The 115,343-nt window shown below is 49.7% G+C and carries 102 protein-coding genes, 1 CRISPR repeat array and 1 riboswitch (1 of these 104 running past the window's edge); of the genes, 72 read left to right on the forward strand and 30 right to left on the reverse strand.

The features are described from left to right. The first annotated feature begins 1 nt into the window (after position 1). A CRISPR array of direct repeats spans positions 2 to 301; the repeat unit is 33 nt; unit sequence TGTCGCACTCTATGTGAGTGCGTGGATTGAAAC. 263 nt (positions 302 to 564) lie between these two features. From H583_RS0120175 to H583_RS0120245, 15 genes are all read left to right on the forward strand, one after another. After that, positions 565 to 1,293 carry a (Fe-S)-binding protein gene (locus tag H583_RS0120175; RefSeq protein WP_028562057.1) on the forward strand — a complete coding sequence of 243 codons (729 nt, stop codon included), beginning with the start codon at positions 565 to 567 and terminating at the stop codon, positions 1,291 to 1,293. Continuing rightward, a complete protein-coding gene (locus H583_RS0120180; protein ID WP_028562058.1) occupies positions 1,293 to 2,786 on the forward strand; it encodes a LutB/LldF family L-lactate oxidation iron-sulfur protein in 1,494 nt (497 codons plus the stop codon). Before H583_RS0120175 ends, H583_RS0120180 begins: the two co-directional genes overlap by 1 nt. Then, a complete protein-coding gene (locus H583_RS0120185; RefSeq protein ID WP_245585958.1) occupies positions 2,783 to 3,565 on the forward strand; it encodes a LutC/YkgG family protein in 783 nt (260 codons plus the stop codon). The genes H583_RS0120180 and H583_RS0120185 overlap by 4 nt, the downstream gene beginning before the upstream one ends. Positions 3,566 to 3,907: 342 nt before the next feature. Further along, complete coding sequence (locus H583_RS0120190; protein WP_028562060.1) at positions 3,908 to 6,241, forward strand: ABC transporter permease; 2,334 nt, start codon at positions 3,908 to 3,910, stop codon at positions 6,239 to 6,241. Positions 6,242 to 6,252: 11 nt separating this feature from the next. Continuing rightward, positions 6,253 to 7,020, forward strand: coding sequence for an ABC transporter ATP-binding protein (locus H583_RS0120195; RefSeq protein WP_028562061.1), 768 nt, complete (start codon positions 6,253 to 6,255; stop codon positions 7,018 to 7,020). Positions 7,021 to 7,131: 111 nt separating this feature from the next. Beyond that, on the forward strand, positions 7,132 to 7,761 hold the full coding sequence (locus H583_RS0120200; protein ID WP_028562062.1) for a TetR/AcrR family transcriptional regulator: 630 nt from the start codon (positions 7,132 to 7,134) through the stop codon (positions 7,759 to 7,761). A gap of 27 nt (positions 7,762 to 7,788) precedes the next feature. Then, entirely contained in the window at positions 7,789 to 9,114 is a 1,326-nt protein-coding gene (locus tag H583_RS0120205; RefSeq protein ID WP_028562063.1) for an MFS transporter, read from the forward strand. Between the two features lie 266 nt (positions 9,115 to 9,380). Beyond that, positions 9,381 to 10,793, forward strand: coding sequence for a type III-B CRISPR module RAMP protein Cmr1 (gene cmr1 / locus H583_RS0120210; protein WP_036710404.1), 1,413 nt, complete (start codon positions 9,381 to 9,383; stop codon positions 10,791 to 10,793). After that, positions 10,766 to 12,565, forward strand: a complete 1,800-nt coding sequence (cas10, locus tag H583_RS33620) for a type III-B CRISPR-associated protein Cas10/Cmr2 (protein ID WP_051236736.1) — start codon at positions 10,766 to 10,768, stop codon at positions 12,563 to 12,565. The genes cmr1 and cas10 overlap by 28 nt, the downstream gene beginning before the upstream one ends. Beyond that, on the forward strand, positions 12,534 to 13,799 hold the full coding sequence (gene cmr3, locus H583_RS0120220; protein ID WP_036710406.1) for a type III-B CRISPR module-associated protein Cmr3: 1,266 nt from the start codon (positions 12,534 to 12,536) through the stop codon (positions 13,797 to 13,799). The genes cas10 and cmr3 overlap by 32 nt, the downstream gene beginning before the upstream one ends. Before the next feature lie 14 nt (positions 13,800 to 13,813). Beyond that, entirely contained in the window at positions 13,814 to 14,749 is a 936-nt protein-coding gene (gene cmr4 / locus H583_RS0120225) for a type III-B CRISPR module RAMP protein Cmr4 (RefSeq protein ID WP_028562066.1), read from the forward strand. Then, complete coding sequence (gene cmr5 / locus H583_RS0120230; RefSeq protein ID WP_051236738.1) at positions 14,746 to 15,123, forward strand: type III-B CRISPR module-associated protein Cmr5; 378 nt, start codon at positions 14,746 to 14,748, stop codon at positions 15,121 to 15,123. The genes cmr4 and cmr5 overlap by 4 nt, the downstream gene beginning before the upstream one ends. A 22-nt stretch (positions 15,124 to 15,145) precedes the next feature. Further along, positions 15,146 to 15,940: a type III-B CRISPR module RAMP protein Cmr6 gene (gene cmr6, locus H583_RS0120235; protein WP_028562068.1), complete on the forward strand. Its 795-nt coding sequence runs from the start codon at positions 15,146 to 15,148 to the stop codon at positions 15,938 to 15,940. Positions 15,941 to 15,960: 20 nt separating this feature from the next. Continuing rightward, the gene (locus H583_RS0120240; RefSeq protein ID WP_028562069.1) at positions 15,961 to 16,881 is read left to right on the forward strand and encodes a DUF6602 domain-containing protein; all 921 of its coding nucleotides are present in this window, start codon (positions 15,961 to 15,963) and stop codon (positions 16,879 to 16,881) included. Next, positions 16,878 to 17,390 carry a GNAT family N-acetyltransferase gene (locus H583_RS0120245; protein WP_028562070.1) on the forward strand — a complete coding sequence of 171 codons (513 nt, stop codon included), beginning with the start codon at positions 16,878 to 16,880 and terminating at the stop codon, positions 17,388 to 17,390. Before H583_RS0120240 ends, H583_RS0120245 begins: the two co-directional genes overlap by 4 nt. Before the next feature lie 168 nt (positions 17,391 to 17,558). Here the strand turns inward: H583_RS0120245 and tatC are convergent, their stop codons facing one another. Next, positions 17,559 to 18,323, reverse strand: a complete 765-nt coding sequence (tatC, locus tag H583_RS33625) for a twin-arginine translocase subunit TatC (protein WP_051236739.1) — start codon at positions 18,321 to 18,323, stop codon at positions 17,559 to 17,561. 115 nt (positions 18,324 to 18,438) lie between these two features. Then, positions 18,439 to 18,672 (reverse strand): MerR family transcriptional regulator, encoded by a 234-nt coding sequence (locus H583_RS0120255; protein WP_028562071.1) that lies wholly within the window; start codon positions 18,670 to 18,672, stop codon positions 18,439 to 18,441. A gap of 263 nt (positions 18,673 to 18,935) precedes the next feature. On the opposite strand from H583_RS0120255, the gene H583_RS0120260 reads away from it, so the two are divergent. Genes H583_RS0120260 through H583_RS0120270 form a run of 3 tightly spaced genes read left to right on the forward strand, consistent with a single transcriptional unit; the run spans position 18,936 to position 21,339 of the window. Further along, entirely contained in the window at positions 18,936 to 20,540 is a 1,605-nt protein-coding gene (locus H583_RS0120260; RefSeq protein WP_028562072.1) for a flavin monoamine oxidase family protein, read from the forward strand. Between the two features lie 18 nt (positions 20,541 to 20,558). Further along, positions 20,559 to 21,128, forward strand: coding sequence for a RidA family protein (locus H583_RS0120265; protein WP_342663541.1), 570 nt, complete (start codon positions 20,559 to 20,561; stop codon positions 21,126 to 21,128). A 31-nt stretch (positions 21,129 to 21,159) separates the two neighbouring features. Further along, a complete protein-coding gene (locus H583_RS0120270; RefSeq protein WP_028562074.1) occupies positions 21,160 to 21,339 on the forward strand; it encodes a twin-arginine translocase TatA/TatE family subunit in 180 nt (59 codons plus the stop codon). Between the two features lie 54 nt (positions 21,340 to 21,393). Here H583_RS0120270 and H583_RS0120275 read toward each other — a convergent pair whose 3' ends face one another. From H583_RS0120275 to pulA, 4 genes are all read right to left on the reverse strand, one after another. Further along, the gene (locus H583_RS0120275; protein WP_028562075.1) at positions 21,394 to 22,137 is read right to left on the reverse strand and encodes a YwaF family protein; all 744 of its coding nucleotides are present in this window, start codon (positions 22,135 to 22,137) and stop codon (positions 21,394 to 21,396) included. 373 nt (positions 22,138 to 22,510) lie between these two features. Then, positions 22,511 to 22,828 carry a hypothetical protein gene (locus H583_RS0120280; RefSeq protein ID WP_051236742.1) on the reverse strand — a complete coding sequence of 106 codons (318 nt, stop codon included), beginning with the start codon at positions 22,826 to 22,828 and terminating at the stop codon, positions 22,511 to 22,513. Positions 22,829 to 23,244: 416 nt separating this feature from the next. Continuing rightward, complete coding sequence (locus H583_RS0120285; RefSeq protein WP_028562077.1) at positions 23,245 to 24,615, reverse strand: hypothetical protein; 1,371 nt, start codon at positions 24,613 to 24,615, stop codon at positions 23,245 to 23,247. 323 nt (positions 24,616 to 24,938) lie between these two features. Continuing rightward, positions 24,939 to 26,906 (reverse strand): type I pullulanase, encoded by a 1,968-nt coding sequence (pulA, locus tag H583_RS0120290; protein WP_028562078.1) that lies wholly within the window; start codon positions 26,904 to 26,906, stop codon positions 24,939 to 24,941. A gap of 483 nt (positions 26,907 to 27,389) precedes the next feature. On the opposite strand from pulA, the gene H583_RS0120295 reads away from it, so the two are divergent. Then, complete coding sequence (locus tag H583_RS0120295; RefSeq protein WP_028562079.1) at positions 27,390 to 28,640, forward strand: WD40/YVTN/BNR-like repeat-containing protein; 1,251 nt, start codon at positions 27,390 to 27,392, stop codon at positions 28,638 to 28,640. 143 nt (positions 28,641 to 28,783) lie between these two features. On the opposite strand, the gene H583_RS0120300 is transcribed toward H583_RS0120295, so the two are convergent. Then, positions 28,784 to 29,086, reverse strand: a complete 303-nt coding sequence (locus H583_RS0120300) for a hypothetical protein (protein WP_028562080.1) — start codon at positions 29,084 to 29,086, stop codon at positions 28,784 to 28,786. Between the two features lie 133 nt (positions 29,087 to 29,219). On the opposite strand from H583_RS0120300, the gene H583_RS33630 reads away from it, so the two are divergent. From H583_RS33630 to H583_RS33635, 5 genes are all read left to right on the forward strand, one after another. After that, entirely contained in the window at positions 29,220 to 30,539 is a 1,320-nt protein-coding gene (locus H583_RS33630; protein ID WP_051236743.1) for a vWA domain-containing protein, read from the forward strand. 296 nt (positions 30,540 to 30,835) lie between these two features. Then, positions 30,836 to 31,615 carry a 5-oxoprolinase subunit PxpB gene (gene pxpB, locus H583_RS0120310; protein WP_051236745.1) on the forward strand — a complete coding sequence of 260 codons (780 nt, stop codon included), beginning with the start codon at positions 30,836 to 30,838 and terminating at the stop codon, positions 31,613 to 31,615. Then, positions 31,612 to 32,649 (forward strand): 5-oxoprolinase subunit C family protein, encoded by a 1,038-nt coding sequence (locus H583_RS0120315; protein WP_028562082.1) that lies wholly within the window; start codon positions 31,612 to 31,614, stop codon positions 32,647 to 32,649. Before pxpB ends, H583_RS0120315 begins: the two co-directional genes overlap by 4 nt. Positions 32,650 to 33,038: 389 nt before the next feature. Further along, entirely contained in the window at positions 33,039 to 33,806 is a 768-nt protein-coding gene (locus H583_RS0120320) for a LamB/YcsF family protein (RefSeq protein WP_028562083.1), read from the forward strand. After that, positions 33,803 to 35,956 (forward strand): putative bifunctional diguanylate cyclase/phosphodiesterase, encoded by a 2,154-nt coding sequence (locus H583_RS33635; RefSeq protein WP_051236747.1) that lies wholly within the window; start codon positions 33,803 to 33,805, stop codon positions 35,954 to 35,956. The genes H583_RS0120320 and H583_RS33635 overlap by 4 nt, the downstream gene beginning before the upstream one ends. Before the next feature lie 653 nt (positions 35,957 to 36,609). Here H583_RS33635 and metE read toward each other — a convergent pair. From metE to H583_RS0120355, 6 genes are all read right to left on the reverse strand, one after another. Beyond that, the gene (gene metE / locus H583_RS0120330; RefSeq protein WP_028562084.1) at positions 36,610 to 38,901 is read right to left on the reverse strand and encodes a 5-methyltetrahydropteroyltriglutamate--homocysteine S-methyltransferase; all 2,292 of its coding nucleotides are present in this window, start codon (positions 38,899 to 38,901) and stop codon (positions 36,610 to 36,612) included. A gap of 26 nt (positions 38,902 to 38,927) precedes the next feature. Continuing rightward, a riboswitch (cobalamin riboswitch) is annotated at positions 38,928 to 39,146 on the reverse strand. 178 nt (positions 39,147 to 39,324) lie between these two features. Next, positions 39,325 to 40,104, reverse strand: a complete 780-nt coding sequence (gene fabI / locus H583_RS0120335) for an enoyl-ACP reductase FabI (protein ID WP_028562085.1) — start codon at positions 40,102 to 40,104, stop codon at positions 39,325 to 39,327. A 232-nt stretch (positions 40,105 to 40,336) separates the two neighbouring features. Further along, positions 40,337 to 41,488, reverse strand: coding sequence for a hypothetical protein (locus H583_RS0120340; RefSeq protein ID WP_028562086.1), 1,152 nt, complete (start codon positions 41,486 to 41,488; stop codon positions 40,337 to 40,339). Next, positions 41,485 to 42,009 carry an RNA polymerase sigma factor gene (locus H583_RS0120345; protein ID WP_028562087.1) on the reverse strand — a complete coding sequence of 175 codons (525 nt, stop codon included), beginning with the start codon at positions 42,007 to 42,009 and terminating at the stop codon, positions 41,485 to 41,487. Before H583_RS0120345 ends, H583_RS0120340 begins: the two co-directional genes overlap by 4 nt. A gap of 750 nt (positions 42,010 to 42,759) precedes the next feature. Further along, complete coding sequence (locus H583_RS0120350) at positions 42,760 to 43,797, reverse strand: ribonucleotide-diphosphate reductase subunit beta (RefSeq protein WP_028562088.1); 1,038 nt, start codon at positions 43,795 to 43,797, stop codon at positions 42,760 to 42,762. A 19-nt stretch (positions 43,798 to 43,816) separates the two neighbouring features. After that, positions 43,817 to 46,042, reverse strand: coding sequence for a ribonucleoside-diphosphate reductase subunit alpha (locus H583_RS0120355; protein WP_028562089.1), 2,226 nt, complete (start codon positions 46,040 to 46,042; stop codon positions 43,817 to 43,819). A gap of 432 nt (positions 46,043 to 46,474) precedes the next feature. Between H583_RS0120355 and H583_RS0120365 the strand changes: the two genes are divergently transcribed. From H583_RS0120365 to H583_RS0120380, 4 genes are all read left to right on the forward strand, one after another. Further along, positions 46,475 to 48,148 carry a copper resistance CopC/CopD family protein gene (locus H583_RS0120365; RefSeq protein ID WP_051236749.1) on the forward strand — a complete coding sequence of 558 codons (1,674 nt, stop codon included), beginning with the start codon at positions 46,475 to 46,477 and terminating at the stop codon, positions 48,146 to 48,148. Positions 48,149 to 48,171: 23 nt separating this feature from the next. After that, positions 48,172 to 49,056 (forward strand): sensor histidine kinase, encoded by an 885-nt coding sequence (locus H583_RS33640; protein ID WP_036710410.1) that lies wholly within the window; start codon positions 48,172 to 48,174, stop codon positions 49,054 to 49,056. Between the two features lie 4 nt (positions 49,057 to 49,060). Further along, complete coding sequence (locus H583_RS0120375; RefSeq protein WP_028562091.1) at positions 49,061 to 49,801, forward strand: response regulator; 741 nt, start codon at positions 49,061 to 49,063, stop codon at positions 49,799 to 49,801. A 123-nt stretch (positions 49,802 to 49,924) separates the two neighbouring features. Continuing rightward, positions 49,925 to 50,584, forward strand: coding sequence for a YcnI family copper-binding membrane protein (locus H583_RS0120380; protein WP_028562092.1), 660 nt, complete (start codon positions 49,925 to 49,927; stop codon positions 50,582 to 50,584). A gap of 140 nt (positions 50,585 to 50,724) precedes the next feature. Here the strand turns inward: H583_RS0120380 and H583_RS35475 are convergent, their stop codons facing one another. Further along, positions 50,725 to 51,570 (reverse strand): AraC family transcriptional regulator, encoded by an 846-nt coding sequence (locus H583_RS35475; RefSeq protein ID WP_028562093.1) that lies wholly within the window; start codon positions 51,568 to 51,570, stop codon positions 50,725 to 50,727. Positions 51,571 to 51,714: 144 nt separating this feature from the next. Here H583_RS35475 and H583_RS0120390 point away from each other — a divergent pair, with 144 nt between their 5' ends. The 7 genes from H583_RS0120390 to H583_RS0120420 all read left to right on the forward strand — a co-directional run bounded on the left by H583_RS0120390 (position 51,715) and on the right by H583_RS0120420 (position 60,719). Beyond that, positions 51,715 to 52,989, forward strand: coding sequence for a TolB family protein (locus tag H583_RS0120390; protein WP_028562094.1), 1,275 nt, complete (start codon positions 51,715 to 51,717; stop codon positions 52,987 to 52,989). 486 nt (positions 52,990 to 53,475) lie between these two features. Then, the gene (locus H583_RS0120395; RefSeq protein ID WP_028562095.1) at positions 53,476 to 54,924 is read left to right on the forward strand and encodes a PTS mannitol transporter subunit IIBC; all 1,449 of its coding nucleotides are present in this window, start codon (positions 53,476 to 53,478) and stop codon (positions 54,922 to 54,924) included. Between the two features lie 92 nt (positions 54,925 to 55,016). Continuing rightward, a complete protein-coding gene (locus H583_RS0120400; protein WP_028562096.1) occupies positions 55,017 to 57,092 on the forward strand; it encodes a BglG family transcription antiterminator in 2,076 nt (691 codons plus the stop codon). Further along, entirely contained in the window at positions 57,089 to 57,526 is a 438-nt protein-coding gene (locus tag H583_RS0120405; RefSeq protein WP_028562097.1) for a PTS mannitol transporter subunit IIA, read from the forward strand. The genes H583_RS0120400 and H583_RS0120405 overlap by 4 nt, the downstream gene beginning before the upstream one ends. Next, complete coding sequence (locus tag H583_RS0120410) at positions 57,523 to 58,677, forward strand: mannitol-1-phosphate 5-dehydrogenase (protein ID WP_028562098.1); 1,155 nt, start codon at positions 57,523 to 57,525, stop codon at positions 58,675 to 58,677. Before H583_RS0120405 ends, H583_RS0120410 begins: the two co-directional genes overlap by 4 nt. 2 nt (positions 58,678 to 58,679) lie before the next feature. After that, positions 58,680 to 60,437: a phosphoenolpyruvate--protein phosphotransferase gene (ptsP, locus tag H583_RS0120415; protein ID WP_245585959.1), complete on the forward strand. Its 1,758-nt coding sequence runs from the start codon at positions 58,680 to 58,682 to the stop codon at positions 60,435 to 60,437. Positions 60,438 to 60,455: 18 nt separating this feature from the next. Beyond that, positions 60,456 to 60,719, forward strand: coding sequence for an HPr family phosphocarrier protein (locus H583_RS0120420; protein WP_028562100.1), 264 nt, complete (start codon positions 60,456 to 60,458; stop codon positions 60,717 to 60,719). A gap of 124 nt (positions 60,720 to 60,843) precedes the next feature. Here the strand turns inward: H583_RS0120420 and H583_RS0120425 are convergent, their stop codons facing one another. From H583_RS0120425 to H583_RS0120460, 8 genes are all read right to left on the reverse strand, one after another. Then, a complete protein-coding gene (locus H583_RS0120425) occupies positions 60,844 to 61,179 on the reverse strand; it encodes a type II toxin-antitoxin system PemK/MazF family toxin (RefSeq protein ID WP_028562101.1) in 336 nt (111 codons plus the stop codon). Beyond that, complete coding sequence (locus tag H583_RS0120430; RefSeq protein ID WP_036710606.1) at positions 61,176 to 61,439, reverse strand: AbrB/MazE/SpoVT family DNA-binding domain-containing protein; 264 nt, start codon at positions 61,437 to 61,439, stop codon at positions 61,176 to 61,178. The genes H583_RS0120425 and H583_RS0120430 overlap by 4 nt, the downstream gene beginning before the upstream one ends. A 498-nt stretch (positions 61,440 to 61,937) precedes the next feature. Further along, positions 61,938 to 62,888: an ABC transporter ATP-binding protein gene (locus tag H583_RS0120435; protein ID WP_028562103.1), complete on the reverse strand. Its 951-nt coding sequence runs from the start codon at positions 62,886 to 62,888 to the stop codon at positions 61,938 to 61,940. Next, the gene (locus H583_RS0120440) at positions 62,881 to 63,960 is read right to left on the reverse strand and encodes an ABC transporter ATP-binding protein (protein WP_028562104.1); all 1,080 of its coding nucleotides are present in this window, start codon (positions 63,958 to 63,960) and stop codon (positions 62,881 to 62,883) included. The genes H583_RS0120435 and H583_RS0120440 overlap by 8 nt, the downstream gene beginning before the upstream one ends. A gap of 15 nt (positions 63,961 to 63,975) precedes the next feature. After that, on the reverse strand, positions 63,976 to 64,893 hold the full coding sequence (locus H583_RS0120445; protein WP_028562105.1) for an ABC transporter permease: 918 nt from the start codon (positions 64,891 to 64,893) through the stop codon (positions 63,976 to 63,978). Then, complete coding sequence (locus H583_RS0120450) at positions 64,894 to 65,829, reverse strand: ABC transporter permease (RefSeq protein WP_028562106.1); 936 nt, start codon at positions 65,827 to 65,829, stop codon at positions 64,894 to 64,896. 52 nt (positions 65,830 to 65,881) lie between these two features. Further along, positions 65,882 to 67,561, reverse strand: a complete 1,680-nt coding sequence (locus tag H583_RS0120455; RefSeq protein WP_028562107.1) for a peptide ABC transporter substrate-binding protein — start codon at positions 67,559 to 67,561, stop codon at positions 65,882 to 65,884. Between the two features lie 718 nt (positions 67,562 to 68,279). Beyond that, positions 68,280 to 68,762, reverse strand: coding sequence for a glutathione peroxidase (locus H583_RS0120460; protein ID WP_028562108.1), 483 nt, complete (start codon positions 68,760 to 68,762; stop codon positions 68,280 to 68,282). Positions 68,763 to 68,986: 224 nt separating this feature from the next. On the opposite strand from H583_RS0120460, the gene H583_RS0120465 reads away from it, so the two are divergent. The 6 genes from H583_RS0120465 (at position 68,987) to zapA (ending at position 79,806) form a co-directional block, all read left to right on the forward strand. Further along, the gene (locus H583_RS0120465) at positions 68,987 to 69,442 is read left to right on the forward strand and encodes a MarR family winged helix-turn-helix transcriptional regulator (protein WP_028562109.1); all 456 of its coding nucleotides are present in this window, start codon (positions 68,987 to 68,989) and stop codon (positions 69,440 to 69,442) included. Positions 69,443 to 69,543: 101 nt separating this feature from the next. Then, positions 69,544 to 70,623, forward strand: coding sequence for an FtsH protease activity modulator HflK (gene hflK / locus H583_RS33650; RefSeq protein ID WP_081667413.1), 1,080 nt, complete (start codon positions 69,544 to 69,546; stop codon positions 70,621 to 70,623). Next, positions 70,620 to 71,489: a protease modulator HflC gene (gene hflC, locus H583_RS0120475; RefSeq protein ID WP_028562110.1), complete on the forward strand. Its 870-nt coding sequence runs from the start codon at positions 70,620 to 70,622 to the stop codon at positions 71,487 to 71,489. The genes hflK and hflC overlap by 4 nt, the downstream gene beginning before the upstream one ends. A gap of 461 nt (positions 71,490 to 71,950) precedes the next feature. Further along, positions 71,951 to 72,985: a phenylalanine--tRNA ligase subunit alpha gene (pheS, locus tag H583_RS0120480; RefSeq protein ID WP_028562111.1), complete on the forward strand. Its 1,035-nt coding sequence runs from the start codon at positions 71,951 to 71,953 to the stop codon at positions 72,983 to 72,985. A gap of 44 nt (positions 72,986 to 73,029) precedes the next feature. Beyond that, on the forward strand, positions 73,030 to 75,471 hold the full coding sequence (gene pheT, locus H583_RS0120485; protein ID WP_028562112.1) for a phenylalanine--tRNA ligase subunit beta: 2,442 nt from the start codon (positions 73,030 to 73,032) through the stop codon (positions 75,469 to 75,471). Between the two features lie 579 nt (positions 75,472 to 76,050). Then, the gene (zapA, locus tag H583_RS33655; RefSeq protein WP_036710418.1) at positions 76,051 to 79,806 is read left to right on the forward strand and encodes a cell division protein ZapA; all 3,756 of its coding nucleotides are present in this window, start codon (positions 76,051 to 76,053) and stop codon (positions 79,804 to 79,806) included. Positions 79,807 to 79,964: 158 nt separating this feature from the next. On the opposite strand, the gene aroC is transcribed toward zapA, so the two are convergent. Continuing rightward, on the reverse strand, positions 79,965 to 81,020 hold the full coding sequence (gene aroC, locus H583_RS0120495; RefSeq protein ID WP_028562113.1) for a chorismate synthase: 1,056 nt from the start codon (positions 81,018 to 81,020) through the stop codon (positions 79,965 to 79,967). A 109-nt stretch (positions 81,021 to 81,129) separates the two neighbouring features. Between aroC and H583_RS0120500 the strand changes: the two genes are divergently transcribed. Continuing rightward, positions 81,130 to 82,017: a LysR family transcriptional regulator gene (locus H583_RS0120500; protein WP_028562114.1), complete on the forward strand. Its 888-nt coding sequence runs from the start codon at positions 81,130 to 81,132 to the stop codon at positions 82,015 to 82,017. Positions 82,018 to 82,184: 167 nt separating this feature from the next. Here the strand turns inward: H583_RS0120500 and H583_RS0120505 are convergent, their stop codons facing one another. Together H583_RS0120505 and H583_RS0120510 are read right to left on the reverse strand one after the other, a co-directional pair. Continuing rightward, positions 82,185 to 82,568 (reverse strand): cupredoxin domain-containing protein, encoded by a 384-nt coding sequence (locus tag H583_RS0120505; protein ID WP_051236753.1) that lies wholly within the window; start codon positions 82,566 to 82,568, stop codon positions 82,185 to 82,187. A gap of 215 nt (positions 82,569 to 82,783) precedes the next feature. Further along, positions 82,784 to 83,140 carry a phage holin family protein gene (locus tag H583_RS0120510; protein ID WP_028562116.1) on the reverse strand — a complete coding sequence of 119 codons (357 nt, stop codon included), beginning with the start codon at positions 83,138 to 83,140 and terminating at the stop codon, positions 82,784 to 82,786. Between the two features lie 148 nt (positions 83,141 to 83,288). Between H583_RS0120510 and H583_RS0120515 the strand changes: the two genes are divergently transcribed. From H583_RS0120515 to cysK, 5 genes are all read left to right on the forward strand, one after another. Then, positions 83,289 to 85,652: an endonuclease MutS2 gene (locus tag H583_RS0120515; protein WP_028562117.1), complete on the forward strand. Its 2,364-nt coding sequence runs from the start codon at positions 83,289 to 83,291 to the stop codon at positions 85,650 to 85,652. Positions 85,653 to 85,663: 11 nt separating this feature from the next. Beyond that, positions 85,664 to 86,083: a DUF350 domain-containing protein gene (locus H583_RS0120520; RefSeq protein WP_028562118.1), complete on the forward strand. Its 420-nt coding sequence runs from the start codon at positions 85,664 to 85,666 to the stop codon at positions 86,081 to 86,083. Positions 86,084 to 86,237: 154 nt separating this feature from the next. After that, positions 86,238 to 86,759, forward strand: coding sequence for a hypothetical protein (locus tag H583_RS33660; RefSeq protein WP_051236756.1), 522 nt, complete (start codon positions 86,238 to 86,240; stop codon positions 86,757 to 86,759). 90 nt (positions 86,760 to 86,849) lie between these two features. Then, on the forward strand, positions 86,850 to 88,139 hold the full coding sequence (locus tag H583_RS33665) for an MFS transporter (RefSeq protein WP_051236758.1): 1,290 nt from the start codon (positions 86,850 to 86,852) through the stop codon (positions 88,137 to 88,139). Position 88,140: 1 nt separating this feature from the next. Next, positions 88,141 to 89,058 (forward strand): cysteine synthase A, encoded by a 918-nt coding sequence (gene cysK, locus H583_RS0120535; RefSeq protein WP_028562119.1) that lies wholly within the window; start codon positions 88,141 to 88,143, stop codon positions 89,056 to 89,058. On the opposite strand, the gene H583_RS0120540 is transcribed toward cysK, so the two are convergent. Both H583_RS0120540 and H583_RS37635 read right to left on the reverse strand, forming a co-directional pair. Beyond that, complete coding sequence (locus H583_RS0120540) at positions 89,034 to 90,140, reverse strand: CotH kinase family protein (protein ID WP_051236760.1); 1,107 nt, start codon at positions 90,138 to 90,140, stop codon at positions 89,034 to 89,036. The genes cysK and H583_RS0120540 overlap by 25 nt on opposite strands. A 93-nt stretch (positions 90,141 to 90,233) precedes the next feature. After that, positions 90,234 to 90,821 (reverse strand): hypothetical protein, encoded by a 588-nt coding sequence (locus H583_RS37635; protein ID WP_154665942.1) that lies wholly within the window; start codon positions 90,819 to 90,821, stop codon positions 90,234 to 90,236. Between the two features lie 297 nt (positions 90,822 to 91,118). On the opposite strand from H583_RS37635, the gene H583_RS0120555 reads away from it, so the two are divergent. The 12 genes from H583_RS0120555 to H583_RS0120610 all read left to right on the forward strand — a co-directional run bounded on the left by H583_RS0120555 (position 91,119) and on the right by H583_RS0120610 (position 100,514). Next, entirely contained in the window at positions 91,119 to 91,799 is a 681-nt protein-coding gene (locus tag H583_RS0120555) for a hypothetical protein (RefSeq protein WP_028562123.1), read from the forward strand. 95 nt (positions 91,800 to 91,894) lie between these two features. Next, entirely contained in the window at positions 91,895 to 92,122 is a 228-nt protein-coding gene (locus tag H583_RS0120560) for a hypothetical protein (protein ID WP_028562124.1), read from the forward strand. 22 nt (positions 92,123 to 92,144) lie between these two features. Then, positions 92,145 to 92,558 (forward strand): spore coat protein, encoded by a 414-nt coding sequence (locus H583_RS33675; protein WP_081667414.1) that lies wholly within the window; start codon positions 92,145 to 92,147, stop codon positions 92,556 to 92,558. Positions 92,559 to 92,733: 175 nt separating this feature from the next. Continuing rightward, positions 92,734 to 93,225: an Lrp/AsnC family transcriptional regulator gene (locus tag H583_RS0120570; protein WP_028562125.1), complete on the forward strand. Its 492-nt coding sequence runs from the start codon at positions 92,734 to 92,736 to the stop codon at positions 93,223 to 93,225. Between the two features lie 18 nt (positions 93,226 to 93,243). Further along, positions 93,244 to 94,464 (forward strand): aminotransferase class I/II-fold pyridoxal phosphate-dependent enzyme, encoded by a 1,221-nt coding sequence (locus H583_RS0120575; RefSeq protein ID WP_028562126.1) that lies wholly within the window; start codon positions 93,244 to 93,246, stop codon positions 94,462 to 94,464. A 405-nt stretch (positions 94,465 to 94,869) separates the two neighbouring features. After that, positions 94,870 to 95,112, forward strand: coding sequence for an aspartyl-phosphate phosphatase Spo0E family protein (locus H583_RS0120580; protein ID WP_051236762.1), 243 nt, complete (start codon positions 94,870 to 94,872; stop codon positions 95,110 to 95,112). Positions 95,113 to 95,414: 302 nt separating this feature from the next. After that, complete coding sequence (locus H583_RS0120585) at positions 95,415 to 95,984, forward strand: cob(I)yrinic acid a,c-diamide adenosyltransferase (RefSeq protein ID WP_028562128.1); 570 nt, start codon at positions 95,415 to 95,417, stop codon at positions 95,982 to 95,984. Continuing rightward, on the forward strand, positions 95,984 to 96,943 hold the full coding sequence (locus H583_RS0120590) for an RluA family pseudouridine synthase (protein WP_028562129.1): 960 nt from the start codon (positions 95,984 to 95,986) through the stop codon (positions 96,941 to 96,943). Before H583_RS0120585 ends, H583_RS0120590 begins: the two co-directional genes overlap by 1 nt. Before the next feature lie 21 nt (positions 96,944 to 96,964). Beyond that, positions 96,965 to 97,327 (forward strand): arsenate reductase family protein, encoded by a 363-nt coding sequence (locus H583_RS0120595; RefSeq protein ID WP_028562130.1) that lies wholly within the window; start codon positions 96,965 to 96,967, stop codon positions 97,325 to 97,327. Continuing rightward, a complete protein-coding gene (locus H583_RS0120600) occupies positions 97,328 to 98,410 on the forward strand; it encodes a site-2 protease family protein (protein ID WP_028562131.1) in 1,083 nt (360 codons plus the stop codon). Beyond that, entirely contained in the window at positions 98,410 to 99,636 is a 1,227-nt protein-coding gene (locus H583_RS0120605; protein ID WP_028562132.1) for an aminotransferase class I/II-fold pyridoxal phosphate-dependent enzyme, read from the forward strand. Before H583_RS0120600 ends, H583_RS0120605 begins: the two co-directional genes overlap by 1 nt. Next, complete coding sequence (locus H583_RS0120610) at positions 99,633 to 100,514, forward strand: 5'-3' exonuclease (RefSeq protein WP_028562133.1); 882 nt, start codon at positions 99,633 to 99,635, stop codon at positions 100,512 to 100,514. Before H583_RS0120605 ends, H583_RS0120610 begins: the two co-directional genes overlap by 4 nt. Before the next feature lie 129 nt (positions 100,515 to 100,643). Here the strand turns inward: H583_RS0120610 and H583_RS0120615 are convergent, their stop codons facing one another. Next, positions 100,644 to 101,705, reverse strand: a complete 1,062-nt coding sequence (locus tag H583_RS0120615; RefSeq protein WP_028562134.1) for a hypothetical protein — start codon at positions 101,703 to 101,705, stop codon at positions 100,644 to 100,646. Between the two features lie 279 nt (positions 101,706 to 101,984). Between H583_RS0120615 and H583_RS0120620 the strand changes: the two genes are divergently transcribed. From H583_RS0120620 to H583_RS0120650, 7 genes are all read left to right on the forward strand, one after another. Beyond that, the gene (locus H583_RS0120620; protein ID WP_028562135.1) at positions 101,985 to 102,761 is read left to right on the forward strand and encodes an IclR family transcriptional regulator; all 777 of its coding nucleotides are present in this window, start codon (positions 101,985 to 101,987) and stop codon (positions 102,759 to 102,761) included. A 30-nt stretch (positions 102,762 to 102,791) separates the two neighbouring features. After that, entirely contained in the window at positions 102,792 to 103,565 is a 774-nt protein-coding gene (locus H583_RS0120625; protein ID WP_028562136.1) for an SDR family NAD(P)-dependent oxidoreductase, read from the forward strand. A 66-nt stretch (positions 103,566 to 103,631) separates the two neighbouring features. Further along, on the forward strand, positions 103,632 to 104,531 hold the full coding sequence (locus H583_RS0120630) for a fumarylacetoacetate hydrolase family protein (protein ID WP_028562137.1): 900 nt from the start codon (positions 103,632 to 103,634) through the stop codon (positions 104,529 to 104,531). A gap of 48 nt (positions 104,532 to 104,579) precedes the next feature. Further along, positions 104,580 to 104,906 carry a UxaA family hydrolase gene (locus H583_RS0120635; protein WP_028562138.1) on the forward strand — a complete coding sequence of 109 codons (327 nt, stop codon included), beginning with the start codon at positions 104,580 to 104,582 and terminating at the stop codon, positions 104,904 to 104,906. Then, complete coding sequence (locus H583_RS0120640; protein WP_028562139.1) at positions 104,903 to 106,063, forward strand: UxaA family hydrolase; 1,161 nt, start codon at positions 104,903 to 104,905, stop codon at positions 106,061 to 106,063. Before H583_RS0120635 ends, H583_RS0120640 begins: the two co-directional genes overlap by 4 nt. 28 nt (positions 106,064 to 106,091) lie before the next feature. After that, positions 106,092 to 107,189 carry a Gfo/Idh/MocA family protein gene (locus tag H583_RS0120645; RefSeq protein ID WP_028562140.1) on the forward strand — a complete coding sequence of 366 codons (1,098 nt, stop codon included), beginning with the start codon at positions 106,092 to 106,094 and terminating at the stop codon, positions 107,187 to 107,189. A 330-nt stretch (positions 107,190 to 107,519) separates the two neighbouring features. After that, positions 107,520 to 108,578 carry a copper amine oxidase N-terminal domain-containing protein gene (locus H583_RS0120650; RefSeq protein ID WP_028562141.1) on the forward strand — a complete coding sequence of 353 codons (1,059 nt, stop codon included), beginning with the start codon at positions 107,520 to 107,522 and terminating at the stop codon, positions 108,576 to 108,578. Positions 108,579 to 108,724: 146 nt separating this feature from the next. Here the strand turns inward: H583_RS0120650 and H583_RS0120655 are convergent, their stop codons facing one another. Continuing rightward, positions 108,725 to 109,000: a hypothetical protein gene (locus tag H583_RS0120655; RefSeq protein WP_028562142.1), complete on the reverse strand. Its 276-nt coding sequence runs from the start codon at positions 108,998 to 109,000 to the stop codon at positions 108,725 to 108,727. A gap of 44 nt (positions 109,001 to 109,044) precedes the next feature. Further along, on the reverse strand, positions 109,045 to 109,344 hold the full coding sequence (locus H583_RS0120660) for a DUF3055 domain-containing protein (RefSeq protein WP_028562143.1): 300 nt from the start codon (positions 109,342 to 109,344) through the stop codon (positions 109,045 to 109,047). 417 nt (positions 109,345 to 109,761) lie between these two features. Here H583_RS0120660 and H583_RS0120670 point away from each other — a divergent pair, with 417 nt between their 5' ends. From H583_RS0120670 to H583_RS0120695, 6 genes are all read left to right on the forward strand, one after another. Continuing rightward, the gene (locus tag H583_RS0120670; RefSeq protein WP_028562144.1) at positions 109,762 to 110,757 is read left to right on the forward strand and encodes an HRDC domain-containing protein; all 996 of its coding nucleotides are present in this window, start codon (positions 109,762 to 109,764) and stop codon (positions 110,755 to 110,757) included. Positions 110,758 to 110,882: 125 nt separating this feature from the next. Then, a complete protein-coding gene (locus H583_RS0120675) occupies positions 110,883 to 111,341 on the forward strand; it encodes a chemotaxis protein CheX (protein ID WP_028562145.1) in 459 nt (152 codons plus the stop codon). 125 nt (positions 111,342 to 111,466) lie between these two features. Next, the gene (locus H583_RS0120680) at positions 111,467 to 112,240 is read left to right on the forward strand and encodes an SDR family NAD(P)-dependent oxidoreductase (RefSeq protein WP_028562146.1); all 774 of its coding nucleotides are present in this window, start codon (positions 111,467 to 111,469) and stop codon (positions 112,238 to 112,240) included. A 26-nt stretch (positions 112,241 to 112,266) separates the two neighbouring features. After that, positions 112,267 to 113,766: a DEAD/DEAH box helicase gene (locus tag H583_RS0120685; protein ID WP_028562147.1), complete on the forward strand. Its 1,500-nt coding sequence runs from the start codon at positions 112,267 to 112,269 to the stop codon at positions 113,764 to 113,766. Positions 113,767 to 113,813: 47 nt separating this feature from the next. Further along, entirely contained in the window at positions 113,814 to 114,572 is a 759-nt protein-coding gene (locus H583_RS0120690) for an ABC transporter ATP-binding protein (RefSeq protein ID WP_028562148.1), read from the forward strand. Then, a protein-coding gene (locus H583_RS0120695) for an ABC transporter permease (protein ID WP_028562149.1) crosses the window boundary here: on the forward strand, positions 114,556 to 115,343 show its 5' portion. 454 nt of this gene lie beyond the right edge of the window; only the first 788 of its 1,242 coding nucleotides appear in the window; its start codon is at positions 114,556 to 114,558; its stop codon lies off the right edge, out of view. Before H583_RS0120690 ends, H583_RS0120695 begins: the two co-directional genes overlap by 17 nt.

Consider the following 115,343-nt stretch of genomic DNA (forward strand, 5'->3'; position numbering starts at 1 on the left):
GTGTCGCACTCTACGTGAGTGCGTGGATTGAAACTTAAACCGCTGAATGATCGGGCGGCTAAAGGGCAAAGTCGCACTCTACGTGAGTGCGTGGATTGAAACTTCTCCGAGTTTGGTGAACTCTTTGCTTTGCTCTGTCGCACTCTATGTGAGTGCGTGGATTGAAACATGTTCTTTATGGAGCATGAAAGGCAATTCACAGTGTCGCACTCTATGTGAGTGCGTGGATTGAAACTATTAGTAGTTCTTGAATCTGATTATCAGTGATGGTCGCACTCTACGTGAATGCATAGATTGAAACAGCCGCTTGTTTTTCCTTACTCATACTGCTTCCCCGTCGCGGTTCTGCAAACTTCCATCGGATTTTGTATGTTTATTTAAACCGTTCATGCCATCGTAACTATTACATGGGCATAACCTTCCCTTCCACTCTGTTCCATTTGCTTAAATAGCAGCCTGATATTTTTCTTAAATCTCACCCAACCCCCTTTCCTTTATTCCAGATGTCTGATAACCTGATAACATAAGATTTAGCACAGAAAACAGAAGCAGAGGTGTCCATCCATGCGGGTGTCTTTATTTATTACTTGTTTGTCAGATCAGATGTTTCCCGAAGTCGGGGAGAGCATTGTCCGCATTCTCCATGATTACGGATGTGAAGTAGATTTTCCGGAAGGGCAGACCTGCTGCGGGCAGATGGCCTTTAACAGCGGCTACCAGGATGAAGCGCGGGAGGTTGCAAAAACACTCATTCGTGCGTTTGAGCACAGTGAATATGTTGTATCGCCATCCGGTTCCTGCAACGGCATGATTCATCATTACTATCCGCACTTGTTTGCAGATGATCCGGTATGGAAGGCCAAGGCTCAAGACCTTATCGATAAAACGTATGAATTCTCGCAATTTCTGGTGCAGGTGTTGAAGTTGACAGATTTGGGAGCGAAGTTCCCGCATAAAATTACGTACCATCCATCCTGTCATGCATCGCGCCTGCTTGGCATCAAAGAAGAGCCGATGCAGCTTCTGTCCAATGTTAAAGGCGTCGAATTCGTCGATCTGCCTGCCAAGGAAGACTGCTGCGGGTTCGGGGGCACCTTTTCCATCAAAATGCCGGATATGTCGGAAGCGATGGTCTGCGAGAAGGTTGCCAACATTTGCAGTACAGGAGCAGAGGTATTGGTCGGTTCGGACATGGGCTGCCTGATGAGCATTGGCGGACGGCTGAACAAGGAAGGACAGCCGATTCGGGTCATGCATCTGGCACAGCTTCTTGAGGAAGGGAGGAAGGCGTAATGAGTGCAGGGGGGCAAGCAGCATCACTGGACGAGAAGATTGGTTCAGGGCTGAAGGAACGGACAAAACAGGCGCTTGGCGATGAGTTTTTGCGCAAGGCGGTTGCCTATACGACGGATAAGCTTAAGACAGGCAGATTGCAGGCCATGGATATGTTCGGAGATTGGGAGGCCTGGCGTGACCGTGGCAAAGCGATTCGGGAGCATACCATTAACCATCTGGACTATTATCTGTCCCAATTCGCGGATAATGTAACGAAGAAGGGCGGCAACGTCTATTTTTGCAGCGGGGCATCCGATGCGGTAAGCACTTTTATGGAGATTGCCGATAAGAATAAGGCAAAGCTCGTAGCGAAAGGAAAGTCGATGGTATCGGAGGAAATTCATCTGAACCATCATCTGGAGGAGCGCAATATTGAGGCCATCGAGACGGACCTTGGGGAATATATTTTGCAGCTTGCCAAGGAGACGCCTTCACACTTGATCATTCCCGCAATTCACAAGAACAAGCAGCAGATTGCGACTCTGTTTACTGAGGCATCCGGACAGCATTTTGAGCCGGAGACCAAGGTGCTTGCAGAGTATGCCCGCAAGAAGCTGCGCAATTACTTTTTGGAATCGGATATTGGCCTTACGGGCTGCAATTTCGGTGTAGCCGAGACAGGGTCGATTACGCTGGTTGAAAATGAAGGCAACGGGCGGATGGTGTCCACCTTGCCAAAGGTGCATGTCGTGGTCATGGGGATGGAACGCCTCGTGCCGACGATGGAGGATCTGGAGGTTGTGCTGAATATGCTGGCGCGCAGCGCTACAGGGCAAAAGCTCACAACCTATACGTCTCTCGTCACTGGCCCGAAGCGTCCTGAAGATCTCGACGGACCGGAAGAACTGCATGTCATCATTCTGGATAACGGCCGCTCGCAGCAGCTTGGCGATCCGATCTTCCAGGAGGTGCTGCATTGCATCCGTTGCGCGGCTTGTCTGAATGTATGTCCGGTGTACCGTCATGTTGGCGGGCATACCTACGGTACGACTTACAGCGGACCGATCGGGGCGGTGCTAACGCCGCTCATCCAGCAGGATATGAAGGAAGCGGGAACACTGTCGTACGCGTCCAGCTTGTGTGGAGCCTGTTATGAGGCGTGTCCAATGAAAATTCCGCTTCATGATATGCTGGTCCATCTGCGCCACCGCAAGGTGAAGATGAAGTTGACGGCGCTGCCTGAGCGGGTCGCGTTCAAGTCGTATCAGACGGTGTTCGGGAATATTACCCTATTCAAGCTCGCGACGAAGATGGGCTACTACATGCAGAAGCCGCTTGTGCGCGGCGGAATGATCAAATCCGGGCCGCCGCCGCTCTCCGGCTGGACACAGTCGCGTTTTCTGCCGATGCTGCCCAAAAAGTCATTCCGTGACCGCTGGGGCGACCTGCAAAAAGAGCTGGCTGCGAAAAATACATCAGGAACGAAGGCGAAGGGAGGCAGCGCGAAGTGAGTACCGGACAGCAAGGAACAATGAGAGGCAAAGATGATTTTATGAGAAATATCTCCAGCCGTCTGGGCCGCCGCGAGCCGCTCGCCGAAGCGCCTTCGCGGCCGTTTATCGGCGTACCGGATTTTTACCGGGATCGCACACGGACGCAGGATGAGCTGATCGATGAATTTATCCAAAGCTGGACAGCACTGAGCGGCAAGACGTTAGTAATAGATGAGGCTGAAGCGCCGCAGGCGGTGGAAGCCTATATTCGTCAGCTTGCAGGGGATTTGGGCATCAAGCGGATTTCCCGCTGGGATCATGAGGGGTTGGAAAAACTGGGCTTCGACCAGAGTCTGAACGAAGCAGGTATTGAAGTTGTGACCTGGCGTGAGGGCGGGGCAGACCATATTGAGCTGGAAGGTCTGCCGACTGGACAGGACGGAAATTGGGCGAAGCGTTCGCATCTGCTCCATGCCGCAGAGCAATGCCGGCTTGGTGTTGTGTGGCCGGATTGCGCGATCGCCAACACAAGTACGCTGGCTCTGTTCAGCCAGGGCGGCAAAGGCCGTTCGGTCAGCCTGCTGACGGAGGCTATTGTCGCTGTGTTCCGTGCAGACCAGATTGTGTACCGGATGGGAGAGGCATTTGCGCTGTTCAAAAAGCAATACCCGAATGTGGCTGAAATGCCGTCTTCTCTGAATCTGATAACCGGACCAAGCCGCAGCGCGGATATCGAGAACGATTTGACCATCGGCATTCATGGACCGGGCAAAGTACATGCAATTATTTTAAAATAAGGATTTTCTATTTCCTTTCATAGATTTTATTCACCAAGGCTGCGTCTCCCTGCTCGTTCGCGGGAGGAGCAGTCTTTTCTATTTTTTATGTGATATAATAGAGTGGGAAATTTGGGAAATATTATTGTGAAAAACATTGAGCGAGTTGTTTAGCGAAATTCTAGTATTTTGCAAAAAGAAATATTCCTTAAATCATAATTTAAAAGATCAAATATTAATAAGTTGACAACTACTATTTTATGTATATACTAAAAAAAGTAACATGGATAATTTTGTAATTAAAGAAAACTTAGAACTATTTAATTTAATGAGATGATTATAGAAGGGGGGCAGCGGGGGTTCATGCTGGCAAGAATGATGAAGAATGATTTTTTGCGGAAAAAAGCGATGACGGTCACCCTGTTTATTTTCATTTTATTATCATCGCTGCTTGTATCATCCGGTACAAAAATGATTATGGATTTGACCGGCTCCATCCATAATTTATTTACCGCGTCTAAAATCCCGCACTTTGTCCAAATGCATGCCGGTGAGCTTAACCGGGAGCAGATCAACAATTGGGCTAAGGGCAATGAATGGGTTGAGAATCATCAGGTTGTTGAAATGATTAATATTGACGGTTCCAATCTGTATCTGGGTGCGGAATCCGAGAAGAACAGCATCATGGATATTGGTTTTGTCGTGCAAAATCAGGACTTTGATTTCCTGCTTAATCTGAATAGTGAAGTGATTCAAGTCCGTGACGGGCAAGTTGCGGTTCCTGTTTACTACATGCAGCAGAATGATCTGAAAATTGGAGACAAAATCAGAATTAAGGACGGGGGGTTCAGCAAGGAGCTTACCATTTCCGATTTTGTACGGGATGCCCAGATGAATCCTTCAATCATTCATTCCAAGCGCTTTGTCGTCAGTGAAAGCGAGTTTCGGTCATTGAAGCAAAATACAGGTGAGGCGGAGTATCTGATTGAATTCCGTCTCACAGATCTTGGCGCTCTGAGCGCCTTCTCGAATCAATACCAGGCATCAGACCTGCCTAAGAAGGGGCCAATGGTCGATTACAGCCTGTTCAGGATGCTGAACGCGCTGACGGATGGAGTTGTGGCAGCGGTTATTATATTGGTTAGCCTCATTCTTAATGTCATTGCGATCTTATGCATTCGCTTCACAATGCTGGCGACGATTGAAGAAGACTACAGGGAAATCAGTGTCATGAAGGCGATCGGCATCAGTCCGAAGGATATTAGAAAGCTGTACTTGTCCAAGTACGTGATGATGGCAGCCCTGGCATCTGGCGCCGGTTATATAGGGTCATTTGCTGTGAGCCGCTTCTTTATGTCGAATATGGTGCTTTATATGGGGACGGCGCCTAACTCCCTGCTGCCGTCTGCTGTGGCTTTACTATCAGTAGGAATCATATTCGCGGTGGTCGTGTTCTTTTGCATTCATGTGCTCCGAAGATTCAATAAAATTTCGGCGGTTGAAGCGTTGCGCTCAGGGAGTCTGGGTGATACCAAAATTAGCCGGAACCGTTTCTCGCTGTTCAATAACCGCTGGTTCTCCGTCCCTGTCTTTTTGGGCTTGAAGGATGTTATAGGGCGATTTAAGATGTTCCGTCTGCTGTTATTTGTATTCATTGTCAGTTCATTCATTATAATCGTGCCGCTCAATTTTCTGAATACTATTCAGGCGCCAAGCTTTATCTCCTATATGGGGGTTGGACAAAGCGATATTCGCATCGATCTGCGGCATTCGGATGATGTGGAGGACAGATTTAAGCAACTGGTTGACCATGTGAAGGCTGATGCGGATGTGACTCGTTTTTCTCCGCTGGTGACGAGCCAGTTCAAAGTGCTTAATCATGAAGGGACTCTGGATAACCTGAGTGTAGAGACAGGGGACTTTACCATTTTTCCGCTGGATTACACGGAGGGCACGGCGCCACGAAAAGGGAATGAACTGGCTCTCTCTTATAAGAACAGTCAGGAGATGGATAAGCGAACAGGCGATTCCGTCATTCTTATTGTGGATGGTAAAGAGAAGAGAATGAAGATCAGCGGAGTATACCAGGATGTCACGAATGGCGGAAAAACAGCCAAGGCGGTGCTGCCTTATAACAAAGAGGCTGTATTGTGGTATGTGGTCAGCTTGAACGTGAAAGCCGGCACTGTTATCACAGATAAAATTTCAGCCTATGAGCAGGCATTCTATCCGGCGAAAGTAACAGATCTGCAAGGCTATTTGCATCAGACCTTGGGCGGGACCATCAACCAGTTAAAGCTTGTAACGATACTGGCGCTGGTAATTGCTTTAAGCGTCTCAATTTTGATTACCTTTTTATTCTTGAAGATGCTCGTTGCAAAGGATAACAGCCAAATTGCGATTTTGCGAAGTGTGGGATTTGCACTATCAGGCATTCGAATTCAATATGTGACCATATCATTGATTGTATTGGGAGCAGGCCTTATTCTGGGAACCCTATTGTCCAATACGGCAGGTCAGCTGCTGATTGGCGGTATCATGTCGTTCTTAGGGGCGTCGAATATCACATTTATCATAGATCCGGTCCAAGCTTATATACTAAGCCCGGTATTACTGGCGGTAACGGTCATACTGACGACATTGGCAAGTATTCAGTCTATCAAGGCATCCAGCATATCGAAGACAATTGCGGAATAGGGAGGAAAACGATGGTTACGATTTTGGAAGCGAGAAATCTGAATAAATCTTACACAACCTTACCTGATAAGCCCCACTCCATTTTGAAAGATATTCATTTACAGCTGCAAAAGGGTGAATTTGTATCGATTATGGGGCCTTCCGGATCGGGGAAATCCACGCTGCTGTACACGATTAGCGGCATGGATCAGGCAAGCAGCGGCAGCGTATATTTTAGCGGCAGAGAGATTTCCGCCTTTCCGGAGCAGGCATTAGCCCAACTGCGGTTAACGAAGATGGGTTTTATATTTCAGCATATTCACCTGTTGAAGAACCTGAACATTCTGGACAACATTGTCTTGTCGGCCTATATGGCAAAAAGCAGCAGCAGAGAAGCCGTTAACCGGCGGGCGCTCACTCTTATGCAAAAGATGGGGATTGAAGAGCTGGCCCACCATAATATTACCGAAGCTTCCGGCGGGCAGCTTCAAAGAGTGGCCATATGCAGGGCGTTGATTAATAATCCTGAAGTATTGTTCGGAGATGAACCCACTGGAGCACTGAATTCCCGTTCAACCAATGAAATTATGGATATACTGGCTGATATTAATGCTGCAGGCACAACGATACTGCTTGTTACCCATGATGTAAAGGTAGCAGCGAGATCGGAGCGGGTGCTTTTTATGATGGATGGTGAATTGGTTGCGGATCGTCCAATCGGCAACTATGTGAAGGATAAGGATAATTTAAAAGTGAGAGAAAGCTTGTTAAGCAAGTGGCTTGTTGATATGGGATTTTAAACTATTTATTTTTAATTCGAATAGACCGACGGTCGGTCTAATAAAGACCTATGAGCATAGAATGATTTCCAGATGGCTATTACCATCTATCTTGTGGAGGCTGATTCATAAATGAGAGTGATGAAAAACCCGGATGAACGCAGGAACGATATTTTGGATGCGGCTGAGATGCTGTTTATTTCAAAAGGTTATGCCAAAACAACGGTTAATGACATTTTACAAGCGGTTGGCATTGCCAAAGGAACGTTTTATCATTACTTTCAATCCAAGGAAGAGGTGATGAACGCCAGTGTCATGCGTTTTATTAACAAAGGCGTCGCCGCGGCCAGGCGAATTGCAGAAGACAGCTCGCTTCATGCACATGAGAAATTATACCGGATCATTACAGGACAAGGTCAGGACAGGGGAAATAAGACCGAAATGATCGAGCAGTTGCATCATGTCCATAATATCGAAATGCATCAGAAAAGTCTGGTAGAGACGATTATCAGGCTTAGTCCGATACTGACGGATGTCGTAGAGCAGGGCATTAACGAAGGTGTCTTTCAAACACCTGCTCCAAAAGAGGTTGTAGAGTTTTTGCTCGTATCTTCGCAATTTTTAATGGATAGGGGCATTTTTCAATGGAGCCAGGAGGAGATTGAACAGAAGGCCCGCGCATTCGCATATGTGATGGAGACGACGCTGGGAGCTGAGGCGGGGAGTTTTTCGTACATTTCAGAAATGTATGCTAATGATTGAATTTGAAGCCGGGAAGGGGAATGAGAGATGGAATACACCAGTCAGAAGTCATTCGGGAAGTTTCTCATCGTATGGTTCGGGCAATTGATTTCAATGATCGGCGTAGGGCTGACGGCTTTCTCGCTGGGAGTCTACGCATTTGAGAAAACGCAGACGGCAACAAGCGTTGCCCTGATTACGCTGTTTGCGTTTGTACCAAATATTTTATTACGCCCGATTGGGGGCGTGCTTGCAGACCGTTTTGACCGGAGGACGATGATGATTATCGGTGACTTGGGCGCGGCAGGCGGACTTGTGTTTATCCTGGCAATTATGCTCACAGGGGACATTGCACTATGGCAAATCTATGTAGGGGTAGCCTTTAGTTCGGTGTTTTCCTCGTTGCAAAGTCCGGCTTATAAAGCATCCGCTACCGACCTTCTGACAGAGGAGCAATTTTCCAAAGGCAGCGGCCTTGTGCAATTGGCTGAATCGTCGAAGTTTTTGTTCTCGCCTATTATTGCGGGTATTCTTCTCAGCGTCACGACAATTGAGACCATTATGGTGATTAATATTTTGACTTTCCTGGTCGCCATCCTGGCCGTACTCGTCATCCGAAGAAGCATGAAAGCCCAAAGGGACCCGGCGGACAAAAAATCCTGGTACTCGGAGATTGCCGAAGGGTGGCATACGATCCGGACCAATAAAGGGGTACTTCTGCTGGTTACAATAATCTCCATTATTACGTTCTACCTGGGCTTTCTGGAGACCTTGATCGGTCCGATGATTTTATCCTTCTCCGATGCCAAGACATTGGGAACCTTCCAGTCAGTGAGTGCGATCGGGATGCTGATCAGCAGCCTGGTTATCGGGATTTTTACCATGACCCGCAAATATGCCAATATGCTGGTGCTGGGACTGATATTATCCGGTCTGTCCTTCTCTCTGCTGGGCTTTTCCACTAATATCTATTTTATTATTTTCGCCGGATTTCTGTTCCTCGCATCACTGCCGTTTGTCAATACAAGCGCGGATGTGCTCGTACGCAAGAATATCCCCAATGACAAGCAGGGGAGGGTATGGGGCATTATCGGTATCCTGTCCCAGATCGGCTTTATTATCGCGTACAGCCTGGCCGGATTTTTGGCGGACCATGTATTTAACCCATTACTGATGGAAGGCGGGGCGCTTGCCCAGTCGGTAGGTTCTGTAATTGGAGTTGGCCAGGGGCGGGGCATTGCACTGTTGTTCATTATTGCCGGGGTTTTCGTCATGCTGATTGCAGGCATTACCTCCCAATTGGGGGCGATTAAGTCGCTGGAGAACGGATTTGATACTGGACCGACAGATCAAAAGCATAGTGCACAGGATTAATTCAAATTGAACATTTAAAATAAGATTTTCCAAAAAGGGAGTAGTTCTTTCTAACCATATATACAGAGGTTCATCTCTGCGTAATAAGAGTTTCTAAAATAATAATGGATGCTCTACTTAACTTTTTATAAATAAGAAACTTTGTGCATTAATGTTAAATGCAGGAGGAATTATGATAGTATAAGTCGAATTAAGCCATATTGAGTCGATATTCCTGCGTCTTAAGTATGATATACAACGATTATTCATGTAGTGAGGTGAAGGTCTTGCCAAGAGAATTGAAAAAATTGGGGGAAGAATATCATAAGCTTCAGGAAGTAATTAATAAAAAGAAGAATTCACAGGAACCTTATGAAATTAATATTGTGACACCTATGTTTGGGGGGAGCAGCCAGCCGGGGGAGGTCAACAAAGACTTCCCTGTAAGAAGCTCGGCAATACGAGGACATCTCCGCTTTTGGTGGCGGGCCACAAGAGGAGCAATATTTAAAAGTGCTTACGAACTTCGAAAACGAGAGGTGAAAATTTTCGGAGATACGGATACGCCAAGTTCTATAAAAGTATGGGTAGAACGAATGACTCCTTCCATTCATTTGAAAGAAGCCATGGGTTATGGGGAAAAGAAAAAAGCAGATAAACCACCTAGTTTTGAATTTGTTAATAACTTACCACCATATGTGGCGTTTCCCTTCGATTACAAAAGAAATAGAAAAATGCCCATACTATTCGGATCTAACTATAAATTTAAACTCCATATTTACGTGGAAAATTCATCTCAAGATGAAGCGGGTCAAGAAGAATTGCAAAGAGAAATTGATGCAGCTATGTGGGGCTGGATCAATTTTGGCGGACTTGGCGCACGAACGCGCAGAGGCTGTGGAAGCTTGTACTGTGCTAAATTCTCACCACCGTCAGAAATAGAGTCCAATCAAAATATTTTCGAATGGTATGAGAAATGCCAAAGAGATTATGATTTGGAATTGCCTTTACTCGGTGACCACAGGGAGTGGCCTACACTTTGCAGGAATATTCGGGTAGAGCCTTATATAAGAACTTTATCAGCTGCATGGATTACAGTGATAAAAACTTACAAAAAGTTTCGCCGGGCACCCGATCATTTTAAGAAGAGAAGTCATTGGCCTGAACCGGATTCTATTCGGAGAATGACCGGCATGTATGGTTTCAAGCATGAAAAGTCGGTTACATTACCGGAAAATGGAGACATCGCTTTTCCCCGTGCCCAGTTCGGGTTACCAATACAGTTTCAATTCAAATCGGATAATCAAAATGAGCCATATAAAACGCAATTAGTTTCAAACAAAGGGGATCGCCTTGCTTCTCCACTTATTCTTAAAGCAATTGCTGTAAGTGCAGCAGATGGCTACAGCGTCATTGCGATATTAAATCAGCCCCCTATCCAGTCATTGAAGTTACAGATAGTTAAAGAAAACATTATGAAACCTCTTAAAACTCCAGACGAAGTGGAAAGTTTACTAGCTAAACGTGAAATCAAATATAAAGAGATTTATATTAGCCCTCGATATTTAGATGAGCATAGGCATAAAAATCCTATGCGCATTAAATCTGTATTTCCACATCGAGCTACCAGTTCGGCCATTGAAGCATTTTTGGAAAGTGATGAGGTGAACAAATGGAAGCCAAGCAACCAGCACAAATGATGATGATTTTTACGATAGGTCCTGTTCAGGATTTTATTGCTCAAGCAAGAAAGACCAGGGATTTATGGTTTGGTTCCTACTTGCTGTCTGAGCTTAGCAAGGAGGCCGCCTATCGCTTGCAGGAGCGTGGGGGGGAATTAGTATTTCCTTACCTTCATGATGAAATTCAACGTGAATCATTACGCGTAGCTAATAAAATATTAGGAATAGTACCAACAAACAATCCGAAGCAAATTGCACTTGATGTTCGGCAGGCAGTGATGGATTATTGGAAAGGCTGTACCAAGAAGGTCATGAATGAATTAGGCTGGTCTATTAATCCTGCAATGTGGAAACGCCAGATTAGTGATTTTATCGAATTTAATGCTGTCTGGTCAGAGTTGCCGAATCCAGGCGATTATAGCGCCGTTTTACGGAAAACAGAGAATTTGTTGGCCGCGCGTAAAACATTAAGAGACTTTCAGCAAAATGAGCCAGGGCTTCAGTTTGGAGAGAAAAAATCAAGTCTTGATGGCGGGAGAGAATCCGTACTGCTCCCTGCCCGCTTCGAAGATTATGCGAGATTTGGAATTAAAAAAAGTGAAACATTAGATGCAATTTCTTTAGTTAAGCGTTTATCACGCTATGTAATGGATACTCCTGCTTTTCCTTCTGTTTGTGATATTGCATTTCGAAATTTCGAGAAAGAAATTAATGATAATGAAAAATTAAAATCAGCAGTAAGCAGCTATTTGGCTGATATTCATACCAAGTACAGGGAAACATTTAAGTTTAACTTTAATGCTTATGATTCCAGACTGTTTTTTGAGAATAGAATTGAAGACTTCATAGAGGAGAATACAAGAAAAGGGGTCAGATTGGACGAAAAAGACAGGCAAAGAGTGATCAACGATATTTCTGTCAGATTAGGGATGCTTTTTGAGAAAAACAAGAGGCCCACTTCTTATTATGCTTTTCTTCTTTGCGACGGAGATCGGATGGGCGAGCATCTGCGAAAGCTTGAATCCATACACTCCCATAAAGAATTTAGCCGTCATCTGTCCCAATTTGCTTCTGAAGCCAAGCGAATCGTTGAGAAATATGACGGAGAACTGGTATATAGCGGCGGGGATGATGTGATGGCCTACCTGCCGTTATACAGTTGTCTAAGAGCCGGCGATGAACTGAGAAAATCTTTTGCAGCTATTATGCGGAAAGCTGTGCCAAGTGACAGGCAGCCTACCTTGTCTGTAGGGGTTGCAGTGGTACATATGCTGGAACGTCTTGGGGAAGTAAGACGGCTTGCATTGGAAGCCGAAAAGCTTGCCAAGAAAAACAGGGATGAACTCGCCATTATCATTCATAAACGAAATGGCAGTGACTTGATGAAAATTAGTTTGCCGTTTAGAAGCGATCCTGTTGCCAAACTGACCAGCATTCAACTGGTTTATTTAAAAGGAATATTCTCAGGTAAATTTGCATACGAGCTTCGTGATTTGCACGATGAGTACCAAAGTCTTGTCAGGCATTCTTCCTGGATGAGCGAGGAAGCTACACTTAGAGACTTGCTGCTACAAGAGGCAAAACGACTGGCATTTAAGAAGAAGCCGGAAAATGTATCCAAACAGGAAGTAGAACAGGAATTAATTGAACCAATTATCAATAATGCCTTTAATTCAGATCAGGCTCCGCTGGAGCAACTGCGTGTATTAGCTGAACAAGCCATCATTGCAGTTATGCTGGTACAGGAGGGAAGCTTTAATGAAAAAGCTCTTGCAGATTCAGCCGGTTGATCCAATTATTACGAGAGATGGAAGACCGTTTGGTGAAACACCTGGGGCAGTCGCACATAGCATGGATGAACTTTCTCCAAGTGTATTGGCCGGGACCATTCGAACTTTGCTGGGGAAATTGCTATCCGATTCCAGCTCAAGTCATCATATTTTCAGATCGGATATACTTTCCAAGCTAATGAAGGCAGTCATACGTGGTCCTTTATATCGACGGAATGAACAACTATTTTACCCTCTTCCAAAAGATATTAGCCTTTATGAAGAATTGGGACAGGCTAAAGCGAGCATTCAACGTCCAAACGAACCAACTGGCATTGCTGCATATTCCCAAGGGTTTCTGGGTACCGGAAAAGACGGACAGTATGAGGAAATTTTATGGCCCGTCTCTGTGCCGGACAATGTGAAGTCATGGAATAACTCTCCGGCTTTTATTTCCGAGGAATGGATGATCCAATGGTTAAGTGATTCCTTGACGGAGGATGACTGGGCCCGAGCGCTCGGGCAATGGCAAGCAAGCTTGAGTAGGGATGCGGAACATCTGGCTTCAACTGAAGAGGCCAAGCATTTTATGTCATCATTTGTTCGCGATATAAGGACTCATGTTGCAATCAACCCTGATACGTATAGCTCTAAAGATCAAGCTTTGTTTACAACAGAATCCCTTGTTATTCCTCCAGATGTGTCTTTGGTGGCAGAGGTGGAATATCCCGATTCAGATGTATCTTGGCCTGAAGATTTCTCCGCTCTGCATACCATTGGCGGTAAACGGCGTCTTGCACATTTTAGAGAGATACAGGGAGAGGGACTGAATAGTTGCCCTAATGAGGTTTTAAGGAAGTTGGACGGTGCGGCATATGTACGTATGGTGCTGACTACACCCGCATATTTTGCGAAAGGCTGGCTGCCTGGATGGCTAGATAAAGAACTGCAATCAACAGCAAATTGGAATAATCAGGTGCAATTGCAATTACGCTGGGCTTGCGTGCCAAGATGGCAGCCTGTATCAGGTTGGAGCTATGCCAAAAAGGGAGAAAAAGCAGTGCGGCGCATGGTGCCAGCAGGAAGTGTCTATTTCTTTCAGGTTAAGAATGGAAACCCGCGTCATCTAGCAGAAACATTATGGCTGAAATCTGTTTCTGATGCAAATCGGAGAAAAGGTTCCTTTGACCATGAAGATGGCTTTGGTCTGGCGTTATGGGGAGTATGGGAGCCTGAAAAATATAAAAGCAATTAGTAGGAGGGGAACAAATGAGCAACAGTAAACTGTATTTTGTTCATTGTCTGACACCAGTGCATATTGGTTCAGGCCAAGGGGTTGGTCTTGTGGATATGCCAATTATGAGGGAACGCATTACAGAATGGCCTTTACTTCCTGGAACAAGTGTAAAAGGGGTCAAGCGTGAACATTTTCGCCAGACAAAGGATAAGGAGATGCAATGGGTCAATGCTGCATTTGGCAAGGCTCCAGGAGATCAGGAAGGAAAGGATGGGAATGCAGGCGCTCTAGTTATATCCGACGGTCGGCTGCTGGCCTTTCCTGTTGCAAGCCGTAATGGCACTTTCGCCTATGTAACTTGTCCGTTTGCTATTAAACGAATGGTTCGGGATGTGAAAGCAGCAGGTCTGTCAATGGAGAATCCAATTCATGACAGTCTGGAAAAAATACTTTCTACTAGTAACCATTCAATTGAAAATCAAGAAAGTAACTTTGTTGTAGGAAACAGGGACATTAGTGTTCTTGTTCGTAACGGGGAAATACATTTGGATGAATTTGAAAGCCATGTTGCTGAAGATCAGGCTTTTGGGGAATGGGCAGAACGAATTTCCATACTATTATTTAAAGATGAGTTATCTCGAAAAATGTTTAGGGAACGGCTTGTTCTGATTTCGGACGAGGCTTTCCAATATTTTGTTACCATGTGCTGTGAGATTACAACCCGGATTCGGATTTCCGAGAAAACGAAAACCGTAGAAGATGGAGCCCTTTGGACGGAGGAATATTTGCCAGCAGAGTCTGTTCTGTACGGCATTGTGTGGTGCGATAAAATTCATACTGTTGGCAGTCAGGTAACTGAACGAGAATTACTCAAGGAATTAAGTGGCGAATTTATTTTGCAAATTGGCGGCAATGCGACTGTAGGCAAAGGGCGTATTCGATGCAGTTTCTCGGAGGGAACAATATGATGAAATCGTCAGAGCATCAATATGCGGAGGTAGCCTTGAAGAGTATTATCCATATAAAGGAAAGTGGGAGTGAGAGAAATGCTGAGGATTACGCAAGGGTATGCCATATCTTTCCTTCCATGGTGCTCTTGAATGGTTCAAGACTTACGATTGCTTTTTTTCATTCCAAGGGTCGATCAAAAGATGGTCAACTTTCGATGCACGGTCAATATTTAAAAGACCTGGGAAAAGCAGTGGGGATAGAGGGGCTCGAACATGAAACATTCAAAAACAGTACAGCATACAGACAGCTAACCATTCGCTTGCTAAAGGCGGCAAACTGGTTCAAACGCTATTCAGAGGGAATGTTGAAAGTCAACTCGTCCGGTGAGTAGACAAAGACAGGAGGTGGATAATATGAATGCGCATTTGGTATTGACGAAACACGGGAGTTTATCCGAAAATTCGGAGTTGTTGAGCGCTATAAAAGAAAAAGGGGATTCTAAAAAAAAGTTCTATTCTAAACTTTTACAGGATTATAAGCATGAATGGAAACAAGTACCGAGTTGGTATAAAGCCAAATTCAAGCAGCATTATGAGCAATTAAGCGAACCCAATTTCCGAATATTTAAAATTTCGAATCTGCAATCCGGTTCAGGTTTATTAATCGGAAACGGAGAAACCTCAGTCTTGGAAACACATTTGACACTTCATCGTACTTATGGTGTTCCGTATATTCCGGGAACTGCTCTAAAAGGGATTGCAGCCCATTATTGCGACCGGTACCTGGGTCCCGAACATCCTGAACTGCGAGCTGGGAACGAATTTTATACCATATTGTTTGGTTCCCAGGAGCAGGCGGGATTTATCCATTTCCAAGACGCATTTCCGACACCGGAAACAGTCGGGACATCGCTTGTACTAGATGTGCTTACCCCGCACCATCAGGAGTATAATCAGATCAAGCTTTCGAGCAAATCCATGCAGGAGACTTATCCAGCGCCAAGAGATGATGACTCTCCTTCCCCTGTTCATTTCTTAACGGTAAGAGCGGACTTTAAAGTTTTGCTAACCTGTGAGAATAAATCACAGGAGGGAAATGATTGGTTGACTATTGCCGAGGCTATTCTAGTTCAAGCCATTGAACAAGAGGGCGTTGGCGGCAAGACAAATGCTGGATATGGTCTATTTCAGATACAAGATGTTAATTGAAATTCTACGGGGGTATAATTGTGAGTAGCGATAAACGGAATAATAAAATTATTGCCAGTATAGCGAACAATTTTATTCAAACAGAGAGATATGTTGTCAACCAGCTTAAATTTGAAAATGAACATCATGTGACAATGGGTAGCTTCAGGGAAGAAGTATGGAAGTCTCTTTTTGAGCAAATTATTCCCAAGAAATTTTCAATAGAACAGTCCGTATTTATTATTGATTCTAAGGGACAAGTTTCCAAGGAAGTAGATCTGGCGATCTTTGATGAGCAATACACACCTTATATTTTTAATTTTAGGAAAATAAAGGTAATTCCAATCGAGGCGGTTGCTGCGGTCATTCAATGCAAGAGTAGAAGCTTAAAACCGGATAACTTGGTGAAATGGACTGAAAGTATTGATGTTCTTAGGACTTCATTAAAATCAGTAGCCCGGCTGTATTCGAACATGGCGACTGGGGAGTATGGGTTTGAACTGGATGAAGAGGGTATAGCTACAGCTAGATCTAAATCCATGCAAACCTCCACCCGACCAATAAAAATACTTTGTCATACGAATGAAGATTATAAGCAGGGTGGGGGCTGGAACAAACATTTTGATTTTATTTTGAATCCTGAGAATGACCGTTTGAAAGTAACAATAGTACCTGATGAAAAAGAGGACACATTGCAAAACTGGCACAGCAAGTTAAATCATACAGGTGAAGATCATAAGTTATTTAGACAGAACTTCGATGTTACTGAAGCAAAAGATATCAAATTAAAAGACTATAGAGTTTTTAAAAACGAGAATGAGGAAGATGAAGTTGCGTTATTGTCGTTAACCTTTCAACTAAATCAGTTATTAATGCTAATCAACAATCCTATAATGTTTCCTCATAAGGCATATGCAGATATGTTTAGAGAAGTATTAAAAGAAAAAAGGGATGATTTATGAACATAACCATACAACAAATCTCTGAATCTCAAAAATCAGTGCTCCGCCAATTGATCGAATTATATGAATATGACTTTAGCGAATATAATGATCAGGATCTGAATGAGTATGGGTTCTATGGCTACAGCTATCTGGATTACTATTGGACAGAGCCGGGAAGGGTTCCGCTCTTTATCATGGCCGACGGAAAATATGCAGGTTTTGTTCTTGTAAATGAGCATTGTTACTTTGACAAAGCACAAGGGAGCCGCTCGATAGCCGAATTTTTTGTCATGCGTAAATACCGCAAAAAGGGAATCGGCCACCAAGTAGCTGCTATGGTCTTCGATGAGCTTCCCGGTCATTGGGAAGTCGCTGTTCATCCTGAAAATCACGGGTCCAGATCGTTCTGGCAGAAGGTGGTTACATCCTATACCCGGGGACAATATGAGGTTCAGGATGTGCAAACTGAAGACTGGAAAGGGACAGCCTTCCTATTCCAGAGCGGTCTGCAAGCAGCAGATGCATAGCGATTTGTATGGCTATCGTGGGATTTTTCGAAGGCATTGATTTTGCGTAAACATATTAAATGCTATACAGATGCTCACCTTACATTTTTAAATGAAAATCAGACCCGAAGGATTACATGGTGCTCACCATCAATCCTTCGGGTCTTTTATTCTTGTCCGCCTCGCTCCCTATCCCTCAGCCTTTCCCGCTCCCGCAAGCGCCATCTCCTGGCGGTTCTGCCGTTTGCGGAAGACGATGCCGGAGAGCCAGACGCTGAGCTCATACAGCACAATCAGCGGCACCAGCACCATCAGGTGCGAAATGAATTCGGGCGGTGAGATCATCGCGGATACGATAACCAGCACCAGGTAGGCATACCTGCGCATCGTGCGCAGCCGCTGCGGAGTCAGAATGCCGATCGCAGTCAGGAACATAACCACAACGGGCAGCTCGAAGGCCAGCGATACCGGCAAAATAATATTCATCATGAAGCCCAGATACTGCGTAATGCCATAGGTCTCCACCAGCTCGAGCTTCCGTGAAATATTGGTCGTGAATGTGTAGCTCATGGGAAATACCACATAGTAAGCGAAGGATAGTCCGGCGGCAAAGCATAGAACCGTATATGGGATGTAGCGGAGCGCCATTTTTTGCTCCTGCTTGCTTAGTCCGGCCTTCACAAACTGCCATAGCTCGAACAGAATATAAGGCAGCGTGACCGCGATGGCGAAAATCAATGCAATATTCATATACATCCGAATGCCATCCCAAGGAGAGAAGACGTTCCAGCTGATCTCCGATGCCGGGGGAACGGTTTTGAGATGATTCAGGATTTTAGGGGAAATGATTAATCCCCCGGCTGTAGAAATGGCGATCATAACAAAAATCTTGATCAGCCGTTTGCGCAGCTCGCTAATATGAGCCAATAGGGGCATCATGCTCCCGCTTTTCATCCAAACACCTCTTTCTGCTGTGGCATGCTACTCTCTGTTTGTCTAACGTATTTCTACCCGCATGCTATCAATCAATTCCTTCTCTTTCATGACCCTGCCCGATTTTCCCATAAACTCATGTGCCTGACGCTTTAAGTCCCTTCTTCTTTAATTCCACCGTCTGGAAGCCATCCTGCAGCTTCTGATGAATCTCTTTGATTTTCTCCACATCCGAAAACGAGTATTTTCTGACACCTCCCGGAGTCCGCTGCGGAAAAATAAGCTGTCTCTCTTCGTAATAGCGAATTTGGCGGGCGCTTAAACCGGTCAATTCACGAACGGTGCCAATACTCATTACTTTTTTTTCCATAACGTAACCTCCTACTCAATTGGGATAAACAGGATATCGCGGATAACACTTTTTATATTACGTAAAGTAATCTAACATGTATATATGACTTTCGACCTATATAAATTAGATTACAGTCTCAAAATCTATGATTTATCAACATAATTATGCTGATAAAAATTATTTATGTTACATTTCATTACATAAAATACAGACGATCAGGTTAAGTCTGTGTTACTGTTGCGGTGTAGAGTTCAACCACACGGCAAAGGAGATGTCACATCATGCTTAATCAGGATCAGCCAAAAGAAATGAGCCGCAGACAGTTTCTGACGACGGTCGGAAAAATCGGCGGTTCAGCAGCTTTGTTCAGTGTAATGGGGACAATGGGGCTGCTGTCTCCAGAAACGCTCAAAGCAGCAGACTACACCCCTCCAGGGAAAAGTGATCTTTCCTTAACCAGCCGCAATGGTAAAAAAATTGTAATTCTCGGGGCGGGAATTGCCGGCATGACCGCAGCCTACGAGCTCGGTGAAGCGGGATACGATTGTGTCATACTGGAGGCCAGGGCGCGGACGGGAGGACGAATCTGGTCGGTGCGCCGGGGAACGACAGTAACCGAGGCGGGCGCAGCCAAGCAGGTAGCCCGTTTTGCTCCGGGACTTTATTTGAACGCAGGCCCGATGAGGATTCCGCAATTCCATGTCACGCTGGAATATTGCCGCAAGTTTGGCATTCCGCTGGAGCCGTTCAACAACGTCAATGACAATGCCTATTACTACAATGAGAACGTGGGGTCGCTCTCCGGGCAAAAGGTTCGCAAGCGCGCAGCGAAAGCCGATGTACGCGGCTATGTGGCAGAAATGCTGGCGAAGGCAGTGAACCAGAAGGCACTGGACCTGCCGCTGACGGCGGAGGAAAAAGAGAAGCTGGTGAATTACTTGAAGGTAGAGGGCGATCTGAATTCAGACTTGTTCTACAAGGGCTCCTCGCGCGGCGGATACAAAGATGAGCCGGGCGGCCGTCTGGATGCAGGCGTTGTCCGTGACCCGTTCGATTTGAAATCCATTATTAATTCGGGCTTCGGCAATTTCTTCAGCAGTGAATACAGCTATGACCAGCAGATGATGATGTTCCACCCGGTCGGCGGCATGGATGCTATCTCGAATGCATTCGAGAAGCGGCTTGGCAACCGGATCAAGCATCATACAGAGGTGAAGGAAATCCGCCAGTCCGACTCCGGCGTGCGGATTGTGTATACAGATTTACAGACCGGGCAAACCCAGGAAGTGACAGGGGACTACTGTATTTGTACGATTCCGCTGCCGGTATTAAAGGATATCCCGGCGGATTTCTCGCCGGCCATGAGCCGCGCGATTCGCAGCATCAATTATTCGTCGGCAGGCAAAATCGGGCTGCAATTTGGCCGCAGATTCTGGGAGGAAGATGAGCATATTTACGGCGGCAACACGCTGACCAATATGGACATTTCCTCGATCTATTATCCGCCTACTGAATATTTTGCCAAGAAAGGGCTGCTGCTTGGCTATTATACCTTTGGCCCGAATGCAGATAAGCTGGGCAATATGACGTTCAAGGAAAGGGAGAACCACGCGCTCATGCAGGGTGCCAAAATTCATCCGCAGTTTCACAAGGAGTTCGAGGCTTCATTTTCCGTTCACTGGAAAAAGGTGAAATACAATATGGGCGGCTGGGCGTCTTATACCCAGGAAGACCGTCAAAACCATTACCCGGCATTGTGCAAGCCGGACCGCAGGATTTATCTGGCAGGGGAGCATATGAGCTATATAACAGGCTGGATGGCCGGCGGAATCGAGTCGGCGCGCCAGGTCGTGACGGACATTCACCAGCGCGTGATGAAAGCATAGAAGAGGGGAGTTTTGAAAATGAAAATGAAGTTAAAATCGAAGCTGAAAAAGTGGTTGCCAGCGCTGCTCATAGCCTCCTGTTTTGCGGGGGCAACCGTATATGCCGCAGATTCGGCAAAGCCTGCCAAGCTGCCGCTGGAGCCGATCCACGAGGCGGAATTCTACGGCAATCCGTCCTCGTCCATCTCCAGTGCGGTGGCGATTCCGGCAGGAGCCGCGACTTTCCATACAAGCGGTACGGTTCCTCCGGTGCTAAATAAGGAGGGAAAAACGGTCTACGAAAGGTATGGAGATACGAAGACCCAGGGCATCGGCATCTTGAAGGAGATTGACAAGCAGCTCAAGGAGCAGGGCCTGACGATGAAGGATGTTGTCTATCTGCGGGTGTATCTGGTTGCCGATGCAGCCAAAGAGAACAAAATCGATTACACAGGCTGGTTTGATGCCTATGCCCAATTTTTCAATAACAAGGACAATCCGGTGAAGACCGCCCGCTCCACAGTAGGTGTTGCAGGCCTTGTCAATCCGGACTGGCTGATTGAGATCGAAGCCGTTGCAGTCTACCCGCAGCTTCACAGTCAGGACTGATTCAATCATACATCCAAAGGAGTGAAGCATTATGCTGCAAAATATCGGATTTCCGGGACTTATAATGATTCTGGTTGTGGTACTGATCGTATTTGGACCTTCAAAGCTGCCAGAGCTTGGCAGAGCAGTTGGACGGACGCTCCATGAGTTCAAGTCATCGGCGAAGGAGCTTGTAGCCGACCATAAGGAGGAGAAGGCTGCGGAGAAATAAGCGCGGGAGAATCATTTAGCTAATAGACAGGAGGGAATACAGGCAGCTTGCCCGTCAGGATGACGCGGCAAGCTGCTTCCGTTTGCGCCGCAATCCGGAGATGGCAAACGGGAGATACAGCAGGACAAAGATCAACAGCGCAACTCCTTCCAGTGCCAGCAGGTACCAGGGATACGGCCCAAGCAAATCCAGCAGGGAGGCGGTATCGGGTTTTCTGGCAAGGAACATGTAATTGCCGCCGGTGAGCATATTGACGACGCTGACCGGAATGAGCGCAATATTCAGAAAACCCATCGTGATCAAGATGGATTTCCATGTCGGGCGGAAGCTTTCCACCCAGACCATATACAGGGCAGACAGAATAATCAGGCTGTGCGAGAGAAAAAACAAAATAAACCTCAGATGGGGAAAGGGATAGGCGAGTACAGGGGTAAGCATCGCCTGGATGGCACCGCCGATCCCGGTAAAGTAAGCGATTTGGAATATAAAATGGCTGCGGAAAATCAGCATTACGATGCATAAATAAAGCGAGATGCTGCACAGCTCCAAAGGCAAGGTATCCTTCGGTTGGAATACGCCCTGCACCACATACCAGATATTCAAGGCCAGCTCACAAACAAGCAGCAGCAGTGCTAAAGTCCAGCGGCTAATCAGGCGGCTCCGGCTTTTCTGCCTGATCTTGTGGCGGAAGCTGTACATCAGGATGATAGATAATAGAAATGTCCCCAGAACAACCATATGGGACATGGAAAATGCAATAAAGCGTTCTGTTATGCCGGTGCCCAGCCAGTTCTGCATTGGAATCACCTCCAATATTGAATATGTACGCTTATCTGCGCCATATACGGTTACTTAATGACATTCTCCGCAGAACGGTGATCTCCTTTTTTATTTTTAGATCTAAGTTAAACGAGCGACTTTCGGGAGAACAGCCGCCTTGTGAAAGGTTCTTAGACAAAAAATCTCCGCCTTCCCTGGGGAAGACGGAGAGCAGCTTCCGGCACGGCAGTTCAGTCCGTTACCCTGTCTTGCAGGAACGGCTGGCCGTGTCGTCGTCATTGCAGAACGCAGCCGCAGGCATCTGCTGCTTCAGGCAACGGCAGGCATCAAGCTGAGTGACTGCAAGCGGAAGCATGCCTGGCAAAAGGCGGGTGCGCGCCGTGACCATTCATTACAGTAAGGCGATGACGAGCAGTTCAAACAGAACGAGCGGAAGGATGACATTATTATAGTAGTAGTTTTGCGGGAAGAACGGATTGAATGCGCGGTTGTCATGTCCGGGCTGGGACGTCGCCAGATACAGGCAACCGTGTTTGACATCGGTGATATAACCTTCATAAGTATCGCCATCAATAGTCTGGACACGGATCGGACGATTCGCGCATTGCTGAAGGGCAGCATTGATCTTATCCCGGTGGGTCTTGATATGCTCCACAGCATCCTTATGACAATTGTAAATGACTTGCGCTCCCTGTGCAGATTGGGTCATAGTATTACCTCCGTGTAATTTTATAGATCTATAAGCTCAAGAGCCAGTTGTTCAGTCTGCTGCCGGATAAGCAGTATGAATGACAAACAGGTCCGCCGCTTGTGGGCTTATATTTCTTGCGAAACGAAGCTGTTCGGCCTGAATTAGGCTTCAGCCGTTATCACTTTGCTAACACAGTATGCACATGCCCAGACATTGGTGAATCATTTTATTCATCATTTTAATACGCAAAAGGAGTGCATTCTGCCCAAGGCAGCTTGCACTCCTTTTTGAACCCGTTCATTAATTCATTCTCTAAATGCGGTGCATATTTTTGTCTATTTGCCGCAATTATTACCTGAGCGGAGACTGCTTTCCCTTAAGGGAAGGGAATTCAATCCGAAATGTAAGGTACTCCGTTCAATGTACAAAAGATTTTACAGCGATTCGCCGTTCAGGTAGTTGAAGAAAGGACCGTCTACCCAGAACGTGTAGGATTCGACTTTAACAGACGGATCTACTTTCGCAAAGCCTTCTTTTACCTCGGCAGCTTTTTCCGGGAGGGAGAAGGATTGTGCATAGTAGTGGCCGTCAACGATTTTGGTGTTGGCAATCAGCTTGTAGTCATCCAGCTTGGTTAGGGAGTAGTACAGCGGCTGCCACCAGGAGCCGGCGATCAGGCCTTTTTGGTCTTTTACATCTTTTTTCGCATATTTAAGGATGATGCCCTGGAATTTTTCTTTGTCTGCGACTGTATTGAATTCAAATTTCAGGTCGAATTCTTTGGCATACGTAATATAATTGCCGTTTTCGATTTTTACAACTTTAGCTGTTTCGCTCTCGTACGGCTCTCCCCACTCTTTCATATGAATGAATGCAGAGGTTTTAGGCTCCAGTTGTACTTTTGCATCCAAGCCTTCACTGCGCAGCAGGCCGATCAACTGAACGATGTGCTGAAGGTTGGAGTGTCCGTAAGTAATGGACAATGCTTCTACGAAATTGGCGTCAAAACGGGAATCCTTCAGGTTGTAGCCTGTCACGACATTTTGCTTGAGAGCAGTGTCCACTACCGTTTGCAGATTCGGAATTTGAATAATGTTGGATGTGCGGTAAGCATCTTGAATCTTCGTATAAATGTCCGCTTCGCTTACGTATCCGAGGTAGTGCTTGTAATTGCCTTGAAATGCTGCGATTTTGCCAAGCAGCACTTGAACGAGCTGGGAGGAAGCAGGCTTGCTCAATACAAGCTTTTCCTGGTAGGAGGCAGGCAGCAGGCCGGTATCGATTGCCGCAGCCAGTTCCTGCTTGGTCTTCAAGTCCAGCACAGACAAATTAATGCCTGCTTTGGTCAAAGCCGTGTCCGCTTTTGCTTCCGGGTAGGAATAAGCGAGTTCCTTCAGGTCGGATGCCCGGAGTGCAATCAGAATTGCAGCCAGATTGGTCAGCGGCTGCTTGGCAGCTACTGCAGGTCCGTTCAGAATGCCTTTGTCATAGAGAAGTGCAGCCTGGCTGAACAGGGCATCGGTTTTGTCCAAGTCAGAAAACTTTGCTGCGGATTCAGCAGTTGCTTTCGGCAACAAAGCAGCGACATAAGCGATCAGGTCGCCTCTTGTAATCGTGCCGTCTTCCTTGACTGTAATGCTGTACTTGTCCTTCAGAAAAGCGCCGTATTCAGTTGCATAGCTGGTGCTGGTTGTCACAGCAACCGGAGCAGCATGTACGGCGGCAGACAGCGGATTCAGCAACAGTGTTGCGGCAAGAGCTGCGCTAAGGAGTAATTTGTTTGCGGGTAGTTGCAAGGTTTTCATAGTTGTTCCCCCAATTTAATTCCGATCGGAATTCTTTATTGTGAAGTGTATCGTACCACCGAAAAGCTTCAGGTGTCAATTCATTTTTTTGAGTTTTTGAGGGAAGATAGAGGGCTTTAGACAGGATATGTACGGCAGAAAATACCTCTTATTTCTATTAATAGGATTCTCGTTCTGGAATTGGGTTTCACTCCAATAACGAGCTTCCATATATAAGGGCATGGGAATTTGTATAGAAATGTAAAAGCGGCATCAATCAGCCCTTGCTTCAAGCTCTGATGAGCAGCAAGGGCTGAGTAGCCATGTCCTGCCGAGGCAAGCGGTTATACGATATGCAAAATGATACAGGATAGTTCTTGCGCATCCAGCCAAGAGCCGTTTTCTGTTTCTTGAACGGAAGACGAAAGCCCCCAAAGTGTCTTCCATTGCCCGAGCTTGGGAAGAGGAACGCGGACGCGCTTGCGGGCGGGGTTATACAACACGTACAAATGCCGGGACGGATCGCCATTGGCATGATCGCGAAGGGTAAAGGCGATAGTGCCTGGTGCTGCTTCTTCGAATGCCAGATGCCGCCTGATTGCATCGGCTGACCGCATCCGGAAGGCTGAATGGTGCCTGCGCAGCGCGATTAGCCCTCTGATCTCATCTGCTACTGCCTGATAACGGGCGCATCGAATCCAGTCCATTTGGTTAATCTCATCCGGTGACTGATAGCTGTTGCCAACCCCTTGCTTGGTCCGCAGAAATTCCTGCCCTGCATGCAGGAACGGAATGCCCTGTGAAGTGAGGACGATGGCTGTAGCCAGCAGATGCATCCGGATGCGGGTTGCTTCATCCTCCTGCGGATTGGAGAGTGACAGCTTATCCCATAGCGTATGATTATCGTGGCATTCCACGAAATTCAGGCACTGATCCGGCTCCGCGGCATAACCCCTTATGTCTCCGCTATACGCGATCTCCCCGGCAACCCCGGACTTTACAGCCTGTTCCATGCCGTCTTGCCCGCTGATGAATCCTTTGGACTGGGGATTAAAAATGCTTCCCTTGACCGCATCGCGGAGACTGTCATTGAACTGCGCAATCCGCCGCAGTGCAGTAGCATAGTGCTGGTTGGCCCGCTGGTCATCGGGCAAGGTGGAGCCCATAATCCAGCCTTCTCCGGTCATAATAATTTGCGTATCGATGCAATCCAGCCGGGAACGGACAGCATTCATTGTTGCAATATCATGCAGTCCCATCAGGTCAAAGCGAAAGCCGTCCAGATGATATTCCTCCGCCCAAAAGGCTACAGATTCTACGATGAACTTGCGCATCATCGCCCGCTCCGAGGCGGTTTCATTGCCGCAGCCGGACCCGTCAGCCAGTGTGCGGCTTTCTATATCGCTATAGCGGAAATAGTAACCGGGGACAAGCTGTGAGAAATGACAGCGGTAGGCATCATACAGGTGGTTGTACACGACATCCATGATGACCCGCAGTCCTTTGGCGTGAAGCGCCTGTATGAGCTGCTTGAGCTCCCGAATCCGTACCGCCGGATCATAGGGATTGGTCGAATAGGAGCCTTCCGGCGCATTATAATTTCTTGGATCATAGCCCCAGTTGTAACTGGCCCCTACATTGGTCTCATCAACGCTGTCCTCGCTGTAATCAAAGATCGGGAGCAGCTGGACATGGGTTACGCCGAGTGAAGCAATATGATCAAGACCTGTTGCAATACCGTCAGGTCCCCAGGTACCGGTTTGGGCGGCGGCTATGAAGGTGCCTCTATGGTGTGCACCGCTCTCTGGCTGAATGGTAAGGTCGCGAATATGGACCTCATAAATAACAGCATCAAGTGTGTGCTCAATAGAGGGCCGTGCATCATGCTCCCAGCCGGGAGGATTCGTCTTCTCCAGGTTGAGGATAGCACCGCGTGTGCCATTGATCCGTACGGCTCTGGCATAAGGGTCGACAGCTTCATTCCACTGCTGCCCGATTCGGACCCGGTACGTATAGCTCCAGCCTTCGAGATCAGCGTCTGCCGCTGCTCTCCATATGCCGCGTTCTTCCTTTAACATCGGCAGGGCGCGGCCTTCTGTATCCTGATCGTCCTCGTACAGCATGACAAAAGCTTCTTCCGCAGTGGGCGCCCATAGCACGAAGCGGGTCTGTGCGTGTTCATAATGACAGCCCAGATCATCCCCGTTGTAGGCAAATTGGCTATCGAACTGCTCCGAGAACACAGATAGGCCATTTGCAGCTTCGCTGCTCCCGTAATCGACCGGGCGCCGGGGTTCCTTTTGTACAGCCATTGCAAAGCTCCTCCGGTAGTCTTCTTGAATTACCTGTTAAAAAGCGTTCTGGACGTGTGGTATCCAGTAAATATTTTCCGTTTTCCATTGATATTCCGGTATTGTCGATCATAGCGCCCCTGTCATAGGGCGTCAAGCAGATCAGATATTTTGGTTCAGACTTGCAATTCGCTTTCCATGCGAACAATTACCAGCATGCCACATTTGACCGGCTGTCAGACCTGCGGCCTTAAATTTGACCAAACTGACGGAGATAACGCGGGTGGGTGTATTTCACTGTATGTACAGGAGAACACTGGCGTGAGTCCCGTTAAATAAAGGTGCATGCGAACCTTGTGATTCATTGCTGAATGGTAAGGGTAAAAATTGGCATCCTAAAAAAGAAGGATAAACGTGCAGTCGTTTATAAGAAGCAGGTATTCGGATTTCACAAATATGAGGCCAATAGACAACCGAATTACAAGGAAGAAAGGAGCATGAATCATGAAATTCAACTTGAAATGGCTGCTGCTTGCCGCTGCAGCATTGTTTATACTGGCGGGATGCCAGAATCGCGGAGAGATTATGCCACCCAACCAGCAAGCAGACGGGAACACTGCCGGATCGGGCAATGGAGCAGGAAACGGTAACGGTGGATCAACGCCTCCGGGCAGCGGAAATACAGCGGGCGGTTCCGGTCAAACAGAGCATAATGACCATTCCGGACATCAGCCGTCTGGTGAAGTCACAGCATTGCGGCTTGCAGACTTTGACAAGGGCTGGATAGGCGGTGACGGCTGGATTGCCCGCACGGATAACCGGGGCAAGGACTGGGAAATCCAGTATGAAGGGAAGGGAAATGTCAATCAATTGTTTGCCCTCAATGAACGACAGGCCTGGGCGACCATCCGCACGAATGGTCAAGCAACAGGAGGATCACTGGAGCTGCTGCATACAGCTGATGGCGGTTCAAACTGGAGAGCAGCCGGAGAAGTGCCCAACGACGGTTTTTTGCATTTCGTTACCGAGCAGGAGGGCTTGAGCGGCAGTGCCCATACGACAGATGGCGGGGCTACGTGGTCTGCGCTGCCTGTTCCCAAGGGGATATCAGGTGATCCGTATTTTAATAATGCCAGCTATGGCTGGGCGGTGACGAACGGCAATGGAAAAATGAATGTCATGCGCACGGAAGATGGCGGTAAAAATTGGCATGCGGTCATGTCCCGCGAGCTTGCTGCCGAGCTTACGGGGACGGTCATCCGCTCCGGAGGCAAGGAGGATGTCTGGATTGAGCTTGTCGGCGATTCCGGAATGACGCAGACGTCATATTCCCTGTTTCACTCTAATGACGGCGGCAAGACATGGACGACGGTCATTAACAATTCGACGGCAGGTGCGGGACCGGCGCCGGGAATTCCGGCGGGAGATCAGAACGGCGCGAAAAACGAAGGCACGGGGCCGGGACTGCTGTATGTTGTGGATAAGCAGACCGCATTTATGAGCGGAGTATGCCATGCCTGCGATAACCCGAATACTATCGGATGGACCCACGATGGCGGCAAAACCTGGCATAACAGCAAGCAATCTTTGCCCGGGGTGGGACCACAGCAGCTTGGCTTTGCAGACGGCAAGCATGGCTGGTGGGTTATATCGGATGGGGATAAACCAACCTTGCTCTATACGACAGAAGATGGCGGAGATACGTGGAAGGAAGCTTCTTCATTCGAGCCGGCCAGTACAGGCCAGCAGCCGTAACGAAGTCGGGCAGGGCTTTAACAGCATAGGCTGGGCACAAAAAACGAGGGGATGCTTCGGCGTCCGCCTCGTTTTTTCCTGTTGAAAGTCAATATACTTTTTCAAGGGTTCGAAGCAGGCTGTAGGCTGCTGAAAGGTTCGAACTAGAACCCGCTAATTTCTCCGTTTCCGCGGATGGCTGCGGCTTGGTGCTGCGTATTTGCATGGAAAAAGCCGTGTCCTCCAAATGACTTTCCTCCTGCAGTGATGCCTCTAAGCATGACACCGATATCTTCACTCACGCTGAAATCAGCCAGCAGCTGATGCTGTGTAATGCCATCTGCATCAATATACCAAAGCCTTGAGCCCATTTCCGTCACAATGACCAGCTTCGCAGAGGTAAACTCCAGTTTTTCCTCGGTCCCGTTTCTTGCGATATTTAGTTCAATCAGTTCATATTGCTCCATATGCGTCCACCTTCCCTGCAGCGTCTGTCTTTACTTAATGCCTGCTTCAAATTTTAAAGGTCGTCATCTTTATTTGCAACATATCGGCAAATGGGTGCGTCTGGAAATAAAACACAAAAAAGGGGATGGGTCGATGTCAAAGAAAGCAGTTTCCTGGGTAATGGTCTTCATCTTGCTGGCGCTGGTAATTTCCGCTTGTTCTTCGAATAAATCTTCCGATACGGCTGCTTCCAGCGGGACCGACAGAGCTGCTCCAGCAGAGGGTTCTGTCATGCCTACTTCAGAAGGCAACAGGGCAAGCGAAGAAAAGCTTACCTCTAATTCAGTGTCTGTGCAGTCGGAGCCTGTAGAAAAATCCTCCAGAAAACGGTTGGATGCGCTTCCTGGAGGCCAGTCAGGACCTGAGCCTGCAGCAGGCCAATTGACGGCAGGCGAATGGGATGATGCTCTTAAATGGGCTGACTGGCTGAACCAGCTCAACGGACACAACGGCTCAGAGGCGATCAAGCTATGGGGAATGTACCCCCTCCAGCGGATAGCGGTTGAAATAACCTCCGGCAGAAGGGCGGCGGCGGATATTCAATTAGCGGTCAAGGACAAGGCCGGGGAGACGTTATGGGAAGCGAAGACAGATATACAGGGGAAGGCGTATGCGTACCCGTTGTTGTTCAATGAGCCAAAATGGCGAAAGGCCAAGGGCGATTACCAGATTGAATTGCGGTCAAACGACCAGGTAGTTCACACGATGGAAAATGTCCAGTTCACCAATTCTGAGACTCTGAAAATCGATATTGGCCCGCAGTCGTTTCTTTCTGATCAGGTGGATTTGATGCTGGTTGTGGATACGACAGGATCGATGGGAGATGAGCTGCAATATTTGACCGCGGAGCTTAAGGATGTCATTACACAGGCGGTGGAGCGCAGCAAAGATAAACTCGCGATGCGGATATCGGCCAATTTTTACCGGGACCACTATGACGATTATCTCGTCCGGTCATTCCCGTTTACGAAGGATGTTGATGAGGTTATCCGGCAGCTGGCCGCCCAGACAGCGGAAGGGGGCGGAGACTATCCGGAAGCGGTGGATGAAGCACTGCACAATGCCTTGTATGAGCATGAATGGAGCGGCAATGCCAGGGCACGCCTGTTGTTCCTTGTACTGGATGCCCCGCCCCATGACGACAAGCAGACCTTGTCCCGTATGCAGGAGCTTGCCCGGGAGGCTGCCCGGATGGGGGTCAGGATTATTCCTGTTGCATCGAGCGGCGTAAACAAGGATACGGAGTATCTGCTTCGCACGCTCGCTGTAACGACCGGGGGAAGCTATGTTTTCCTGACGGATGACAGCGGCATCGGCAATGAGCATATCAAGCCGGATACCGGCGCATATGATGTCAAGCTGCTGAACGAGCTGCTGGTCGAAGTGATTCTCCGTTACACGCAGCAGCAGTAGCATCGGCGCCAGACGGATGTTGGGCATAGGGAATGAGCGGCTATAGTGAGTGAAACATCAGAGCCGGAAAATCTTCATGAGCTGTGATTCACAAGAGGGGCATTTTTTAAAGTGTCCTTTTTGTGGCCACGGCTCAATGGCGGTCTTTCGGTTTTTTAAAAATTTGGTACGTATTTGACATGATTTAACCTCAAGGGTATCTGGACAAAGACGGGCTTTTTCATCCAAACTAAAGGAAGATGAGGATACCATTTGGGGTTAAATGAACCGTTATGGGGCATGGGGGAAGTGCGATTATGCATGAAGAGCATACATATGAAATAGCTGGCGGAACGCTGCGGGCAGCGCCGCTGGGAGACCGGGCGATTGTACTGACGGCCGGGAATTCAGGTGACAATGAGACATCGCAGCTTCTGGCGCAAGTTGGCCGCCGGTTGAGACAGGTTTGTCCGTTATGGGTGGAGGATATTGTGCCTGCTTATGAGACGGTGACGATATACTATGACCCTTTTTCACTGGTTAAAGAAGCAGCAGCCGGAAACATGGGACAGGCCTCTCATGAGGAGGCAAGCCGGCCTTTTGCTGCCGCTGTGCGCATCATCGGGAGACTGCTGGAGCTGCCGGAAGGGCAGAAGGATGAGGCAGCAGGCCGTCTCATCCATATTCCGGTTTGTTATGGCGGCAGCGGCGGGCCGGATCTGGAGGAAGCGGCAGCACGGTCGGGGCTCTCCGCAGAGGCATATGCTGCCATGCATGCTGAAGCGGAATATACAGTAGCGATGCTCGGATTCATGCCGGGCTTTCCGTATTTGACCGGCTTGCCGGAAAGACTTGCGCAGCCGCGAAGAGCGGAGCCGCGCAAAAGCGTGCCGGCAGGTTCAGTAGCGGTAGCAGCGCAGCAGACCGGTATTTATCCGGTCAGTGTGCCGGGCGGATGGCAAATTATCGGCCGCACTTCTGTGCGCTTGTTTGACAAAGATGCGGCTGAGCCTGCTTTGCTGCGGGCTGGCGACCGGGTGAAGTTTGTGGCGGTTCGGGAAGACGAGCTGGTTCTGGAAGGAGCGTGGAGCCTGTGAGTCTGACCGTACTTGAACCGGGATTTTATACGACGATTCAGGATTTGGGACGTCCCGGTCTCCGCCACGCAGGACTTGGAGCGGGGGGCGCGATGGACAGCTACGCGCTGCGCGTGGCGAACCTGCTGACAGGCAATGACCCGCAGGCTGCGGGTCTGGAGCTGACCCTGTCAGGACCGGTGCTCCGCGCAGAGCAGGATATGCTCGTAGCCATTACCGGGGCGGATATGGGGCCGCGAATTGAGGGCGGCATGGAGCTGCCCATGTGGCGGCCGGTATGGCTTGCGGCCGGCACGGTGGTGAGGCTGGGGCGCGCGGCTGCCGGCTGCCGCGCCTACCTCGCAGTGGCGGGCGGCATTCTCGTGCCGCCGCAGCTGGGCGGGCGCGGCACCGACGTGCGCGCCCGTATTGGCGGCCTGGACGGCCGCCCGCTCGCCGCAGGCGACGCGATCCCCTGCATGGCAGCAGGGGATCTGCCGCCGCCTGCGGCTGCGCTGGCTGCGCGGCTGCGCCAGCGCGCCCTTGCGGAGGGCCGCCGCCGGATGATGGCGGCCCCCCGCTGGTTTGCGCCGCCCCGTGCTTACGGCGGCGCAGGTACGGACGGCATCGTGCTGCGCGCGATGCCGGGGGCGGAGAGCGGGCAGTTCAGCGAAGCTGCCCGCACAGCCCTGTACCGGGAGCCGTTCCGCGTGGCTCCCGCATCGGATCGCATGGGCCTGCGCCTGAGCGGGCCCATGCTGGAGCGAACCACCCGTGCGGAGCTGCTCTCGCACGGGGTAGCGCCCGGCACCGTGCAGGTTCCGCCGGGAGGCAGCCCGATTGTGCTCGCTGCCGATTGTCAGACTACCGGCGGCTATCCCAAGCTGGCGCAGGTCGCTTATGCCGACCTGCCGCTGCTCGCCCAGGCCCGGCCGGGCGACATCATCCGCTTTCAGCCTGTTGCCCTGGCTGAGGCCCAGCGGCTTGACCTTGCGCGCGAACAGGAGTTGTCCGTGCTGGCAGCAGGGATTAAAGCTGCAATTAATAGTTTGTGAGCTGCATTCGTTTAATAAGTGTTTTTATAGGGAGATTGCATCAAAAACAAAGGCAAAATATGCGGCAGTAATAATTATGAAGCACAGATTGGACGAAGGTGAACTTTTTTTTCGCAAAAAAGATCAGCAGGTCTGATATTTGTAAAAAAATAGTCTATATTTTACAGCGTCATGTCGTTATACTATAGAAACCTGGAATAATTGATTAACGGAGCTATACATTTAATAGCGTCAATCAAGCTGAACTCTTGTCAAAATTAGGCCGGATTTGTGCTTGCATATGAGTCTGCGCTATAAGCAATACATGCCATGTCGGCACCGATACCTAAGCCCTTCAAGAGGTATGAAGCTTTTCTTGATGTTATATTTTTGTCAAAGGGGATTTCCACTTGAAAAAGGTAGATTTGAATTGTGATATGGGAGAGGGCTTCGGTGCCTATTCCTTCGGGCAGGATGAGCTGCTGCTGCCTTTTATATCCTCGGCGAATGTTGCCTGTGGCTTTCATGCAGGCGACCCCCATACGATGCGGGATACCGTCACCAAATGCCTTGACGCCGGCGTGGCCATAGGCGCGCACCCGGGACTCCCCGACCGGCTGGGCTTCGGCCGCCGCCCGATGCAGGTTGATGCACGTGAAGTCTATGATTATCTGCTTTATCAGATCGGAGCGCTGAATGCTTTCGTACAGGCTGCTGGAGGAGCGCTTCGCCATGTGAAGCCGCACGGGGCGCTCTATCATATGGCAGGCAACCAGCCGGAATTGGCAGATGCGGTCATTCAGGCTGTAAGGGATGTCAATCCCGGGCTTATCCTGTTTGCCCAATCAGGCAGCCTGCTTTTGAACAATGCAGCTGCAGCCGGGCTGAATACCGCAGCGGAGGCGTTCGCTGACCGCACCTACCAGCCGGATGGCAGTCTGACACCGCGAACAAGCGCTCATGCACTTATTAATGAATCGGATCAGGCACTCAAGCAGGCCATTTCAATTGTTGCTGATGGATTGGCATTTACACCTGAAGGGGCTGGTGTGCCGGTCCATGCCGATACGCTCTGCTTGCACGGCGATGGAAGCCATGCCGCTTCTTTTGCAGAGATGTTGAATCAAGGTCTGCGCACGGCTGGGATTGCCATCTCCGCTCCCGGGAGGCCCGCATGACGATCAGAAGGGCGGAACTCAAAACAATCGGCGCAGCAGTGGCAGCAGGTCTGAGCTTTGTCATAATGCTGTTGCTTCGCGATTCCATCTATACCGTATTTGCAATTCAGGATTATCTGCCCTTTCATACGATTATTAAATTTTTCAGCTTTGCCATGTGTTTTGCGATTGTCTTTTTAGGGGCAATCTTTTTTGTGCAGACTCTGACGAGACAGCGTCTGCTGTCTGCGGCGTTGTTTGTCATCATCGGAATGCTGGAACTGTGTGGCACGCTTTCCTCATGGGGCATGTCCTTGCTGTATAAAAATGCAGGCAATGCCTTTGATTACAGCCTGATTAGCGGTACCGGCCAGCTTGCAATGGCGCTCGGTATTTTCATTATTTTTACCAGGGATGACAAGCAGGTTCAAGCTTCGGCACGCGGTGTTCAATTTACACTTGCTCTGGTCGGGGGCGGATTGCTGTGCTTGATGATTCAATTCATGCTGCACCAGTTTCCGGCGTTTTTTGCAAGCGAAGCGTACACGATCTTTTATTCAGCGATGCGGCTGGCTACGATCGGGCTGCTTGCACTCTCCATCATTATGGTGATGTACCGCCACAGGGAGGAACGGCCCCAATCCCTGCTCCTGATTGTACAGTCCCTGATTTTCTTTTTCGTCGCCAACATCGAGCTTATGATTTCGCGCACGAACTGGGATACCGATATGGCAGCTGGACATTTGTATAATTTAATCGGGTATTACTTCCTGCTGCGGGGCATTTACTACGTTACGCTCGAAGAGCCGCACCGGCAGCAAAAGCAAGCCGAGGAACGCATCAATTATCTGGCTTATCATGATGAATTGACAGGATTGTCCAACCGGAGACTGCTGAAGGAACGTCTGGACTCTGAGCTGACGAGGGCCAAGAGCAGCGGCAAGAAAATGGCGGTCATCCTCCTCGATATCGACCGTTTCAAGACTATTAATGATACCCTTGGCCATTCAGCGGGCGACCAGATTCTTGTGGCGGTCGCGGGGCGGCTGCAAAGCATTGTTCCGTACCCGGAATGCGTCTTCCGCATGGGCGGCGATGAATTTACAATTATTCTGCCTTACCTGCGCACAACAGGAGAGGCCACGGCGACGGCAGAGGCGGTTATGCGTCTGTTCCATTCTCCGATTGTAATCGATGATGCCGAGTACCATATCACGATCAGCCTGGGTATTTCCTTTTATCCCCATGACGGGGACAGTGTAGATGTACTGGTCAAAAATGCCGACGTCGCGATGTACAGCGCCAAGGCTCAGCGCAATGACTTCAAGCTGTTCACCCCACAGATGAATGAGCGGGCAGGCGAGCGGCTGCGGCTGGAGAACGACCTGCGCAAAGCATTGGAGCAGCACCAGTTTACCCTGATGTACCAGCCGCTTGTGGAACTGGAGACAGGGAAAGCAGTCGGTGTTGAGGCGCTCGTCAGATGGAACCACCCGGAGCGGGGAATGATTCCGCCTGGCGATTTTATTCCGTTATCCGAGGAGACCGGATTTATTCTTCCATTGGGGGAATGGGTGCTTCATGAAGCCTGCCGCCAGAACCGGCAGTGGCAGGACGAAGGCATGACACCGATCATTGTCTCGGTCAATTTGTCCATGCGCCAGTTTAAGCAGTATCAGCTCGTAGAGCGGGTGGCGGCGATCCTGAGAGAAACCGGGCTTGAAGCCAGATATCTGGAACTGGAGATTACCGAGAGTATGACAACGGAAGTCGATTATGCCGTAGAGACGCTGAACAAGCTCAAGGCATTGGGCGTACGAATCAGTGTGGATGATTTCGGAACCGGATACAGCTCCCTGATTTATTTGAAAAAACTTCCGATCGACAAGCTGAAAATTGACCGTTCCTTTGTCAGCGATATTCTGCATGACAGCAATGATGCCGCAATCGTCACCACGATTGCAGCGATGGCCAAGCACTTGAAGCTGCGGATTACGGCTGAAGGGGTGGAAAACGTCAATCAGCTGGAGTTTTTGAAAGAGCAGCATTGTGAAGAGGCACAGGGTTTCTATTTTGCCAAGCCGATCCCGGCGGCTGAATTTGCCGCGTGGATGCAGACCCAAGGCTCGCCGCAGGAGACGTTGGAACAGGCTAGCGTGTTAAAAGTGTGATTAAATACAATCGAGTAAAACAGGAATAGTATTGGGAAGAAAGCAGCGGGCGAAAAAACAGTAACAGAAAAGTAATAGCACAAAAGAAGTAACAGAAAAGCAGTAAAAAAAAGCAGTAAAAAAAGCAGTGACAGAAAAGCAGTGACAGAAAAATAGTAATAGTATGACACTTGAAATTAAAACTATTGAATCGTAGTCAAAACAATAAATAAGCAAATATGAAGCATGCATTGCAAGCATTTGAAATACTCGGTATAGTTATCAATTAAGTGCATCATTCACAGCACAACAACACGCTAAAAAGTGAACGATCTGATCGGATTGAAACAAAAACAGGCAAAATGTCCTCTATAGAAGGACGTTTTGCCTGTTTTGTCTGTCAAATGGTGGACACGGTATACCTGTAAGATGCCAGGCTTTTCTAAATGTATTATAACTATATATAGATGTTAATTATAGAATAATACTATATCTTGAAAAGAGGGTTTAGGAGACTTACTATAGGGTTCTGTCCACTATTTGACAGACAAATTCATCATTTTGTCTACTTCCAGTGGACTCGTTAATGATTAATTCCCAGTACAAAAAAGAAACAGCCCTGTTCAATTCTCATGAACGGGGCTGCTTCGTTCTATCCATTTAAAAATCTCAAATTAGCTGCCGACTGTTACGGTTCTCAGCTCTTTCGCAGCATCGACCATACGGCGCAGTGATTCGATCGTTTCGTCGACGTTACGGGTTTTCAGGCCGCAGTCCGGGTTGATCCACAGACGCTCAGCCGGAACTACTTCCAGCGATTCACTGATAACCTGTTTGATTTGCGCTTCTTCCGGCAGGTACGGGCTATGGATATCATATACGCCCAGACCGATTCCCTTTTCATACGATTCCTTGCGCAGCGCTTGAATCAGCGTACCATGGCTGCGGGAGGTTTCCAGGGAAATGACGTCCGCATCCATATCCTCGATCGCATCCAGGATTTCGTGGAAATCGCAGTAGCACATATGGGTGTGGATTTGGGTTGTGTCTTGAGCGGAAGCAACGGACAGGCGGAATGCCTCAACGCCCCAGCGCAGGTAGTCGTCCCAATCACGGCGTTTCAACGGCGCGCCTTCACGAAGCGCAGGCTCGTCCACCTGAATCATGCCGATTCCGGCTGTTTCAAGTGCTTTTACTTCGCTCAGAATCGCTCTTGCCAATTGGAATGCCACTTCGCGGCGGGTCAGGTCATTACGTACGAACGACCAATTCAGCATTGTGAGCGGTCCGGTCAGCATGCCTTTTACCGGCTTCTGTGTCAGCGATTGTGCATAGATGGTTTCTTTGACAGTCATTGGCTCGGTGTGCACGATATCTCCGTAAATTACCGGAGGCTTCACGCAGCGGGAGCCATAGGATTGAACCCAGCCATTCGCTGTGAAGATGTAGCCGTCCAGCTTTTCGCCGAAGAACTCAACCATATCATTGCGCTCGAACTCGCCATGAACCAGAACGTCAATGCCGAGGTCTTCCTGGATTTTAATCCATTCTGCAATTTTGGCATCAATGAATGCTTCATAGTTTTCATTGCTCAATTCGCCTTTGCGCCATTGTTGACGCGCTTTGCGGACATCTGCCGTCTGCGGCATGCTGCCGATTGTTGTCGTCGGGAGCAGTGGCAGCTGGAAGCGCTCCTGCTGCTGTTGATAACGGGAAGCGAACACTGATTTGCGGTTCAGCACAGCATCTTCCTGCTTTCCTGCATCACCCGAAAAACGGTTGCGCTCCGGGCTGCTCTTGAGAGCGGCGAAAATCGCAGCATTTGCTTCCAACTTGCCAGCAACAGAGGAAGCGTCAGTCAGCGCACGGCTGATCAGTTGCAGTTCTTGCAGCTTTTCATCCGCAAACGCCAATGCAGACAGGGTCTCCTGCGGCAGCTTGGACTCATATTTCAAGGTCACCGGCACATGCAAAAGGCTGCTGGACGGCTGAAGCACGATGAATTCTGCTTTCACATGCTTTTGCAGTTCTTGAACCAGCTCAAGGGTTTGTGCAACATTAGCCGTCCAAATATTGCGTCCGTCGATAATACCGGCTGCCAACAGCTTGTCCTGCGGATAGCCGTGTTCAGCGATTCCTTTCAAATTCAGGCCGCGGTCATGGATGAAGTCAAGCCCGAAACCATCAACTGGCAAACGGTACAAGGAAGGCAGGTCATCCACGCCATCGAAGTACGTTTGTACAATCAATTTCAGTCTGGTTGCTCCGCGCAATGCCTGGTACACTTCCTCAAGCAGTGCCCAATGCTCGGCTGGAACGTCTCCGGCTAGAGAAGGCTCATCGATTTGAACTATGCTAGCCCCGGCAGCTTGCAGCTCTTGCAGAACCTGTACATAGACAGGGAGGAAGCTGCGGACAATGTCAGCGAGCTGATCGCGGGAGAAGCCTTTGGATAGGGAAACATACGTATATGGACCTACAATGACCGGCTTGGCATCAATGCCAAGCTCCTGCTTGGCTTCATTATAAGCTGCAAGCCAAGGGTTGCTCACGAGCTTGGGCGTGAAGCCGCTTTTCCATTCCGGTACAATGTAGTGGTAGTTCGTGTTGAACCATTTGGTCATTTCACCTGCGTTAATGCCGGAAGCGCCGCGCGCCATGGCAAAATAAAGCGACAGCTCATCTTTCTGCTCGATCGCTGCAAAGCGGTCCGGCACCACACCGAACGCCACGCTGTGATCCAGCACATGATCGTACAGGGTGAAATCCCCGACAGGAATCCAGTTCACACCGGCTTCCTTTTGCTTGCGAAGGTTGCTTAGACGAAGCTCCTTCAGTCCGGACAACAGCTGCCGGGCATCAATTTGCCCTTTCCAGTAACTTTCCAGCTGCTTTTTCCATTCTCTTTGCTCACCAATTCGCGGATACCCCAGATTGGATACCGTGTAGCTTGCATGATTACTCATTTTTTATCCTCCTATCGACCGTAGGGTGGTTTGTTAAGACACAGGCAGGTCTCCTGGCTTCAGTTCATTGCCGGATCATTCTTACCTTCCCGGTGTAAGTCACCAGTGGCTGCACGACTGCTGGAATGAGAGGCTCCCTGTTACAGTGACGGGATCGCGCCGGACTTGCACCGGCTTCCCTTTTAAGCTTCGGGCAGTCTGTTCGTACAGTTCTGCCTTCGGCCACCTGAGTCCGTCTCCATTTTAGAGACAACAACACTAAATATACTTTTTCATGCATGAAAAAACAATAGAAGAGATGGAATTTCATATCAGAAAAAGTCTTGTTTTTCTAAGGATAAAATGGATGATAGAATTATAGCTGCTGCTAATTAAAAAAGGTGCTGAACTCTGCTTCATCGCAGAGCCAGCACCATTTCTACTTTAGTAACCTACAATATGGAACCCGGAATCGACATGAATGACTTCACCGGTGACGCCTCTGGACAGACGGCTGAGCAGGAACATTGTCGCATCGCCAACCTCATCCTGGTCAACATTGCGGCGCAGAGGGGCTTTTTCCTCCATTGCGGTAATGATGTCATTGAAACCGGAAACCCCGCCCTTGGCAGAGAGGGTGCGGATTGGCCCGGATGAAATCGCATTGACACGAATTTGTTCCTTGCCCAAATCTTCAGCCAAGTAACGGACACTTGCTTCAAGGGACGCCTTGGCGACACCCATTACATTGTAGTTGCGCACCATTCGTTCAGCTCCCAGGTAGGATTGGGTCACAATGCTGCCGCCCTCAGTCATCAGTCCTCGTGCTTCTCTCGCCATCGCTACCAGAGAGTAGGCACTTACATCATGCGCCAATTGGAAGCCTTCTCTTGTCGTAGCCGCGAATTCCCCTTGCAAATCTTCTTTCTCCGCAAATGCCACGGAGTGCGCCAGCCCGTGAATAACGCCGACTTTCTCCTTGATTTCCGCAAATGCTGCCGCGATGCTCTCATCACTTGATACATCACAGGCTACGCAGAGCAGCGGCTTGATGCCGTTCTCGTCCAGCAGCTGGGTCAGCTTCTGGAAGGAGCGCTCTTTCCGGTAGGTGAAGATCAGATTTGCTCCAGCTTCATGGAGTGATTTGGCGATCCCCCAGGCGATGCTCCGGGAGTTGGCAATCCCTGTAACGACGACATTTTTTCCGCCCATTAAACCTGACATTCCTGTAGTTGTCATGCTTGATATAACCTCCGATAGTCCATACTAATCTCTTTGTATCAGGCGTGAATCAGAATCGGCTTCATTCTGTATCTTTGTAACAAAAACTTGAAATTGATTTTTAATACAAGATATTAGTACCTGATACTAAATAAGATGATAGTCTAATCATAATGCTCTGCGGTTTAATTTGCAAGGGTGGGCAGGCGGGGCGGATGAATGATAATTTCCGCAATTACCGATGAAACCCTTTTTCCAATTGAATGAGTCTGCCGGTAATTAAGCCGTTTTCGTCCTTGTGGAATAGTGTTGCAGTGTAGGTATCATCTCCTCCGCTGATTGATAGGCGTCTAACTGAGAAGCCGGTCTCTCCTTCCGCAAATAATTGTTCGGGGGGCTCCGTTACCCTTTTTCCGTTATAGGTATATATGATATTTCCTGACTTGTCATAGCTTACTTCTTTTACAGACTCGGGAATTTCACTGCCGATCTTCTCGCCGTTACTTATTTTAGCCTTTAAATCTTGTATCCAGTTCATCCATTCTTCGTCCTTGTTACTCGAAGTTTTTGAAGGTGATATGTTCAGTAATTCTTTCAAATAAGCTTCTGCCTTTGCATGGTCTGCTTTTGCTGTATCGAGAGGGAGATCAAACAATGCGGAGCCGGGGTATTCTTCCCGTACTTGAATTTCACCGCTAATTTCGTCATACCTGAATGCCTCGTTGCTATAAAATTTGGTGCCGCTGCTGATCGCCAAATACACACCTCTGTCTGCAAACAGCTCTACCTGGTCACACTCAATAATTCTGTACATGATTCCATCTATTACGGTCTCGCTGTATGCACCGTTCATTGAGGCAATATTAACCTGCCATGGTTTCTGTCCTTTTATTAACGGTGAAATGAAAAATGAATCCTCGCCATATTCAGAATCACTAGTCTTCGGCATCGGGTTGCCGTCCTGTCTGGTAATCGATACGACCGCATACGTTCGTTCAGGATAGATGTCTTCGTTCGAATGTTTAAACGAACTAAGTCCTGCTCCCGATACAAGACCGTGCAACGTAAAACGGTAGTTTCCGGAGTCAACGGACTGGTTAACTTGAATCGCGCCTTTGCTCTCGAATGCATCCGCCAGCAGCTGATCTCCCAAATTTTCGGCAACCTGTTTGGGACTATAAATATGAACCGCGGCATAAGCGGATAGAGAAAGTACGAGCAGCAAAACAGCAGCCAGTAGCCCTGCGGATAATGTTTTTCTATACTTATGCTTTATCTGGTTCCGCTCCTTTAATTCACTTATAATGCTCTGATTCAAGCTTTCTTCGGGCTCTGCTGTGGAGCTTAATGATTGTCTGAGCAATTGCTCCCAATCCGTATCCTTCATGGGGAAACAACCTCCAATGCTTTTTTCATTGTTTGACGGGCTTTATGTAGTCTGCTCTTCACTGTTCCCTGTGGAATTCCCAGTGCCAATGCAATCTCCTCAACGGTCATATCCGCTGTATAATACATGTAAATCGGAAGCCTCAGCTTGTCCTCCAACTGGTGGGTAGCATCCTGAATCAAGGTGCGAAGTTCAATAGAAATCACTGCGTCCTCCGGGGTTGCTTTGCTTGTCGTCGAATCCAAACTGTTGGCAGCTGCGTCGAATTCAGTTGTGGGTGCAATTCTTTGTCTCCATGCAAGCTTGCGACGATGATTTTTATACAGCCGTACTGCAATCGATATTAAAAAAGCTTTGGGATTGTGAGATGGGTTCATCTTGAATCGCAGCTCCACAGCCTTAAGAAATGTATCCTGATACAAATCGTCTGCATCGGCTTTGTTTCCCGCGAGTTTGTAGCAAAACCTGTAAATCGACTTTCCATGCTGCTCCACAAGCTCAATCAAATCATCAATATTCAAGTCACTACTCCTTCCTGATAGGCCATTCAATTCTATATTGTCATAACCCAGATATTGGTTCACCTTTTTGGTGAAAATTATGAAAAGGGAGGGTTGTTTGGAAGGTTGTTGCAAATTTATTTGGCGCGGTGAAAGACTTCGATGGTGGAACTATTCTATAGGGATTACCGGGCAATCTTACTTTTCTTTTTAATGTATCATGAATCCATAGAAGGGATTTTTCATGGACAGTTTATATTGAATTGTCGGGGTGTATCACTTATTATGAAAGAACATGGTGAATGTATTTTATCTCAGAAAGGCCTTGAAAATCGCTTGAAATTTAGATCAATCTTTTCACGCCAAGAAAGTGCGAATGTGAAGCTCACATGAATTTCCCGGTTCCTTCGCACCTCGAAGTTTGTCGAAAACACTCGAAAAACTCTTGATTTGAAAAAAGTCAAGCTTTTATATCGGTTTGTTGTTGTAATTTTTGCAGATAATCAAGAGAATTTATGTATAATCAGCTTTTAATGCCTCTTTTTCGCTGTCGCACTCTATGTGAGTGCGTGGATTGAAACTTGGCCTGTGTCAGCTCTCGTCATTGCCAGTACCATGTCGCACTCTATGTGAGTGCCTGAAACCTAGCTACAAGTACAAGCCCTCAACCCAAAAAACCAGCCCTCTCGTCCAAACGAAAAGGCTGGTTTCCCATTACTTTCTTTTTAAATTAATCCTGCGGCCCTATGCTGTGCTACAGCTCGCTAATCCTTACAAATCTCCCCAATTCATATTGGAAGACTTGCTGTAGTTCGTAACCTTCTGCTCAAAAAAATCGGTCTTCATCCCATTCATGTTGCTGAAGCTCTCAACCCATTTCATCGGGTGCTCGGTGACTTCGGGATACAAAATGTCAAGGCCGAGCTTTTTCAGGCGTTCATTGGACAGGAACTTAATGTACTGGTCGATAATCTCATTGGTCAGCCCGGCAATTTGATTGTTCGTAATATACTGTCCCCACGCAATCTCATGCTCGACTGCGGTGCGCATCATCTGACGCAGTTCCTCAACCAGAACCGGCGTGAACAGCTCCGGATTTTCCTTGCGAATCTCGCGGAAGATGCCCTGGAACAGAGCCAGATGCGTCAGCTCGTCACGCTGGATATATTTGATTTCCGATACGGTACCGAGCATTTTGCCCTGCCTCCCAAGCGCATAGAAGAAGCTGAAGCCGCTGTAAAAATAGATGCCCTCCAAAATATAGTTGGCCATAATCGTCTTGATCAGGTTCTGTGCCGAAGGGTCGGCAATGAAATTTTCGTACAGATCGGTGATGAACCGGTTGCGCTTCAGCAGGTTTTTATCCTCACGCCACAAATTGTAGATCTGATCGCGCACCTCTGCGGAGCAGACGCTGTCGAGGATATAGGAGTAGCTCTGGCTGTGAACCGCCTCCTGAAACGTATGCACGGTCAGGATCAGATTAACTTCCGGCGCTGTAATATATTCGTTAATGTTCGGCAGGTTGGCCGTTTGCAGGGAGTCCAGGAAGATCAGGAAGCTGATGATTTTGTCATAGCTGTTGCGCTCGGAATGGGACAGATTTTTATAATCTTTGGCGTCCTGCGCGAGCGGAATTTCCTCGGGAATCCAGAAGTTGTTCATCATCGTCCGGTACATCTTGGTTGCCCAGTCGTACTTTACGTTGTTGAGCTCAATCAGATTGGTCGTATTGCCGCCGATCATCCGGCGTTTGCCCCAATCCCGGTCGCCATTTTCGTTGAACAGCTTTTTGCGGCTCAGTTCCATCCGTTATTCCTCCTTCTATTTAAGAGCTGCAACTAACACAATCCTCAACCTCAAGGCTCTGGTTGCGGCAGTAATAGACCGTCTTCAGTCCGTTCTTCCAGGCTTCCATGTACAGTTCCAGAAAGTCCTTGGCGGTATAATCCGGCGTAATATATAAATTAAAAGACTGAGACTGGTCAATATGGCGCTGGCGGCGTCCCGCGGCCTTGATGCTCCAGTGCTGATCAATATGATGCGCCTCTTTATAAAACCAGAACGTATCCTCATTCAGATCAGGGGCAGTCTGCGGAATGACGGCATTTTTCTTCTCCTCAATGAAGAATTTGTCGAAAATCGGGTCAATCCCGGCCGTTGAACCGGCGATCAGCGAAGTGGAGGCCGTCGGCGCAATGGCAAACATCCACGCATTGCGGACACCATGACCGGCAACGTCTTCTCTCAGCTTCTTCCATTGCGGACTGTCATAACCGCGCTGCTCGAAATACGCGCCACTCTGCCATTCGCTGCCCTCAAACGCAGGATAGGCGCCTTTCTCACGGGCAATCTCCATCGATGCCCGGATTGCACAATAATTGATCCACTCGTACAGTTTATCAGCTTGCTCCAGATGCTCATCGCTTTCCCAGTTGATCCGGTTCAGTGCCAGCCATTGATGATAACCGCTTGTTCCAAGACCGACAGCCCGGTATTTCCGGTTCGTTATTTCCGCCTGGGGAATGGGATATTGATTCAAATCAATGACATTGTCCATCATCCGCATCTGGCAAGCGACAACCTCGGCAATCTCTTCCTTCGTGCGCGTGCGCCCCAGGTTCAGGGAGGAGAGGTTGCACACAACATAGTCGCCGCTTTTTACCTGTGTCGTTATGATGCCATCCTCATGTGTCGTTGACACATATTCCGTAGCGCTCATATTTTGGCAAATCTCTGTACACAGGTTCGAGCAGTATATGATCCCTTTATGCTTGTTCGGATTCGCCCGGTTCACGGTATCTCTGTAGAATACAAACGGTGTCCCGGTCTCAAAAGCGCTGGCAAGTATCCGTTTCATAATCTCAATCGCCGGAATTTCTTCCTTGGACAACTCCGCATGATTCACGCATTCCTCATAACGGCGCTCCCATTCCTCGCCCCAGGCGTCCTCCAGCGACCAGCCCATCAGCGTGCGCACCTCATGCGGATCGAACAGGTACCATGAATCCCGCTCCTCCACCTTGCGCATGAACAGGTCCGGGATGCAGACACCGGGGAAAATATCATGGGCCTTCATGCGGTCGTCCCCATTGTTCGTTTTGAGGTTCAGGAAATCCAAGATATCCTTGTGCCAAACGTCCAGATAGATCGCGACAGCTCCCGAACGCACACCAAGCTGGTCGACGGCAACAGCTGTATTATTATAGTTTTTGATCCATGGCACGACTCCGCCTGCTACACCCTTATACCCCCGGATGTCAGAGCCGCGGCTGCGTACCTTGCCGGCATAGATGCCCATGCCGCCGCCGAATTTGGACACTTGGGCGAAACTCGCGTCGACATTGTAAATGCCCCACAAATTATCCGGGACCGTATCAATAAAACAGCTTGAGAGCTGATGAAACGGCTTGCGCGCGTTCGCCAGTGTCGGGGTGGCAACGGTCATCTGGAGACGGCTGAGCACATCGTAAAATTTGCGCGCCCAGTCCAGCTTGTCTTGCTCCTTCATCGCGAGGTGCATCGCCACACCCATGAACAGCTCTTGCGGCAGCTCCAGAATTTCACCGTCGAAGCCCTTGATCAGATAACGGTCGCTCAGCGTTTTCAGGCCAATATAATTAAAGAGGTAATCACGTTCAGGCACGAGATAGCTGCCGAGCTCACGGATTTCCTCTTTGGTGTAATGGTCCAGAATATAACGGCCGTAAAAGCCCTTGTCTGTTAAATAAGTGATCAGGGAGTAAAAGTCGCCATAGCCAAAATAACCGTATGTGCGGTTAATCTGCGCTTCCTTGTACAAATCATAGACGAGCAGCTTGGCAGCAACATACTGCCAGTCCGGCTGCTCCGCACTGGTTTTTTCAACGGCAACCTGAATGAGTGTGCGCTGAATTTCCTTGGTCGAAATGTTGTTGCGGAAGTAAGGCAGCAGTGCGGTCTCCAGCTCCAATGGATCACAGCCGTCAAACCCTTCACAGGCAAAATCGATGACCTTTTTCAGCTTGGAAAAAATAAGTTCTTCCTTCTGTCCGTTGCGTTTTATGATGTCCAAGGCGGTTCACTCCCTGTCGCTATAAAATTGTCACGAACACAATATATAGATTATCACTTTAAAATTACTACAATATATGGTATTTGTCAAGAAAGACTCCTCGCGATCAATGAACAAAATATGGTAAAATTCTTTTGACGTATTTGTGACGCAGGATGCGCAAAGAAAAATAATAAGTATACTATAGGCTATATAGGCTGAACAAAATAAACGAAAGCAGGATGACTAGAATTTGAAAGAATTCTGGAGAACTGAGAGTTAGAAACGAGAGCCCGAGAATCGGACGCGCGAAATGCCCATGAATGGCCGGGGCCATATTTTAATCTGCCCTCCTTTCTGATAGACTTACGGAAAGGTTGGATTTTTACCATTGAAATTTTTACCAGTGGGCGCGGACAAGAGAACAAGGAAAGAGAAGGTGTTGATAGAAGTATGTGGAATAATCGTATCGCTGGATATCGCATGACATTATGGAGGGGGATCGCGCCGTTCATATTGGTACTGATAATGCTGGCATCCTGGGCTTATGCTCCAATGCAGGCACATGCTCATGCTGTCGCCGAGTTGATGGTGCCGGAACCGAACACGCAAATGAATGAGAGCCCTCCAAAGGTTGAAATTCATTTTAATGAACAGATTGAAACCGGAATCGGAGGGATTCAGGTACTGGATTCCACCTCTAAGCCGGTGACGGAGGAGAAGCATACGATCTCGGAGGATCGCAAAGGGATTTCACTCAACTTGCCGAAGCTTGGTGAAGGCGTGTATACGGTGTCCTACTCGGTCGTATCCGCGGACGGCCATCCGGTGTCCGGCTCATATATCTTCGTCGTAGGAAATCCGCCTAATGCCAGAGACGCCTCTGCATTTGACCTGCATAAGCAGCTCGGCCATTCCGGTCATGGCGCTTCGACGGAAGTAACCGTAAGCGAGCTCCTGCTCTATCTCAGCAGAGGGCTGTATTACGCCGCGCTGCTGCTCAGCACGGGCCTGATGCTGTGGTATGGCATGTTGAAAGACAAGACCGAAGTACAGCGCAGACAGTTCAGCAAATGGGGATTGTGGACGATTCGCGGCATGCTGGTGATCAGCCTGTTCTACGTCTTTATCCATGCCCGTGAGCTGATGGAAGGGCAGCCGACATCGGATTGGGGCAAGCTGTTCACCAAAACTGAGGTCGGCATATCCTGGCTGATTCTGATTGCGCTGGCGCTTCTCGGGTTCCTGGTGCTGAAATCCGGCTCAGGAATAATCAAAATGCTGTGGGCTGCTGCACTGCTCATACTGGAGGGCTTCAATGGCCATGCCGCAGCGTATGAGCCGAAATGGTATTCGCTGCTTCTGGATATTGTCCACTTGGCTGGAGCAGCAATCTGGGCAGGCGGTCTGGCATTCCTGCTCGTGCTGTGGCTGGAGGAGCGGAAGGATGCCGGACGATTCGCAGTTGCATTCTCACGGGCAGCCTGGATCAGCATCGTCGTGCTGACGATTACGGGATTGCTAAGCACGTTCCTGTTCCTGCCGAATCTCTCCTACTTGTTCTATACGTCATGGGGAATTCTGCTTGTCATCAAAACGGTTCTTGTACTGTTCGTCATCGTGACGGGCGCGCTCCTGCGTTTGAGAGTACGGCGCGGCGACCTGCCTTCCGGAAGTCTGCTCAAGGTGGATGTGAGCCTGATGGCGGCAATTATAATTGTGGTCGGTATCTTTACGTATATCAGTCCGCTTCCTGCAAATACTCCGTTTTCCAAGCATTTGATGGGGACGGATAAGCATCTAACACTTCGTATTACGCCGAACGTACCGGGCGAGAACCAATTCATCGTCAAGGTGTGGCTGCCGGAGAAAGACGGAAAGCCAAACGAGCCGAAGCGGGTCAAACTGCTGCTTCGTTCGCTGGATAAGCCGGATCTTGGAGCTATTGAAGTGCCGGTCGAGCAGTACAAGGATGAGGAGATCGACACCTTCCCGGACTTTACGAAGGCTACGTATCAGACGAAGGGGCCATTCATCCCGTTCCCTGGAAAATGGAAGGCAGAGATTCGCATCCTGACGCAAGAGGATGACGAAATTGTGCATTCGGAAGAATTCCGGAATTATTAAACAAAAACAAGGGGGGAGCGGCATTGACATATAAGCAGCTCAAGTGGTTGATATTGTCAATCCCTACGTTGACCATCGGTTTGTGGGAGTATTTGCGGCATACGCTGCTGCTCCCCTATATGTCCATGGAGCTCGGCAATTTGCTGGCTCCTTTTATTGTGTTCTTTGTTACCATTACGCTGCTTCGCAAGCTGTTTGCCGTGTTGGAGCACGCGCAAGATTCGCTGCGCAGGGAGCAATCGCTTAAAGCAGCGCTGGAACAGCGGCAGCAGTTGGCCCGCGAGCTGCACGACGGTATCTCCCAGTCACTGTTTCTGTTGTCAGTCAAGCTGGATAAGCTTGACCGGGTGCAGAGCAGTGTTGAGGGAAAGCAGCAGACGGAGCAAATTCGCGAGACAGTGCGGCATGTCTACGACAATGTCAGGCAGTCAATCGCTGCGCTTCACAATAGCCCCGTTGTCACCGACAAACCATGGATGCAGTCCATGCACAAGCTGCTCGATGAAATCCGCGAGGACAGCGGACTGGAGCTGACGCTTGACTGGCAGCTTGCCGATGCCTGGCTGTCGCCAAAACAGAAGGTGGAACTGCTCGCGATCTTGCGGGAGGCGCTTATTAATGTCCAAAAGCATGCCCGGGCCACCGCGGCTGTAATCAAATGCTATCCGTATACGGAGGACGGCAACGGCTTCATCTGTACGGTCACGGATAACGGCATCGGGGCAGGGGTGGAGGAATTGAAGCGCAAGGGCTGTTACGGCATCAGGTCGATGGAGAGCCGGGCTTCGGCAATGGGCTGGCAGTTTGAGGTCGGGAGTCCCGACGGGGAACATATGCTGCTGAGCTCAATTGCGGACTCGTCAGGCCGGGGAACGCAAGTGACAATAACAAGCGAAGGGAGCGGATGAAAGGATGACGGATCAGGTACGTGCTATCCGGGTTCTGATTGTGGATGACCACCCGCACGGGCGTGAAGGAATGCGCACCGTGCTTGAGACGGACCCGGCCTTCGAGATTGCTGCGGAAGCGGTGAACGGCGAGGAAGCGGTCCGGCTGGCAGCCGAACTGGAGCCGGATTTGATTTTAATGGATATTAATATGCCGCAAATGGGCGGGCTGGAGGCTACGCAGCGGATCAAGGCCGCTCAGCCCTATGTCAAAATTGTCATGGTCACGGTGTCCGATGACATTACAGATCTGTTCGAGGCCATCAAGCGCGGGGCGCAAGGCTACTTGCTCAAAAATTTGCGGCCCTCCTCCTGGCATGAGTATTTGCGGGCGATTGCGGTGGATGAGGCTCCCATGTCCAAGGAGCTGGCCTTTCGGATTTTGCAGGAATTCTCCCGTGCCCAGTCCAGCACACCCGAACCCGACCGGGAGCAGGGACAACAATCACCGGCATCAGCAGGATCACGCCGCAGATCAGGAAGCGGCGCTCCTGTCTCTCCGCTCACGCCGCGGGAAACGGAAATTCTGGAGCGTGTCGCCAAGGGAGAATCCAATCGTGAGATTGCTGCACTATTCCATCTGTCTGAACACACGGTCAAAAATCATTTGAAAAATATTTTGCAAAAGCTGCATCTGGACAATCGCGTGCAGCTTGCCCGTTATGCGATGGAGCAGGGCATAGCAAAAGGCCGTTTTCCCGGCTGAGCAGGAAGCGGAGTTTCACAGTTTGTTCACGGGCATATAGCCCTTTCGAGTCATGTATTGTGATCCGGAGATGATTATACTTGGCTACAGATACTATACCGAAATTGGAAGTGGGGATCTTTCATGAAAAAATTATTGAGCGCAGCTCTCGTCTCTATGGCGATGTTTTTGTTTGCGGGAATTGCAAGTGCGCATGTCACCGTTCGGCCGGCGGAAGTGGGGCAGGGGTCTTATGAGATTTTTTCTGTCCGTGTTCCAAGTGAGACAAGCGGAACAACAACCAATGCGATTGAAGTACGGGTACCGGACGGCGTTGAGGTGCTGCGTATTGAGCCGAAGCCAGGCTGGACTTATGAGCTGACCAAGGGCGACGGAGACAAAATTACGGCCATCAAATGGACTGCTGAAGGCAAAGGACTTGAAGTAACCGAGTTTACCGAATTCCGTTTCCAGGGAAAAGTTGGCGCGGATGCAACAGAGCTTAACTGGAAGGCTTACCAAACCTATGCGGATGGCAGCAAGGTAGACTGGGTTGAAGCTGCTGACGGCCAATACCCTGCATCTGTCACTGTCGTAACTGCCGGAACAGGCGGCAGTGATCACGGGCACGGCGCAAGCGCCGGAACAACAACACCAGATCAGCCTGCCGATCAGGCAAGCGGCCAGTCAGATACTGTAGCGGCAGGCTCCAACAGCGTGGACCGCGGACTGGCAATCGCAGCATTGGCACTTGGTGTCATTGCAGTTATTATTGCACTTGTACGCAAGCCGCGCAAAGCTTAAGCTGCAGGCTGCAATCAAGGCTGTAGTCAAGGCTAAACAGACTATATATTAATGAAGCAAAAAATCAGAGACTGCTCTTTACGCTTATGCGTAAGGAGCAGTTTTTTGATGTGCTTATTCATTTTTTTCATTTCTCAGATTTACTGCTCAAAATAAATGTCCTTGCGCACCCCGCCTTGCTCCTTCTGCCGCCAGCCTCCCGGGCTGATACCCGCCAATTCCTTGAATACACGGTTAAAATGATAGATGGTCTTGAAGCCTGTCCGCTCTGCAATTTCCTTCAGGCTCAGGCCGGAGTCGGCCAGCAGCGTCCGGGCTTTGGCAATTCGAAGCCGCCGCAAATACTGGGAGAACGTGCAGTCGTAGCTGCTGCGGAATACCCGGCTGAGATAGCTGCGGTCATAACCGAGCTGCGCCGCGATCGCTTGCAAGGTGATCTCCTCGCCATATTGGGCTTGAATCAGGTGTTCGACTTGCCGGGCCGCTTCCTGTGGCTCATAGTTCAAGCCTGCCGGTACGGGGAGGTGAGCTGTCTGCTGCTGCTTCAGCTCTGTCCGGGAGCGTACAAGAAGGTAGAGAAGCTGGAGCAGGGAAAGGGCAGCAAGGGTACTGAAATGAGGGCGCTTGTCCGCCCCTTCTTGGCGGATAGCCTCCAGCATTGAGCGAACGTGCTGACCGTCATCCAGATGCGGGCCGGGGATTTCAGCGACGAGAGATGCAAGCTCCGGGCTTATAATTTGAAATTTTAAATCGAGCGTCTTGTTTACGGCAGCACGTTGCGTTGTGAAGCCATGCCGGACATTCGGCTTGATGAAGAAAAAGCCGCCCGGAGCAATCGGGAACCCTTGCCCGTCCAGTGTAAACTGCCCGTTCCCGTCAATAAAATAGATAATCTGGTAGAAGCTGTGCTCGTGTATGCGGAGGCTGCCGCCTTGCTGATATTGATAACGGGCCGTCCACTGAATATCAATGCCGTATTCTTTCATGCGTGCCTCCTGTAATCGATCATGTGCAAGCGGCAAAAGTCACTTGCAGACAAAAGCATCCTATGTTCGGATAACACATGCTGCCGGGTCCAAATTTACAATAAGAAAATAAGGATATCAGGGATAAGAAAAGGAGCGATTCTGTTGATCATTAGTGAGAATTTTCCGCGATATACCGCGTATAATCCGCTTGTTCCGGTATGGTGTCTAACGCCTCAAAGCAAAGGAAGCTTTCACCGCTTCTTCGACAACTCTCCAGTCAGCCCGTCCGGCAGATATGTTGCTGTGCTGCAAATGCCGCAGGAGGAGCGTCTGCCGCAGCCCGGCGAGCAGGCTGTCATTGCACTCATCGATCTGCATACGGGGACGGAATCCCCGATTGCAACCACTTATGGCTGGGAGCCACAGCTTGGCGCCAATTTGAACTGGGGAACAAGCGATGAGAAGCTGTACTACAATGATGTCGCACCAGGAGAATGGGAGCCATTTTGTGTGGAGCTTAACCTCTTGACCGGAACAAGGCGCCGGCTGGAAGGGGGGATTTACCGCATATCCCCGGACGGGCAAACTATTATTTCTGCATGCATGAAGCGAATGCGGCGCACACAATACGGGTATGGTGTGATGGTACCTGATGAACACGTTCCGCGCAACTTTGGATTTAGTGAAAATGACGGCCTTTATATGACTGATGTGATCACAGGAAGGCAGAGGCTGCTCGTTTCTATCAAGGAAGTGTTTGACCGTGCACAGCCGGCAATTGACAAGCAGTCATATGCCCATGGAGAATGCTATGGTTTCCATTGCAAATTTAATCCGCAGGGAGACCGCCTTATTTTTACAATGCGCTGGTTCCATACCGAAGAAGAGCAGCCCTGGAACATGCTGATGAAGCGATGCCTGAAGTTTTGGGTCGTTACCATGAAACCGGATGGAACCGATATGCACGTTGCAGTCGGTCCGGAGCAGTGGGAAAAGGGCGGCCATCATATCAATTGGTATCCGGACGGCCGTACATTATCGATGAATCTGTGTCTGGAAGGAGACCGGCAGCTCAAACTTGTGCGTGCGGGCTATGACGGATCTGAACTGGGCACGATTATTGAAGGGATTTCCGGATCAGGGCACCCGACTGTACATCCTAATGGACGTCACATTTTAACCGATGCTTACGAGCATGAACAGGTGGCCTACGGAGACGGTACAGTTCCCTTGAGGCTCATTGATTTGAAAAATGGAAGAGAGCAGATGATTATACGAGTGCACGTAGGCAATCCTGGTACGGAGACGTCATCGGCGCTGCGGGTTGACCCGCACCCTGCCTGGGCTCCTGACAACCGGCATATTGTGTTCAATGGCTTTGTGGATGGCACACGCCGGGTATTCCTCGCTGATCTTGCCGGTGTACTTGATGCCTAGGCTTGCTAAGCAAGTAATGCCGCAAGAGACTCTTCTTCCAGCAGCCCGAATGGCCGATCTGTTCATTTTTGTTGCCTCTGCGGCTTGAGATTTATTGTAGTATGTACAGCTCTATTGCTATGAATGTAGAAGCCTGCTTTGTCCTATAAGGGATAAGGCAGGCTTTTGCATGCTATCTCCTAAATACTCCCTTTATAAAAGGGAATTACCTGTAATTCATGAAAAGTTCTCTTGTCTTGTTGTTTGCTTTACAAGATACATTTTACCGCATGGCGTACATCTTTTTAATAAGTTAGTCAGGTAGCCAGGGGCTAAAAATAAAGGGAATTCGCTCCCTAAATCAACTTATGCGTATGAATTATTAAATCCTGTCAACATTATTCATGACGGAATGGCTTTTTCCTTTTGTTGAAGCAGTGACGATTGTGGCATATCATTTTGGTGTAATAGGATTTATGAAAACGTTACAATGAAGGAGGAGCTACAGTGACAACTACTGAAGCAAGGAAGCAGGGAACGGGCGGTGCCAAGGTTGGCGTGCAGCGTGTCGGACGCTTCCTGAGCGGGATGGTCATGCCGAACATCGGCGCATTTATTGCGTGGGGGCTGATTACCGCTTTATTTATTCCGACGGGCTGGATTCCCAATGAAACTCTGGCCAAGCTTGTCGAGCCTACACTGTACCACCTGCTGCCGATCCTGATTGGCTATACAGGCGGTAACATGATTTACGGCACCCGCGGCGGTGTCATCGGAGCTGTAGCCACCATGGGTGTAATTGTTGGCGCAGATATTCCGATGTTCCTGGGAGCCATGATTATAGGACCATTCTCGGCATGGGTATTAAAACAATTTGACCGTATGCTGGAGGGCAAAATCCGTTCCGGCTTTGAGATGCTTATAAACAACTTCTCGGCAGGAATTATTGGCGGACTGCTCGCGATTATCGCTTATGTGGCAGTAGGGCCAATTGTAGAGTCGATCAGCAACGTATTGGCGCACGGCGTGCAATTCCTTGTGGATCACGGATTGCTGCCGCTGGCGAATATTCTGATCGAGCCTGCCAAAGTATTGTTCCTGAACAATGCGATCAATCACGGTGTTCTCGGGCCAATCGCCCTGGATCAGGCAGCGAAGACAGGCAAGTCCATCATCTTCATGCTGGAATCCAATCCGGGTCCGGGCCTGGGCATTCTGCTCGCTTACATGGTGGCAGGACGCGGCTCAGCCAGACAATCTGCTTCAGGAGCTGCGATCATTCATTTTCTGGGCGGTATTCATGAGATTTACTTCCCGTACATTCTGATGAATCCAAGATTGATTCTGGCTGCGATTGCTGGAGGTATTACAGGTACATTTACATTCTCCCTGTTCAATGCAGGGCTTGTTGCAACAGCTTCTCCGGGCAGTATTTTTGCTTATGTTGCCATGGCGCCCAAGGGCGGCCTGCTGGCAGTATTCACGGGTGTTATTACGGCAACAATCGTGTCCTTCCTGGTAGCGGCACTGATCCTGAAGACTTCGCGCAAAAATGATGCGGGAGACGATCTGGAGCAGGCACAGGCGAAGATGAATGAAATGAAAAGCGAAGCTAAAGGAACTGCTAATGCAACTGCTGGCTCTGCTCCGGCACAAGCAGCAGGCGCAGTGAAAGCGAAAGAAGACATCCGTAAAATTGTGTTCTCCTGTGATGCCGGAATGGGCTCCAGTGCCATGGGCGCGTCCATTCTGCGCAAAAAAATGAAGCAGGCTGAAGTAGATGTGACGGTAACGAATACAGCAATCAGCGACATTCCGAATGATGCGGATATTGTCATTACCCACCAGACATTGACAGACCGTGCGAGAGCGAAAGCGCCGGATGCTGAACATATCTCGATTGACAATTTCCTGAAAAGTCCGGCGTACGATACGCTGGTTGAACGTTTGAAATAAAGCGCGAAATAAGCAAGACTGCAATTATGCGTGAAGCCCGGGGTAATTGCCGGGGGAGGATAATGCTGATTTAGAAGAGGACAATGATGCCGATGAAGGTAACGAACAGGCAGCGGCAGCTTCTGGACCTGCTGCTGAGTAGCAAGGAAGAGATCACGGCTGCGGACATTGCCGCTGCGATTAATGTCAGTGCCCGCACCGTGCACCGGGAGCTGCCGGAGCTTGAGCCGCTATTGGAGAAATACGGCATAGAGCTCCAGAGAAAATCCGGAATCGGCATCCAGCTCATTGGGCCTCCGGCGCAGCTGGACCTGCTGAAACAGGTGCTATCCCGCATGAGCTACACCGAATATACAGCGGAAGAGCGCCGCGTGTTCATCCTATGCATGCTGCTGGAGAGTAATGAGCCAGTCAAGCTGTTTGCACTGGCCCATAACCTGCATGTGACAGTCGCCACTATGAGCCATGATTTGGACGAACTCGAGAAGGGTATAATCAAGTATGACCTGAAGCTTGTCCGCCGACGGGGATACGGCATTATGCTTGAGGGTTCCGAGCAAGTCAAGCGTGAGCTGCTGCTTACACTTGCCCAGCAATATATCGATGATTCTGATCTTTTCGGCAGCTCGGCCCGCTCGCAGGAGCAGCCGGTAATTGGCCTGATGCTTGATCAGATCGGCAAGGGCAGCCTGCTTAAGCTGGAGCAGGCGCTCTGGGAATTGGAGCAAGAGCATCCGCTTGCGTTATCGGATGAAGCCTATACGAGGCTCTTGCTCCAGCTCTCTATCGCCATTCGCAGAATACATGACGGCCATCTAATCGGGCTGTCTGATGAAGCCGCATCTCCGGACATTCCACTTCGTCCGGAGATTGCGGCATTGCTGAAACAGCTGGAAGCAGAGTTTGCGATCGAACTGCCCATGGTTGAGAGGCACTATGTCAGCAGGCTGATCCGGCAATATGCGGATGAAGAGGTCGGTTATGAGCTTCTGCCGCATGGCGACCTGGATGTGCTCGAGAAGACGGTTCAGCTCATCGGGTTCATGGACCGCCACTATGATTCAGCCTTCCACCGGGATCATTCCCTGCGTGACGGGCTTCTTCGCCATTTGGTACCCGCACTGATGCGCATCCGGGAAGGAAGCGAAATCCGCAACCCGCTGCTGACGCAGATTAAAACGGATTACAGCGCGCTGTTCGAACTGGTCCGGCAAGGAGCGGATGAGGTATTTCCAGAGCTGGGCATACCGGATGAGGAAGTAGGATTTCTCGTGATGCATTTCGGTGCGGCGCTGGAGCGGGTATCACAGCCGGCCCCGCCGGTTCGTGCGGTTGTCGTGTGCAGCAGTGGAATCGGCTCCTCCAAGTTGCTCGCTGTGCGGCTGGAGAAGGAACTCCCGGAAGTAGTGATTGTCGGCAATGTACCGTGGTACGAGGCTGCCCGCATTCCGGAGGACGAGTACGACATCATTATTTCAACGATTGATCTGCCGCTTCAGCCTGACAAGTATTTCAAGCTGAGCCCGCTGCTGACAGATAACGAAGCAGCTTCGCTTCGAAGATTTATGCAGCACTGGTCCCTGCGCATGCAGCAGCGTGCGGAGAGTGAGCAGCTTGCGGTAAAAGAAGCTTCATCCCAGCGGCTGGATCAACTGAAAGCATGTCTGGATGAAATTCATTACCTGCTTGAACGGTTTCACCTGTATAAGCTGCCGGATACAGAAGGGCTTGATGCCCGGCAAATTTTGCACCAAGCCTGTACACTGGCCGCAGGCAGCGGCGCGATTACCGATGTCGATGCGGTGGTCCAGCAACTGCTGGAGCGGGAGCGGCAGGGCAGCGAGATTGTGACGGATACAGGGCTAGCCCTGTTCCATACGAGAAGCAAGGATATTTTGCAGCCGCTGGTTGCGATGTTTCAATTGAAAAAGCCCAAGCTGCTGCAGGCGCACAGCGTCCGCCCGGCAGCCTATATGATGCTGATGGTGGGGCCGCTGGCGCTTGGCAAGGAAAGCCTGGAGGTACTGAGTGAAATCAGCGCCCTCCTGCTGCTTCCGGAGTTGCCGGAAGTGCTTGCGACAGGCAATGAGCTTGTCATCAAAGATTTTATGGCCAATGCGCTGCTTGGCTATTTTCAAACAAAAATGGAAATGGAGATGACGTGGTGAGTATTCTATCTGCAGATAAAGTAAAATTGAACGCCAAAGCTGAGGACAAATGGGAAGCAATTCGAATCGCAGGACAACTGCTGGTCAGTGCCGGGCATGCTCTGCCTGGCTATGTGGATAAAATGATTGAGCGTGAACAGACGCTGTCTACTTACATGGGCGGAGGCTTGGCTATTCCGCACGGCACGAAGGATTCCAAGGAATTGATTAAGTCAACAGGTTTGTCCATCGTGCAATTCCCGGACGGCGTTGATTTTGGAGACGATGAGAAGGCTTATCTGCTGGTTGGGATTGCGGCTGAAGGTGATGATCATCTGGACATTTTAACGAATGTCGCGATGGTATGCTCCGATGAAGACAATTTGGAACAAATCCTGAAGGCATCGACAGCCGAGGAAATGATCAGCATCTTTGAAAGCGGGATGGAAGCATGAGAGCCGTCCATTTTGGAGCAGGAAATATCGGGAGAGGGTTCATCGGATTGATTCTGTCCCGTGCCGGATATGAAGTCTGCTTCGTTGATGTGAATGAAGAGCTTGTATCGCAGCTTCGGGAGCGCGGCTCCTATCAGGTTGTGCTGGCAGACGGCAGCGGACATGCCGAGCAGGTGTCAGGCGTGACCGCAATTAACGGCACCGATCTGGAGCTTGTGGCGCAGCATGTAGCCGAAGCCGATCTGGTTACTACAGCTGTCGGGGTCAACATTCTAAAGCATATCGCCGCCGGGATTGCCGGGGGCATTGCCAGACGGGTGAAGCAATCCGTGGCGCCCCTTCACATCATTGCCTGTGAGAATGCCATTGGCGGAAGTTCCCGGCTGAAAGAACATGTCTACGGGCATCTCGATGAAGAAACCAGGCAGCAAGCGGACCGGACGGTTGCGTTCCCGGATGCTGCTGTCGACCGTATTGTGCCGATTCAGCATAATGAGGACCCGCTGGAAGTTACCGTCGAGCCGTTCTATGAATGGGTTGTGGATCGCAGTGCTGTACTGGAAGGCTATCATGAAATTGAAGGCGTCCATTATGTGGACCGTCTGGAGCCTTATATTGAGCGCAAGCTTTTTACCGTTAATACAGGCCATTGCTCCGCAGCCTATGCAGGTTATTTGCGCGGTTATGATACGATTCAGCAAACAATGGCGGATCAGTCCATTGCCGGCGAGGTGAGACTGGCTCTGGAGGAGACTGGTGCTGTGTTGGTACAGCGCTATGGTTTTGACGAGGAGGAACACGAGCAGTATATCGGGAAGATTCTTGAGCGGTTCCGCAATCCGCATCTGACTGACGAGACCGTAAGAGTCGGCCGCTCTCCGATCCGCAAGCTGTCACCGGAGGATCGTCTTGTACGTCCGGCGCTGCAGGCTGTGGAGCTTGGCATGGAGCCGGTTCAACTGGCGAAAGCGATGGCGTCAGCCCTCCATTTTGATTACCAGGATGATCCGGAGGCAGTAGAGCTTCAGGAGACTATCCGTACAGAAGGAATTGAGCAGGCGATAACCCGTTATACCGGAATTGAAGCCGGCCAGCCGCTTTTTGCCCTTATCCTGGACAATTATCATTATTTGAATAAAGGAGCGCATTAACGATGAAGGGAGTTACGGAGCCAATGAGAGAGAACACAGCAAGAACTGCAGCAATTGGCGGTATTGCAGCATCTCCCGGCTATGCGATTGCCAAGGCATACCGCTTGCAGCGTGAGGAAATCAAGCCGGTGCAAAAACAGGTCGCAGATGCGGCGGCAGAGGTTGAACGGTTCAAACAGGCGCTAGCCAAGGCGAGAGCAGAGCTGGAGCAAATTCATGAACTGACACGCCAAAGACTGGGCGAGGAGAAAGCTGAAATTTTCGAAGCCCATCTGCTGCTGCTTGAAGACCCTGACCTGATCGACGCGGCTATCGAGCAAATTGAACAGGACAATGTCAATGCGGATTTTGCGCTGTACAGCGTGGCTGCGACCTTCATAGAGGCATTGCTCGCCATGGATAACGAGCTGCTTCGTGAGCGTGCGGCAGATATCCGCGACGTATCCGGTCGTGTCATTGCGGCGCTTCATGGCGCTACCTATACGACAGTCTCCGGCGTGACGGAGGAGTCGGTCATTATTGCCGAAGACCTTGCGCCATCGGATACTGCTTTGCTGGATGCAAACATTGTGCGCGGCTTCGCCACCGAAATTGGAAGCCGGACCTCGCATTCCGCCATTATGGCCCGCTCGCTGGGCATTCCGGCGATCGTTGGAGCCGGGTCATCCCTAATGGATATTGAGACCGGCACAATGGTCATTCTGGACGCCGTGGAAGGCAAGATTATCGTTTCTCCAAGTGAAGAGGAACTGGAACAGTACCGTCAGATTCAACAGCAATACGAGCAGCGCCGCGCTGAGCTGGCCGGATTGAAATCCGAACCGTCCGTATCCTTAGACGGCGCACATGTGGAGCTTGCGGCTAATATTGGAAGTGTGGAGGATGTTCAGAAGGCGCTGGATAACGGCGCAGAGGGCATCGGGCTTTTCCGTACTGAATTTCTGTATATGGGGCGCAGTACGCTGCCGACAGAGGAAGAGCAGTTCAACGTCTACAAGTATGTTCTTGAGAAAATGGCAGGCAAGCCTGTAGTCATCCGCACACTGGATATCGGCGGCGACAAGGAGCTTCCATATATGAAGCTGCCGAAGGAGAGCAATCCGTTCCTTGGACTTCGTGCTGTAAGGCTTTGCCTCCAGGAGCAGGACTTGTTCCGCACACAGCTTCGTGCACTTTTGCGGGCAAGCCGTTATGGCAATCTGAAGATCATGTTCCCGATGATTGCGCTTCGTGAAGAGCTTCTCGAGTGCAAGAGGCTGCTTCAGGAAGAACGCGACAAGCTGATTGCCGAGGGCATCGAGGTTGCTGACCAGATTGAAGTGGGGATCATGATTGAAATTCCGGCTGCTGCGCTGGCGGCTGACCAGTTTGCCAAAGAGGTCGACTTCTTCAGCATCGGTACGAACGACCTGATTCAATATACAATGGCTGCTGACCGCATGAACGAGACCGTTTCCTACCTGTATCAGACCTGCCATCCATCCGTGCTTCGTCTGATCCGCATGGTCATCTCCGCTGCAAACAAGGAAGGCAAGTGGGTCGGCATGTGCGGCGAAATGGCGGGTGACGAGTCGGCGATTCCGCTGCTGCTCGGCATGGGGCTGCATGAGTTCAGCATGAGCGCAGTCTCCATTTTGCCGGCCAGAGCGCAAATCCGCAGCTTGTCCAAGCAGCAATGGGCGGAGCGGATCGACAGCGTGCTGGAGCTTGGAAGCGAGCAAGAGATTAAACAATACGTGCAGCAGCACCTAAACAGCTAACAAGGAGTGACGAGAGAAATGACAACTGGAACCTTTACTGTACTTAATCCATCGGGCTTTCATGCCCGTCCGACCAAAGTCTTCGTTCAGGCGGCTTCCGCTTTCCCGTGTAAGGTGAGCCTGAGCAAGAACGGCAAAAAAGTAAACGGCAAGAGCTCCCTCAGCATTCTGACGCTCGGAATTGCAGTGAACGATGAAGTTATTCTGGAGACAGATGGCGACCAGGAAGAGCAAGCGCTGCAAGAGCTGGGCGCATTGCTGACGAAGATTTACGAGGAATAGTTACTGGAGATTATTTCATCGCTTATAAAGTGAGGGCGGCTGGGCAGAGATATTTCTGTCCGGCCGTTTTTTTATGTAGAATGATGACGATGCAAGTATCCCTTGGTTAGTGGACTGCTAATCCCTATGCCAAAATCGACCGTGTATTCATAAGTACTGCTTTCATACATTCGGAATCTATACTCAAATGATCGACAACTTTTATTTTTCGTTTTCTCACAGCCAGGCTTTTAAATTGATCGGTCAGTACAACCCCTGAAATGCTTAATCCCTCTGGTAATTTTACTTCAAACGGATAATCTTTGGACTGGCTCGTAATCGGACAGACGACAGCAAAGCCGGTCAATTCATTAAACTCTGCTTCTGATAGGACAACAGCTGGTCTTCGTCCTGCCTGTTCATGTCCTGCTTGGGGATCAAAATCAAGCCATACCAAATCCCCTCGTTTAGGAATTATCAAAGCTTTTCGTCTCCTTCAACTCCAAAATCAATTTCTTCATGCGTTGACCCAGGTTTTATTTCAGCCAGCAAGCTTTTTAAATGATTTCTTAGTTCTTCGTTGGCATTAGAGTTTTTGACAGGGCGGAGCAAGAGTTCATTTTCAGGGGTTAAAATAATCTCAATTTCAGCACCGTCTTCAAGATTAAGACGTTTAAGAATTTGATTTGGTATGCGTATAGCACTACTGTTTCCCCATTTACTGAGCGTCGCAGTTGTCATTAGAATCGCGTCCTTTCTCCCTTGATATCCCAAGTATATACTACCCCCTCCAAAATGTATATTTATAAGATATACAAACATAATGAGAAAGATACCGACTCATTATGTTTTTGGTTTAAAGACATAGAAATTAAAGTAATTAGATTCTGTTGATCAAAATTGAAAAGAGGCAACCAGCTCTGATTTTGTGCATGCAACGAGCTTAGATACAGAGCGAGTTACACCTGTTGTTCTTATCACTAAATAGGAGGGGGCGCAGCTCCTTACCGCAGTTTCATGAATAGATCAGGTAAAAAAGAGAGCCGGGGTATCTGCCGGAGGAGCGGCAGCGTTCGCCTCTTGTCTTCGGGAAATGTCCGCAGATAGCGGCTTTCAATCCAAATTTCCTGAAGACAACAGCGACCGGAGGCAGATACCCCGGCACTCCATACTTACCTGATCACTACTCTCCTTAAATGAGCAAAAGGAGAGGCTGCAAGGCCTCTCCTAATTCTCCTTTTATCCGTTCGCTCTCGCAATTGCCCTCCCGGAATTATACTGCTCAAGCTCCCTTTCCGAGCAATAGACGAAATGTCCCGGCGTCACCTCATGCATTTGCGGTTGCTCCAGCACTGTGTATTGATGAATAGTGGGATCGTACAGCTTGCGCCGGCGCGCACGTTCCGCATCGGGGTCCGGAACCGGAATAGCTGACAGCAGCGAGCGCGTATACGGATGGAGCGGATTGTTGTACAGCTCATCCGCAGGCGCAAGCTCAACCAGCTTGCCGTAATACATCACGCCGATCCGGTCACTAATGTATTTGACCATCGACAGATCGTGGGCAATGAACAAATAGGTCAGATTGTTCTCCCGCTGCAGCTTTTTCATCAGATTGACGATCTGGGCCTGAATGGATACATCCAGTGCCGAGATCGGCTCGTCCGCAATGATGAACTCCGGGTCTACGGCAAGCGCGCGGGCAATACCAATCCGCTGCCGCTGGCCACCCGAGGCTTCATGCGGATAGCGACCGGCATAATCCCGGTGCAGCCCGACCTTGTTCAACAGCTCGTGAACCTTGGCTGTGCGTTCCTCCCGGTTCTTCGCCAGACCATGAATATCAATGCCTTCTGCGATTATGTCCCCGACCTTCATGCGCGGATTCAGCGAGGCATAAGGGTCCTGGAAGATCATCTGCATTTTGCGGTTGAACTTCTTGAGTGCCGACCTGTTCTTGCGGCCGTGAACATTTTCCCCTTCATAGAGAACCTGGCCTTCTGTCGCTTGATAAAGACGGATAATAGTTCGTCCGGTCGTCGATTTGCCGCAGCCGGATTCACCTACCAGCCCCAGCGTCTCCCCGCGGTAAATATCAAAGCTGATGCCGTCTACCGCTTTCACGATATTGTTCTTGCCCAGGCGAAAATGCTGCTTCAAATTCACGACCTCGATCAGCTTCTCATCCATGGTGCCGACCTCCCTCCGCAAGCAGGGGCTTGTCATAGTTGGCAGCGAGCTTGCGCATCCGCCGTCTTACCGCTTCCGGTATTTCTACCTTTGGCGCCTCCGGATGAAGGAGCCATGTCTTGGCAAAGTGTGTGTCAGAGACCTGGAACATCGGAGGCTCCTGCTCAAAATCAATTTCCAGTGCAAAACGGTTGCGCGGCGCGAATGCATCTCCCGCGGGGGGATTCATTAGATCGGGCGGCGTTCCTGGAATATCCATGAGCTCTGTGGCATTGTCCGTTTCCAGGTTTGGCATCGAGGCCAGCAATCCCCACGTATAAGGGTGGCGGGGATCGTAGAAGATTTCATCGACGGTTCCAATCTCCACAATTTGCCCGGCATACATGACCGCGACCCGGTCTGCAATATTGGCGACAACACCCAGATCATGTGTGATGAATATAATCGACATGCCAAACTGTGCTTGAAGCTCCTTAAGCAACTCCAGAATTTGCGCTTGAATGGTCACGTCGAGTGCTGTGGTCGGCTCATCGGCGATCAACAGCCGCGGATTGGCGGCGAGTGCCATAGCAATCATTGCCCGCTGCCGCATACCTCCCGACAACTCATGGGCGTACAGATTCATCCGGGTCTCCGGCAGCGCAATGCCCACCAGCCTGAGCAGTTCGATTGCCCGTACTTTGGCTGCGCCGGGCGGCATCTTTTGATGCTTTGCCAGCACCTCGGTAATTTGCCTGCCAATCTTCATCGTCGGGTTCAGGGAGGTCATCGGGTCCTGAAAGATCATGCCGATGTCCTTGCCCCGGATCTTCTCCATCTGTTTGCTTGTCTTTGGGACCAGATCGACGCCGTCCAGCAGAATTTCCCCGCTCTTGATTTGCCCCGGGGGCATCGGGATCAGCTTCATGACCGACTGTGCCGCCACGCTCTTCCCGGAGCCGGATTCGCCTACGACCGCCAACGTTTCTCCCTTGAATACATCAAATGAAATGCCGCGAACGGCCTTGACCTCTCCGCCGTAAGTACGGAAGGACACATGTAAATTTTTGACCTCCAGCAGCTTGTCTCCCATATTCCGGCTCACTCCTTATTTGCGTAGTTTCGGGTCCAGCGCGTCACGCAGACCGTCTCCGATTACATTGAAGGCAAAGATCGTCAAACAAATAAATGCTGCCGGGAAGAACAGCCGCCACGGATAATACTTGATGGCGGGCAGGCCGTCAGAGGCCATCGTGCCCCAGCTTGCGAGCGGCGGTGACAGTCCGAGTCCGAGATAGCTCAAGAATGACTCGGTGAAAATCGCCGTCGGAACCGTCAGTGTCATGGTGACCAGAATCGGTCCCATCGTGTTCGGGATGAGATGCTTGCGCATAATCCGGCTCATGCCCGCACCCAGCGTACGCGCCGCCAGTATATATTCCCTGTTCTTGAGAGACAGCACCTCGCCGCGTACAATCCGGGCCATATTGATCCAGCCGGTAATGGTCATTGCCAGAATCATCGTCGTCAGGCTCTGGCCGAGAACGACCATGAACAAAATCGCCAGCAGCAGATAAGGAACCCCGTACAAAACATCGGCAAACCGCATCATGACTTCGTCGGTACGTCCGCCCCGGTAGGCGGCAATCCCTCCCCAGATGACACCAATTAGCAAATCAATGAGAGCGGCTGATACGCCGATGAGCAGGGAGATGCGCGCGCCCTCCCAGGTGCGGGTAAATACATCCCGGCCGAGATCATCGGTGCCGAACCAATGCTCCGCGGAAGGAGCGAGATTCTTCTGGCTGAGGTTGTTCGTCCGGTAATCATGACCGGTCATATGCGGACCGAAGATGGCCATGAACACCAATCCGATCAGCAGCACCAATCCGATCATAGCCAGCTTGTTCTTGTAAAAGCGGGTCATCACATCCTGCCAAAAGGAGAGGCCGCTTCGGGATACGTTGTCCGCATCCTGATGTTTGATGCCGGCCAGCTTAAATTTGTCTTGCAGCATCGGTTCCATCTAGGCACTCTCCTTTCTGCCGGTTAATTTGATCCGCGGATCAATCAGCACGTACAGAATATCTACAAGCAATACGCACAGCAGCAAAATAATGCTATAAAAGACCGTGACGCCCATAATGACGGTATAGTCACGATTGCCGATGCTCAGCACAAAGCTGGAACCAAGCCCGGGAATGCCGAAGATTTTCTCAATGACGAAGCTTCCCGTAATAATGCTGGCTGCAAGCGGGCCAATATAGGAGACGACGGGCAGCATGGCGTTGCGGATGGTATGCCGGACCGTAATCGCCGACTGGCTGAGCCCCTTGGCCTTGGCCGTCTTAATATAGTCGTTGCTCAGCACCTCCAGCATACTGGAGCGGGTCAGCCTGGCGATGAACGCTGTCGGTGTTGAAGCGAGCGCCAGCGCCGGCAGCACCGTATGCATGAATGACTCCCAGCGGGCAACAGGGAAGATGCCGAGCTGGAGAGCAAATACGTACTGCAACACGGTCGCCATAATGAAGGAGGGGACGGAGATCCCCGCAACCGCAATAATCATGGCACCGTAGTCCTGCCATTTATTATGCCTGAGCGCTGCGATTGTCCCGAGAATGACGCCAACTGCCAGCGCGATAAAGATCGCCATCAAACCCAGGATGGCAGACACCTGGAAGCCGTCGGCAATGAGCTGATTAACGGTCTGGCTCTTGTATTTGAAGGAGGGACCGAAGTCCCACTGGGCAATTTTCACAAGATACTCCCCGTACTGCACGTACCAGGGCTGATCCAGTCCGTAATGAGCTTTCAAATTTGCTTCAATTTGCGCAGGAAGCCGTTTCTCTGAGGTGAACGGATTGCCGGGCGCAAAGCGCATAAGGAAGAACGTCGCTGTCACAATAAGCCACAGAGAAAGCAGAATATACAGCACGCGCTTGCCGATGTATTTCAACATGATGGCCGGACACCTCCGCAATTATCGATAGGGGCCTTGTTTACCATGAGGATCAAGACTCAAAATGAGCCCATTTGAAATAGATATTGGACAAGCCGTCGATAAAGACATCCTTGAGCTTATCGTTCACAACCCAATTGTTCGTGTAGAAATAGATTGGCAATACCGGCATTTCATCCATAAAAATGGCTTCAGCCTGCTGCAGAAGCTGAGCGCGCTTGGCAGCATCCTTTTCAGTGGAGGATTTGGCCAGCAGATCCTTGAACTGCGCATTTTCCCAGCCAGTATCGTTGTTGCCGCCGTCTTTGTCACGGAACATTTCCAGGAAGTTGATCGCATCGTTGAAGTCGGCAATCCAGCCCATGCGTCCAACCTGATAATCCAGAGAGTGAAGCTTTTCAATATAGACCGCCCACTCGGAATTTTCCAGTGTGACTTCTACGCCGAGATTTTTTGTCCACATGTCCTGAATTGCCTGGGCGATTTTCTGGTGGCCTTCGCTTGTATTGTAGGAGAGAGTGATGGCCGGAAGTTCGGATACGTCCTTATAACCAAGTTCTTCGAGACCTTTTTGCAGGAATTCCTTGGCTTGGTCAATTGCGTTGTCACCAAAGTAACCCTTGCTGTTTTCAGTAAAAATGGAAGGCGGTACGAAAGCAGTCGCCGGGAACTGTCCGCCCTGCGTAACGTTGTCAATGATGGATTGTCTGTCGATGGCATAGGTGAAGGCTTTGCGGATATTGGCATTGTTGAATGGCTTCTCTGTCGTGTTGAATTTATAGAAATAAGTTGAAGCAGCTGCCTGCGAATGCAGCTTGCCGGAGTCGCGCAGCGACGGAATCGCATCCGTCGGCAGGGCGCCGATCGGGCTGCCGGCCCAGTCCAGCTCATTTTTCTCGAACATGCCAAGCACGGTATTTTCATCGTTTACGATGGTCATCGTAATTTTGTCCAGCTTGACAGTACCTTTGTCCCAGTACGAATCATTTTTCAACAGGATGACCTTGTCATTGTGGGCCCACTCAGCCAGCTTGAACGGACCGTTGGACGTATAGAGGTCGCCCGCATTGTCAGCCCAGGTTTTATTGGCTTCAGCAATTTTGCTGTTAATTGGCAGGTACGTATAGAAGCTTGTCAGTTCGAGGAAGAATGGCGTCGGATTGACCAGTTTGACCTCCAGTGTTTTCTCGTCCAATGCCTTGACACCTACAGAATCGGCTGAGCCTTTGCCTGTATTGGCCTGCTCTGCGCCATCAATATAATAAAGCTGATAAGCATATTTGGCTTCATTGGCCGGGTCCAGTACCCATTTCCAGGCGTATTCGAAATCGTGAGCCGTGACCGGATCGCCATTGCTCCATACCGCATCACGAAGCTTGAACGTGTACAGCTTCTGATCATCTGAAATATCAATTTGCTCGGCAATCGCCTTCTCAGGCTTGCCGCTCTTGCCGATTGTCGTCAGACCTTCAAAAATCTGATTGAGAACGCCACCGGATACATTGTCATTTGCAAGTCCCGGATGGAGGGTAGGAGGCTCTGAGTGCAGGTTATACCGCAATTCCTGGGTCGCATTCCCGCCTGTATCTCCCGGTGTAGAGCTTTCGCCTTCGGTAGTGATCCCCTTGTTATTGTTGTTGCCCGGCTGATTGCTTGACGGCTTGGAGCATGCTGCAAATACGAGACTTGTCATCAGTAATACACTGAGAACGATCATGATTCTTTTCTTCATAAATATTGCCTCCTTGTTTTTTATATTTCAAATGAATCAGGCAGAGATCCCCTGGCCATTCGAGCAAAAATACATAAATAAATGGGAAATATAATATTTATTATTTTGAATACAATATTATTTCCGGCAAATAAATGTGTATCTCTCTTAAATTCTCAATGGGAAAATTCTGTGCTCGAAAGAGGGGATGACCCGTACGATAATCCATCTGATAACTCTGGTAACATTGAATTGAAAAGCTGAATTGCATAGGTTTGTATGCGAGTGTTGTGAGTATGACAGCAGAGGGGATCGCATCCTGATTTCAAAAAAAGACCGTCCTATTTTGTAAAGTTTAGGCGAGTTTTCTCGAACTGCGATTTACTGGGAAGATAACGGATAAGGAGTATTGCGATACGAAATTGTTCAATCCTTTAAAGAAAAGGTATAAGCTTGTCTGCTTCGGTTGTAATCGGCCCCCTTTTTGTAAAAAAGATGTTAACATGCTCAGTATAAATGATGGTTGGCGAGAAAAATGTCGCAATATGTAATTGATGCTATAAAAAATAAACAAATCAAAAAAGCCAAGCAGGCGTAAGATGCCTTGCTCGACCTTTTCACAAAGTATAACGGTAGAATATTTTAAGTGTAAACATTACTGATCTAAAGAGGCTGGCGGCGGGTAAAGTACCCCCGTCCGGGCAGACCAGGGCCAATATCCTGAGCCGGCTGCAAACAATTAACGGGAGAGAAGCTCCTTAATATGGCTTTCGATGCTCTCCGGCGTATCTGTTGGCGCAAAGCGCTTTACAACCCGTCCGTCGCGGTCGACAAGAAACTTGGTGAAATTCCATTTAATCTGCTTGATACCGAGCGCCCCAGGAGCTTCGCTGGTCAAATGCTGGTAGAGCGGATGGGCATTTTTCCCGTTCACATCGATTTTGGAGAACAACGGAAAGCTGACACCGTGATTAATTTCGCAAGCCTCGGCGATTTGATCGTCTTCAGCCAGCTCCTGGTTCATGAATTGGCTGCTCGGAAAGCCCAGCACGTTAAAGCCCTGATCCTTATAAGTCGTGTAGAGCTGCTGCAGCCCTTTGAATTGCGGGGCGAATCCGCATTTGGTTGCCGTGTTTACAATAAGCAGTACCTGGCCCTTGTAATCGTTCATGTTTTGCTCCGCACCGCGGATTGTACTTACTTTAATATCATATAAACTCATTATATTATCCTCCTTGGGCTGGGTAATAGCCATCCATATAAGTAAACATCATGGTATAGAGCGACATTGCATTTTTAAATAATATTGCTTACAATTGAATTGTATAAAATTTAATTTCGGATGTCAACCGGTTATCCAAATTTAATTGTATGCAATTGGATTGTGAAGCATCTATAATAGAAACTGCATCATGACGGTTCTTTAGAGAAAGGGGAAGACATACGATGGAGCAACACGATATTTTTCTGAAACTGGAGCAGCATCTGTGCTTCGTAGCTTATGCCTGTTCAAAGGAAATGACCAAGTTGTACCGGCCGATTCTGGATGAGTTCGGTTTGACTTATACGCAATATATTACGATGGTTGTGCTGTGGGAGAAAAATGAGCTTCCCATGAAGGAGCTTGGCTCACGCCTGTATCTGGATTCCGGCACGCTGACGCCGCTGCTTAAGAAGCTGGAAGCGATGGGGCTGATTACACGGAACCGTGACAAGCAAGATGAGCGCAGTGTTGTGATCGGATTGACAGCAATAGGGACAGAGCTTAAGGAGAAGGCCAAGAACATTCCGCTGCGGCTGTTCAATCAGACTGATGTGTCCGAGGATAAGCTGATGCAAATCCATACCCAGATGAATGATCTTTTAAACATGCTGGAAGGGCTTGATACTAAACAAAATTAAATTTTTTGAAACGTTCGGCAGGCTGATGCGTATGGATGTATCATACGGCTTATATAAGGAAATTTTATAATTCCGTACCATCAGAGAAGGGAAGTGAATAGATGGAGGTTTTTTCCGGGGGGAAAGAGAACCAGGGACCACAGAATGGAATGCCCCAGCTGCCGAAGGGCTCCATTCAGAAGATTATTGCCGGCGTTATTATTGTATTGCTGCTGCTCGTGGGGTGGACATCGTTCTACACGATTGAGGAGCAGGAGCAGGCTGCTATATTGACCTTCGGCAAGTATTCGCACACGGAGGAGAAATCCGGTCTTCATTTTAAATTGCCTTATCCGATTCAACATGCTGTCATTGTACCGGCTAATCTGACCCAGCAGCTGCAGATTGGCTACAGACAAGCCGACGGTCAGCAGAATGTCGGAATTGAGGAAGAATCGCTGATGATTACAGGAGATGAAAATCTGGTCTCAGCGGACGCAGTTGTAGAGTGGAAGGTATCTGACCTGCAAAAATTCCTCTATAATATTGAAAATCCGGAGCAGTTCCTGCGGAATTCTGCCGTATCGGCTATCCGCTCTGTTATCGGTTCAACCAATCTGGATTTTGCGATCACAGAGGGGAAGACAGTCATCCAGGGTGAAGTTAAGAAGAATCTGGAGGAACTGCAGCAGCATTACAACACAGGCATTCATATTGTCGATTTGAAATTCCAGGATATCGAGCCGCCGGAGGGCACGGTGCAGCAGGCATTCAGAGAAGTGACGAATGCCCGCGAGGAGAAAAATACGAAAATCAACCAGGCGCAGAAATATGTCAATGACAGGCTTCCAAAGGCAAGAGGGGAAGCGCAGGCGCTGATTGAGCAGGCCGAGGCAGAGAAGCATTCCCGGATCGTGAACGCACAAGGGGATGTTGCCAAGTTTAATGCGGTCTATAATGAATATGTGAAAAATCCGGACATCACGAGCGACCGTCTCATTCTGGAGACGCTGGAGAAGATACTCCCGAGCGCGAAGGTGATTATTACGGACGGCGGCGGGGATACCGTGAAATATTTGCCGCTGAATGAGCTGCTTGGCTCATCCCGTTCGAATTCTTCACAGACGGTTACACCACCGCCGGCAGCGCCGCCTCAGGCACCGTCAGAAACGGATGAAGAGGAGAGGGGGAACACGCCATGAGTAAAAACTGGATCTCCACGATAGTCGGCGCTGTTATCCTGGTTATATTGCTGTCCGGTTCGCTGTTTGTCGTAAATGAAGGCGAATACAAGGTTGTGCTCCAGTTCGGGGAAGCGAAGACCATTCATCAGGACCCGGGCATCAAGATTAAAATTCCGTTTATCCAGACGGTCACCAGCCTGCCGAAATATCAGCAAATCTATGAGAGCAACCCGACCCCGATTTTGACCAAGGATAAAAAGCCGATCAACGTGGATAACTACACCGTCTGGCGTATTAAGGAGCCTCAGAAGTTCCTGCAGACGCTCCGTACCGTATCAGCTGCGGAAGGACGTATCGGCGATGCGGTATACAATACCGTCAGAAGGAAGCTCTCTGAGGTCGAATATGGAAATATCATTAGTGAGGATACTGCGCGCGGCAATCTGAATGACGATATTACCAGAGACGTATCCGAGATGTCCGACCGGCAAAATTACGGCATCGAAATTGTCGACGTACGCATCAAGCGCACGGATTTGCCGAAGGAGAACAAGGAAAGCGTCTACAACCGGATGATCTCCGACCGCCAGTCGATTGCTGCCGGATATTTGTCCGAGGGTGATGAGGAGTCACGAAAAATCACATCCAATGCCGACCGCCAGGCCAGAGAACTGATCGCCAAGTCCGAATCGGATGCGAAGAAGATCGTTGCCGAAGGCGAGCAAGAAGCGGCGAGAATTTATAATGCCGCATACGGCAAGGACAAAAACTTCTACAAGCTCTACCGGACGCTGGAGAGCTATGTAACGACGATTCAAGGGGAGACGATTATCATGCTGCCGATCGACTCGCCATATACCCAGGCGCTCCTGGGCAATAAATAGGTGATCCCTCTTGCATCGCCCGTAAGCTTTGCATATAATGAAGAAATGAAATGCGATGAAAGAGAAGAGTACGCAGTGCTTTCATTCAGGGAGAGGACACCGGAGACTGGAAGTGTCTTTATGAAATCAGGCTGCCGAAGTTCGCTCTTGAGCAGGTTGCTGAACGGCCATCATTTGTTAGTTTTTAGATGGGCCCCATTAGGATAACCCGGCGCCGAACCGTTAGTCGGATTTGAGGGATTGTCAGGCTTTGGCCAGTGCCGGGCAGATGATCCGAATTAGGGTGGTACCACGGTCTTTCCGTCCCTTGCGGGGGAGGAAAGGCCTTTTTTTATTGAAATATAAGAATTTACATGTGATTTCGTTCAAAAAGGTTCTTATATTTCTTCGCGAAACGCTGTTCTGCCGTTTGAACGGTATCAGCGGTTTAAGCTTGCATATTCAGATGAGGAGGGCTTTTCATGAAGGAACGATTGGAAGCATTGCGCCAGGAGGCGCTGGAGGAGCTCAACCAGGTTGCCGATCCGGGTGTACTGAATGACCTGCGGATCAAGTACCTGGGCAAAAAGGGTGCGCTGACGGAGATTTTGCGCGGCATGGGCGGCCTGAGCAATGAAGAGCGTCCGATTATCGGACAGGTGGGTAATGAGGTGCGTGCTGCCATTGAAGCGGTCATCGGCGAGAAGCAGGAGCAGTTCATCCGCCAGGAGACGGAGAACAGGCTGCGTGCAGAGACCATTGATGTGACGCTGCCAGGCACTAAGGTATCTGCAGGAGCCGTTCACCCGCTGAACAAGGTTGTTCAGGAGATCGAAGATATCTTCATCGGCATGGGCTATACCGTAGCGGAAGGTCCTGAGGTGGAGACGGATTATTACAACTTTGAGGCGCTGAACCTGCCGAAGAACCATCCGGCCCGTGATATGCAGGATTCCTTCTACATTACGGATGAAATCCTGATGCGCACGCAGACGTCCCCCGTACAGATTCGTACGATGAAGGCAATGAACGGCAAGTCACCTGTTAAAATCATCTGCCCGGGCAAAGTATACCGCCGCGATGATGATGATGCGACACATTCCTTCCAGTTCAACCAGATTGAAGGACTGGTTATTGATAAAAATATTCGCATGAGCGATTTGAAGGGCACCTTGCTTCAGTTCGTGCAGCAAATCTTCGGCGAGCAGACACAAATCCGCCTGCGCCCGAGCTTCTTCCCGTTCACGGAGCCTAGCGCTGAGGTGGACGTGACTTGCGTGCAATGCGGCGGACATGGCTGCCGGATGTGCAAGCAGAGCGGATGGCTCGAAATTCTCGGCTGCGGCATGGTTCATCCCCGCGTACTGGAGATGGGCGGCTATGACCCGAATGAAGTTAGCGGATTCGCATTCGGAATGGGTGTTGAGCGGATTGCGCTTTTGAAATACGGCATTGACGATATTCGTCATTTCTACACGAACGATCTGCGCTTCTTGAGCCAGTTTGCAAGAATGTGACCGTGGAAATCCAGCGATAAGAGCGAAGAAAGAAGGGGTATAGAATGAAGGTATCGTATCAATGGTTGAAAGAATATGTAGATGTGTCCGGATTCAGCGCCCAGGAGCTGGCGGAGAAGCTGACCCGCGGCGGCATTGAGGTTGACGGTGTCGAGGCGCGCAACCAGGGAGTGACTGGTGTTGTTGTCGGTTATGTGAAATCAAAGGAAAAGCACCCGGATGCCGACAAGCTGAACGTATGTAAAGTAGATGTAGGCACAGGCGAAGAGCTGCAGATCGTCTGCGGCGCCCGCAACGTTGATGCCGGACAGCATGTGCCGGTTGCGACAGTTGGCGCTAAACTGCCTGGGGGTATGGCAATCAAGCGCGCCAAGCTGCGCGGTGTAGAATCTCAGGGCATGATTTGTTCTGCGAAAGAACTGGGCATTAATGACAAGCTGCTTCCGAAGGAACAGCAGGAGGGTATTCTCGTTCTGCCTCAAGGACTGACGCTGGGTACGCCAATTACCGAGGTGCTTGGTCTGGATGACGAGATTCTCGATCTTGACCTGACACCGAACCGCTCCGATGCACTCAGCATGCTGGGTGTGGCTTATGAGATTGCTGCCCTTACCGGAGGATCAGTCAAGCTGCCGGAATTCCAGATTCCTGCTTCCTCCGTAAAGGCAGAGGATCATATCTCTGTCCAAATCAGCACGCCGGAACAGTGCTCCCACTATACTGCGCGTTATATTAAAGGCATCAAGCTGGCTCCGTCGCCGCAATGGATGCAAAATCGTCTCATTGCAGCCGGTGTCAGACCAATCAGCAATATCGTCGATATTACCAACTATGTCATGCTGGAATACGGTCAGCCGCTTCATGCATTTGATGCGGACAAGGTAGCCGGCGGCAAAATCGATGTCCGTCTGGCCCGCGAAGGCGAGACACTCGAGACACTGGACGGTCAGCTTCGCAAGCTGGAGCCGCATATGCTCGTGATTACCGACGGCACGAATCCGATCGGCCTGGCCGGCGTAATGGGCGGTGCGAATTCCGAGGTGTCCGACGATACAGTCAACATTCTGTTGGAATCCGCGCATTTTGACGGAGGCACAATTCGCAAAACATCACGCCAGTTCGGGCTTCGCTCCGAGGCAAGCATCCGCTTTGAGAAGGAAGTTGATCCGGCTGTTGTGTTGAAAGCGCTGGACCGTGCTGCTTCCCTGATTGCTGAATATGCGGACGGTCATGTTGCAGAAGGTGTTGCAGCTGCCGGTTCTGAAGTGATCAAGTCTGTGCAAATTAATGTATCCCGTGAACGGATCAACCATTTCCTCGGTACCGAGTTGTCCGGACTTGAGATCAAGACGATCTTTGGCCGCTTGAATGTGGACTATGAGGAGCCGCAGCAAGACAGCTATGTGGTGAAGGCGCCAAGCCGCCGTGGAGACATCGCGCGTGATGTTGATATTATTGAAGAAGTAGCCCGTCTGTACGGCTATGACAATATACCAACGACTCCGATCGAAGGGACGATTACACCGGGAGCGCTGAGTGCTTCGCAGTCGATCCGCCGCCAGATTCGCAGCCGTCTGACCGATGCCGGCCTTCATGAGGTGATTAGCTATTCCTTCACATCGCCGGAGCGTACACGTTTGTTCCCGGCCATCTCCGGCAATGCCGTGCCAGTCAGACTGTCCATGCCAATGAGCGAAGACCGCAGTGTGCTGCGCACAAGCATCGTGCCGAACCTGCTGGACATTGCGGCCTACAACCGAAACCGCAAGACCGAGAACATCGCCATCTTCGAGGTAGGCAGTGTATTTCTGACAGACGAGGCCGAGCTGACACGCCAGCCGCATGAGCGCCAGAAGCTTGCTGCGCTGCTGACTGGCAGCCGTCTCCGTCCGCAATGGAATGTCAAATCCGAAGCTGTTGATTTCTATGATATCAAGGGCGTTCTGGAAGCTGTTACCGATCTGCTCGGATTGTCCGGAAAGGTAAATTTGCAAGCGGCAGCACCGGAGCATATGCACCCGGGACGCGCGGCTGCAATACTGCTGGATACGCCGCGCGGCAGCGAAACAATCGGCTACATCGGGCAGCTTCACCCGGATACACAACGCGAGCTGGATCTGGTGGATACGTACATTTTCGAGCTTAACCTGGAAGCATTGTATGAAGCGGTCGACACTTCGATTGTCTACCGCGCGCTGCCCCGCTTCCCTGCAAGCACCCGGGACATCGCTGTGGTCATTGACCGGAAGCAGGAGACAGGCAGCCTGACGGCGGCAATCGTAGAGACGGCAGGCGAGCTGCTGGAGTCGGTCGAGGTGTTCGATATTTATACAGGAGAGCGTCTGGGCGCTGACAAGAAGAGCGTAGCGCTGTCCCTTGTATACCGTCATGCAGAGCGTACTTTGACGGACGAAGAAGTCACAGAGCTTCATGCCAAGGTCGTCGAAAGATTAGAACAATCTTTTCATGCAGAATTGAGAAAATAGGCAGGAAACCGCTTGGGCCATATCGAATTAGTTCTTTGGAACTTTTCGATATGGCTTTTGGTTTTTTATCAAGATTTTTACGGCTCCATATCATGCTCGGTGCGTCATAGGCTGCGAAAAAGAAGGGTTCTAACGATTCATGAAGCATATAAGGCATGAAACAGGGTTTTAATTAATGAATGAAATTAGATACCGCTTCGTTTCTCCAGAACTCTTCATCTCTCCGCCAGTTGAATCGCAGCAAGCGCTAAATGAATCCAGACCGCTTCTTCATCGGCTTACGGCTATTTTCTAAAGAATACGAATGTTCCATGCTCCATGCGTTTGCATGGCTCAATTGAAAATGTACTGCCAGAATGAACTCGAAATGTTATGGCTGCTTGCAATGTAATTCTAATGCTAAACGAACTGCTAAATCGCTAAAAAATGTACTGCATAATGTTACGCCAGGCTGGTTCGCCCAAGGACCTGCCGGCTTTTGAAAAACGTCTGGTCTTGTCATCAAAGGACCCGGGCAGCTGTTCAACTTATGGAATGGCAATATAGATTCAAAAAGTAATTTCGGGAGGTACAAACGTGATGGATGCTGAACGCACAAAAGTTACGGTTGATATATATGGGCATCAATATAAGCTGGTAGGACATTCAAGCGTTGAATATATCAAACAGGTCGCCGCGATGGTGGACGAGAATATGAACAAACTTGCAAGCGCCTATTCCCGGCTGGATATGCCGCGGATCGCGGTGCTTGCAGCTGTACATATGGCTGATGAGGTTAACCGGCTGAGAGATGACAATAAGCAGCTTGCAGTGGAGACGGAGCGCAACAGGCAGCTGACCCGGGAACTGGAGGCTGTCCAGATGGCCATGAGCGACCTGCGGGAAGAACTGTCCGGGCAGGAAGCGCGAAGCAGAGCGGAGCTGGACCGCCTGCAGACAGAGCATAACAAGCAGTTGGAAGAGCTGGAAGCCAGATGGAGCAGCAAGCATTCGAATGCGCTCGAAGGCTTCGAAGAGGAAAGGCAGGAAAAGGAGCGCGAGTGGCTGGCTGTTCAGCAGCGGCATGAGCAGCAAATGGCGGAGCAAAAAGAGCGGCTGGAGGCCGAGCTTGCCCGCCGTGAGCAGGAATGGGCCGAATTGAAGGAACTCCTCGAGCTGGAAGCGGCTGAGGAAGCAGCCAGACTGCAGGAACGGGAACAGCAATGGCAGGCCGAGCGCGAGCAGCAGATCGAGAAGTGGGAGTCTGCGCTGCAGCATAAGGACCTGCACTGGGAGGAAAAGCTCGGACAACTGGAGCAGGAGCATGCTGCGGCATTCTCGGAGCTGGAAGCACGCGGAAAGGCAGATCTTGATACGGCATTGCAGGAAGCGCAGCAGAAAGAACAGAAGCTGCGGGACAGCTTTGCCAGCCAGCGCCAGCAGAAGGAGACCGAATGGCAAGCCAGGCTGGAGCAGTTGGAGAATGACCGGCTGGCTGATCTGGAGCAGCATGAAGAGCGTTTGTCTACAGAGAAGCAGGCTGCCGCAGATGAGCTTGCCCGCCGTGAAGAGGAATGGGAAGCGCGCCGTCAGCAGCTGGAACTGGAAGCAGAGCAGGAGAAGCTCAAGCTGCAGGAACTGGAGCAGCAGTGGCTGACCGATCAAGAGCAGCAGGAACAGCAGAGGAAGGCTGAGCAAGAGCAGCATGAACGCCGTCTGGCAGCATTGAAGCAGGAATTGGCAGCGGAGCTTGCCCGCCGCGAAGCGGAATGGGAGTCGGCTCGTGAGCAAGCTGAACAGCTGCGCAAGGCAGAGCAGGAAGCGTACGAACAGAAGCTGTCTGCTGCCAAGCAGGAGTCGGAAGCCAAGCTTGCGCATCTTGAGGAGCAGTGGCTCGCCGAGCAGGAACAGGCTGAACAACAGCTCAAGACTGAGCAGGAGCGGTATGAGCAGCAATTGGCTGCAGTACAGCAAGCAGCCGCAGATGAGCTTGCGCGCCGTGAAGGGCAATGGCAGGATGAGCAGGAGCTGGCCGGACAGCAGCGTCAAGAAGATCAGGAGCAGCACGAGCAGCAATTGTCTGCTCTGAAGCAGGAGTCCGAGGCAGAACTTGCGCGCCGCGAGGAGCAGTGGCAATCGGAACTAGAGCAGGCCAAGCAGCAGCAGTTAGCCGAACAGGAACAGTGGCAGGCGGAGCGGGAACAGCGCAAAAAGCAGGAGCAACAGCTGCGCGAGAGCTTCGCTGCCCAGCGCCAGGAAGTTGAGGAGCAGTGGCAGGCCAGGCTTCAGGAGCATGAGCAGGCATTGGCTGCAGCCAAGCAGGAGACGGTCGATGAGCTTGCGCGCCGCGAGGAACAGTGGGCAGCTGAGAAACTGAAGCTGAACCAGGAGCAGGGGCAAATGCTCGCCGAATTCGAGGAGCATTGGAACGAGGAGCAGGAGCGCTTCCGAACTGAGGCGGAGCAGCGGGAACAGGCTTTGCTGGATGCGCAATCGGCTTTGCGTGAGGAACTGGAGCAGCAGCGGCTCGCTGAGCTTGAGAAGCAAGAGCAGGAATGGGCAGCCGAGAGAAAGAGGCTGCAGGAGGTTAAAGAGGCCGAGTTGTCCGAGTGCGAGCAATACTGGAAATCCGAGTTTGATCGCGTTGAAGAGAAATGGGCCGAAGAGAAGGAGATTCTTGAGCAGCAGCAGCTTAAGGCGTTGGAAGAGCGCGAGCAGCACTGGCAGGCTGAGCTTGTCCGTCGTAGTGAGGAATGGAACGGTCAGCAGCAGGAGCTGGAGCGCGAGAAGGAAGCGGCATTGGCCGAATGGGAGCAATATTGGCAAGCCGAGCTTCAATCCGCGCAGGAGCAGGCCGAAACAGAGAAGCAAGAGATGCTTGACCGCCAGGAGGCCAGCCGCATAGAGCTGGAGCAGAAGTGGCAGAGCAGGCTTGAAGCTATTCGCACCGAAGCTTCAGCCGAGCGTCAGGCTCAGCTCGAGGAGCAGGAGGCTGCTTTGGCTGAGCGCGAGCAGTACTGGCAGGCTGAGATGGAAGCTGTTCGCCGGCAGGCGGAAGATGATCGTCAAGCCGGGCTTGACGATCAAAAGACGCTTCTGGCTGATCTGGAACAGCAGTGGCAGGCGAAGCTTGAAGACACGCGGAAACAGGCTGCTGAGAAGCAGCAAGCGCTGCTGGCAGAGCAGGAAGCACGTTTCGCCGAGCGCGAGCAGCAGTGGGAAGCTGATCTTGAAGAAGCCTTTAAGCAGGCAGCAGAGGAACAACAGGCATTGCTGGCTGCACAGGAAGCCCAGCGGCAGGAGCGTGAGCAATACTGGCAGGCTGAGCTGTCCAGCCAGAAGCAGGAGGCGGAGGCTGCCCAGCAGAGGGTCATAAAAGAGCAGTGGAAGGCGCAGCAAGACCGGGAATTGTATTGGGAAAGCGAGCGCGAGCGTCTCCGGCATGAGGCCGGCGAGCAGGCGAAGCAGATCGAACAGCAATGGCAGGAAGAGAAGGCGCATATGCTCAAGGAGCTGGAGGAAGAATGGAGCGGGCGCTTGTCGGCGGCTTCCAGTCAGTGGATACAGGAACGCGAGCAAATAGAAGAAGTGAATATGATTTCACGCAAGGAAGCTGAGGAAATCTGGCAAAGCAGCTTTGTGGAATTAAGAAAGCAGTATGAGCTGGACTTGAGTAAGTGGAGCGTTCGTTGCGATGAAGCTGAAAATCGCGCGCTTGAGCTGATGGAGCAGGAAGACGAGCTTCGAAGCCAGCTGAATCAGCTGGAGGAAGACATGCGCAAGCATCTGTCCAGGGAAGAAGAGGCGCTCGAGACTGTGAAGGCTTATAAACATAAGGAAGAGGAGCAGTTACAGCGGCTCCAGCAGCTCGACGATCAGCTAATCAAGCAGCGTGAGCAGCTCACTGCGGCCTATAAGCTGGGCAACGAACAAAAGGAGCAATACCGCGAGATGACAGAGCAGTTCACACGCTTAAAGGATGAGCTGGAGCAGCATGGAGTACGTGAGCAGGAGCTTACGGACAAGCACATGCAGCTTGAAGCGCAGCTGCAGGAAGCACTGGAGCTGGCGGAGCTGTCCCAGGAAGAGGAGAGCAGGCTGAATCAGCGTGAGACTGAGCTGAATAAACAGCTGGACGAACTGAACAGGCAGTCGAAAGCGTCTGAGGCAGAGGCTGCGCGACTCTCTGGTGAGCTGGAGCAACTGCGGGAAATTCTCGATTCCCGTGAGCAGGAGGATTCCTCCCTGAAGCATGCACACGAGGCATTGCAACAGGAACATGACAAACTGCGGATTGAGTATTCGAAGCTGCAGACCGAGTATAATGAATGGATTGAACTAATCGAGCAAAGCTAGATCGGCATTCAGTGAAAAAGGGTGCAAGCCAGGACTACTCCCATTTATGGGACAGAAATTAAAGCAGCCAGTCGTCGAAAATCAATCGGCGACTGGCTGTTTAGTTTCGTTTGAATGCGAATTAAATGATAGCAATAGATGGAGGATTCTGATCCTGCTTAATCAATCAAAGCAGCTTGCCGTTTATAATGGTCTTCTAAAACTAAACAAGCCATCGCTTCTACTACGGGTACAATTCTGGGGCAAATACAAGGATCATGTCTTCCTTTGGTTACAATTACGGTTTCTTCACCAAGAATTGTCGTCGTATGTTGTGGAACCGAAATGGAGGACGTTGGCTTCACTGCTATTCTAAATATAATATCTTCACCTGTACTGATTCCCCCAATGACGCCCCCGGAGTGATTCGTTATAAATCCGTCTTGATTCATTTGATCATTGTGTTCACTGCCTAACATTTTAGCTGCCGCAAATCCGGCCCCGAATTCGATCCCTTTAACAGCACCAATGGATAACATTGCTTTGGCTAATTCAGCATCAAGCTTATCAAATGCGGGCTCTCCAAGTCCGGGATTAACCCCTCTTATGATACATTCAACGACTCCACCACAGCTGTCTCCAATTTCTGCGAGTGCTTCAATTTTTTCCACCATTTTTGTTGCGGCTTCCGGATCACAAGCTCTTACAGGATTATTTTCAATCACTTTCTCATCGAATGTATCGCATTTAATGCCACCAATTTCTGTTGTATAAGCGAGGATAGAAACACCTCTTTGTTCAAGCAGTTTCCGTGCAACTGCTCCTGCTGCGACTCTGGCAGCCGTTTCTCTGCCTGAAGCTCTGCCGCTCCCCCTGTGATCCCGAATGCCATATTTCTTAAGGTAAGTAAAGTCTGCATGGCCAGGGCGAAAAGATTTTTCTATATCGTCATAGGCTTCAGGTCTCATATCTGTATTAAATAAAATAATGCATAGAGGAGTGCCTGTAGTTTTACCGTTAAACATTCCAGAAATAATATTGATTTTATCGTATTCTTTTCGGGGCGAAGTTACCGATGATTGCCCGGGTTTCCTGCGATCCATCTGATCTTGGATATATTTTTCCTCTATCTCTACACCAGGTGTCACTCCGTCAATGATTACACCTACAGCTTCACCATGAGATTCTCCAAAGGTTGAAATTTTAAATCTTTCTCCAAAAAAATTACCTGGCATTTATATACCCCCTAAAATAATATTGCTCTTACTTTTAGTGTAGCGGTATAATTGTTATAAATGAAATTGAATTTTTTTAAACTTGTTATAGAGAGGATTTATATCAGAAATGCATATTAATGCTGAATGGTATCGGGTATTTTTGGTTGTATCGAAAATAGAAAATTTATCACGGTCAGCTGAAAAGCTGCATATGACCCAGCCGTCCGTTAGTTATATTATTAAACAATTAGAGGAGAGCCTCGGTATTGCATTATTTGAAAGATTATCAAAAGGCGTTCGGTTGACTCAAGAAGGCAAAATGTTGGCTGAATACGTTGAAAAGGCATTTCAGCAACTCTTCGTAGCTGAAAGTCAGATCCATCTGCTGAAGCAATATAAGCTGGGGGATGTGCGCATAGGGGCTAATGGAGCCATAATTAAAGATGTTGTACTGCCTATTTTAGATGAGTTTCATAACCAATATCCTGATATCCGAATTCGGTTATTGCAAGATAAGACGAAAGCTATCATTGACTTTATTAAAGAAGGAACTTTGGATGCAGGGTTTGTCTATCTTCCGGTTAAAGAGCCGGAGCTGGCCATCACACCGCTTAAAGAGGTTCACAACTGTTTTGTTGTAGGGCGTAATTTTTTTGAATTATCAAAACAACCAATAACAACGGACAGATTGGCTCAAATCCCTCTTCTTTTATTGTCATCCGGCAGCACTACAAGAAGTGTCCTGGAAGGGTGGTTTGCTTCCCAGGGCTATAGCATAAAAGCTGATTTTGAACTTAATAGTTTGGATATGTTGATAGAGTTTGCAAAAAGAGGATATGGGGCTGCTTTTGTACCAGAGTCATTTATTCAAGACGAAATAGAACTGGGGAAATTAGCGAAGCTGGACACGCTAAAGCCACTGCCAATACAAACATTGGGAATGGTGACCAGGAATAAAACTACATTCACTTCTGATATATTTACCAAGATGTTTTTGAATGCTTACGCAGAATAAAACTATGAAGAATAATTTTTATAATTAAATGTTCCCCTGATAAAAAGTCAGGTTATGGTATATTAAGGGTAGATCCATGTTATAACGGCAGGAAAGCATCTATTCGCATAAACATAAAAAACCTGCGGCTAGTTCACTTAGCCGCAGGACAGCATCAAATAGATATGTTATTCAACGACAAGCGTTGCTTTCATATTGCCATGGCCTGATCCGCAAGGAATGTTACAGTGAATTTCATAGGTGCCTGCATCATTAATGGTTACGGTTTGCGGTTTGTTTTGCGTGACCTGAAGGTTCAGATTGGAAATTTCAATGCCATGAGTACCGGAATTGTTTTTCAGGCTGATTGTAACAGGTTCGCCCTTTTTAATGCGATATTCCTTTTGATCAAATGCATAGTTTTTGGCAGAGATTACAACGGATTGGCCTGCTGTGTCTCCGGCGCCCGCTCCTGCAGAAGTATTGGCCGGCTCCTGCGTTTTGCTGCCGCAGGCAGCGAGTATGAGCAGCATGGCAATAACCGTTGTGAAGAACAGAAACTTTTTATTCATGGATCGTAATCCTCCTGTGCAAATAGTAAAATTTTTCTACCTTATTTGATTGTACTTCTTTTTTTCGGGTCTTGCAGTGACAAACTGTTGAAGTTAATTTGAACAAATCATGAACATTAAGTATTATTACATGCGGCATATTCAGAGAATTATGTGTAAAGAGCCTTTATCGCAAAGGACAAAGGCTCTTTTTGCTGCACTTTTTAAGTCTGATTTTAGGTACGTCTGCGTCCCGCTTCGTAAGGTGTGCTGACCGGAATGAACAGGTCAATAATCCCGATAACCAGAGCAGCAAGCACAGCGCCCAGCAACGATACAGCAACACCGCCTACAATAAACTGCGCAACCCAGATCACAAGCGCACTGGCAATGAAGCCGACGATCCCGCGGCCGAAGGGAGTAACCTTCTTGCCGAAAATGCCTTCAACTACCCAGCCCAGAGCAGCGATAACAAGAGCTAGGAAAAAAGCGCTCCAAAAGCCGCCGACACTAAAACCGGGAACAATAAAGCCAACAACCATCAGCACAAGAGCTGATACGATAAATCGAACGACATGTCCAAGAAAATTCATAGTTCTGATGACCTCCTACATTGGTTGATGTGCTTGGTTAATACTATTCCCTCACAACAGGGAATCATTCGTGGATGTGATTGCCTGTTGTCATGGCGCTGGCATCATTCATCCGTTATAATAAAAGCTGAGAGGAGTTGTGCTCGTTTTGAACGAAAAAATACTGACTACCCTTGAATATTCCAAAATTATAAATAGGCTGAGCGCCCATGCGGCTACTGCTCTCGGGAAGGCTGTTGTGGAAGCGCTCCAGCCAAGCCCTGATCTTGAAGAAGTCAAAACCTCACTACAGGCTACAGATGAAGCGTATAAAGCCGACCGGCTGAAAGGAAGCGCACCGTTCGGCGGTATTACCGATATTGCGCCTGCTTTGCAGCGGGCAAGAATAGGCGGGACGCTGAGTCCTGCCGAGTTGTTGGCGGTATCGATGACTGCCCGCGGCTCCAGAAGGGTCAAGCGCCACATTGAAACCCTGCATGAGGATGACCCGATTCCTTTGCTGTACTCACTGGCTGATCAGCTTAGTGAAGCCAAAGATCTGGAGAAGCAAATTGATGCCTGTATCGACGAGCAGGCAGAGGTCATGGATAGCGCCAGTACCGAGCTGGCAGCGATCCGCCGCGAGCTGAAAAACGGGGAATCCCGCATCCGAGAGAAGCTGGAGCAGATGATCCGTTCTTCCTCCGTGCAGAAGATGCTGCAGGATTCTCTGATTACGCTGCGCAATGACCGTTATGTTATTCCGGTTAAATCCGAGTACCGTTCCCACTTTGGCGGTATTGTCCATGATCAGTCCGGTTCCGGCGCGACGCTGTTCATTGAACCGGAAGCGATGGTGGCGATGAATAACAAGCTGCGTGAGCTTAAGGTTGCCGAAACACGGGAGATTGAGAAGATTTTGCAAAAGCTGACGGCTGCAGTGGCGGATTACGGGCCGGATTTGCTGATTGATCTGGATCTGCTCGGCAAGCTGGACTTTGCCTTTGCCAAAGCGCGCTACGCGCATGGCATGAAAGCGACAATCCCGCGGATGAACGACAGAGGATTCCTGAAAATCAAGCGTGGCAGACATCCGCTGCTTGATCCGGCTGCCGTTGTCCCGCTTGATGTAGAGCTGGGCAATTCCTTCACGGGCATTATTGTGACCGGACCGAATACCGGGGGGAAAACGGTCTCTCTTAAGACAATCGGCCTGCTGAGCCTGATGGCAATGTCGGGATTATTCGTTCCGGCAGAGGACGGAACGCAATTATGCGTCTTTGATGCGATCTATGCGGATATCGGGGATGAGCAGAGCATTGAGCAGAGCCTCAGTACGTTCTCCAGCCACCTGACCAATATTATCCGCATTCTAAGTTCAATGACGCCAAAAAGCCTTGTGCTGCTTGATGAGCTTGGAGCGGGTACGGATCCTGCGGAAGGTTCTGCGCTTGCGATTGCCATTCTTGAGCATATGCATCAAACGGGCTGCCGTCTTGTAGCGACTACGCACTACAGTGAGCTTAAGGCTTATGCTTATAACCGCAAAGGCGTTATTAATGCCAGCATGGAGTTCGATGTCCAGACGCTCAGTCCGACATACCGGCTCTTGGTCGGTGTTCCCGGGCGAAGCAATGCGTTCGCGATTGCTGAACGCCTCGGACTGTCACGAAAAATTATTGACCATGCCCGCGGTGAGGTCAGCGAGGAAGACATGCGGGTAGAAAATATGATCGCTTCACTTGAGGAAGACCGTCTGGGAGCTGAAGCCGAGCGGAATACGGCTGAAGCATTGCGCCGTGAGCTGGAAGAGCAGCGCAGGAAGTTCGAGGAACAGCGCGAACGCTTCGATCAGCAGAGGGACCGGATGCTCGTCAAAGCCCAGGAGGAAGCGAAAGAAGCTGTCGCCAAAGCGAAGCGCGAAGCCGAGCAAATTATTGCCGATTTGCGCAAGCTGGCTCAAGAGGAAGGGGCATCGGTCAAGGAGCATAAACTGATCGAAGCACGGCGCAAGCTGGACCAAGCCGAGCCTCAGCTCAAAAAGCAGGGCAACAGTAAGCCTGCCCAGACTAAAGCCCCGCAGAAGATCGAAGCAGGCGACGAAGTTATGGTTTATAGCCTGAATCAGAAAGGGCATGTCGTAGAAATTACCGGCGGCGATGCTTTTGTGCAGCTCGGTATTATGAAAATGAAAGTTAGCCTGAACGATCTGGAGCTGATTAAGCAGGCCCCTGCCAAGCAGCAGCAACCGAAACAGGCGGCGAGTCTGAAGCGGACCCGCGATGATCAGGTTCGTGCTGAGCTTGATTTGCGTGGTGCAAATGTTGAAGAGGCTATTATGGAGATTGACCGTTTTCTCGATGAGGCTTTCCTGTCCAATATGGGTCAGGTTTATATCATCCATGGTAAAGGAACGGGTGTGCTCCGGACCGGAGTCACTGATTTTTTACGCAAGCACAGACATGTTAAAAGCCACCGCTTGGGCAATTACAATGAGGGCGGAGCCGGTGTAACGGTAGCTGAGCTCGAATAAGGAGGGAAAACATGCAACGTGAGGTGGACTGGCTGCTTGACAACCCTTATACTGCTACACTTGCGTTTGTATCGGTTGCTGTTTTGGCCTTGATCTTTTGCCTGTTTTGTTTTGAGCTGGTGACCCGCTACAATTGCTGGAATGAAATCAAAAATGGCAATGTAGCGGTTGCCATGGCGACAGGCGGGAAAATTTTCGGCATCTGCAATGTGTTCCGATTCTCAATCGAGGCTAATGATACCGTATATCAGAGCATGATTTGGGCGTTATTCGGCTTTGCCATTCTGCTGGCTGCTTACTTTTTGTTTGAGTTTCTGACTCCCGTATTTAAAATTGACGAGGAAATCAAAAATGACAATCGTGCTGTGGGACTCATTGCAATGATTATTTCGGTTTCCTTGTCTTATCTTATCGGAGCAACCATTGTTTAAGAATTAACCATTAGCTATATCTGCAGATGATGAATGCTTTTTCCGTACTGGAGGTATGCAGGCAATGAAATATTTATGGGGAACGTTATTTGCGCTCGCTGTGCTTTTTGTTGTACTGGGCGTATTGTACTTATTATGAGAGGGGCTGTAACTTGTGACTGAATCAACTGTATGTCCCTGGTGCCAGACGGAGATTGTCTGGGATGAGGAACTGGGACCGGAAAAGCATTGCCCTCATTGTGACAATGAGCTTGAAGGATATCGTACGATCAGCTTGAACCTGGATGATGAAGAGGGTGAGCTGGAAGAGAACTTGGGCAGGCAGGAGAACTCCTATCTGGATGAAGAGGAAGAGGAGGAAGAGCCGGATCAGCGCCGTTCGCCCCATCAGGCCATTTTGGCGCTGGAAGACCATGTTCAGCAACTGCTTTCCGAGCAGGAAGAGATGCCGGAATGTCCAAGCTGCCGGGAGTATATGATTGAAACCGGGCGGCAAAAAGTTGGCAGCAGTACAGGCTTCGAGTCTCGCGAGACCAAAGATTCAGCCAAGCCGTTGCTGAATAACCCGTTCGAAATGGTATGGTACGTATGCCCTTCCTGTTTTGAAACCAAGAGCCGGCTGTCTTATGCCGATCAGCATTTCTTTGCCCAAAGGCTGAGTGAAGCCGCCGAATAAAAAGCGGCTGGTAATCAATGTACAGCATTTCCCCTTTCTCTTTTGGGAACCTTATGGAAGAGTTTTTCCAGAGGGCAGGAGGGAAATAGTGTGGAACGTACCAAATCGGTTTGGCAGGCGCCTTTCAATAAGGATGCCGGGAAGTTAGCAGATACCTTTGACGGCGAAAGAAGCCTGAAAAGGAAGCACGGATCATTGGACAAGCAGGCAGCGCTGCTGCTTGCTGTCCAGGCGCTGTTTGCGGTTGCCAACGCATTGTCCGGAACTTTCGTGCCGGTCTATCTGTGGAAGGCGAGCCAGTCCTTTATGGTAATCGGCTGGTTTACCCTGTTTCAACATTTCATATCCGGCGTAACGTGCTGGCTTGCAGGCAAGTGGGTCAAGGAAGGCAACAAAATGAACAGCCTTCGCACAGGTGTCGTTCTGTCGGGTATCTTTTATTTGGCGGTGTTACTGCTTGGTCAGGCAGCCAAGGCCTATGTCATCCCGCTTGGCATTATTAACGGGCTGGCATCGGGTTTTTTTTGGCTTGCTTACAATGTTGTTTATTTTGAGATTACGGAGCCGGATAACCGTGACCGCTTCAATGGCTGGGCAGGCTTGCTCGTATCCGGATCTGGGATCATTGCTCCCTGGATTTCCGGTGTGCTGATTACGGCCTTTGCAGGGAACCGCGGATATCAGATTATCTTTACGGTGTCGCTGATTGTATTCGCCATGGCGGCGGTTATCAGCTTCTTTCTAAAAAAACGTAAAACGACAGGCGCCTACGATTGGTCTCACGCCTGGCGCAACATCAAGGACCGCAGGCTGCCCTGGCGGAATGTATTTTTTGCCTTGATGGCGCAGGGGCTTCGTGAAGGAGTCTTTATGTTCTTGGTCGGTCTTATGGTATATATTGCAACGACGAATGAACGCAAACTGGGCGACTTTACATTATGGACCTCATTGGTCGGCCTTATTGCCTTCTGGCTGATTGGACGCTGGATGAAACGGGAATGGCGCAAGCAGGCAATGCTGGTTGGCGTTATTATGATGGTGATCGTTATCATTCCGCTGCTGTGGAAATTGAATTATACAACCTTGCTCTGGTTCGGGATCGGAACAGCTTTATTTATTCCTCTCTATTCCATCCCCATGACCTCCTCAGTATTCGATATGATCGGCCAGTCGGAAGAAAGTGCGCTTCAGCGGGAAGAATATGTCATTTTACGCGAGCTTGGGCTTGTGCTTGGCAGAATGCTGAGTCTCGCGATATACCTGCTGGTTATGTCTTGGACCACCTCGCCCCAGGCGATGGTTTGGCTGCTGCTTGGGGTTGGAGCCGCACCGCTGATCGGCTGGTGGCTTATGAAGGATAAATTACAAAGGGTGAGTTAATATGCCGCGAGTCGTGCAGCACATAACAGATTTAATAGGGGAAACACCCGCCATCCGGCTGAACCGGCTGCCAGGGCTTGAAGGGGCCGAGGTGCTGGTCAAGCTGGAGCGGTTCAATCCGAGCGGAAGTGTCAAGGACCGGGCTGCTTTTGCCTTGATTGACCGGGCAGAGCGTGAAGGGAAGATTGCGCCTGGCGCTACCATTATAGAACCGACCAGCGGCAATACGGGTATCGGGCTGGCTATGAATGCGGCTGCCAAAGGCTATAAGCTCATTCTGGTCATGCCGGACAATATGAGTGTGGAGCGGATTCGGCTGCTGCAAGCCTATGGCGCAGATGTGGAGTTGTCGCCGGCGTCCGAGCGGATGCCGGGCGCGATTCGCAAGGCGCTTGAGCTTCAAGCCGGTATACCAGGCAGCTTTATTCCGAACCAGTTCGAAAATGAAGCCAACCCGGACATACACCGGGTAACGACCGCCCAGGAAATTCTGCAGCAAACCGGAGGCAGGCTTGACGCCTTTGTGGCTACAGCCGGTACTGGCGGCACCATGACCGGAACAGGGGAGACGCTGAAGGCGCATCTCCCGTCCCTCCATATTGCCGTTGTTGAGCCGAAGGGCTCTCCGGTGCTTTCGGGCGGACAGCCCGGACCCCATAAGCTGGTGGGGACGAGTCCGGGTTTCATTCCGGCTATACTCAATATTTCTGTATATGATGAAATCATACAGGTTGCCGATGATGATGCAATCGTGACGATGCGGGCGTTGGCACGTACCGAGGGGCTGCTGCTCGGTCCTTCCTCAGGAGCTGCAGTATGGGCCGCCATGCAAGTTGCCCGGCGTCTTGGAACAGGAAAGACCGTGCTTTGCATGGCCCCTGATACAGGCGAGCGTTACTTAAGCATGGGGATCTTTTGACGTTCGGAGCGTCTCCATTGCTTTAATTCCGTCTGGATGACATGTCTGCGGTCGCGAATATAATTCATAATGAAGCTGTATTCGTCCTCGAAAGAGGTGTACGTAAATTTTCGTGTAATATCCCCCCGGATATCCGAAGCAATCGACTGATGCATGGCCTGCACGAGCGGGCCAAGCTCTCTTTCGGTGAAGGAAGTTTCCGTCAGCTCTGTCAGGAGGTTGCGGTAATCCTCGCGGCAGGCCGGGATGGATAGCACCTTTCGGGTCAGCGTATTATATCCCTGGATACGGACAAGATCAGCTCCGCACGGCTTGCCGTAGCAATTTCTTCCCCATGTCCCCTCATAATCCCACGGAGCAATCCGGTATTTGCCTTCTTCTTTCATTTCATACAAAGCATAATTTTGATCAAACCCGTCATAATTACCCGTTAGGACGGCTCCTGCCAGCCATTTTAAATACTGCGGCGTATCCAGCCGCTCCAGCAGATGGCTTCTCATTTCCCGTCCCTTGGTTTGATGCAGCTTTCTTATAAAAGCTATCAGGCGGCTGCGGTCCGCTTTTTTTCCCAGCTTCAGCTCATACCCCTCATACCAGGACTTTTTGCGTTTGCGGGTAATCGGGTCCGTTGAGCGGAAGTTGGCGCTATCATGAACTGCATAATGAATCGAGCGGCAATCCAGGCCGCGGCTCTCAAAGAATATCCGGTCAAATGATTCAATCTCTAGATACATGCCGAGCGGCTGGCCGTTCCATTCGACCTTGCAGTGCCTGGTTTTAGGCGCTTCCACACCGATTGTGTTGAAATAATGAAAGGATAGCGCATTTCGCAGCATGGACGGATCATCATACTCAGCATTCCATTGAAAGGTCGTGCCGTTGTCCAGCACAACCTCATAAGATTTTTTCGGATACAGCCGCGTATGTCCGCCTCTGTGACGGATACGGGCAGGCTGCAGAATGCCGTCTATTTCCAGCATGACCGGTATGAAACGGGTGCTCCACACATCCTCCTCCTGCATCCGCTTGATCTCTTCTGAATCAATATGAATACTTCGCAATGGCAAAGCCTCGATCGGCATCTCATTTCCTCCCGAACAACGAAAGTGAAGCCTATCGCAGTGGATAGGCTTTAACACTTTACCTTATTCAGGACATTCGTCCATGGTCACTCGTTATTCCTGGCCGTCTTGAGTTTCTTGTATATCTCGCACGTCTTGGATGTTCTGATTATACCAGTGCGGAGGCCAGTTAGCCGGGAGCCGGTAATAACCGTTCCGTCCGCGGGACTGATTGCCGCGTGTCCGGTTGCCAATTGTATGATGTCCACGTGTGCGGTGCCCATGGCTGCCTTGTCCGTGGCTGCCTTGTCCATGGCTGCGGTGCCCATGGCTGCCTTGTCCGTGGCTGCGGTGCCCATGGCTGCCTTGTCCGTGGCTGCCTTGTCCGTGGCTGCGGTGCCCATGACTGCGGTGTCCATGGCTGCCTTGTCCATGGCTGCGGTGTCCATGGCTGCCTTGTCCATGGCTGCGTTTGCCTTGCGTCCGGTTGCCCGGTGTACGGAAGCCGGTTGTTCCTTCTACCGGATTGCTTCTGTTCCGGTTACCGCGTGTATTGGAGCCAAGAGTACGATGCTCCCAGATATGACTGCGATGCTTATGCTTGTTACGCTCGCATCTGCCGCTGCGGTTGCTAAGCACACGACGTTGAGTGTTTTTGGCTCCGCGATTCAAGCCGCGGACATTTCTTTTCTTTTGAGTCATTCTATCATCTCCTTATCATGTTCTATTACACGCTATGCAAGGGAAATAGGATTGGCTCTGGTCATCTGTAGCAGTTTGCTAGACCGGGTGAGGAAAAAGGCGAAGCTGCGCAAGGTAATTGGCCTTTTTTAAGATATAGAAGTCTATAAAAAATCCTCATTTATCTTGTACGGGATAGTTGGGAGATACATATAAATACAGAAGCTAATCATGAAGTTTATAAAAAAGAAACTAAAGTCTGAATCAGCGTCATCTATGTCTGCTGCTGACATGTGTTTTCAGGAAGGAGAGGCATGAATGAATCCGTTTGTTACATTAAAGGGCTGCAAGGTTGAGCTCAGGCTGGGCGGGCTGCCTGCCGCTCTTACAGGGAGTGTGGCCGGGTGGGGACAGGATGTATTCATTCTGTACAGTGGCTCCCGCTATACCTATATTCCGTTTCGTCATATTGAACGCTTGGCTCCTGCGGGCCACAAGGACAGAGCAGGCATGACAAATACAGAGGCAGCAGCCGGGGATGAGGGTGCCATTCATGAGAAGGTGACCTCCCTCAGGAAAATATTAACTTACGCCAGAGGGCTTTTCTCAGAAGTTTATTTTTCCTCCGGACGGCCAATCTATGGCTATGTATCAAGCGTTATGAATGATTACTTTATCTTCTGCTCACCTGTGTATCATACAGTTGCGGTATCGCTCCAGCATTTGAAGTATATTTCTCCCTGCCCGGCTACAGCAGCTCCGTATAATCTTTCTCCAGGTCAATTCACTCCGCGTCCGTCGCCGGTGACGTTAGCGAGAACATTTGAAATGCAGCTAAGGAAGCTGGAGGGAGAGCTGATCATCTTCAATCTCGGTATGCTGCCCGGTGAGACGGGAGTGCTCGCAACAGCGGGTGAGCAGATGCTGGAGCTGACGGGAGAGGATGGGGTAAGCAGTTATATCCCTTATGAACAAATCCAAAGTGTGCATGTGCCTTAGACTTTATGCATAAGCAAAACTGGCCGGGGACATAATACAAAAGTCGTTTAACAAAAAAGAAAATTTATGCCATAAGAAGCGGGAGGGACATGTAAATGATGCAGCCACTAACGGCCAAGGAATTGGAGTACATTGTCGATTCCATCTCCAATGAGGACTTGCTGATGAAGCAATGCGCAGTAACCGCAGCTACTGCCACAACTCCGGGAATCCGCCAGCTTTGCCTGCAATTCCAGCAGGTGCATGAGCAAAATTACAATACGCTGCTGAGTGCTTTGAATGCGCACCAATCGTTAGCGCCAACACAGCCAAGCAACTCATAACCGTATAAGGAGGAAGCCGAAAATGTATCAAAATCATCACCAAGCGCTGCTGCCCGATGAGGATTTGGCGTATACCATTCTCGCCGACTTGAAGCGTGTCACCCGCGAATATGCAACCGGAGCAACCGAAGCCAACTGCGACAATGTACGGCAGATGTTTACAAATTTAATGAATACCACTCTTCACTTGCAGGGAGATCTGTACAGGATTATGAAGCAAAATAATATGTACAGCGCAGCTTCCCCTTGCTTGAAACAGGAAATTGACAAACAGATTCAACAGAACAAGCAAAATTTGCAAAAGACGCAGCAACTGGTACAGAGCATCACAGGCGGACATCAGCAGCATCCTCCAGGCTTTGCCAACCTGGTAACGCCTGATCAAGTGCACCAGGGCAATATGCAGCATCCGCAAAACCCGTCCTACTACAGCTAGTCTCACCAAAGCCGCCGCCGGTTCTGAACTGCACCCCAATTGTTGGACATTGGAGGTGCAGTTCAGTTCCCGGCGGTTTTTTTTATATTTGCCGGTCCTTCCTTTGATTGCAGGAACCCCTGTTTCGTTGTAATATTAAGATTATGTATTTAGACGGTTGCTGGGAGGGCTGGGCATGGTAGAGCTGAAGAACGAAATTTTGAATTTGCTGAAGGAAGACGCACGGCGCGGGCCGGACTTGATTGCGACGATGCTGAATGTCAGTCAGGCTGATATCATCAAAGCGATTGATGAGATGGAAAAGGACCATGTCATTGTAAAATATGCGGCCGTAGTAAACTGGAGCAAGGTAAGCGAAGAGAAAGTAACGGCGTTGATTGAAGTGCAGATTACGCCTGAGCGCGGACGCGGCTTCGAGGGCATTGCCGAACGGATTTATTTATACCCGCAGGTGAAGTCGGTCTATTTGATGTCCGGAGATTATGATTTGCTCGTTGAGGTGGAAGGCTCGACATTGCGTGATGTGGCCTCCTTCGTCTCCAACAAGCTGTCTCCGATTGACTCGGTTCTTTCGACCAAAACCTTTTTTATATTGAAAAAATACAAGCAGGACGGCATCATCTTTGATGAGCATGAAGATGATCACCGTCTGCCTATTTCGCCGTAAACAGAGGTGGTGAAGATCATGATAAAAGATGAAGAGCTAAAAACCCCGGTGTCCGGGCAGCGATCCTCCATGGCTGATTACCTGTCTCCTATGGCTAGGGAAATCAAGCCTTCAGGAATCCGCAGATTTTTCGATATGGTTAGCGAGAGCAAGGATGGCGATATCATTACACTTGGTGTGGGCGAGCCGGATTTTGTGACGCCTTGGCATGTTCGTGAGGCTTGCGTTTATTCGCTGGAGAGAGGCAAGACACAATACACATCCAATGCCGGAATGCCGGAGCTTCGAGAGGCGATTGTGGAGTATATGTCCAGCCGCTTCAATGTCAACTATGATCCCGCTAAGGAAGTGATTGTCACCGTAGGGGGCAGCGAGGCGATTGATCTGGCTCTTCGTGTGCTGATTAATCCCGGTGATGAAATTCTGGTCCCGGAGCCCTGCTATATTTCTTACTCGCCGATCACTTCGCTAAGCGGGGGCGTGCCGGTAGGAATCGAAACTTTTGCCAAGGATGATTTCAAGCTGACGGCTGAAGCGCTTAAGGCCAGCATTACTCCGCGTTCAAAGCTGCTGGTGCTCTGTTATCCGAGCAACCCGACGGGCGGAATTATGACTTATGAAGATTGGCTGCCGATTGCCAAGGTTGTTGAAGAGCATGATTTGATCGTGATTTCCGATGAAATTTACGCTGAGTTGACCTATGGAAGCAATCATGTCAGTTTTGCCTCGATACCGGGCATGAAGGACCGGACCATCCTGGTCAGCGGCTTCTCCAAAGCATTTGCCATGACGGGCTGGCGGATGGGTTATGTGTGCGGACATCCGGAATTGATTTCGGCGATGCTCAAAGTTCACCAGTATACAGTAATGTGCGCACCTATTATGGGTCAGGTTGCCGCTTTGGAAGCGTTGAAGAATGGTATGGATGAGATGAGAAAGATGGTCGATTCTTACAACCAGCGCAGAAGACTTGTCGTTCGCGGATTCCGGGAAGCCGGTCTGGAATGTCATGAGCCGCAGGGCGCTCTCTACGCATTTCCTTCCATTGAGTCGACAGGACTTTCATCTGAAGTGTTTGCTGAACGGCTGCTCAAGGAATACAAGGTGGCTGCTGTTCCGGGCAATGTATTTGGCAAAGGCGGCGAGGGCTTCCTCCGTTGCTCATATGCAACCTCTGTTGCCCATTTGACGGAAGCGATTGAACGAATCGGCAAGTTTGTCCATTCATTGAAAAGTTAAATAATCCTATTTGTTCTATTTAAGAAAATTTGATATAATTTAACAAAATCCAATTTAAATATAAGAATTTATTAGCTTTCCGCTTAAAGATTCTTATATTTCTTCGCGAAATGCATCTGACTCTGTCAAAAACGGCATTAGCCGTTTATGCTTACTGTTTGTGGAGCTTTCAACAGCTTCAGCCAGAGCAGCCAGCAGACATCATGGACGGTTTTTGCACGGTAGATGAAGCGCCATTGTCAACAGCTTGATCATTCCGGTTGAATAAGGCGGAGTATAAGCCACTTGGGCTTATACTCCGTTCATCATTCACTGCAAGCGGAGCTATAGTGCAGCTTCTAGCAATCGCCGCCGGTTCCGGGCAACCTGAACAGTATGAAGGGCTGGGGATAAGGAGGGATAGAGATGGCTTATGCGGATCAGGGTTTTTCCTTGCCGGAGGCTCAGCACGCCGTCAGGTCTTCGAACCAATTATCCCCTACTATTCGAAGGCTGGAGGATGAGATTTATCAGCTGCGCAAGGTAATGGAGCAAACCTATTTGCAGGAAGCGACGTTCAACTCAGAGATCATCATTGAGATCAGCCGGAAGCTGGATATGAAAATCAATGAATATATGAGGGCCAGGCGGATTTATGCCACGACCTGACATGGGCTGTTTTCAGTTTTGATGGCCGATAATAAGAATAGCTGCCCGTAAGACGGATACTAGCAATAGTGCCGCTTACGGTTTTTTTGTTTGAGCTGCTGCTGACAAGATGAAACCCTTAGGCATAGCAGTTTGGGGGAAGGTTCTTTTGGCGGTATGAATGGATAAGCAGGAGGGCCTTCACTTTTTCAAAAGAATAGGGATATGGTATAGTAAGCCTAGTAGTATTGCCGCTAGATTCAAAGAAACTAAAGCCGGAAACGGTTATTCCGATCATCGGCAAAAGAGAGGGGCGATTGGCAATGAGACTATATACCCGTACCGGGGACAAAGGGCAGACGGCGCTGATCGGCAGCAGGGTGCCGAAGGATCATCTGCGTGTTGAAGCCTACGGCACTATCGATGAGCTGAATGCATTTACGGGACAGGCGCTGGCGGTAATCGAACCGCTCCCGGAGCTTGCGGGATTGGCGTCGCGTCTAAAGCTGATTATGAATGAACTGTTCGACTGCGGTTCCGACTTGTCCTATGACGATGAGCACCAGCCTGAATATAAATTGACAGAAGAGTATGCCGTCCGTCTGGAGCGGTGGATTGATGAATACCAGCAGCAAGCACCGGAAATCAGGCAATTTGTCCTGCCGGGAGGAAGCGCTGCAGCAGCGGTACTGCACGTATGCCGGACAGTATGCCGCAGAGCCGAGCGTGTGGTGGTTACGCTTGCGGGCCATCATACTGTGAATACTGAGGCTGTGACGTACCTGAACCGGCTGTCTGATTTCTATTTTGCAGCGGCTCGTGCAGCCAATTCGAAGCTGGGGATAGAAGATGTATCCTATATTCCCGGATTGAAGGCGGATGAGCAGCTGTGATGACTGACATGCAATATTATGATCCGTTAATTGTGGAGGTTCTGCCGCATGAAGAGGGCATGCAGGTACGTACCGTGCTGGAGCGAAGGCTGGGTGTATCCCGCAAGCTGCTCTCGCGTCTGAAGCTGACCGAACAGGGCATTACGCTTAATGGCAGCCGGGTGTACACCTCTGAGAAGGTAAAGTCAGGCGACCAGCTGGCTCTCCGCATGGAGAAGGAGCAGTCGGATGACATCCTGCCCCAGCAGATGGAGCTGGACATTCTCTATGAGGATGACGATCTCCTCGTTGTCAGCAAGCCTGCGGGCATCATCGTGCATCCGACACATGGCCACTATACGAATACACTTGCCAACGGTGTCGTATATCATTGGCAGCAGCGCGGGGAGCAGGTCAGGTTCAGGCCGATTCACCGGCTGGATCAGGATACATCGGGAGTTGTGGCCATTGCCAAAAATCCGTATATTCATCAGCAGCTGTCCGAGCAAATGCAGCGTGACGAGATGGATAAGGAATACTGTGCTTTTGTGTATAATGTGCCCTCTCCTGCCAGCGGGACGGTTAATGAACCTATTGACCGCGACCCGGAACAGCCGCATTTTCGCATTGTAACTCCGGATGGCTATCCTTCGATTACCCACTATGAGACGATACGCAGCTATGGAAATGGTGCGGCAGCGCTTGTGGGCCTCCGTCTGGAAACCGGGCGGACGCATCAGATTCGCGTGCATATGCAGCATTTGGGCTGCAATCTGATCAGTGATCAGATGTATGGACGGCCAGATGCGATTTCGGCATCCTGGATGCTTGAAGCTGAGGCTGCTGCGGGCAGACAGGCACTTCATGCGCATCGTCTGGCCTTCACCCATCCGGGGACAGGACGGCGGATTTCCTTCATAGCGCCGCTGCCGCAGGATCTGCTCCGATTGGAGCAATTGCTCCTGTCCTTATCAAATTAAATGGAATAGGAGTCATTAATGATGCCTAAATTACAAGTCTATCACTATGCCAAATGCGGAACGTGCCGCAAGGCGATTAAATGGCTGCAGGAGAAAGGTCATGAGCTGGAGCTGCATGATTTATTTGAGCAGGCGCCTTCTGCAGATACGGTACGCTTCTGGATAGAGCGCAGCGGTCTGGAGAGCAAGAAGTTTTTTAACGTATCCGGCGATGTGTACAAAGAAATGAAGTTAAAGGATAAATTGCCGGCAATGAGCGAGGAAGACAAGATTGAGCTGCTGGCTTCCAATGGCAGGCTGATCAAGCGCCCTGTCATTACGGATGGAAGCAAGGTTACCGTTGGCTTTAAGGAAGCGGAGCTGGAGCAGGTCTGGGGGGAATAAATGGCACAGAGCAAACAGAGGGAAGGCAAGAGCCGCAACCCGTGGTGGTTTATCGGCGCTGCGCTGCTGTTTCTTGCAACGAAAGGAAAGACCGTGCTGCTGCTGCTCGGCAAATTTGCCGGACCGCTTATCAGCATGGGAATTACAATTGGAGCCTATGCCTTAATTAGCCCGATCTGGTTTGCGATCGGATTCGTAATGCTCATTCTTGTACATGAGCTGGGGCATGTGCTCGCAGCCAAGCGCAAAGGCCTGCCTGTCAGTGCGCCGTTATTTATTCCATTCGTTGGGGCACTAATTACGATGAAGCGTCACCCCAAGGATGCGGTAACAGAAGCCTATATCGCTTACGGTGGTCCGCTCATTGGCACAATCGGTGCTTTAGCGGTCTATGCAGCCGGATATTTATTTGACAACCCACTCCTGTTTGTACTGGCGAATGTCGGGTTCCTGATCAATCTGTTTAATCTGTTGCCGATTCATCCGCTGGACGGCGGACGGATTGCAACGGCAGTAAGCCGCTGGCTATGGGTTGTCGGGCTTATTGGCGGTGCGGTGCTTATCGTATACTGGCAGAGCTTTTTGCTGATTTTGATTTGGCTGTACTTTGCCTGGACTATGTATCAAACCTATATCAAATCTTCGAAGAAGAGCAAGCCGCTTTATGTCGGCGGGGTTTATGAGGTGGATGTCAGGCATTTGCAGCTTCCGGACTGGTACTTGTCAGGGCAGGAGCATAAGCGGGATTTGCCGTTTACCAGCTACTGCAAGCTGACCGGGGAGCATATGGTGCAGTTTGAATGGGATGTCATTAACTTCCGCGGCGAGCTGGAGTTGCCTGTACCAGCCACTGTCCGCCAGGTCAGACTGGAAAAGAGCAGAATGGTTCAAAAAGAGGACGGCGGGGAGAAGTTCCAGATTCTTGTCCGTGTCGACTATGATAAATATGAAAATGACCGTTATTATGAGGTTCCAGCAACAACGCGCTGGAAATTCGGATTGGCTTATGGCGGGCTGGCGCTATTCCTAATGTTCATGATGTGGAATATCCATGAGATGGGCTTGAGCCAAGGAATTCGGTGATGGAGGAAACTAGCGTGAAGACAGAAACTACATGGCGCTCCAGACGGTTGGATGCGCTCGGCTCGGCGATATTTGCCGAAATTGCAGAATGGAAGGCTGAGGCGCTTCGGGAAGGGAAGGATGTCATTGATTTAGGCATTGGCAGCCCTGACCGGCCGCCTGCGGAAGTCATTCGGGAAGCGCTTGGAGCCGAGGTGCTGCGGGCCGACCGTTATGGTTATCCGGCTTCCCGGGGAAGCTCTGCATTCCGTGGAAAGGCAGCAGAGTGGATGGACTGGCGTTTTGGCGTCAAGCTATGTGCGGAACAGGAAATCGTCGCTCTGATGGGCTCCCAGGATGGACTGGCCCATCTGGCGCTGGCAGTTACGGACCCTGGAGACGGGGCACTCGTACCTGATCCCGGCTATCCGATCTATGCAGCGGGCCTTGCCGTGGCAGGGGTGGAGCCAATCTATATTCCGCTGCGGGCGGAGAACGGGTTTCTCCCGGATCTCGATGCTATTTCTGATGAGGAGTGGAAACGGGCACGGTTCATTCTGCTGAATTTCCCAAGCAACCCGGTTGCTTCTGTAGCAGAGCTTCCTTTTCTGGAGAAACTTGTAGCATTGGCGAAGCGCCATCGAGTGCTCGTTGTGCATGATCTGGCGTATTCGGAAATGGCTTATGACAGCTTCCGGCCTCCAAGCATTCTGCAAGTGCCTGGAGCGTTGGATATTGCCGTGGAATTTCACTCCATGTCCAAGAGCTTCAATATGGCCGGATGCCGTATCGGCTTCCTTGCAGGCAATCGCGAGGCAATTGCAGCGCTTCGCGACTTGAAGGCAAATTTGGACTATGGCGTATTTGAGGCTGTGCAGCAGGCAGCAGTAGCGGCTCTTGAAGCGGATATGCGCCAGGAGCTTGAACCCGTTGGTCCAGTATATGAGAAGCGGCGTGATGTATTCGTCCGTGCTCTGGCTGAAGCAGGCTGGGGTGTGCCTTCTCCACGTGCGACGATGTTTATCTGGGCGCCGCTCCCGTCTATTGCCTTGTCGAAAGGTTGGAGCTGCCGTCAGATTTCCCGGGAAATGGTGAAGGAAGCCGGAGTTGTCGTCGTTCCTGGAGAGGCTTTTGGAGAGGAAGGCAAGGGCTATGTACGGATTGCATTGGTTGAGGATGAAGACCGGCTGCTGGAAGCAGCGGGTAGAATCGGGAGATTTCTGAGGAAACTGGAGGATGAACAATGAATGAAACGAATGAAGGGCGCGAGAGACTGCTGCTGGTAGACGGGATGGCTCTGCTGTTCCGCGCTTATTTTGCAACCTCCTTTACAGGTTCGATCCGCCGAACGAGTACAGGCGTGCCGGTAAATGGCGTACACGGCTTTGTCCGCTATTTTATGGATGCGGTGAAGCGGTTTGGCCCTACGCATATTATATGCTGTTGGGATATGGGGAGCACGACCTTCCGGACGGAGCAATTTTCAGATTATAAAGGAAATCGTCCGGATGCGCCGGACGATTTGAAGCCGCAGTTTGACCTTGTGAAAGAGGTTGTCGATAGCTTCAGTATCCCGAATGTCGGCCTCGTCGGATATGAAGCGGATGACTGCATCGGTACGCTTGCCAGACTGCACAGCAGCCAGGCGGATGTACTCGTGCTGACTGGTGATCATGATATGCTGCAACTGGTTGATGAGCATGTAACGGTAATTATCATGAAGAAGGGGTATGGCAATTATGCCGTATATACGCCATCCTTTTTGCTGGAGGAGCGAAATCTTACACCGGCGCAGATTATTGATGTGAAGGGGCTAATGGGTGATACGAGTGACAATTACCCTGGTGTAAAGGGGATTGGCGAGAAGACAGCACTCAAGCTGGTACAGGAGTACGGCACAATTGAGAACATTCTGGACAACCTGCCGCAGCTGTCCAAAAGCATTCGGGCCAAGATTGAAGCTGATCTGGACATGCTTCATCTGTCCCGCGACTTGGCTACAATCCGCTGCGACGTTCCGCTGGAATTGAATTGGGAGCAATGCCTGTGGAAGCTGAACCGCAGTACAGTGGAGACGAAGTTTGAGGAGCTGGAGTTTGGCAGCCTGGTGAAGATGATTGGGTAGTAAATAGATAAATCAGCAGGTTAATTAAAATGCTGTTAGAACCACTCGCATTACTTTGGGGCGGTTTTAACAGCATTCTAGATTTTTATACCTTAATATTAATTTTCTATGTAAAATCTATCAAACCTATTAAATATTAATTTTTGTATTTTGGGTGTGAATATTGATTTTATTTATAATATCCAGTAATATGTTTTTTTCTGTTTGAATCATGTCATGTAATCTCTCTACTATTTTATTGATGATTAAAAGATCTTTATTCTCCAAATATTTTAAATAAAGATTTAAAATAACTTTAGCATTTTTTGAGTTTTTCATTGCAATTTCCAATTCAAAACTACCAGTAAGAACCTCTTTTTGAGTCAAATAATGAATTAATTGGACGATATTTTCTTTATGCTCTTGTATAACGAAAAAAGGTTTCCAGAAAAAGTGGGAATGAAGATGCTTAGTGACATACACTAAAGTGTCTTCTAATACTTGGTAAGCATTTAAGCCGAAAACCCATGAATTATTATCGTTTACAGTATGAGGTCTGAAAGTAGTGTTTGGTACATTTTTTGCTTCTAAATATTCTATTAAAGTATTTCTAATTGCAATTAAGTCCGGTTCATATATTAAATCAGTACGAGGGCTAAATAATTCTATCTTGTCGCCTGACCAATAGTTAAGTAAAAAATCTTCATCTCTGGTGGCATCCTCAAAATCATCAAATGTCATCTCCCCAAAATTAAGCTTCCCATATTGTAAAAAAGCAGCAATTAAAAATGTTTTCTTATTAAGGTCATAACCATAAATGAGAATCTCATGAGTATCATGCTTTTTCAAATATATAGAAGTACCCTGAAGATAATAGTAGTCGATAACTAAACTTATAAAATAACCTTTATTAATAAATGACACGATATAATCTATTTTTTTATTTGGCCATGAATCTAAGATATCTTTGTATACTGGACAATAATTTAGAAATGGACATGTCTGATAGGTTTGATTCATCATAAAATCAAACCAGTAGTATTCCAAATTTTTATCTATAGCACCATCAATGATAATGTTCCTTGCTTTTAGCTGTAAGAATGAGGTCGATACCCATAACTTTGCTGAATCCCCCTTTATGACTGATGTTGCATTTGCAAATATAGGATAGCTTTGAATTTGCGGAAAATTTATCTCCAGTTCTTTCCTCAATGTTTTTCCTCCTCCATTCTGAAATCTCAAATTAATTTCCAATATAATCAATAATATTATCATATATTTACCAATAATTACATATAAAATTAATTTTATCCTTACGCTTAAAGATTATAAAAATTTATTCACATAATTGACAAATCAAACTCCCCTTTTTCCCGATTGACCCCATGCTCAAGCGGTGATAAGATGACACTAGATAACATTTTCAAAACCTAGTTTATTATAGTAAACCAATGTAATCGATACAACTAATGTAAACATAATGGAGGAGCAATGGAGAAGAAATATTGGGTTCCCGCACTGGATAAGGCGACGCGAATTCTGGAGCTTATTGCCGAGAATCCGCATCAGCTCAAGCTGATTGATTTGTCCAGGCGGCTCGACATTAACAAAAGCTCGATGTTTTCCCTGCTTCATACAATGGAAGAACTCCGCTGGATCAGCAAGGACAAGGGGGATACATATGCCCTCAGCTCTTTTTTTGGTCTGCTTGGGAGCGGGTATTTCCGGCAGTATGACCTGATCTCGCTATTTAGACAGGAAGCCTCCAGAACAAAGCTGGTCATCGGAGAGACGATCCAGCTTGCCAAGCTGGAAGGCAGCGATGTTCTGTATCTGGCGAAGGAGGAAGCGCCTTCACCTGTGCGGCTGGCCTCTGACCCGGGAATGCGATTGCCAGCCCATTCCACCGCGCTTGGCAAGGTCATGCTCGCCTTCTTCGACGAAAGCGAGATTCATAGATTGTATCCGCAAGAGTCACTGTCTCAGGCTACGACCCATTCAATTTCAACGAGGGAAGGCCTGCTGCATGAGCTTCGTGAGATTCGTGCTTCCTGCAAGGCCTATGATTTGCAGGAGGCTGTCATCGGCTTTAGCTGTGTGGCCGCACCGATCATGGGCACAAGCGGGGAAGTCATCGCTGCAGTAAGCTGCTCCATGCCCCAGCATCACTGGGAGATCAAGCAGGAGCAGGCCAGCAGGGAAATCTGCGCACTGGCGCAGCAGCTTTCACAGTGTGCACAGCCACAGACTGTAGCCATTCCCAAATAATAATATATGGACGCTAAGGAGCTAGAGAAGATGAGACTACAAGGTAAAGTAACCCTCATTACCGGAGCAGCTTCCGGTATCGGTAAAAGCACAGCACTGCTATTTGCTTCGCAGGGCGCATCGGTTATTGTAAACGACCTGGATCAGGTGAAGGGTGAAGAGACGGTACAGGAAATTCGCGATAATGGCGGTGAAGCCGCTTTTATTCAAGCGGATGTGACGAACCCTGAAAGTGTAAAGTCTATGGTCGAGCAGGCGCTGGCGAAATACGGTCAAATCGATGTGTTGTTCAACAATGCCGGCGTCAGCGGCGTAGGCGCGCTTCATGAGCTGGAGCCGGAGCAATGGGACCGCGTCATGGGCATTAATATCAAAGGTGTGTTCATTCCCAGCAAATATGTACTTCCGCATATGATGGAACGCAAATCCGGCTCTATTATCAATATGTCCTCTTGTATAGCAGAAATCGGGCTTGCCCGCCGTGCTTCCTATGCAGCATCCAAAGGTGCGGTGCTGGCTCTGACCAAATCGATGCAGGTCGATTATGCCTCCTACGGCATTCGGGTGAATGCACTGCTGCCGGGTACGATTTATACGCCATTTGTTGAACAATACCTGAAAAGCTCCTACGATGACCCGGAAGCAGCGATTGCTGCGATTAAAACCCGCCAGTTGAGCGGTGATCTAGGTCTGCCGGAGGATGTGGCCCAGGCTGCGCTGTTCCTTGCTTCGGACGAGTCGAAGTTTATGATGGGTTCGCCGCTGTACATCGACGGCGGGGTTGTATTCGGCAAAAACGCTTAATACGTATCTTTGCTATAACGGATGACTAATAAATGAAGACATAGATCTGAAAGGGGAAGCTTAAAAATGAAATTATTGAATTTTCTTGAAAACAATGTCCAAAAACTCGGAGTCAAAACAGATCGCGGGATCGTAGATGTGACGGCTGCGGCACAGCGCTACAGTGCAGGAGAGACGCCTGTTAATGTTCATTCTGTCATTGAAGGCGGCAACGAAGCTGTAGCAGCCGTACAAAAGCTCGTTGACCAGGTGCTGGCTGATTCCGCAGCTTCCGATTTGCTGCGTGAGGAAGAGAAGCTGAACTGGGCGCCATCCGTTACAAATCCGGACAAAATTATTTGTGTCGGCCTGAACTACCGGAAGCACGCGGAGGAGACCAACGCGCCAATTCCGGAATATCCGATTTTATTTAATAAATTCAGCAATACCCTGACTGCGAACGGCCATGATGTAGCACTGCCAAAGTCCACCAATGAAGTGGATTATGAAGCAGAGCTGGTTATTGTTATCGGTAAAAAAGCGAAATATGTATCCAAGGAAGAGGCGCTGGATTATGTATTCGGATACAGCGCGGTCAACGACTTGTCTGCGCGTGATTTGCAACTTCGTACCCCACAGTGGATGCTGGGCAAAATTTGTGATGATTTCTCGCCGCTTGGTCGATACCTCGTAACTGCAGATGAAGTTGGCGATGCCAATAATCTGGAGATTAAATGTACGGTTAACGGAGAAGTGCGCCAGCATTCCAATACTTCTGATATGATCTTCAACATTTCCGAGATCGTCAGCTACATTTCTCAACATTTGACGCTGTCTCCTGGGGATATCATTCTGACAGGAACTCCTGAAGGCGTTGTGCTTGGCTATCCGGCGGATAAGCGCGTATACCTGAAGGACGGCGATGTTGTAACCATTGAGATCGAGAAACTCGGTGCAATTACCAACCGTATGGTAGCGGAAGTTTAATAAATAACGGAACCATCAAGAAAGCGAATAGAAGGGGAGACAAAAAGCATGGCAGGAGATATTCAGGCAGGAGCGGATGCGCTCGTTGTAGACAGCAAGGACCATGTGGCAACTGCGCTTCGTGATTTGAACGAGGGAGAGACAGCTGCGATCCGCAGAGGCGAGGAATTGATTGAGATCAAGCTGCTGGATGCGGTGGCCTTCGGTCATAAAATTGCAATCGCTGAAATTCCAAACGGCACAGAGGTTCGCAAGTATGGCGAAGTAATCGGCCGTTCGACCGTTGTAATTGAAGCGGGAAGACATGTGCATGTCCATAATATTGAAGGGATCCGCGGACGCGGTGACCAAGCTGTCAAGGAGGCGCAAGCATGAAGACATTTAAAGCTTACCAACGCGCAAACGGAGACATCGGCATCCGGAATCATTTGCTTATCATTCCTACCGTTATTTGCTCCAATCAGGTATGTAACCGGATCGTACAGATGGTTCCGGACGCTGTAGCGATCCCCCATCAGCATGGGTGCAGCCAGATCGGTGCGGATAAGGACAGAACATTTGAGGTGCTGGCGGGAACGGGCAAAAACCCGAATGTCGGCGCAGTTATCATTATCAGCCTGGGCTGTGAGGTTGTAGATCCAATCGCGCTCGCAGAGGAAATTCGCAAAACAGGCAAGCCTGTTGAAGTATTCGATATTCAAACCGTCGGCGGCTCTGTCAAAGCCATTCAATATGGAATTGAGCTGGCGAAGCGCATGAAGGCTGATCTGGATCGCCAGGAGCGTGTCGATGTGCCGCTTAGCAAGCTGAAGGTCGGCGTAAAATGCGGCGGCTCCGACGCAACGTCCGGCCTTGCTTCCAACCCTGCGCTCGGCGTAGCGGCGGATCGGCTCATTGACGATGGCGGCACGATCGTTATCGGTGAAACAACTGAAATTATCGGTGCGGAGCATGTACTTGCAGAGCGCTGTGTAACACCGGAGATTAAAGAAAGGCTTTACTATATCGTTGACCGCTTTGAGAAAGAGGTTGACCGTATGGGTGCTGATATGCGCGGCGGTAATCCGAGCCCCGGCAATATTGCCGGCGGATTGTCTACCATTGAGGAAAAATCGCTGGGCTGCATCAGTAAATGCGGAACGTCCCCGATTCGCGGCGTCATCGAATACGCCGAGGACATTCCGGAGACGGGGCTGTACTTCATGGATTCGCCGGGTAACGATATTGAGTGCGTATCCGGTATGGCAGCGGGCGGCGCGCACATTGTCTGCTTTACAACCGGCCGCGGTACGCCTACAGGTGCTGCAGTTATTCCGGTAATCAAAATTACAGGAAATGGCAAAATGTTCGCTCATATGGAAGATAATATGGACGTCGATGTCAGCCAGATTCTGTCCGGCACAATGAGTATTGAAGCAAGCGGGGATGCCATCTGGAAGGAAATCCAAGAGGTTGCCGAAGGCAAGCTGACGAAAGCGGAAATTCTGGGGCACCAGGAGTTCAGCATTAACCGTATCGGGCCTAGCTTGTAAGAAGCGACTATGGGAGAGAGGTTTTAGCATGAGCAATTTGGACACGGCATGGCTGGATCTGGACTACAAGCCCGCCCTTCCGGAGAACCGGCAGATGGGCATCGGGATTGTCGGCGCCGGGGAGATCGTGGAATCCTGCCACCTTCCTGCCTACAAAATGGCGGGTTTCAAGGTCGTCGGTATCTTCGATTTAAATCAGGAGCGTTCAGCCAAGCTTGCTTCAGATTTTGGCATTGGCAAAGTGTACGGCTCTTATGAGGAACTGCTTGCCGACAGCGAGGTGCTTATTATAGATCTGGCCGTACCGGCCAAGGTACAGCCGAAGCTGGTGGAGCAGGCAGCGGGGGCCGGCAAGCATATTCTCTGTCAGAAGCCGCTGGCTGAAAGCTACGAAGAAGCAAAGGGGATTGCAGAGGTATGCCGCGCAGCTGGCATTAAGGCCGCTGTCAACCAGCAGATGCGCTGGTCCCCTGGTATCAAGGCGAGCCATACCATTATTCAGCGCGGCTGGCTCGGCGATTTGCTTCAGGCTACAATCAGCGTCAATGTGAAGCAGGAGTTTGCCAACTGGACATTCCTGCGCGAGATTGAGACGCTCGAATTTATGTACCACAGCATTCATTACATGGATACCATCCGATATCTGTTCGGCAAGCCGGAATATATTTATGCGGACGGTGCACGCTTCCCTGGACAGCTGACCAAGGGTGAGACGAGAACGCTGCTGCATATCCGCTTTCCGGGTGAAGCCAGAGGGCTTATCCATGATAACCACAACCATATCGGTACGCAGGAGGACCGCTACGCAACCTTCCGTTTTGAGGGGACCGAAGGCATTATCAAGGGAACGAACGGCTCCCTGTATAATTACCCGGTCGGCCGCGAGGACACGATCAGCTACTACTCCAGAAAGCTTCATCCGGATTACTGGTTCACGCCTGAACTGCACGGCAAATGGTTCCCGCATGCGTTCATGGGGACGATGGGCGAGCTGATGCTGGCGATTGAGCAGAACCGTGAGCCGTCAAACAGCGTAGAGGATAATCTGGATACCATGCGTATGGTATTTGGGGCATACACATCAATGAAGGAGAACCGTGCGGTTTACCTTTCCGAAATGAAATAATACGGCTTCAACAGCCCTGTGCACAGTCATAAGTGACGAGTGCACAGGGCTTTTTTATATTTGAGGTTGGCAAAGGCATTTTGTTGCATGATGAGGATTAAAAGTCCGTTGTAAACTAACCTGGCGATAGCTCATTTTCAAGTTTATTTTTTATGGATTCTGGATTATGATGAAATTAATAGATTAGATAAAATTTCTAGTAAATCAATTATTTCTCTTTACCACTCATTTTTGTTGCAAGATAAATGGGTTGATTCATGTTTGATGCGCCGGGCTTACAGGGAGAGGGAATGGTTAAACGAAATTTAATTTCAGGAGGCGTTAGTTCATATGGACAGGCTTCATCTAAAAAAGATTGGACTTGCTTGCTTAGCAGCGGTTGTGCTTACCGCTGCTGTGCCCCTGTACGGACCACTGAATCCTTCGGTCAGCGCTGCTGCTGCCAAGGAACAGCCGCTCAAGCTTGAGCTTGAAATTATACTTAAGCAGGGCAGCAATAAGGCGGTTGTGAACGGCAAAGAAATGACAGTAGAGTTTGTATATGAGGTTAATGGAATTACAATGTTTCCGATCAATACGCTGATTCGGGCATTTAATCTGGATATTAAGTTTCATGGACAGAACTCGGGCTTTACCTTAACGAACAAGTCATATCATTCTTATGAAGCGCTAGTGGTATTCGGACAGAAGTCCGTGGAAATAAACGGGCAAAGCAGAGAACTCCCTGTTCCGGTGGTCAAGAAAAGTAATTCCATCATGGTCCCGCTTCGCGCATTTGCCGAGACGCTTGGTGCTTCTGTTCATTATAACAGCCAGACCAAGACAATCCGGATTACAAAAGAAGCTGAATCCCCAATTGACGGCAAGCAGCGTTTGGGCAGCAGCAAGGATAATTGGTCGATCGCAGCACCCAAACTGTGGAATAGCCAGCCTGCCGAATATGACGGCGTTTGGACATGGAGCGGTTGGCCTTACAAGGATGCGAATTCGTCTTTCTATGTTTCTGTCAAGGCAGAGGAAGGGGGAGAGCCGTTTACAGATGAGGAGGCATGGAAGCACCTGGGGGACAGGCTCCACCCGTCCATGACCGTCATTGACAAGCGTATATTTAAAGGCGAAGCAGGCTCGTTTACGGGCTTAATCGCCACTCAAAATGACGCCTTTTCCATTAGTTACAATCAATATTGGATGCTCAGGTTACCCGAGAAAACATACTATATCGAGATCGTTCAGGGCAATACAGGTTTAGCGGCTGAACGGGATTGGGTAACAAACCCGGTGCTGGGTTCCTTCCGTGCATCCTTTGACAAGAATGACAAGAACCTGACAGATGTGCTTTCTCTGCTGCAGGAGCAGGAACAGGTTGCACCTAAAGAGCCGCAAAGCTAGCGAAAGCCGGGTAAGTTCCACTGAACTAATTTTCATAAAAAAACAGCCTGTTTAATCCGGTAATACCATTTTTGATGGCAGAGGATGCACGGGCTGTTTTTTTAGTTGGTCCTGAACGGTATCAACTCAATGTTGACGATAGAAGTTTACTGTAACGGCTCTTCTTCTGAAACATTATCTTTCCCTTGGTCACCGTCATACTCCCGTTCCATACCTGCGTGCAGCTCCCGGTTCTCGTAACCGAAGCGGACAGGCGAGCGCTGATCCGCGCGCCACGGCGAACTTTTTCCAAGCGATTCCGTGAGCAGTTCGGAACCGTAAGATCCTTCAGGGAATTCCTCCAGCGTCAGGTCATTGCGCTGGGACTCTACGGTTGCCAGATCGGTATATTTTTGCTTATCCTCGGAAATAAAACCTTCCACTATTGGCGCCCCCTCGTACGGTCATTGTCCGTAACAGTGTGCCCCTAGAGATCAGAAAAATTCACAGCACCTACCACCATCGTCAAAAATTGCCCAAGCTCCTGCGCTTCTTCCTGCGTCAGTTTGAACACATATTCCAGATAACCATCTGCCTCCAGATCATCCGGTCCGATTATCGCTGTCTTCCCTGCTTGCAGATCTGTCACGAGTTTTTTGCCGTAAAAGCTGTTCGTCGTCGTAATCGCTAAATCATAGCGCTTCACGCTCGGCCCGATGAAGGTCACAAACCGGGTGCTCGTATCCTCAGTCTTGTCTGACATAAAATCATAATCCGGTAAATCCATTTTTGAAGCCCCCCGTTTTTTTGCAGATAGCAGTATTATACACTGATGTGAGCACAGCAAGAAAGACAAGGATATTAAAACGCGGCGGGGTTCTTTAAATTGAAGCTGCATGGTGAAACGGATGGTCCAGGCTTTGTCATATGCCCTGCATCCGCAATGGGGGATATTTAAAATAATAAACTTGTAGAAATGGATATTATTATGGTAAGATGAAATCAACCGAAAACATGTACGTAAGTGAGGGAGCACCTCCTTGTCTGAAATAGACAGGGTGGTGCTTTTTTGCGTTGTTCTGCATGTTATTTCAGGCAATGGGGACAGCTATCCGGGTACTGGTTATATATCCGGTCTGAATGCTTTCAAATCCGGCGGATAATTCGTACATGACGTCTCGGTAATTCATTGGAGGTGTATGGGATGCAGCATGTTTTTATGAATACAATGGAGAAGCAGTTGGAAGAAGGACGGGTTACAAGGGCACGTGTATCCATTGGCGAAGTACAGGGGCTCTGGCAGGTAGCATGGGAGCAGGAAGGTGAGGATCATCAGGGCATTTGGTTCGAAGGCTTTTCATGGGAAGAAATGCTGACAGCTTTCCGCTACGGGCTGGCAGTCAAGATGGGAGAAGGGTTCATACCGTTAGTGGATGGTCTGCTGGAGGAACGCAACACTTCTGGCAAAACTGCCGGAAAGGTATCGTATCTTCACTGCTTCGGGGAGCTGCACGCCAATCCGGAGCTGCTTGAGGAGCTCAAGACCTGGAGGCGGCGGAAGGCTTCCGAGCAGCGAAAAGCCGCTTACCTCGTCTCCACCAACCGGATGCTGAGAATGATCAGCGCCTTTGTTCCGCAGGATGAGACGGAACTGCTGCAAATTCCCGGCTGGGGTGAGTCCAAGCATGCAGCTTACGCGGAAGAGGTACTGCTGCTCACACGCAGCTTTGAACAGCCGGCCGCCTTCCCGCTGGATTGGGTCCAGTCTGCTCTGAATCCGGGGGTGTACACTCAGTGGCTCTATAAGCAAAAGGAAGTGAAATTGAAGGAGCAGTTGGACCGCCATCAACAGAAGCGAAGAATTCTGGAGGCCGTGACGGAAGGGTGCACACTTTCGGACTTGGAACAGGAGCTTGAGCTTGGAAGAAGAGAAATCATTGAGCGGATCGAGCAACTGCAGTGGGACGGTTACGATCTGGAAGCTTTGATTGACCGTGAGCTGTCGGAAGTGTCGGATGAAGAGCTTCAGCGCATATGGGATGCCTTGTCTCTGATAGGCGATCAGTACTTGAAGCCGGTGCTGACTCAGGTATATGATGAGGAACAGCTCAAGAGCCGTCAGGTTGACCAGCTGTATGATCGTCTCCGGCTGATTCGGATACGCTATCGAAACAAACAAGCCAATAGTCAGGCTATATAACCGGGACTTTGGTCGTGTTTATTGGTTTATCTGGCAGAAGATAGTATACTTGACCTAATTTATTAAGTATAATATAACTAAATAGGCATGCCAATTATGCGAATACAAAGGGGCGCTTCCAATTGATGAAGGCAGAATTTATTAATCCGTTTCTCGAGTCGGCAAAAATCGTCATAGAGCAAATGATTATGATTCGGCCTGAAACAGGAGAACTCCAAGTGAAGGATGTCCGCATGGTTGAGGAATACATCTGGATACATATTGGGATGTCGGGGCAGATTGCCGGTGATGTTATGTTTGGGCTAAGTGAGCAGGTCGCACTCAAGATCGTTTCGGCGATGATGGGCGGATATGTCATTACGGAAATTGATGAGATGAGCAAAAGCGCCATTTCGGAATTGGGGAATATGATAAGCGGCAATGCGAGCACGTTGCTGTTCAACCAGGGTGTGAAGGTGGATATTACGCCTCCAAAGGTGCTTTCATATGTACAAGCTTCCGGCGAACTTCCGTCTCGCGCTTTGACGATTCCGCTGATTATGGACGGAATTGGCGAGCTGGATATTCAGGTTTTAATCGCATAGATAGATCGTTCAGGGCTCCTGTTACGGGGCCCTTTTTTAATTTTTTGCAGGAATGCCTGCGTAATCCTGTGTTGTGCTTTGCGTATTTACGGGGTTATACAGTAAACTGTTGTTAGGTGATGAACATGGTGAAAGGGAAAAAAGTGGTCATAACAGGTGCGACCAGCGGTATCGGTCTGCTCCTGGCCCGGATGCTCTCAGAGAGGGGCGCTATTCCGATTATTACAGGGCGGAGCAGTGTCAAGCTGGCAGAAGCAATGAAGTCCATCCCAGGCGAACATAAGGGCTATGTGATGGATGTGACCAGCCAGGAGCAGGTGGATGCCGTCATGGCTCAAATTATGGCCGATAACCATGGCATTGATATTTTGATCAACAATGCCGGATTCGGACGATTTGAGAAAATTATGGATGCGCCTGTAGAGCATTATGCTGAAATGATGGACACGAACTATCTGGGAATTGTCCGCTGCACGAAGGCTGTGCTGCCTGACTTTATGCGGCGTGGCGGCGGACACATCATAAATATCGCCTCGATGGCAGGTAAAATCGGAAGTGCCAAGTCGACCGGTTATACGGCGACCAAGCATGCGGTGCTGGGCTTTACCAACGCCTTGAGGGCGGAGCTTACAGGAACGGGGATTGTGGTGTCAGCCGTCAACCCGGGGCCGATTGATACGCCGTTTTTCGCAACGGCAGATCCCGGCGGGACTTATGTCAATAATGTAAAATGGTTTATGATGCCGCCCGAGAAGGTGGTACGGGCAATTATTAAAGTGATAGAACGGCGTAAGGCGGAAGTTGATCTGCCGCGTTCAGCTGCTGTCGGCATCAAGTTGTACCAATTGTTCCCCCGGTTCCTTGACCGGGTCACCGGAAGCTGGCTGAATAAAAAATAATGGGAATTTAAAGGAGTTTTATCGTTATGAATACATTATGGAGCAGCCTGGACATATCTGAGGAGACGATCCGGCTATTGCACGGCAATGGCATTACAGATCCAACTGCCGTTCAGGCTCAAGCCATTCCTCTGCTGCTTGGCAAGCGGGATGTGATTGCACATTCACAGACAGGGAGCGGAAAGACACTGGCGTACCTGATTCCGACGCTGCAGCAAATGGATGCAGGAAATAAACAGGTGCAGGCTGTCATTCTGGCTCCAACGCAGGAGCTGGCGATGCAAATTGTACAAGTAGCGCGTATATACGGGGAGCCGCTTGGCATTCGCGTACAGCCTCTTATCGGAGGCGCGGCACTCAAACGCCAGATCGAAAAACTCAAGGAGCATCCTCAACTTGTCATCGGTACCCCTGGACGTATCCATGAGCTGCTGAAGCAGCGCAAACTCAAGCTGAATGCGGTGCGTACGGTTATTATAGATGAGGCGGATCAGGTATTTGACCTGGGGTCTTCCCGTGATGTGGAGCAACTGCTGTTCAACACAGGACGCGAGCGGCAGCTGGCGTTTTTCTCGGCGACTTTCCCGGCGTCTATGATTGCACTCGAGCGGCGGTGGATGAAAGATCCTGCCCGTGTTGAAGTCGAGCCGGGACAGCGGGTGGCAGCTTCAGTAGAGCATCAGTTCATCGTTTGCGACAAGCGTGACAAGGTAGAGGTAGCACGGAAATTAATTCGTTTGCTTAACCCGCGTTCTGCGCTGCTGTTTCTGAATGATACGGATAATATCAGCAACTGGGAATCGAAGCTCAGCTATTCCGGATTCGCAGTCGAAGCGCTGTATGGCGATGCAGACAAGGTGAAGCGGGCACGTACACTTGACCATTTCCGTGATGGCACCTGCCAGCTGCTGCTGGCCACAGATGTAGCGGCCAGAGGGCTGGACATTGAAAATCTTCCGCTGGTCATCAATTTGGACCCTGCTATAGATGCCGACCACTATGTTCACCGTGCCGGGAGAACGGGCCGCATGGGGCGTCCGGGAACGACAATTTCAATTATTACACCGGATCAGCTGTTTATTATGGACAAGTTCCAGAAGCAGCTCGGCATTCGGCTTCAACAGGTCGTCATGCAGTACGGCAAGCTGGCCGATGCTTCGGAAGTGAAGAATAGCGGCAATTCCCGCCCGTCTGCCAGAAATGCAGAAGCGCCAATTACATCTGCCAAATCGCCTAAGCCTGAGAGAGAAAGGGATAATGGCGGGGGCCGTCAGGCTGCTTTGGATGAAATGGTTGCAGGAGCTGCAGGAGCCAGGAAAGAAAAAGAAGCAAGCGCCAGGAAAGAAAAAACTGCGAGTGGCAGTTCCGTGCCAGGCAAAGGTGCCGGACATTCAGCCGCCGCCAAGCCGCAGGCAAAAGCCAAGACTTCTGCCAAGGTATCAAAGGCTGTACGCGAGCGTGAACGCAAAGATAAAGGCGCGCCTAAATGGCTCAAGGCCAAACGCAGCGGGCAGGATCAATCCTAGTTATGATCGCATATTCGGATAAATAAGCTGGAATGAGGTGATAGAAGATGGAACCGGTATTGCGCGTTGACGGCTTGACTGGCGGCTACAGCCCCAGAAGGCCTGTCCTTCATAACATTAACTTTGACATTAAACCGGGAGAGATGGTTGGCTTGATCGGTCTTAACGGGGCTGGGAAAAGCACCACAATCAAACATATTCTCGGGTTGATGAAGCCGCTGAAGGGAGAGATTCAAATTCGGGGAACCACACTCGAACAGGACCCTCAGCGGTATCGTTCTTCCTTTGCATACGTGCCGGAGTCTCCGGTGCTGTTTGATGAAATGACGGTACAGGAGCATCTGAGGCTGACTGGCATGGCTTATGATGTGGACCCGGGGCACTATGAACAGCGCAGTGAGATGCTTCTGAAGGAATTTCATATGGCTGCCAAGCGGACGGCCTTCTCAGGACACCTGTCCAAAGGGATGAAGCAGAAAGTTATGATCATGAATGCGCTGCTTTCGGAGCCGCCATTGTATATCATTGACGAACCATTCCTTGGTCTTGATCCGCTGGGCATCCGTTCTTTGCTGGAGAGGCTGGTTGAGGTTAAAAATAGCGGGGCCGCCATTTTAATGAGCTCTCATATTTTGGCGACCGTAGAAACATATTGTGATCGTTTCCTTGTAATGCACCGCGGAAAAATGGTAGCGCAGGGCAGTCTGGAACAGGTCAGAGAGCAGTCCGGGGATAGGAATGCAAGTCTGGAGGAAGCTTTCTATCGTCTCGTAACAGGAGGGGACGGAGATGCGCCAGTCACTTAAGGAGTTGTGGCAGCAGCGGCGTGCTGCATTCCGCAAGGAAATCACGCCTTATTTGCAGGATATATTCCGGAGCGGGTTTCCGGGATTTTTGCTTCTTCTGATTATTATGGGAATGCTCGGCTACGGTACTTTACTCCGGGATCTTCCAGCCGATTTCCCTTACGTGCTTGTAGGGATTATTTTTCTGACACCGATGGCCTGTTACAGCCCCTTAAGAACGTGGCTGCATCCGGCGGATGTTGCCTTCTTGATGCCAAGAGAACAAGAAATGCCTGCTTATGTAAAAGCCTCCTGGAGGCATAACCTGATTCCTGGCTTCATCGGTCTTGGTATTGTGATGGCTTTGTATTTGCCCATATATGAGAGGGCAGCATCGAATCCTCATCACTGGGCGGTATTCCTGGTCTGTATGGTTATCTTGAAGAGCTTAAACGCCGCCGCTTCCTGGAGGGAACGCCAGATTGCCTGGCCGGGTGCTCGCCGCGGTGTCCGTTTGTTGAGATGGTCATTGACTGCGCTCCTGGTTGCTGCCCTGCTTGTTGTCCCGTTATGGAAGGCTGCTTTGTTCGGCTTGCTGCTCTCTGCGGTTATATGGCTTATACAGAGGCTGCCGGTCCGCCACAGCTTCCCGTGGGAGCGATTGATTGCCGAGGAAGCACGTACCAGAAGAACATACTACCAGTTTTTCGGCAGCTTTACTGATGTACCGGTGCTTCCGGCAAAGGTTGCAAAGCGTCCTTATCTGGCATGGATTGCCGGACGGCTCAGATA

It is taken from the genome of Paenibacillus pinihumi DSM 23905 = JCM 16419, from assembly GCF_000422505.1.
GTDB classification, from domain to species: Bacteria; Bacillota; Bacilli; order Paenibacillales; family Paenibacillaceae; genus Paenibacillus_D; species Paenibacillus_D pinihumi.

Excerpts from the sequence above, each read along its gene's own strand:
- H583_RS0120400 (WP_028562096.1), top strand. The coding sequence starts at position 55,017 with ATGAAGGTAACGAACAGGCAGCGGCAGCTTCTGGACCTGCTGCTGAGT.
- H583_RS0120375 (WP_028562091.1), top strand. The coding sequence starts at position 49,061 with ATGACGGATCAGGTACGTGCTATCCGGGTTCTGATTGTGGATGACCAC.
- H583_RS0120435 (WP_028562103.1), bottom strand. The coding sequence starts at position 62,888 with ATGGATGAGAAGCTGATCGAGGTCGTGAATTTGAAGCAGCATTTTCGC.
- H583_RS0120380 (WP_028562092.1), top strand. The coding sequence starts at position 49,925 with ATGAAAAAATTATTGAGCGCAGCTCTCGTCTCTATGGCGATGTTTTTG.
- H583_RS33630 (WP_051236743.1), top strand. The coding sequence starts at position 29,220 with ATGTCAAAGAAAGCAGTTTCCTGGGTAATGGTCTTCATCTTGCTGGCG.
- H583_RS0120600 (WP_028562131.1), top strand. The coding sequence starts at position 97,328 with ATGGCACAGAGCAAACAGAGGGAAGGCAAGAGCCGCAACCCGTGGTGG.
- H583_RS0120620 (WP_028562135.1), top strand. The coding sequence starts at position 101,985 with ATGGAGAAGAAATATTGGGTTCCCGCACTGGATAAGGCGACGCGAATT.
- H583_RS0120625 (WP_028562136.1), top strand. The coding sequence starts at position 102,792 with ATGAGACTACAAGGTAAAGTAACCCTCATTACCGGAGCAGCTTCCGGT.
- H583_RS0120610 (WP_028562133.1), top strand. The coding sequence starts at position 99,633 with ATGAATGAAACGAATGAAGGGCGCGAGAGACTGCTGCTGGTAGACGGG.
- H583_RS0120605 (WP_028562132.1), top strand. The coding sequence starts at position 98,410 with ATGGAGGAAACTAGCGTGAAGACAGAAACTACATGGCGCTCCAGACGG.
- H583_RS0120200 (WP_028562062.1), top strand. The coding sequence starts at position 7,132 with ATGAGAGTGATGAAAAACCCGGATGAACGCAGGAACGATATTTTGGAT.
- cmr3 (WP_036710406.1), top strand. The coding sequence starts at position 12,534 with ATGAAAAAGCTCTTGCAGATTCAGCCGGTTGATCCAATTATTACGAGA.
- H583_RS37635 (WP_154665942.1), bottom strand. The coding sequence starts at position 90,821 with ATGACTCAAAAGAAAAGAAATGTCCGCGGCTTGAATCGCGGAGCCAAA.
- H583_RS0120645 (WP_028562140.1), top strand. The coding sequence starts at position 106,092 with ATGAGCAATTTGGACACGGCATGGCTGGATCTGGACTACAAGCCCGCC.
- metE (WP_028562084.1), bottom strand. The coding sequence starts at position 38,901 with ATGAGTAATCATGCAAGCTACACGGTATCCAATCTGGGGTATCCGCGA.
- H583_RS0120680 (WP_028562146.1), top strand. The coding sequence starts at position 111,467 with ATGGTGAAAGGGAAAAAAGTGGTCATAACAGGTGCGACCAGCGGTATC.
- pheS (WP_028562111.1), top strand. The coding sequence starts at position 71,951 with ATGAAGGAACGATTGGAAGCATTGCGCCAGGAGGCGCTGGAGGAGCTC.
- H583_RS33675 (WP_081667414.1), top strand. The coding sequence starts at position 92,145 with ATGTATCAAAATCATCACCAAGCGCTGCTGCCCGATGAGGATTTGGCG.
- pheT (WP_028562112.1), top strand. The coding sequence starts at position 73,030 with ATGAAGGTATCGTATCAATGGTTGAAAGAATATGTAGATGTGTCCGGA.
- H583_RS0120195 (WP_028562061.1), top strand. The coding sequence starts at position 6,253 with ATGGTTACGATTTTGGAAGCGAGAAATCTGAATAAATCTTACACAACC.
- H583_RS0120650 (WP_028562141.1), top strand. The coding sequence starts at position 107,520 with ATGGACAGGCTTCATCTAAAAAAGATTGGACTTGCTTGCTTAGCAGCG.
- fabI (WP_028562085.1), bottom strand. The coding sequence starts at position 40,104 with ATGTCAGGTTTAATGGGCGGAAAAAATGTCGTCGTTACAGGGATTGCC.
- H583_RS0120590 (WP_028562129.1), top strand. The coding sequence starts at position 95,984 with ATGACTGACATGCAATATTATGATCCGTTAATTGTGGAGGTTCTGCCG.
- H583_RS0120640 (WP_028562139.1), top strand. The coding sequence starts at position 104,903 with ATGAAGACATTTAAAGCTTACCAACGCGCAAACGGAGACATCGGCATC.
- H583_RS0120265 (WP_342663541.1), top strand. The coding sequence starts at position 20,559 with ATGAAAATGAAGTTAAAATCGAAGCTGAAAAAGTGGTTGCCAGCGCTG.
- H583_RS0120505 (WP_051236753.1), bottom strand. The coding sequence starts at position 82,568 with ATGAATAAAAAGTTTCTGTTCTTCACAACGGTTATTGCCATGCTGCTC.
- cas10 (WP_051236736.1), top strand. The coding sequence starts at position 10,766 with ATGGAAGCCAAGCAACCAGCACAAATGATGATGATTTTTACGATAGGT.
- H583_RS0120635 (WP_028562138.1), top strand. The coding sequence starts at position 104,580 with ATGGCAGGAGATATTCAGGCAGGAGCGGATGCGCTCGTTGTAGACAGC.
- H583_RS0120175 (WP_028562057.1), top strand. The coding sequence starts at position 565 with ATGCGGGTGTCTTTATTTATTACTTGTTTGTCAGATCAGATGTTTCCC.
- H583_RS0120630 (WP_028562137.1), top strand. The coding sequence starts at position 103,632 with ATGAAATTATTGAATTTTCTTGAAAACAATGTCCAAAAACTCGGAGTC.
- aroC (WP_028562113.1), bottom strand. The coding sequence starts at position 81,020 with ATGCCAGGTAATTTTTTTGGAGAAAGATTTAAAATTTCAACCTTTGGA.
- H583_RS0120440 (WP_028562104.1), bottom strand. The coding sequence starts at position 63,960 with ATGGGAGACAAGCTGCTGGAGGTCAAAAATTTACATGTGTCCTTCCGT.
- H583_RS0120365 (WP_051236749.1), top strand. The coding sequence starts at position 46,475 with ATGTGGAATAATCGTATCGCTGGATATCGCATGACATTATGGAGGGGG.
- H583_RS0120510 (WP_028562116.1), bottom strand. The coding sequence starts at position 83,140 with ATGAATTTTCTTGGACATGTCGTTCGATTTATCGTATCAGCTCTTGTG.
- cmr5 (WP_051236738.1), top strand. The coding sequence starts at position 14,746 with ATGATGAAATCGTCAGAGCATCAATATGCGGAGGTAGCCTTGAAGAGT.
- H583_RS0120560 (WP_028562124.1), top strand. The coding sequence starts at position 91,895 with ATGATGCAGCCACTAACGGCCAAGGAATTGGAGTACATTGTCGATTCC.
- H583_RS0120340 (WP_028562086.1), bottom strand. The coding sequence starts at position 41,488 with ATGAAGGATACGGATTGGGAGCAATTGCTCAGACAATCATTAAGCTCC.
- H583_RS0120570 (WP_028562125.1), top strand. The coding sequence starts at position 92,734 with ATGGTAGAGCTGAAGAACGAAATTTTGAATTTGCTGAAGGAAGACGCA.
- H583_RS0120540 (WP_051236760.1), bottom strand. The coding sequence starts at position 90,140 with ATGCCGATCGAGGCTTTGCCATTGCGAAGTATTCATATTGATTCAGAA.
- H583_RS0120260 (WP_028562072.1), top strand. The coding sequence starts at position 18,936 with ATGCTTAATCAGGATCAGCCAAAAGAAATGAGCCGCAGACAGTTTCTG.
- H583_RS0120280 (WP_051236742.1), bottom strand. The coding sequence starts at position 22,828 with ATGACCCAATCTGCACAGGGAGCGCAAGTCATTTACAATTGTCATAAG.
- H583_RS0120285 (WP_028562077.1), bottom strand. The coding sequence starts at position 24,615 with ATGAAAACCTTGCAACTACCCGCAAACAAATTACTCCTTAGCGCAGCT.
- H583_RS0120445 (WP_028562105.1), bottom strand. The coding sequence starts at position 64,893 with ATGGAACCGATGCTGCAAGACAAATTTAAGCTGGCCGGCATCAAACAT.
- H583_RS0120180 (WP_028562058.1), top strand. The coding sequence starts at position 1,293 with ATGAGTGCAGGGGGGCAAGCAGCATCACTGGACGAGAAGATTGGTTCA.
- ptsP (WP_245585959.1), top strand. The coding sequence starts at position 58,680 with ATGAAGGGAGTTACGGAGCCAATGAGAGAGAACACAGCAAGAACTGCA.
- cysK (WP_028562119.1), top strand. The coding sequence starts at position 88,141 with ATGCCGCGAGTCGTGCAGCACATAACAGATTTAATAGGGGAAACACCC.
- hflC (WP_028562110.1), top strand. The coding sequence starts at position 70,620 with ATGAGTAAAAACTGGATCTCCACGATAGTCGGCGCTGTTATCCTGGTT.
- H583_RS0120420 (WP_028562100.1), top strand. The coding sequence starts at position 60,456 with ATGACAACTGGAACCTTTACTGTACTTAATCCATCGGGCTTTCATGCC.
- H583_RS0120300 (WP_028562080.1), bottom strand. The coding sequence starts at position 29,086 with ATGGAGCAATATGAACTGATTGAACTAAATATCGCAAGAAACGGGACC.
- H583_RS0120255 (WP_028562071.1), bottom strand. The coding sequence starts at position 18,672 with ATGGAAAAAAAAGTAATGAGTATTGGCACCGTTCGTGAATTGACCGGT.
- H583_RS0120450 (WP_028562106.1), bottom strand. The coding sequence starts at position 65,829 with ATGTTGAAATACATCGGCAAGCGCGTGCTGTATATTCTGCTTTCTCTG.
- H583_RS0120500 (WP_028562114.1), top strand. The coding sequence starts at position 81,130 with ATGCATATTAATGCTGAATGGTATCGGGTATTTTTGGTTGTATCGAAA.
- H583_RS0120660 (WP_028562143.1), bottom strand. The coding sequence starts at position 109,344 with ATGGATTTACCGGATTATGATTTTATGTCAGACAAGACTGAGGATACG.
- zapA (WP_036710418.1), top strand. The coding sequence starts at position 76,051 with ATGGATGCTGAACGCACAAAAGTTACGGTTGATATATATGGGCATCAA.
- H583_RS0120520 (WP_028562118.1), top strand. The coding sequence starts at position 85,664 with ATGCAACGTGAGGTGGACTGGCTGCTTGACAACCCTTATACTGCTACA.
- hflK (WP_081667413.1), top strand. The coding sequence starts at position 69,544 with ATGGAGGTTTTTTCCGGGGGGAAAGAGAACCAGGGACCACAGAATGGA.
- H583_RS0120585 (WP_028562128.1), top strand. The coding sequence starts at position 95,415 with ATGAGACTATATACCCGTACCGGGGACAAAGGGCAGACGGCGCTGATC.
- H583_RS0120270 (WP_028562074.1), top strand. The coding sequence starts at position 21,160 with ATGCTGCAAAATATCGGATTTCCGGGACTTATAATGATTCTGGTTGTG.
- H583_RS0120670 (WP_028562144.1), top strand. The coding sequence starts at position 109,762 with ATGCAGCATGTTTTTATGAATACAATGGAGAAGCAGTTGGAAGAAGGA.
- H583_RS0120455 (WP_028562107.1), bottom strand. The coding sequence starts at position 67,561 with ATGAAGAAAAGAATCATGATCGTTCTCAGTGTATTACTGATGACAAGT.
- H583_RS0120675 (WP_028562145.1), top strand. The coding sequence starts at position 110,883 with ATGAAGGCAGAATTTATTAATCCGTTTCTCGAGTCGGCAAAAATCGTC.
- H583_RS0120275 (WP_028562075.1), bottom strand. The coding sequence starts at position 22,137 with ATGCAGAACTGGCTGGGCACCGGCATAACAGAACGCTTTATTGCATTT.
- H583_RS0120690 (WP_028562148.1), top strand. The coding sequence starts at position 113,814 with ATGGAACCGGTATTGCGCGTTGACGGCTTGACTGGCGGCTACAGCCCC.
- pulA (WP_028562078.1), bottom strand. The coding sequence starts at position 26,906 with ATGGCTGTACAAAAGGAACCCCGGCGCCCGGTCGATTACGGGAGCAGC.
- H583_RS0120465 (WP_028562109.1), top strand. The coding sequence starts at position 68,987 with ATGGAGCAACACGATATTTTTCTGAAACTGGAGCAGCATCTGTGCTTC.
- H583_RS0120245 (WP_028562070.1), top strand. The coding sequence starts at position 16,878 with ATGAACATAACCATACAACAAATCTCTGAATCTCAAAAATCAGTGCTC.
- H583_RS0120595 (WP_028562130.1), top strand. The coding sequence starts at position 96,965 with ATGCCTAAATTACAAGTCTATCACTATGCCAAATGCGGAACGTGCCGC.
- H583_RS0120460 (WP_028562108.1), bottom strand. The coding sequence starts at position 68,762 with ATGAGTTTATATGATATTAAAGTAAGTACAATCCGCGGTGCGGAGCAA.
- cmr6 (WP_028562068.1), top strand. The coding sequence starts at position 15,146 with ATGAATGCGCATTTGGTATTGACGAAACACGGGAGTTTATCCGAAAAT.
- pxpB (WP_051236745.1), top strand. The coding sequence starts at position 30,836 with ATGCATGAAGAGCATACATATGAAATAGCTGGCGGAACGCTGCGGGCA.
- H583_RS0120575 (WP_028562126.1), top strand. The coding sequence starts at position 93,244 with ATGATAAAAGATGAAGAGCTAAAAACCCCGGTGTCCGGGCAGCGATCC.
- H583_RS0120430 (WP_036710606.1), bottom strand. The coding sequence starts at position 61,439 with ATGACAACTGCGACGCTCAGTAAATGGGGAAACAGTAGTGCTATACGC.
- H583_RS0120295 (WP_028562079.1), top strand. The coding sequence starts at position 27,390 with ATGAAATTCAACTTGAAATGGCTGCTGCTTGCCGCTGCAGCATTGTTT.
- H583_RS0120350 (WP_028562088.1), bottom strand. The coding sequence starts at position 43,797 with ATGGAACTGAGCCGCAAAAAGCTGTTCAACGAAAATGGCGACCGGGAT.
- H583_RS0120555 (WP_028562123.1), top strand. The coding sequence starts at position 91,119 with ATGAATCCGTTTGTTACATTAAAGGGCTGCAAGGTTGAGCTCAGGCTG.
- H583_RS35475 (WP_028562093.1), bottom strand. The coding sequence starts at position 51,570 with ATGAAAGAATACGGCATTGATATTCAGTGGACGGCCCGTTATCAATAT.
- H583_RS0120190 (WP_028562060.1), top strand. The coding sequence starts at position 3,908 with ATGCTGGCAAGAATGATGAAGAATGATTTTTTGCGGAAAAAAGCGATG.
- cmr4 (WP_028562066.1), top strand. The coding sequence starts at position 13,814 with ATGAGCAACAGTAAACTGTATTTTGTTCATTGTCTGACACCAGTGCAT.
- H583_RS0120685 (WP_028562147.1), top strand. The coding sequence starts at position 112,267 with ATGAATACATTATGGAGCAGCCTGGACATATCTGAGGAGACGATCCGG.
- H583_RS0120205 (WP_028562063.1), top strand. The coding sequence starts at position 7,789 with ATGGAATACACCAGTCAGAAGTCATTCGGGAAGTTTCTCATCGTATGG.
- tatC (WP_051236739.1), bottom strand. The coding sequence starts at position 18,323 with ATGAAAAGCGGGAGCATGATGCCCCTATTGGCTCATATTAGCGAGCTG.
- H583_RS0120410 (WP_028562098.1), top strand. The coding sequence starts at position 57,523 with ATGAGAGCCGTCCATTTTGGAGCAGGAAATATCGGGAGAGGGTTCATC.
- H583_RS0120580 (WP_051236762.1), top strand. The coding sequence starts at position 94,870 with ATGGCTTATGCGGATCAGGGTTTTTCCTTGCCGGAGGCTCAGCACGCC.
- H583_RS33635 (WP_051236747.1), top strand. The coding sequence starts at position 33,803 with ATGACGATCAGAAGGGCGGAACTCAAAACAATCGGCGCAGCAGTGGCA.